General features: G+C 62.8%; 100 protein-coding genes and 1 tRNA gene (1 of these 101 running past the window's edge). 58 read left to right on the top strand and 43 right to left on the bottom strand.

From position 1 onward, the window contains the following. Positions 1–244: 244 nt before the first annotated feature. Genes ABVN19_RS21910 through ABVN19_RS21900 form a run of 3 tightly spaced genes read left to right on the top strand, consistent with a single transcriptional unit; the run spans position 245 to position 5,144 of the window. Entirely contained in the window at positions 245–1,582 is a 1,338-nt protein-coding gene (locus ABVN19_RS21910) for a TolC family outer membrane protein (RefSeq protein ID WP_105641834.1), read from the top strand. A 42-nt stretch (positions 1,583–1,624) separates the two neighbouring features. Further along, positions 1,625–3,781 carry a type I secretion system permease/ATPase gene (locus ABVN19_RS21905; RefSeq protein WP_105641835.1) on the top strand — a complete coding sequence of 719 codons (2,157 nt, stop codon included), beginning with the start codon at positions 1,625–1,627 and terminating at the stop codon, positions 3,779–3,781. Continuing rightward, positions 3,771–5,144 carry an HlyD family type I secretion periplasmic adaptor subunit gene (locus ABVN19_RS21900; protein ID WP_028943799.1) on the top strand — a complete coding sequence of 458 codons (1,374 nt, stop codon included), beginning with the start codon at positions 3,771–3,773 and terminating at the stop codon, positions 5,142–5,144. The genes ABVN19_RS21905 and ABVN19_RS21900 overlap by 11 nt, the downstream gene beginning before the upstream one ends. Positions 5,145–5,203: 59 nt before the next feature. Here the strand turns inward: ABVN19_RS21900 and ABVN19_RS21895 are convergent, their stop codons facing one another. Beyond that, positions 5,204–6,208 carry a WYL domain-containing protein gene (locus tag ABVN19_RS21895; protein WP_028943800.1) on the bottom strand — a complete coding sequence of 335 codons (1,005 nt, stop codon included), beginning with the start codon at positions 6,206–6,208 and terminating at the stop codon, positions 5,204–5,206. A gap of 206 nt (positions 6,209–6,414) precedes the next feature. Between ABVN19_RS21895 and ABVN19_RS21890 the strand changes: the two genes are divergently transcribed. The 6 genes from ABVN19_RS21890 to ABVN19_RS21865 all read left to right on the top strand — a co-directional run bounded on the left by ABVN19_RS21890 (position 6,415) and on the right by ABVN19_RS21865 (position 12,345). Beyond that, positions 6,415–7,233, top strand: a complete 819-nt coding sequence (locus ABVN19_RS21890) for a tetratricopeptide repeat protein (RefSeq protein ID WP_105641836.1) — start codon at positions 6,415–6,417, stop codon at positions 7,231–7,233. Between the two features lie 94 nt (positions 7,234–7,327). Next, positions 7,328–7,780: a MarR family transcriptional regulator gene (locus ABVN19_RS21885; RefSeq protein ID WP_028943802.1), complete on the top strand. Its 453-nt coding sequence runs from the start codon at positions 7,328–7,330 to the stop codon at positions 7,778–7,780. Then, on the top strand, positions 7,777–9,867 hold the full coding sequence (locus tag ABVN19_RS21880; RefSeq protein WP_105641837.1) for an FUSC family protein: 2,091 nt from the start codon (positions 7,777–7,779) through the stop codon (positions 9,865–9,867). The genes ABVN19_RS21885 and ABVN19_RS21880 overlap by 4 nt, the downstream gene beginning before the upstream one ends. Next, positions 9,864–10,076, top strand: a complete 213-nt coding sequence (locus ABVN19_RS21875) for a DUF1656 domain-containing protein (RefSeq protein WP_028943804.1) — start codon at positions 9,864–9,866, stop codon at positions 10,074–10,076. Before ABVN19_RS21880 ends, ABVN19_RS21875 begins: the two co-directional genes overlap by 4 nt. Next, a complete protein-coding gene (locus ABVN19_RS21870; RefSeq protein WP_028943805.1) occupies positions 10,073–10,948 on the top strand; it encodes an HlyD family secretion protein in 876 nt (291 codons plus the stop codon). Before ABVN19_RS21875 ends, ABVN19_RS21870 begins: the two co-directional genes overlap by 4 nt. Then, entirely contained in the window at positions 10,945–12,345 is a 1,401-nt protein-coding gene (locus ABVN19_RS21865) for an efflux transporter outer membrane subunit (protein WP_028943806.1), read from the top strand. The genes ABVN19_RS21870 and ABVN19_RS21865 overlap by 4 nt, the downstream gene beginning before the upstream one ends. Positions 12,346–12,502: 157 nt before the next feature. On the opposite strand, the gene ABVN19_RS21860 is transcribed toward ABVN19_RS21865, so the two are convergent. Further along, complete coding sequence (locus ABVN19_RS21860; protein ID WP_028943807.1) at positions 12,503–13,249, bottom strand: slipin family protein; 747 nt, start codon at positions 13,247–13,249, stop codon at positions 12,503–12,505. A 2-nt stretch (positions 13,250–13,251) separates the two neighbouring features. Continuing rightward, positions 13,252–14,625, bottom strand: a complete 1,374-nt coding sequence (locus ABVN19_RS21855) for a nodulation protein NfeD (RefSeq protein WP_028943808.1) — start codon at positions 14,623–14,625, stop codon at positions 13,252–13,254. Between the two features lie 100 nt (positions 14,626–14,725). On the opposite strand from ABVN19_RS21855, the gene ABVN19_RS21850 reads away from it, so the two are divergent. The 3 genes from ABVN19_RS21850 to ABVN19_RS21840 all read left to right on the top strand — a co-directional run bounded on the left by ABVN19_RS21850 (position 14,726) and on the right by ABVN19_RS21840 (position 16,188). Continuing rightward, complete coding sequence (locus tag ABVN19_RS21850; RefSeq protein WP_028943809.1) at positions 14,726–15,184, top strand: YbaK/EbsC family protein; 459 nt, start codon at positions 14,726–14,728, stop codon at positions 15,182–15,184. A gap of 60 nt (positions 15,185–15,244) precedes the next feature. Then, positions 15,245–15,484, top strand: coding sequence for a DUF2789 domain-containing protein (locus ABVN19_RS21845; RefSeq protein ID WP_028943810.1), 240 nt, complete (start codon positions 15,245–15,247; stop codon positions 15,482–15,484). A 65-nt stretch (positions 15,485–15,549) separates the two neighbouring features. After that, positions 15,550–16,188, top strand: coding sequence for a hypothetical protein (locus tag ABVN19_RS21840; protein WP_028943811.1), 639 nt, complete (start codon positions 15,550–15,552; stop codon positions 16,186–16,188). A gap of 16 nt (positions 16,189–16,204) precedes the next feature. On the opposite strand, the gene ABVN19_RS21835 is transcribed toward ABVN19_RS21840, so the two are convergent. From ABVN19_RS21835 to ABVN19_RS21755, 17 genes are all read right to left on the bottom strand, one after another. After that, a complete protein-coding gene (locus ABVN19_RS21835; protein WP_028943812.1) occupies positions 16,205–16,645 on the bottom strand; it encodes a CBS domain-containing protein in 441 nt (146 codons plus the stop codon). Between the two features lie 211 nt (positions 16,646–16,856). Further along, positions 16,857–17,303 (bottom strand): DUF805 domain-containing protein, encoded by a 447-nt coding sequence (locus tag ABVN19_RS21830; protein WP_105641891.1) that lies wholly within the window; start codon positions 17,301–17,303, stop codon positions 16,857–16,859. A gap of 22 nt (positions 17,304–17,325) precedes the next feature. Next, entirely contained in the window at positions 17,326–17,679 is a 354-nt protein-coding gene (locus ABVN19_RS21825) for a hypothetical protein (RefSeq protein WP_105641838.1), read from the bottom strand. 44 nt (positions 17,680–17,723) lie between these two features. Next, positions 17,724–19,580, bottom strand: a complete 1,857-nt coding sequence (locus tag ABVN19_RS21820) for a DUF3857 and transglutaminase domain-containing protein (protein WP_256585832.1) — start codon at positions 19,578–19,580, stop codon at positions 17,724–17,726. Between the two features lie 73 nt (positions 19,581–19,653). Continuing rightward, positions 19,654–20,928, bottom strand: coding sequence for a VWA domain-containing protein (locus tag ABVN19_RS21815; RefSeq protein ID WP_028943814.1), 1,275 nt, complete (start codon positions 20,926–20,928; stop codon positions 19,654–19,656). A 12-nt stretch (positions 20,929–20,940) separates the two neighbouring features. Further along, on the bottom strand, positions 20,941–22,161 hold the full coding sequence (locus tag ABVN19_RS21810; protein ID WP_028943815.1) for a VWA domain-containing protein: 1,221 nt from the start codon (positions 22,159–22,161) through the stop codon (positions 20,941–20,943). Between the two features lie 47 nt (positions 22,162–22,208). After that, on the bottom strand, positions 22,209–22,712 hold the full coding sequence (locus ABVN19_RS21805) for a hypothetical protein (RefSeq protein WP_028943816.1): 504 nt from the start codon (positions 22,710–22,712) through the stop codon (positions 22,209–22,211). Positions 22,713–22,721: 9 nt separating this feature from the next. Continuing rightward, on the bottom strand, positions 22,722–23,456 hold the full coding sequence (locus ABVN19_RS21800) for a hypothetical protein (protein WP_028943817.1): 735 nt from the start codon (positions 23,454–23,456) through the stop codon (positions 22,722–22,724). Positions 23,457–23,488: 32 nt separating this feature from the next. Next, on the bottom strand, positions 23,489–24,937 hold the full coding sequence (locus ABVN19_RS21795) for an SUMF1/EgtB/PvdO family nonheme iron enzyme (protein ID WP_177431052.1): 1,449 nt from the start codon (positions 24,935–24,937) through the stop codon (positions 23,489–23,491). 91 nt (positions 24,938–25,028) lie between these two features. After that, positions 25,029–26,252 (bottom strand): FtsX-like permease family protein, encoded by a 1,224-nt coding sequence (locus tag ABVN19_RS21790; RefSeq protein WP_028943819.1) that lies wholly within the window; start codon positions 26,250–26,252, stop codon positions 25,029–25,031. Further along, entirely contained in the window at positions 26,236–26,934 is a 699-nt protein-coding gene (locus ABVN19_RS21785; protein WP_105641839.1) for an ABC transporter ATP-binding protein, read from the bottom strand. The genes ABVN19_RS21790 and ABVN19_RS21785 overlap by 17 nt, the downstream gene beginning before the upstream one ends. A 5-nt stretch (positions 26,935–26,939) precedes the next feature. Continuing rightward, the gene (locus ABVN19_RS21780; RefSeq protein WP_245219067.1) at positions 26,940–28,856 is read right to left on the bottom strand and encodes a vWA domain-containing protein; all 1,917 of its coding nucleotides are present in this window, start codon (positions 28,854–28,856) and stop codon (positions 26,940–26,942) included. Positions 28,857–28,894: 38 nt separating this feature from the next. Continuing rightward, positions 28,895–29,896, bottom strand: coding sequence for a hypothetical protein (locus ABVN19_RS21775; RefSeq protein WP_105641840.1), 1,002 nt, complete (start codon positions 29,894–29,896; stop codon positions 28,895–28,897). A 4-nt stretch (positions 29,897–29,900) separates the two neighbouring features. Beyond that, entirely contained in the window at positions 29,901–32,612 is a 2,712-nt protein-coding gene (locus ABVN19_RS21770) for a virulence factor SrfC family protein (protein ID WP_028943823.1), read from the bottom strand. Continuing rightward, a complete protein-coding gene (locus tag ABVN19_RS21765) occupies positions 32,609–35,689 on the bottom strand; it encodes a virulence factor SrfB (protein WP_105641841.1) in 3,081 nt (1,026 codons plus the stop codon). The genes ABVN19_RS21770 and ABVN19_RS21765 overlap by 4 nt, the downstream gene beginning before the upstream one ends. A 17-nt stretch (positions 35,690–35,706) precedes the next feature. Next, complete coding sequence (locus tag ABVN19_RS21760) at positions 35,707–37,173, bottom strand: SrfA family protein (protein WP_028943825.1); 1,467 nt, start codon at positions 37,171–37,173, stop codon at positions 35,707–35,709. Between the two features lie 305 nt (positions 37,174–37,478). Next, entirely contained in the window at positions 37,479–37,835 is a 357-nt protein-coding gene (locus tag ABVN19_RS21755; protein WP_256585833.1) for a DUF3077 domain-containing protein, read from the bottom strand. A gap of 232 nt (positions 37,836–38,067) precedes the next feature. Between ABVN19_RS21755 and ABVN19_RS21750 the strand changes: the two genes are divergently transcribed. Further along, positions 38,068–38,979 carry a hypothetical protein gene (locus ABVN19_RS21750; protein ID WP_105641842.1) on the top strand — a complete coding sequence of 304 codons (912 nt, stop codon included), beginning with the start codon at positions 38,068–38,070 and terminating at the stop codon, positions 38,977–38,979. A 67-nt stretch (positions 38,980–39,046) separates the two neighbouring features. Here the strand turns inward: ABVN19_RS21750 and ABVN19_RS21745 are convergent. Next, a tRNA-Arg gene (locus tag ABVN19_RS21745) sits at positions 39,047–39,123 on the bottom strand. Positions 39,124–39,382: 259 nt separating this feature from the next. Here ABVN19_RS21745 and gabD point away from each other — a divergent pair. The 3 genes from gabD (at position 39,383) to ABVN19_RS21730 (ending at position 43,637) form a co-directional block, all read left to right on the top strand. Continuing rightward, a complete protein-coding gene (gene gabD / locus ABVN19_RS21740; RefSeq protein ID WP_028943827.1) occupies positions 39,383–40,825 on the top strand; it encodes an NADP-dependent succinate-semialdehyde dehydrogenase in 1,443 nt (480 codons plus the stop codon). Positions 40,826–41,008: 183 nt separating this feature from the next. Then, the gene (gene gabT, locus ABVN19_RS21735; protein ID WP_105641843.1) at positions 41,009–42,289 is read left to right on the top strand and encodes a 4-aminobutyrate--2-oxoglutarate transaminase; all 1,281 of its coding nucleotides are present in this window, start codon (positions 41,009–41,011) and stop codon (positions 42,287–42,289) included. 139 nt (positions 42,290–42,428) lie between these two features. After that, the gene (locus ABVN19_RS21730) at positions 42,429–43,637 is read left to right on the top strand and encodes a response regulator (protein ID WP_105641844.1); all 1,209 of its coding nucleotides are present in this window, start codon (positions 42,429–42,431) and stop codon (positions 43,635–43,637) included. 130 nt (positions 43,638–43,767) lie between these two features. Here the strand turns inward: ABVN19_RS21730 and ABVN19_RS21725 are convergent, their stop codons facing one another. After that, positions 43,768–44,757 (bottom strand): sensor domain-containing diguanylate cyclase, encoded by a 990-nt coding sequence (locus ABVN19_RS21725; protein WP_028943830.1) that lies wholly within the window; start codon positions 44,755–44,757, stop codon positions 43,768–43,770. Between the two features lie 137 nt (positions 44,758–44,894). Next, positions 44,895–46,079, bottom strand: coding sequence for a delta-9 fatty acid desaturase DesA (gene desA / locus ABVN19_RS21720; protein ID WP_028943831.1), 1,185 nt, complete (start codon positions 46,077–46,079; stop codon positions 44,895–44,897). A 151-nt stretch (positions 46,080–46,230) separates the two neighbouring features. On the opposite strand from desA, the gene dibA reads away from it, so the two are divergent. The 13 genes from dibA to ABVN19_RS21655 all read left to right on the top strand — a co-directional run bounded on the left by dibA (position 46,231) and on the right by ABVN19_RS21655 (position 59,972). Continuing rightward, on the top strand, positions 46,231–48,126 hold the full coding sequence (dibA, locus tag ABVN19_RS21715) for a phosphodiesterase DibA (RefSeq protein ID WP_028943832.1): 1,896 nt from the start codon (positions 46,231–46,233) through the stop codon (positions 48,124–48,126). A gap of 199 nt (positions 48,127–48,325) precedes the next feature. Further along, on the top strand, positions 48,326–48,508 hold the full coding sequence (oscA, locus tag ABVN19_RS21710; protein ID WP_028943833.1) for a sulfur starvation response protein OscA: 183 nt from the start codon (positions 48,326–48,328) through the stop codon (positions 48,506–48,508). 86 nt (positions 48,509–48,594) lie between these two features. Continuing rightward, on the top strand, positions 48,595–49,602 hold the full coding sequence (locus ABVN19_RS21705; RefSeq protein ID WP_105641845.1) for a sulfate ABC transporter substrate-binding protein: 1,008 nt from the start codon (positions 48,595–48,597) through the stop codon (positions 49,600–49,602). Between the two features lie 88 nt (positions 49,603–49,690). Continuing rightward, on the top strand, positions 49,691–50,509 hold the full coding sequence (gene cysT, locus ABVN19_RS21700; protein WP_028943835.1) for a sulfate ABC transporter permease subunit CysT: 819 nt from the start codon (positions 49,691–49,693) through the stop codon (positions 50,507–50,509). 14 nt (positions 50,510–50,523) lie between these two features. Continuing rightward, positions 50,524–51,396: a sulfate ABC transporter permease subunit CysW gene (gene cysW, locus ABVN19_RS21695; RefSeq protein WP_028943836.1), complete on the top strand. Its 873-nt coding sequence runs from the start codon at positions 50,524–50,526 to the stop codon at positions 51,394–51,396. A 3-nt stretch (positions 51,397–51,399) separates the two neighbouring features. Beyond that, positions 51,400–52,389, top strand: a complete 990-nt coding sequence (locus tag ABVN19_RS21690) for a sulfate ABC transporter ATP-binding protein (RefSeq protein ID WP_028943837.1) — start codon at positions 51,400–51,402, stop codon at positions 52,387–52,389. A 271-nt stretch (positions 52,390–52,660) separates the two neighbouring features. Then, entirely contained in the window at positions 52,661–55,003 is a 2,343-nt protein-coding gene (locus ABVN19_RS21685) for a TonB-dependent receptor (RefSeq protein ID WP_105641846.1), read from the top strand. 244 nt (positions 55,004–55,247) lie between these two features. Beyond that, complete coding sequence (locus tag ABVN19_RS21680; RefSeq protein ID WP_105641847.1) at positions 55,248–56,042, top strand: energy transducer TonB; 795 nt, start codon at positions 55,248–55,250, stop codon at positions 56,040–56,042. Between the two features lie 26 nt (positions 56,043–56,068). Further along, a complete protein-coding gene (locus ABVN19_RS21675) occupies positions 56,069–56,791 on the top strand; it encodes a MotA/TolQ/ExbB proton channel family protein (protein ID WP_028943840.1) in 723 nt (240 codons plus the stop codon). Position 56,792: 1 nt separating this feature from the next. Next, complete coding sequence (locus tag ABVN19_RS21670; RefSeq protein WP_028943841.1) at positions 56,793–57,194, top strand: biopolymer transporter ExbD; 402 nt, start codon at positions 56,793–56,795, stop codon at positions 57,192–57,194. A 276-nt stretch (positions 57,195–57,470) separates the two neighbouring features. Beyond that, positions 57,471–58,052 (top strand): alpha/beta hydrolase, encoded by a 582-nt coding sequence (locus ABVN19_RS21665; RefSeq protein ID WP_028943842.1) that lies wholly within the window; start codon positions 57,471–57,473, stop codon positions 58,050–58,052. A 64-nt stretch (positions 58,053–58,116) separates the two neighbouring features. Next, entirely contained in the window at positions 58,117–59,058 is a 942-nt protein-coding gene (locus ABVN19_RS21660) for a sigma 54-interacting transcriptional regulator (protein WP_028943843.1), read from the top strand. Positions 59,059–59,186: 128 nt separating this feature from the next. After that, positions 59,187–59,972, top strand: a complete 786-nt coding sequence (locus tag ABVN19_RS21655; RefSeq protein ID WP_028943844.1) for a MetQ/NlpA family ABC transporter substrate-binding protein — start codon at positions 59,187–59,189, stop codon at positions 59,970–59,972. 325 nt (positions 59,973–60,297) lie between these two features. On the opposite strand, the gene ABVN19_RS21650 is transcribed toward ABVN19_RS21655, so the two are convergent. Continuing rightward, positions 60,298–62,667 (bottom strand): penicillin acylase family protein, encoded by a 2,370-nt coding sequence (locus ABVN19_RS21650; protein WP_105641848.1) that lies wholly within the window; start codon positions 62,665–62,667, stop codon positions 60,298–60,300. Positions 62,668–62,751: 84 nt separating this feature from the next. On the opposite strand from ABVN19_RS21650, the gene ABVN19_RS21645 reads away from it, so the two are divergent. After that, positions 62,752–63,318, top strand: coding sequence for a sugar O-acetyltransferase (locus ABVN19_RS21645; protein WP_028943846.1), 567 nt, complete (start codon positions 62,752–62,754; stop codon positions 63,316–63,318). Here the strand turns inward: ABVN19_RS21645 and ABVN19_RS21640 are convergent. Then, positions 63,297–63,866 carry a DUF6436 domain-containing protein gene (locus ABVN19_RS21640; protein WP_105641849.1) on the bottom strand — a complete coding sequence of 190 codons (570 nt, stop codon included), beginning with the start codon at positions 63,864–63,866 and terminating at the stop codon, positions 63,297–63,299. The genes ABVN19_RS21645 and ABVN19_RS21640 overlap by 22 nt on opposite strands. A gap of 99 nt (positions 63,867–63,965) precedes the next feature. Here ABVN19_RS21640 and ABVN19_RS21635 point away from each other — a divergent pair, with 99 nt between their 5' ends. Beyond that, positions 63,966–64,907, top strand: coding sequence for an alpha/beta hydrolase (locus tag ABVN19_RS21635; RefSeq protein ID WP_105641850.1), 942 nt, complete (start codon positions 63,966–63,968; stop codon positions 64,905–64,907). On the opposite strand, the gene ABVN19_RS21630 is transcribed toward ABVN19_RS21635, so the two are convergent. After that, positions 64,908–65,657, bottom strand: coding sequence for a DUF2059 domain-containing protein (locus tag ABVN19_RS21630; RefSeq protein WP_028943849.1), 750 nt, complete (start codon positions 65,655–65,657; stop codon positions 64,908–64,910). Between the two features lie 113 nt (positions 65,658–65,770). On the opposite strand from ABVN19_RS21630, the gene ABVN19_RS21625 reads away from it, so the two are divergent. After that, positions 65,771–66,403 (top strand): 2OG-Fe(II) oxygenase, encoded by a 633-nt coding sequence (locus tag ABVN19_RS21625; RefSeq protein WP_105641851.1) that lies wholly within the window; start codon positions 65,771–65,773, stop codon positions 66,401–66,403. Continuing rightward, entirely contained in the window at positions 66,384–66,890 is a 507-nt protein-coding gene (locus tag ABVN19_RS21620) for a DUF523 domain-containing protein (protein WP_105641852.1), read from the top strand. The genes ABVN19_RS21625 and ABVN19_RS21620 overlap by 20 nt, the downstream gene beginning before the upstream one ends. 66 nt (positions 66,891–66,956) lie before the next feature. On the opposite strand, the gene ABVN19_RS21615 is transcribed toward ABVN19_RS21620, so the two are convergent. Then, complete coding sequence (locus ABVN19_RS21615; protein WP_105641853.1) at positions 66,957–67,724, bottom strand: transporter substrate-binding domain-containing protein; 768 nt, start codon at positions 67,722–67,724, stop codon at positions 66,957–66,959. Between the two features lie 227 nt (positions 67,725–67,951). Here ABVN19_RS21615 and ABVN19_RS21610 point away from each other — a divergent pair, with 227 nt between their 5' ends. Then, positions 67,952–68,425 (top strand): DUF4399 domain-containing protein, encoded by a 474-nt coding sequence (locus ABVN19_RS21610; RefSeq protein ID WP_028943853.1) that lies wholly within the window; start codon positions 67,952–67,954, stop codon positions 68,423–68,425. Between the two features lie 83 nt (positions 68,426–68,508). Here the strand turns inward: ABVN19_RS21610 and serA are convergent, their stop codons facing one another. Continuing rightward, the gene (gene serA, locus ABVN19_RS21605) at positions 68,509–69,738 is read right to left on the bottom strand and encodes a phosphoglycerate dehydrogenase (protein ID WP_028943854.1); all 1,230 of its coding nucleotides are present in this window, start codon (positions 69,736–69,738) and stop codon (positions 68,509–68,511) included. A 173-nt stretch (positions 69,739–69,911) separates the two neighbouring features. On the opposite strand from serA, the gene ABVN19_RS21600 reads away from it, so the two are divergent. The 4 genes from ABVN19_RS21600 to ABVN19_RS21585 all read left to right on the top strand — a co-directional run bounded on the left by ABVN19_RS21600 (position 69,912) and on the right by ABVN19_RS21585 (position 74,103). After that, a complete protein-coding gene (locus ABVN19_RS21600) occupies positions 69,912–71,309 on the top strand; it encodes an FAD-binding oxidoreductase (protein ID WP_028943855.1) in 1,398 nt (465 codons plus the stop codon). A 41-nt stretch (positions 71,310–71,350) separates the two neighbouring features. Next, complete coding sequence (locus ABVN19_RS21595; RefSeq protein ID WP_028943856.1) at positions 71,351–72,016, top strand: fumarylacetoacetate hydrolase family protein; 666 nt, start codon at positions 71,351–71,353, stop codon at positions 72,014–72,016. A gap of 157 nt (positions 72,017–72,173) precedes the next feature. Then, a complete protein-coding gene (locus ABVN19_RS21590; protein WP_105641854.1) occupies positions 72,174–73,106 on the top strand; it encodes an SdiA-regulated domain-containing protein in 933 nt (310 codons plus the stop codon). Positions 73,107–73,191: 85 nt separating this feature from the next. Next, positions 73,192–74,103, top strand: coding sequence for an SdiA-regulated domain-containing protein (locus ABVN19_RS21585; protein ID WP_028943858.1), 912 nt, complete (start codon positions 73,192–73,194; stop codon positions 74,101–74,103). A gap of 57 nt (positions 74,104–74,160) precedes the next feature. Here ABVN19_RS21585 and rpiA read toward each other — a convergent pair whose 3' ends face one another. Continuing rightward, on the bottom strand, positions 74,161–74,832 hold the full coding sequence (gene rpiA / locus ABVN19_RS21580; RefSeq protein ID WP_028943859.1) for a ribose-5-phosphate isomerase RpiA: 672 nt from the start codon (positions 74,830–74,832) through the stop codon (positions 74,161–74,163). A 136-nt stretch (positions 74,833–74,968) separates the two neighbouring features. On the opposite strand from rpiA, the gene ilvA reads away from it, so the two are divergent. Beyond that, positions 74,969–76,483 carry a threonine ammonia-lyase, biosynthetic gene (gene ilvA / locus ABVN19_RS21575; protein WP_105641855.1) on the top strand — a complete coding sequence of 505 codons (1,515 nt, stop codon included), beginning with the start codon at positions 74,969–74,971 and terminating at the stop codon, positions 76,481–76,483. 39 nt (positions 76,484–76,522) lie between these two features. Continuing rightward, positions 76,523–76,951 (top strand): DUF2269 domain-containing protein, encoded by a 429-nt coding sequence (locus ABVN19_RS21570; RefSeq protein ID WP_028943861.1) that lies wholly within the window; start codon positions 76,523–76,525, stop codon positions 76,949–76,951. Between the two features lie 68 nt (positions 76,952–77,019). On the opposite strand, the gene ABVN19_RS21565 is transcribed toward ABVN19_RS21570, so the two are convergent. Continuing rightward, positions 77,020–77,676 carry an HAD family hydrolase gene (locus tag ABVN19_RS21565; RefSeq protein WP_028943862.1) on the bottom strand — a complete coding sequence of 219 codons (657 nt, stop codon included), beginning with the start codon at positions 77,674–77,676 and terminating at the stop codon, positions 77,020–77,022. 140 nt (positions 77,677–77,816) lie between these two features. On the opposite strand from ABVN19_RS21565, the gene ABVN19_RS21560 reads away from it, so the two are divergent. Together ABVN19_RS21560 and ptsP are read left to right on the top strand one after the other, a co-directional pair. Continuing rightward, positions 77,817–78,296, top strand: coding sequence for an RNA pyrophosphohydrolase (locus ABVN19_RS21560; protein ID WP_010222140.1), 480 nt, complete (start codon positions 77,817–77,819; stop codon positions 78,294–78,296). A gap of 22 nt (positions 78,297–78,318) precedes the next feature. Next, a complete protein-coding gene (ptsP, locus tag ABVN19_RS21555; protein WP_028943863.1) occupies positions 78,319–80,598 on the top strand; it encodes a phosphoenolpyruvate--protein phosphotransferase in 2,280 nt (759 codons plus the stop codon). A gap of 57 nt (positions 80,599–80,655) precedes the next feature. Here ptsP and ABVN19_RS21550 read toward each other — a convergent pair whose 3' ends face one another. Further along, the gene (locus ABVN19_RS21550; RefSeq protein ID WP_028943864.1) at positions 80,656–81,402 is read right to left on the bottom strand and encodes an NRDE family protein; all 747 of its coding nucleotides are present in this window, start codon (positions 81,400–81,402) and stop codon (positions 80,656–80,658) included. 130 nt (positions 81,403–81,532) lie between these two features. Between ABVN19_RS21550 and ABVN19_RS21545 the strand changes: the two genes are divergently transcribed. Genes ABVN19_RS21545 through ABVN19_RS21535 form a run of 3 tightly spaced genes read left to right on the top strand, consistent with a single transcriptional unit; the run spans position 81,533 to position 84,158 of the window. Further along, positions 81,533–82,315, top strand: a complete 783-nt coding sequence (locus ABVN19_RS21545) for a sulfite exporter TauE/SafE family protein (RefSeq protein ID WP_028943865.1) — start codon at positions 81,533–81,535, stop codon at positions 82,313–82,315. Between the two features lie 14 nt (positions 82,316–82,329). Then, positions 82,330–83,139 (top strand): prolipoprotein diacylglyceryl transferase, encoded by an 810-nt coding sequence (lgt, locus tag ABVN19_RS21540; RefSeq protein ID WP_028943866.1) that lies wholly within the window; start codon positions 82,330–82,332, stop codon positions 83,137–83,139. A gap of 47 nt (positions 83,140–83,186) precedes the next feature. Next, a complete protein-coding gene (locus ABVN19_RS21535) occupies positions 83,187–84,158 on the top strand; it encodes a thymidylate synthase (protein ID WP_028943867.1) in 972 nt (323 codons plus the stop codon). A gap of 130 nt (positions 84,159–84,288) precedes the next feature. On the opposite strand, the gene cadR is transcribed toward ABVN19_RS21535, so the two are convergent. Then, positions 84,289–84,732 carry a Cd(II)/Pb(II)-responsive transcriptional regulator gene (gene cadR, locus ABVN19_RS21530; RefSeq protein ID WP_028943868.1) on the bottom strand — a complete coding sequence of 148 codons (444 nt, stop codon included), beginning with the start codon at positions 84,730–84,732 and terminating at the stop codon, positions 84,289–84,291. An 82-nt stretch (positions 84,733–84,814) separates the two neighbouring features. On the opposite strand from cadR, the gene ABVN19_RS21525 reads away from it, so the two are divergent. From ABVN19_RS21525 to ABVN19_RS21495, 7 genes are all read left to right on the top strand, one after another. Further along, a complete protein-coding gene (locus ABVN19_RS21525; protein ID WP_105641856.1) occupies positions 84,815–87,034 on the top strand; it encodes a heavy metal translocating P-type ATPase in 2,220 nt (739 codons plus the stop codon). 11 nt (positions 87,035–87,045) lie between these two features. Continuing rightward, positions 87,046–87,909 carry a LysR family transcriptional regulator gene (locus ABVN19_RS21520; protein WP_028943870.1) on the top strand — a complete coding sequence of 288 codons (864 nt, stop codon included), beginning with the start codon at positions 87,046–87,048 and terminating at the stop codon, positions 87,907–87,909. Between the two features lie 126 nt (positions 87,910–88,035). Then, on the top strand, positions 88,036–89,100 hold the full coding sequence (locus ABVN19_RS21515; protein ID WP_028943871.1) for a putative 2-aminoethylphosphonate ABC transporter ATP-binding protein: 1,065 nt from the start codon (positions 88,036–88,038) through the stop codon (positions 89,098–89,100). Position 89,101: 1 nt separating this feature from the next. After that, positions 89,102–90,826, top strand: a complete 1,725-nt coding sequence (locus tag ABVN19_RS21510) for a putative 2-aminoethylphosphonate ABC transporter permease subunit (RefSeq protein WP_105641857.1) — start codon at positions 89,102–89,104, stop codon at positions 90,824–90,826. 40 nt (positions 90,827–90,866) lie between these two features. Further along, positions 90,867–91,892 (top strand): putative 2-aminoethylphosphonate ABC transporter substrate-binding protein, encoded by a 1,026-nt coding sequence (locus ABVN19_RS21505; RefSeq protein ID WP_028943873.1) that lies wholly within the window; start codon positions 90,867–90,869, stop codon positions 91,890–91,892. Between the two features lie 74 nt (positions 91,893–91,966). Beyond that, positions 91,967–93,094 (top strand): TIGR03364 family FAD-dependent oxidoreductase, encoded by a 1,128-nt coding sequence (locus tag ABVN19_RS21500; RefSeq protein WP_105641858.1) that lies wholly within the window; start codon positions 91,967–91,969, stop codon positions 93,092–93,094. A 10-nt stretch (positions 93,095–93,104) separates the two neighbouring features. Continuing rightward, positions 93,105–93,659 (top strand): phosphonate degradation HD-domain oxygenase, encoded by a 555-nt coding sequence (locus ABVN19_RS21495; RefSeq protein WP_028943875.1) that lies wholly within the window; start codon positions 93,105–93,107, stop codon positions 93,657–93,659. A 128-nt stretch (positions 93,660–93,787) separates the two neighbouring features. On the opposite strand, the gene ABVN19_RS21490 is transcribed toward ABVN19_RS21495, so the two are convergent. Both ABVN19_RS21490 and ABVN19_RS21485 read right to left on the bottom strand, forming a co-directional pair. Then, positions 93,788–95,152, bottom strand: a complete 1,365-nt coding sequence (locus ABVN19_RS21490) for a GTPase/DUF3482 domain-containing protein (protein WP_105641859.1) — start codon at positions 95,150–95,152, stop codon at positions 93,788–93,790. After that, positions 95,145–96,536 carry a DUF2868 domain-containing protein gene (locus ABVN19_RS21485; protein ID WP_036989809.1) on the bottom strand — a complete coding sequence of 464 codons (1,392 nt, stop codon included), beginning with the start codon at positions 96,534–96,536 and terminating at the stop codon, positions 95,145–95,147. Before ABVN19_RS21485 ends, ABVN19_RS21490 begins: the two co-directional genes overlap by 8 nt. Before the next feature lie 63 nt (positions 96,537–96,599). On the opposite strand from ABVN19_RS21485, the gene ABVN19_RS21480 reads away from it, so the two are divergent. Next, positions 96,600–97,118, top strand: a complete 519-nt coding sequence (locus ABVN19_RS21480) for a dihydrofolate reductase (protein ID WP_028943878.1) — start codon at positions 96,600–96,602, stop codon at positions 97,116–97,118. Positions 97,119–97,157: 39 nt separating this feature from the next. Here ABVN19_RS21480 and ABVN19_RS21475 read toward each other — a convergent pair whose 3' ends face one another. Further along, entirely contained in the window at positions 97,158–98,549 is a 1,392-nt protein-coding gene (locus ABVN19_RS21475) for an L-cystine transporter (protein WP_028943879.1), read from the bottom strand. 230 nt (positions 98,550–98,779) lie between these two features. Here ABVN19_RS21475 and ABVN19_RS21470 point away from each other — a divergent pair, with 230 nt between their 5' ends. The 3 genes from ABVN19_RS21470 (at position 98,780) to ABVN19_RS21460 (ending at position 102,822) form a co-directional block, all read left to right on the top strand. Further along, the gene (locus ABVN19_RS21470) at positions 98,780–99,313 is read left to right on the top strand and encodes a sigma-70 family RNA polymerase sigma factor (protein WP_028943880.1); all 534 of its coding nucleotides are present in this window, start codon (positions 98,780–98,782) and stop codon (positions 99,311–99,313) included. Positions 99,314–99,342: 29 nt separating this feature from the next. Then, positions 99,343–100,287, top strand: coding sequence for a FecR family protein (locus ABVN19_RS21465; protein WP_028943881.1), 945 nt, complete (start codon positions 99,343–99,345; stop codon positions 100,285–100,287). A 129-nt stretch (positions 100,288–100,416) separates the two neighbouring features. After that, a complete protein-coding gene (locus ABVN19_RS21460) occupies positions 100,417–102,822 on the top strand; it encodes a TonB-dependent receptor (RefSeq protein WP_105641860.1) in 2,406 nt (801 codons plus the stop codon). Positions 102,823–102,981: 159 nt separating this feature from the next. On the opposite strand, the gene ilvD is transcribed toward ABVN19_RS21460, so the two are convergent. Further along, positions 102,982–104,823, bottom strand: a complete 1,842-nt coding sequence (gene ilvD, locus ABVN19_RS21455) for a dihydroxy-acid dehydratase (RefSeq protein ID WP_028943883.1) — start codon at positions 104,821–104,823, stop codon at positions 102,982–102,984. A gap of 296 nt (positions 104,824–105,119) precedes the next feature. After that, positions 105,120–106,316 carry a class I SAM-dependent rRNA methyltransferase gene (locus ABVN19_RS21450; RefSeq protein WP_028943884.1) on the bottom strand — a complete coding sequence of 399 codons (1,197 nt, stop codon included), beginning with the start codon at positions 106,314–106,316 and terminating at the stop codon, positions 105,120–105,122. Positions 106,317–106,524: 208 nt separating this feature from the next. Here ABVN19_RS21450 and ABVN19_RS21445 point away from each other — a divergent pair, with 208 nt between their 5' ends. Together ABVN19_RS21445 and mutM are read left to right on the top strand one after the other, a co-directional pair. Beyond that, a complete protein-coding gene (locus ABVN19_RS21445; RefSeq protein ID WP_177431054.1) occupies positions 106,525–107,337 on the top strand; it encodes an HDOD domain-containing protein in 813 nt (270 codons plus the stop codon). A gap of 3 nt (positions 107,338–107,340) precedes the next feature. Next, a complete protein-coding gene (gene mutM / locus ABVN19_RS21440) occupies positions 107,341–108,153 on the top strand; it encodes a bifunctional DNA-formamidopyrimidine glycosylase/DNA-(apurinic or apyrimidinic site) lyase (protein ID WP_105641862.1) in 813 nt (270 codons plus the stop codon). 6 nt (positions 108,154–108,159) lie between these two features. Here mutM and ggt read toward each other — a convergent pair whose 3' ends face one another. From ggt to ABVN19_RS21410, 6 genes are all read right to left on the bottom strand, one after another. Continuing rightward, complete coding sequence (ggt, locus tag ABVN19_RS21435; RefSeq protein WP_177431050.1) at positions 108,160–109,848, bottom strand: gamma-glutamyltransferase; 1,689 nt, start codon at positions 109,846–109,848, stop codon at positions 108,160–108,162. Next, entirely contained in the window at positions 109,848–110,099 is a 252-nt protein-coding gene (locus ABVN19_RS21430; RefSeq protein WP_010222176.1) for a YfhL family 4Fe-4S dicluster ferredoxin, read from the bottom strand. The genes ggt and ABVN19_RS21430 overlap by 1 nt, the downstream gene beginning before the upstream one ends. Positions 110,100–110,207: 108 nt before the next feature. After that, positions 110,208–110,687 carry a pantetheine-phosphate adenylyltransferase gene (coaD, locus tag ABVN19_RS21425; RefSeq protein WP_028943888.1) on the bottom strand — a complete coding sequence of 160 codons (480 nt, stop codon included), beginning with the start codon at positions 110,685–110,687 and terminating at the stop codon, positions 110,208–110,210. 112 nt (positions 110,688–110,799) lie between these two features. After that, entirely contained in the window at positions 110,800–112,398 is a 1,599-nt protein-coding gene (locus ABVN19_RS21420; protein ID WP_105641863.1) for a GMC family oxidoreductase, read from the bottom strand. A gap of 27 nt (positions 112,399–112,425) precedes the next feature. Next, positions 112,426–112,959, bottom strand: a complete 534-nt coding sequence (locus ABVN19_RS21415) for a hypothetical protein (RefSeq protein ID WP_028943890.1) — start codon at positions 112,957–112,959, stop codon at positions 112,426–112,428. 24 nt (positions 112,960–112,983) lie between these two features. Next, a protein-coding gene (locus ABVN19_RS21410) for a coniferyl aldehyde dehydrogenase (protein WP_105641864.1) crosses the window boundary here: on the bottom strand, positions 112,984–113,489 show its end. The gene runs 928 nt beyond the window's last position; the window shows 506 of its 1,434 coding nt (coding positions 929–1,434); the start codon falls outside the window, past its right edge; its stop codon occupies positions 112,984–112,986.

Below are 113,489 nucleotides of genomic sequence, written 5' to 3'. Positions count from 1 at the left end.
GTCAATTTAACGTCAATAACTATTGGCTATTAAGTTTATGCCAAAGTATTGACCTTCCTCTCGCCATCCTAAACAATCGGCCCCGTAATGTCACATTGATATTTGAGCGGCTGCCACTCTTCCTACGTACGTTCGAGTACCTCTCCGGAAGTTTCCGACATAAGGTCAAATCGGTTGCCATTTTCGAATGCAGCAACGTTATTTGCTGTGATTTGGGACAAGATGTCCCTGGGAAAAAAGTTAAATGCGCGCGTCACTGTTCACTGCTCTTCCCTTCGCCCTCGCCGCCAGTTTTGTTCAAGCACAATCCCTGCCAGAGGCCATGCAGAAAGCCCTTGAGGTGCATCCCGAAATTCAGGCCGGGGTCAACAGCCGTATTGCTGCCGACTACCAGCTGCGGGCTGCCAAGGGCGGCTACCTGCCGAAGGTCGATGTGCTGGCTGGCTACGGTCGTGAAGGCACTGATAGCCCAAGTACCGGCAACCGCTGGGAGACGTTGAACCGCGGCGAGTCCAGCGTCCGTCTGCGGCAAATGGTTTTTGACGGTTTTGCCACCTCCAGTGAAGTAGGGCGTCAACAAGCCACCGTTAACTCTCGCGCCTATTCCTTGCTGGGCTCCTCGGAGCGCACCGCATTGACCGTAGCCCAGGTGTACCTGGATGTTCTGACCCGTCGCGAGATGGTGCGTCTGGCCGAAGACAACCTGCGCAGCCACGAACGTATTTTCGACCAGATCAAACTGCGTACCGCCCGCGGTGTAGGCCGGCTGGCCGACCTTGACCAGGCCGAAGCGCGTCTGGCCCAGGCCCAGAACAACCTGATCACCGAGCAGACCAACCTGGCAGACGCCAAGACTAACTACCTCAGTGTTGTTGGACAATTGCCTGAAGAGTTGAGTGCCCCGGCGCCGTTTATCGATTTGCTGCCGGCCAATCTTGATGAAGCCCGTCAGCAAATGATCGAGAGCAGCCCGATCCTGCGCTCGGCTGAATCCGATATTGCGGCGGCAGAGCAGCAGTACCAGACAGCGAAGTCTTCGTTCTATCCACGTTTCGATGCAGAACTGGGCCGCACTGCCGATAACGATCTTGATGGAATGAACGGCCACAACAACGAATGGCAAGCTATGCTTCGCATGAGCTTCAATTTGTACGCGGGTGGTAGTAACAAGGCCGACCTGGAATCCAAGTCGTACTTGACCAACCAGGCGCTGGACATTCGAAACAATGCCTTGCGCCAGCTCAATGAGGAATTAGGCTTGGCATGGAATGCTCTGGATAACGCCAACGCGCAATTGCCTATTGCCCAGCAATACGTCGATCGCAGCAGCAGTGTGCGCTCTGCCTACCAGAAGCAATTCAGCCTGGGCGAGCGTACTTTGCTCGACTTGCTCGATAGCGAGAACGAACTCTTCACTGCCCAGCGCCGCCTGACGGAAGTGAAGTTCATTCAAGTGTTTACTCAATATCGAATCAAGGCGACCATTGGTCAGCTGCTCAAGAGCCAGGGTGTAGTCGCGCCGATGGCCACTGTTGTGCAGAACGATATGAAACCTAAAGTGAGCCTGCCAGGGATGAACTGAGGCTCGCATTAATCTCCAACCGCAACTATCAAGAGAAGCCGCGTGGAATCAGAAGTCAGTCGAGTCCAACTCACCCTTGATCCACGCAGCCAGCACGACGATCCGTTGCTGGACAGCCTGCTGTCGCTCTGTGTGCTGCACCAGAAACCTGCCAGCAGGGCGATGCTGACCACCGGCCTGCCGTTGCCGGCCCAGCGCCTGAGCCCGGAGCTGCTGCCTCGTGCAGCGGCCCGTGCCGGTCTGCAGGGGCGTTTGCTGCAGCGCAAGCTTGAGCAGATCCCGAGCATCGCCATGCCGGCCATGCTGCTGCTCAAGGATGGTCGCAGCACAATTTTGCTGGGTTGGGAGAATGAAGACACCGCACGGCTGTTGCTCAGCGAGAGCGACGGCGGCGAGGTGCATGTCAGTCGTGAAGCCCTGCAGAGCGACTACAGCGGGCGAGTATTCTTCGCCCAGCCGCAGCACAAGTTCGACGTCAATCACGGCACCTTGATCCCGCGCGCGCGCTCCTGGTTCCGTGACACCCTCAAGCGCAGCCGTTGGTTGTACATCGACGCCATCGCCGCCAGCCTGGTGATCAACTTGATCGCCCTGGCCGCGCCGCTGTTCGTGATGAACGTCTATGACCGCGTGGTACCCAACCAGGCCACTTCGACCCTCTGGGTGCTGGCCATCGGTATCAGTGGTGCCTACCTTTTCGATCTTGTCCTCAAGGGTTTGCGCAGCCTGTGCCTGGACCTTGCCGGTAAAAAGACCGACCTGATCATTTCCGCCACGCTGTTCGAGCGCATCGTGGGCATGGCGATGAAGTACCGCCCGGCAAGGGTCGGCAGCTTTGCCCAGAACATCCACGAGTTCCAGGGGCTGCGTGATTTCCTCGCTTCGCTGACCCTGACCAGCCTGATCGACCTGCCTTTCACCCTGCTGATCCTGCTGGTGATCGCCATCATCGGCGGGCACCTGGTATGGATCCCGATCATTGCCTTCCCCCTGGCGCTGGGTATCGGCTATGCCCTGCAGAAACCCCTGGTCGCAACGCTTGAGCGGACCATGGCCTTGGCCTCCGAGCGCCAGTCGAGCCTGATCGAGACCCTGGCTGGCCTCGATGCGGTCAAGGTCAACAACGCCGAGAGCGAACGCCAGTACATGTGGGAGCAGACCATCGGTACCCTCAGCCGCCTGGAGCTGCGGGTCAAGGTGTTGTCGGGCCTGGCGATGAATATCACCTTGCTGATCCAGCAACTGGCGGGTGTGGCGCTGATCTGTGCCGGTGTCTACCAGATCATGGCCGGCAACCTCAGTATGGGTGGCCTGATCGCCTGCTACATGCTCAGTGGTCGTGCTCTGGGTCCATTGGGCCAGCTCTCCGGACTGCTGACCCGTTACCAGCAGGCCAAGGTCACCATGGTCTCTACCGACCAGATGATGGAGCTGCCGCAAGAGCGCAACTTCGAAGAGCGTCCGTTGAGCCGTCGGGTGCTGCAAGGCGCCATCGAGTTCCGGGGTGTCGACTTCACCTACCCGAACCAGCAGAACCTGGCCCTCAAGGGCATCAACCTGACCGTTCGCCCGGGCGAGAAGATCGGCATCATCGGTCGCAGCGGCTCGGGCAAGAGCTCGCTGGCCAAGCTGGTGGTCGGCCTGTATGAAGCCGACCGGGGCTCGTTGCTGGTGGATGGCGTGGACATTCGCCAGATCGACGTCAGTGAACTGCGCCACAACATCGGCTACGTCCCACAAGACATCCAACTGCTGGCAGGTACACTGCGCGACAACCTGGTCAGCGGTGCCCGCTACGTCGAAGACGAAATGGTGCTGCAAGCCGCCGAGCTGTCGGGTGTCCACGAATTCGCCCGCTTGCACCCACAAGGCTATGAGCTGCAGGTCGGTGAACGTGGCCAGAACCTTTCCGGTGGTCAGCGCCAGAACGTCGCCCTGGGCCGGGCACTGTTGCTCAACCCGCAAATCCTGCTGCTCGACGAACCGACCAGCGCCATGGACAACACCGGCGAAGAACGTCTCAAGCAACGCCTGCAAGCCGTCATCGAGAACAAGAGCGTGGTCCTGGTTACCCACCGGGCATCGTTGTTGTCACTGGTTGATCGCCTGATCGTCGTGGACCGTGGACAGATTGTTGCGGATGGCCCGAAAGCCGCCGTCATGGATGCGCTGAAGAAGGGGCAGATCAGTGTTGCTTAAGATGGATATGGGACAGTTCAAGGACAGCCTGCGTAAATACTTCAAAGGCTCCGAGTCACTCAGCGGCCAGCCACTGCCCGAGGTCAACAAGGCGCTGATCGAAGATGCGCCGCGCATCGTGCGGTTGACGATTTGGGGCGTTATCGCTTTCTTCCTGTTCCTGGGGCTCTGGGCCAACTTCGCCATTATCGACGAAGTCACCCGCGGTGAAGGCAAGGCGATCCCGTCGTCCAAGCTGCAGAAAATCCAGAACCTGGAAGGCGGCATCGTGGCGCAGATCTACGCCAAAGAGGGTGAGATCGTCGAAATTGGCGACCCACTGTTACGCCTGGATGACACCCGCTTCGTTTCCAACGTCGGTGAGACCGAAGCTGACCGCCTGGCCATGGCCCTGCGGGTCGAGCGCCTGAGTGCAGAGGTCGAGGATCGCCCACTGAAGATCGACGAAGAAATCCGCAAGGCTGCGCCCAGCCAGGCGGCCAACGAAGAGTCCCTGTACCAGAGCCGTCGCCAGCAACTGCAAGACGAGATCGGTGGCCTGCAGGAACAGCTGGTGCAACGTCAACAGGAACTGCGTGAGTTCAGCTCCAAGCAGAGCCAGTACCGCAACAGCCTGCAGTTGCTGCGTCAGGAAATCGGCATGTCCGAGCCGTTGGTGGCCCAGGGTGCTATCTCCCAGGTTGAAGTGCTGCGGCTCAAGCGTGCCGAAGTGGAGAACCGTGGCCAGCTGGACGCCACCTCGCTGGCCATTCCGCGTGCCGAGTCGGCGATCAAGGAGGTCGAGCGCAAGATCGATGAAACGCGCGGCAAATTCCGCAGCGAAGCGCTCACCCAGCTCAATGAAGCACGTACCGACCTGAGCAAGGCCCAGGCCACCGGCAAGGCTCTGGATGATCGTGTCAGCCGGACCCTGGTGACCTCACCGGTGCGCGGCATCGTCAAGCAACTGCTGGTGAATACCATCGGTGGCGTGATCCAGCCGGGCAGCGACCTGGTCGAGATCGTACCGCTGGATGACACGTTGTTGGTGGAAGCGCGCATTCGTCCGCAAGACATTGCCTTTCTGCACCCGGGCCAGGAAGCCATGGTCAAGTTCACCGCGTATGACTTCACCATCTACGGTGGCCTCAAGGCCAAGCTGGAACAGATCGGTGCCGACACCATCACCGATGAAGACAACAACACTTTCTACGTGATCAAGCTGCGCACCGAGCGCAGCCACCTGGGCACGGACGAGAACCCGCTGCTGATCATCCCTGGCATGGTGGCGTCGGTGGATATCATCACCGGCAAGAAGAGTGTGCTGAGCTACCTGCTCAAGCCGATCATCCGCGCACGGGCTGAAGCACTGCGCGAACGTTAAAAGCATCGCAGGGCCAGCCCGCTCCTACGGTAGGAGCGGGCTGGCCCCGCGATTCGCTATCAAGTGTACTGGGCCGCTGCGTTACTCAAGGTCTGAGCAATCTGCTCGCGCAGCGCCAAGGGCTGCTCAACGATCAGCCCATCCCCCTGGCTCAACAGCCACCAGCGTAACTGCCAGCTATTGCTCACCGTCGCCTGCAAGCGGTGGCCCCGCTCCAATGGGGTGAGTCGCATGTCTACCGACAACGGCGTCTCGCGCACCAGGCGCGCCAGGTTATCGCTGATCCAGGCCTGCAGTTCGATCTTGTCGGTATCGCCAAACTGCAAGGCGTCGCTGCGCAGGTAAGCCTGCAGGTCAAAATCACGCAAGCCCTGGGTGGCTTGATCGAGGATGCGCAACTTGCGAAAGCGATGCACGGCGAACTGGCGAATATCGCCGTAGGGCACAGCGGTAGCGATCAGGTAGCTGATCTGGCCGCGCTGGATCAAGGCCAGCGGATTGAGGGTCAGTTCGCTCAGCTTGTCGTTGTGTGCGGAGTAGTACTGGCAGTGCAGCTGGTACTCCTCAAGCAAGGCCTGCTGCACCGTTTCCAGGATGCTGTCGGGCACTTCCGGGGCCTGCATGTTCATGTCGGCGCGCACGCTGGCGACCTTGTCCAGCCAGCGCGCAACCTTGTTCGCCCCGGACAGGTGCTCAAGCTTTTGCCGGGCATGGCTGAAGCGCGCATCCAGCACCTTGAGCATGCTACCGGGCAGCAACGGTCGAACCGCTTCTTCGACCAGGGCAAGGCTCAGGGCTTCGTTGACGCTGATTCCGCGCAGTTCGACGCAGGCATTGGCTGCCCAGTGCCAACCATACGGGATGCTCTTGTCATTACGCTCGAGCGGGAAGATCAACGACAACTCGTTCAGGTCCCGTTCGATGCTGCGCTTGCTGATGGAAAAGCCTGCGTCCTGCAGGCGGGCAACCAACTCGGCACTGGTCAATCCCGGTGAGCGGCTGGGCAACTGGCGCAGCAACTCCCATTGACGGCTGAGGGTGGCACGGGTGGTGGCAGAGGGCAAAAGATGGCGTCCTTGTCTAATCTTGCGGTTGTAGCATGGCCTCAACGCAATGATATGGCAATTGGCCATTTATGTATCCAGATCAAGGACGAGCAGTTGATTTGCCCCGACCGAATCGTTCGCGACAGGTTTTGTCGTGATCCTGCGCAGAATCACGCCTCATTACACCCGCTGTCGGATCCGTGGGTTGTTCAATGAGGATGAACATGTCAGCTGCCAGCAACATTTACCCACTGCTCGAGCGCTTACTGCCCGAGCGTGTCATCCCTGCGCCCGGGCGTCCCGGCCATTTGCAGCGGCTGTATGCCGGGGTGGGCATGCCCAGCCAGCGCGCGGTGCTGGGCGAGAGCTACAGCCTGATCAACCGACTGGAAGAGGCCAGCGACCTGCAGGCGCTGTACGCCGACCTGCGCCGCCAGGCGCTCGAGGGTAATGTGGCGGCGCTCAACGACTTGGGCTGGATCTGGCTCAACGGCAAGTACTGGCGAGCCGATCCCACCCTTGCCGGGCACTTGCTGCGCATGGCGGCGTTGCAGGGCAGTGCGCCGGCCTGGTTCAACCTGGGCCAGCAGTATTACTTCGGCAAGGGTGTGCAAGTGGCCTATGCCTCTGCAGCGGAGTATTACCAGCAAGCCTTCGAGCGTGGCCTTGAGGAGGCCGCTGCGGCGCTGGGCGACCTCTTCGAGGAAGAAGTCTGTGACAGCGACGAGCAGCTCTGGATTGTCGACTTGCACCAGGCCTACCGCTGGTTCCTGCGTGGGGCGCAGCGGGGCGATGCACGTTGCCGCTTTGAAGTCGGCTACCGGCTGCTACATGGTCAAACAGTAGGGGTCGACCATAAGGCCGGCATCTATTGGCTGGAGTTGGCGGCCGTGGCTGGAGTGATGCAGGCGGCCGAAGAGCTGGCCGTGCATTTCAGCATCTCCAGCAATGCCTTGCGCTACCTGTTCTGGCGCGATCAGGCCATCAACCTTGGCAGCCCACTGGCCTTGAACATGAAGCTCGACGATCAATTGCAGCCATGAGCATCACGCCTGTCTGCCAGGCTTGACGCCGGGGGTGGGGGAAGAAGTATATTGATAGTTAGCAAACTATGAATATAGCGACGACCTTCCTTCCATGACTTTAGATGCACTGCAGCAGAACATCAGCAGCGGTATGGTGGTGGCCGGTCGGCACTGGCGGCGGATCTGCCAGACGACCCTGGCCGGCTACGGTATTTCCGAAGCCTGTGCCATGCCGTTGCTGATGATCGTGCGCCTGGGCGATGGCGTGCATCAGGTGGCGGTGGCCCAGGCCGCAGGGCTGGAAAGCCCGTCATTGGTACGTCTGCTCGATCAGCTGTGCAATGCCGGGTTCGTCTGCCGCAGTGGTGATCCGGTGGACCGCCGCGCCAAGGCCTTGAGCCTGACCCCAAGCGGCCGGGTACTGGCCGAGGCCATCGAAGGCGAACTGGTACGCCTGCGCCGCGAGGTGCTGCAAGGCATCGACGAAGCGGACCTATTGGCCACCTTGCGTGTACTGCGCGCCTTTGAAGCCGCTGCCCAACGTACCCCGGGCGTACCGTCATGAAGGGCTTCTTCAGCACCCTGCCGCCGGCCCGCGACTGGTTCTATGGCGTACGCACCTTCGCCGCCTCGATGATCGCCCTGTACATCGCCTTGCTCATGCAGCTGCCTCGTCCTTATTGGGCCATGGCCACGGTGTACATCGTCTCCAGCCCCTTTGTCGGTCCCACCAGTTCCAAGGCGCTGTACCGTGCCATGGGCACCTTGCTGGGAGCAGCGGGGGCGGTTTTCCTGGTGCCGTTGCTGGTGCAGACGCCAGTTCTGCTGACCATTGCGATCGCTCTGTGGACCGGCACTTTGTTGTTCCTTTCGCTGCATTTGCGTACGGCCAACAGCTATGCCCTGATGCTGGCTGGCTACACCTTGCCGATGATCGCCCTGCCAGTAGTCGATGACCCGCTCAGGGTGTTCGACATCGCTTCGTCTCGTGCCCAGGAAATCTGCCTGGGCATTGTTGTTGCGGCCGTGGTGGGCGCCATTTTCTGGCCGCGTAGGCTGACCCCGGTAGTCGTGGGAGCCACGGGCAACTGGTTCAACGAAGCGATCCGTTACAGCGATACCTTTCTTGCTCGCACGGCCTCGCCCGAAACCGTCGGCAGCCTGCGTGCCTCGATGGTCACCACCTTCAACTCGCTGGAGCTGATGATTGGCCAGTTGTCCCACGAAGGTGCCCGCCCGCAGACGGTGAAAAACGCTCGCGAGCTGCGTGGCCGGATGATCCACCTGTTGCCGGTGGTCGACGCCCTGGACGATGCCTTGCTGGCCCTGGAAGCCCGCGCGCCGGTGCAGGCCGAACAGCTCAAACCCGTGCTGGAGCAGGCTCGAGAGTGGCTCCAAAGCACTGCCAGTGATGCCGCACCGAGTCGCTGGTCGACCTTGCGCGCACAGCTTGAACACCTGCAGCCCAGCGCCATGGACCTCGACGAACGTGCCTCGCTGTTGTTGTCCAACGCGCTGTACCGCCTGGTCGAGTGGGTCGACCTCTGGCAGGACTGCTGTAGCCTGCAGCATGCCATCCGCAATGAAGACCTCTCGCCCTGGCGTGCGGTGTACCGGCACTGGCGCCTGGGTCGGTTGACGCCGTTCTTCGACCGTGGGCTGATGCTCTACTCGGTGTTCTCCACCGTCACCGCGATCATAGCCGCCACCACCTTGTGGATCTTATCGGGCTGGAACGATGGCGGCAGTGCGGTGATTCTCGCCGCCGTGGCCTGCAGCTTCTTCGCTGCCATGGACGACCCGGCGCCGCAGATCTACCGATTCTTCTTCTGGACGGCGGCGTCGGTGGTATTTGCCAGCCTCTATCTGTTCCTGGTGCTGCCCAACCTGCATGACTTCCCGATGCTGGTACTGGCTTTCGCCGTGCCGTTCATCTGTGTGGGAACCCTGACCGTACAGCCGCAGTTCTACCTCGGCACCTTGCTGACCATCGTCAACACCGCCTCGTTCATCAGCATTCAGGGGGCCTACGACGCCAACTTCCTGACCTTCGTCAACTCCAACCTGGCGGGGCCGGTAGGATTGCTGTTCGCCTTTATCTGGACCCTGGTCATGCGCCCGTTCGGTGTGGAGCTGGCAGCCAAGCGCATGACTCGCTTCAGTTGGCGCGACATCGTTGGCATGACCCAGCCGGCCTCCTTGGCCGAGCATCGGCGGTTGGGTGTGCAGATGCTCGACCGTCTGATGCAGCACCTGCCGCGTCTGATCCAGACCGGCCAGGACACGGGTACCGCCCTGCGCGACCTGCGCGCCGGCCTGAACCTGCTCGACCTGCTCGCGTACATGCCGCGGGTAGGCGTGCAGCCACGGCAGTTGCTGCAACAGGTGGTGGAGGAGGTGGGGGAACACTTCCAGGCCTGCCTGGACGCCCGTCGCCGCCTGCATGTGCCGCCTGCGTTGCTGCAGAGCATGGAACGCGCCCGCCGCGCCCTTAACCTCAACGACCTGGCCGACAGCGCCGAAGCCCGTGTTCACCTGCTACACGCCTTGAGCGGCCTGCGCCTGGCGCTGCTGCCGGGCGTCGAAGTGGTGCTGGAGCCCTCCGACGATCAGCCGCAACTCCCCTATGGCATCGATGGAGCGCCCCTGTGATCGGTGAACTGGATATCAGCGGGGTTTTCCTGCCTACGCTGCTGGTGATGATGGTCCTGACCTACCTGTTGTTTCTCGGGGTACACGCCGTACTCACCCGTGTGCATTTCTACCGCCTGGTCTGGCACCGGGCGTTGTTCAACGTTGCGCTCTACGCCGTGCTGCTCGGCACGGTCGACCACTTTTGCCGAAACCTGATGCTGCCATGAAAAAACCCTTGTTGACCCTGGGCCGCGTGGTCCTGACCCTGCTGGTAGTGACCCTGGCGACCGTACTGGTCTGGCAGATGGTCATGTACTACATGTTTGCCCCCTGGACCCGCGACGGGCATATCCGCGCCGACGTGATCCAGATCGCCCCCGACGTGTCCGGACTGATCCAGCAGGTCGAGGTGCGCGACAACCAGGTGGTCAAGCGCGGCGACGTGCTGTTCACCATCGACCAGGACCGCTTCAAGCTGGCCCTGCGGCATGCCCAGGCCACCCTGGCCGAGCGCAAGGAAACCCTGGCCCAGGCCAGTCGTGAAGCCCGCCGAAACCGTGGCCTGGGTAACCTGGTGGCGCAGGAACAGTTGGAAGAGAGTCAGTCCCGCGAGGCGCGGGCGCAGTCGGCGCTGGCCGAGGCGCAGGTGGCGGTGGATGCGGCGCAGTTGAACCTGGACCGATCGGTGGTGCGCAGCCCGGTAGAGGGTTACCTGAACGACCGTGCGCCACGCCCTCATGAGTTCGTCAGCGTGGGCAAGCCGGTGCTCTCGGTGGTCGACAGCAACTCCTACCATGTGGATGGCTACTTTGAGGAAACCAAGCTGTCGGGCATCCACATCGGCCAGGCGGTGGATATCCGCGTGATGGGCGACAGCACTCGCTTGCGCGGTCATGTGCAGAGCTTTGCCGCCGGCATTGAAGACCGCGACCGCAGCAGCGGCGCCAACCTGCTGCCCAACGTCAATCCAGCCTTCAGCTGGGTGCGCCTGGCCCAGCGGATTCCGGTACGGATCGCCTTCGACGAAGTGCCGGCCGACTTTCGCATGATCGCCGGGCGTACTGCGACGGTGTCGATCATCGATGGTAAAGACCAATGAAACGCCTGTCGCTACTGGGCCTGAGCCTGATGCTGTCGGCCTGCCAGATGGTCGGGCCGGACTACAAGGTGCCTGAGCAGGCGGCGGTCCAGCGCCCCGACCTGCAAGGCGAGCTGCGCCAGGATGCCGATAGCGTGGTGTCGGCGCCGGTGCCCAGGGACTGGTGGCGTTTGTACAAGGATCCGCGTCTCGACACCCTGGTCAGCCAGGCCCTGGCCGCCAACACCGAATTGCGTGTGGCGGCCGCCAACATTGCCCGTGCCCGCGCACAGGTTGAAGTGGCCGAATCCCAGGGCGGGTTCAATGGGGGTGTGAAGCTCGGTGCCCAGCGATTGCAGGAGTCCGGCGAAGCTTTCCTGCAGCCTGAGAAAGTGCCGGTGGCCAACATCGGCGAGGCGATTATCAGCGCCTCTTACCAGTTCGATCTGTGGGGCACCCTCAAGCGCGGCGTCGAAGCCGCCCAGGCCAATGCCGATGCCACCCAGGCCGCGGCCGATACCGCACGCATCACCGTGGTGGCCGATGTGGTCCGCGCCTACACCCAGGTGTGTGCGGCCAACGAGGAGTACCACATCGCCCGCGAGTCCCTGGACCTGCAGGAGCAAAGCGTGAACCTGACCCAGCGCCTGCGCGACGCCGGGCGCGGCGACGAAACCCAGGTGACCCGTTCGCAGACCCAGTTCAAGTCGTTGCGTGCCGAGCTGCCTCGTTACCAGGCAGCGCGCGAAGCCGGCCTGTATACGCTGTCGATGCTGCTGGCCCAGCCGGTTGACCAACTACCAGCGGGTACCGCCGACTGCGCGGAACTGCCGCATATTGCGCAGGTACTGCCGGTGGGTGATGGTGCCGCGTTGCTCAAGCGCCGCCCGGATATCCGTCAGGCCGAACGCGGCCTCGCCGCTGCCACGGCGACCATTGGCGTAGCCACGGGTCAGCTGTACCCGGATATCAGCATCGGCGCCCAGGTGGGCACCATCGGTATTCTGGAGAACCTAGGCGAACCGGCGACCAACCGCTGGGGCTTTGGCCCGCTGCTGACCTGGACCGTGCCGACCAACGGTTCGCGAGCACGTATCCGCCAGGCCGAAGCCTCGACCCAGGCGGCGCTGGCGCATTTTGACGGGGTGGTACTCAACGCCATCCGTGAAACCCAGACCAGCCTGGCCAAGTACAGCGCCTTGCTGGAGCGCCGTGACGCCCTGGCCGACGCCGAACGATCGGCGCAACTGGCGGCAGACCAGACCCACCGCTTCTACAAGGCCGGGCGTGAGTCGTTCCTGGCGGATCTGCAGGCTACGCGTACCTACACCGACATGCGCGCGCAACTGGCCATGGCCAATACCCAGGTGGCAATGGGGCAGATCGGGTTGTTCCTGGCCCTGGGTGGTGGTTGGTAATTGTCTGTGCAAGACAGCTACTCGCCTTTGGCGACTGCTGCGCAGTCGATCACAGCCTCGTTCGTCGCCAGCGGCTACAGGTTGCCCGTGTAGCCGCTGGCGACGGCCTGTGAGCGACCGCGTAGCGGTCGTGGTTCAAGACAGTTGCTCCCACAGGTCACTTGTCCACAAAGCCCTTGAGCATCTCGATCGGCAACGGAAACACGATGGTCGACGACTTGTCCCCGGCGATGCTGCCCAGGGTCTGCATGTAGCGCAGCTGCATGGCCCCCGGCTGGCGCCCAAGCATCTCGGCCGCTTGCATCAGCTTCTCCGACGCTTGCAGTTCACCTTCGGCATGGATCACCTTGGCCCGTCGTTCACGTTCGGCCTCGGCCTGGCGGGCTATGGCGCGAATCATCGATTCGTTGAGGTCCACATGCTTGATCTCGACGTTGGCCACCTTGATGCCCCAGGCATCGGTCTGTGCATCGAGCACCTGGCGGATATCGAGGTTCAGGCGTTCGCGCTCGGCCAGCAATTCATCCAGCTCATGTTTGCCCAGCACCGCGCGCAAGGTGGTCTGGGCCAGTTGGCTGGTGGCCATGAGAAAGTCCTCGACCTGAATGATCGCCTTCTGCGGGTCCAGCACGCGAAAGTACAGCACGGCATTGACCTTCACCGAGACGTTGTCGCGGGTAATCACGTCCTGCGGCGGCACGTCGAGCACCACGGTGCGCAAGTCCACCCGGACCATCTGCTGGATGCCCGGAATCAGCAGCACCAGCCCCGGCCCCTTGACCCGCCAGAAGCGCCCGAGCTGGAACACCACGCCACGCTCGTACTCGCGCAGGATGCGAAACGCCGACAGCAACAGCACTGCGATCAATGCCAGCAATGCCCCGAAGCCCAGTTCGAAAAACATGCTCAATCTCCTTGCACCACAGCATCTGCCGCAGCGCTGACGTCCAGAAGTACGCCCTTGCGTGAGATCACCCGGACGCGTTGTCCCACTTGCAGTGGTGTCTGACACTGGGCCTGCCACTGCTCACCCTGCGCCTGAACAGACCCGATGAACGGGTCGCTGTCGTTCACGGCCATTACCGTAGCCAGGCTGCCGACCAGCCCGGCATCACCGCTGACCAGCGCACGCTTGCGCGCTCGCATGGCCATGCCCAGCACGCCGCCGAGCAGCAGCGCCGAGAACAGGGCCAGGAACAGGATCAACGGCAAGGGGATGCCGAAACCGGGAACGTCGGTGTCCATCAGGATCACTGCACCCACCACGAAGGCGACGATGCCACCAAAGCCGACCACGCCAAAGCTGGGCATGAACGCCTCGGCAACCATGAAGGCCACGCCAAGCAGTATCAGCCCGGCCCCGGCATAGCTCACCGGCAACAGTTGCAAGGCATACAAGGCCAGTAACAGGCAGATGCCGCCGATCACCCCGCCAACGCCGGAGCCTGGGCTCATGAACTCGAACATCAGGCCGTACACACCAATCATGATCAGAATCAGCGCCACGCTTGGGTTGGTGATAACTGCCAGCAGGCGTGTACGCCAGTCGGGTTGACGTTCGATCACCGGCGCGGTGGCGGTATCGAGTTGCACCGTTTGTCCGGCCGCCTCCAGCGTCTTGCCGTCGAGCTGACGCAGCAGGTCGGGCAGGTCGTTGGCGACTCGGTCGATCACTTTCAGGCGCAGGGCTTCGCTGGCGGGCAAGCTCACGGCTTCACGCACCGCCTGCTCGGCCCAGTCGGCGTTGCGCCCGCGCAGTTGGGCCAATCCACGGATGTAGGCCGCCGCGTCGTTGACTTGTTTACGGGTCAGGGTGTCTTGATCGCTCTGCGGGGCCTGCTTGTCCCCGGTTGGTGCCGCTGGTGGGGCAGCCGGGCCGGGCAGGCCGCCGATCTGCACGGGCGTGGCGGCGCCCAGGTTGGTGCCCGGGGCCATGGCCGCCACATGGCTGGCATAGAGGATGTAAGTACCGGCGCTGGCGGCCCGGGCACCACCGGGGGCGACAAAGCTTGCCACCGGGACTGGGCTGGCGAGGATCGCCTTGATGATCTCGCGCATCGAGCTGTCGAGCCCGCCTGGGGTGTCGAGACGGATCACCACCAGCTGCGCCTGCGCGCCAGTGGCATGGTCCAGACCACGGATCAGGTAGTCGGCACTGGCCGGACCAATGGCACCGTTGATACTCAATACCAGCACCGGCTGGCCGGGCGCAGCCTGGCTGCCCGTGAGCCCGCCGAGCCACAGCAGCAGTAGCAGGTACCGACACCAACGCGCGATCACCTGAATTCACCCGGTTTGTGCGTGTCTACTAAGTTTAGTCCGCAGCCCTGGGCAGCACGGCCTAAACTTCAGAAGTGGGGGGCTAAACCGGAGGTGCATCATGCGTATGGCAAAAACGCTGCAGCAATGCCTGGACAAGGCCGGCTGCGACTACGACATCGTTCCTCACGCGCACTCATCCACCAGCCTTGAGTCGGCACGCATGGCAGGAGTGCCCGCCGAGCGGGTAGCCAAGTCGGTCATGCTCGACGACCGCCACGGCAACTACCTGATGGCCGTGCTACCGGCCAACCGTCACCTGGACATGAGCAAGGTACAGGCCACCGGCCAGTGGCACATGACCTCGGAAAGCAACCTGCCTCACCTGTTTGGCGATTGCGAGCGCGGTGCCATCCCGGCGATGGGCGATGCCTACTCGATCAAGATGCTGGTCGACCCTACCCTTACCCGCCAGGGCGACATTTACGTCGAGGCCGGCGATCACGACCACCTGATCCACATGAATATGGCGCAGTACTTGAAACTGGTGCCGAGCGCCGAAGTGCGCGAGGTTTGCTGATGATCAACCCACTGCCAGGCTGGCGTCGTGGATGCCCGGCCTGGCTCGAAGGAGTGTCCCATGGAAGCACCCAACCACAAGTTCTCTGAATTGTTCAAACAGCTGGGCCTGCCCGACGATCCGATCGGTATCGACCAGTTCATTACCAGCCATTCGCCGCTCAAGGGCGACATAAAACTGGTGGATGCGCCGTTCTGGACACCGGCCCAGAAGGCCTTTCTGCAGGAGAGCGTGAACGAGGATGCCGACTGGGCGGTGATGTTCGACCAGCTCAACGAGGCCCTGCGAAATAAACGCTGAGCGGCACCTGATACCGGCGTTCGGCGTTGCTATGCTCAAAAAAAAACAACAGGGGGATAGCGCCAATGAAAGATCCCTATGCCGTCGGTTTCTGGTGTGCCGTGACAGCCTTGGGGCTGCTGACTGTCGGTTATTTCTATGGTGTCAAACAGACCTACCAACTGCATCAGGCGATGGTGTTTCTCTATGCCGCCGGGGGCGTGATCGGGGCGCTTGCCTTGACTGCGCTGGCCTGGATTGCCTGGCAGCAGTTGCGGGTCAGCAAACGCCAACTGGCCCAGGGGCGTACGCTGGTCGCCATCTGGAACACCAAGGTGGCCCTGCGCCGGGTCGAGACCGTATTCGACCGTTACTTCTGGGGCAGCTACTGGCAACCGGGGCGGACTTTCCAGGAAGTCATGGGCGAGCTAGAAGGGACGCCACTGGAGCAAAGCCTCGAAGCCCTAAAACGCCAGTGCCGCGAGCTGGACAAGGAAACCCACGACCTGCGCCGCCACTGGCTGGACAATGCCCGAGAGCTGTCCACCGTTGCCACGGCGATGGCCCGCGAGCGGTACCAACTGGACTTGTGCGATTCACAGCAAAGCAGCGGCCGCGGGGGGGCGGTACTCAACCGCGATCTGGAAGTGCTGGTGTATACCTGGTCGGCACGTTTGCGCAGCTTCGACCACCAGCTCGACGAGCTGGAGGGCGAATACCGCTGAAGGAAGGCGCGGCCAGTCAATCGCCGCGAATGTACTGTTCCAGCTGCAGGATCATGTTGGCCTGCTCGGCGATGGCCTCTTTTACAAGGTCACCGATCGACAGCAGGCCCAGCAGCTCGCCGTTCTCCACCACCGGAAGGTGACGCAGGTGGCTGTTGGTCATCATGTTCATGCAGTACTCGATGTTCTGGTGCGGGTCCACCGTGATCACTGGCGCACTCATGATCGCGCTCACCGGCGTACCGACCGATGAGCGACCCTTGAGCACCATCTTGCGCGCATAGTCGCGCTCACTGACGATCCCCACCACATGCCCGCCCTCGACCACCGGCAGGGCGCCGACGTTCTTCTCGGCCATCAACTTGAGCGCATCGAGCACCATATGGTCGGGGCCAATGGTATGCACCTGATGGTGCTGCTGGGCTTTGGTTTTTAGAAGCTGTGCCACGGTTTTCATAGAGGCCTCTGCAATGCTGGACGTTGATGACGGCAGATACCTACAGAATCGTGTACAGATGGCTACAGGGCAAGGGAGAAAGCGTCATCGATGCGATTGAAAAACGTCATGGTCACTAGGCGGGTACCCGTGTCTGGCATTGCACATGACGGCCCCCCAAAAAAAAGCGGCCTGTACAGGCCGCTTTTGCACCAGCTGAATCCGTTGTCGATCAATCAATACCCTTCGGGTTCGGGCCGAAGCGGTTTGGTCCGGGCGTGCTGTCCATCACCAGGAAGATGATGTTGACGAAGGGAACCAGCAGCCACCAGCCGCGGTGGTCGGTATCGTGCATCCGCCGAATACCCACGGTGATGCCTGGTATCAGCATGGCGAAGCTGTACAGGGTCGATGTAATGCCGCTGCTACCGAGCAGCCCCTCAAAAAAGCCGATACCCATGGCTACCAGCAAGTTGATGAGGAAAAACATCCAGTATTCTTTCCGGCGCGCGCGCCCGGAAATCACGAAATACTTCTTCAGCACTTCGAAATACCAGTTGCCATTGGCCGCCGGCGCAGACGCCGACTGGGCAGCGACTACGCCTTGTGGTGCTCCACACTGTGGGCATGTCAGCGCAGTGTTATGGATCTCTTTGGCGCAACCCCGGCAAAAAACCATATTCATTTGTTATCCCTCACAGTTAGATGACAGCTTTTCCAATCAACCCGCACAATGAAACACCCGACAGAACAACCCCGGCAGTGGCCCAATTGCTACCCGCAGTACGGCGCACAATGCTCAGGGTGCCGAGCACCAGACCTGTTGCTGCAATCATCCCCAGCGCGGCAAAAGTCGTCTGGCTCCATGGGGATACATCGAATAGCGATGCTGTACAAACAATACCGGACATCAGTGACAGGATGCCCATCCACGCAGACCCTGTGCGCGAGGCCTGAAAACTGTTTGCAGGCCCCTTGCGCGCACCACAGTGTGGACAACTCGCAGCGGCTTCATTCATTTGCCTGGCGCAACCGCGGCAAAGAACCATTGCCATGACAACTCCTGTTTAACCCACAACCAGTGTTCGGGCGTTAGATCTCAACTCTTATGCACGATGATCTGACTGTTCAGGTCATTGAGCATGGCGTCTACCACAGGCTTCATCTTCTCGTAGTCGGTAACGCTGCAGACCGCCTTGGGGTAGTGGAAGTCCATGCGGCGTTTGACCACCACACTGTTGCCTTGCTGGGTGTACTCGGCGGTGTAGTCAATGAACGCGTCTTTGAGTGTCACCGACTTTGGCGCGGCCAGAATCTTCACATCCGCCGGGAATTCGTAGCGTGCCTGCTCCTCGTTCACCCCCGAAATACAGGTAAAGGGCTGGGTGCGCTGCTTCTCGGCAACAAAGCCGAACACGTTCTGGGCGATGCCGCCAGCCAGGCTGGTGAGGGTGGGCACACCGATCGGACCGGGCAGGTTGGCCAGGTTTTCACTGCGGCCGGTGATCTGCACTTCAAACGCGCCGCTGCCTTCCAGGTCGCCGCTGTTGGTCTTGCCGCTACCGGTCTGGCCGTAAGCCGCGAGGATCTGCTGGACCATCAGGTCGCGCTGGGCCGGGGTCATGTTGCGAACGCCCCAGCGGTTGAGCTCTGCCGCCCAGCCGTCGATCTTCGAAACATGCTGGAAGTCAGCGGCGCCGCTGTTGGCCACGGTGAAGGTGGTGCTGTTCTCGACCTTGCTCTGTTGGGTGGCCGGGGTGTGACCCAGGGTGCCTGTGCGAGTGAGCAGGGTGGGTTTGTCCAGTACCGGAACCGGCAGGTAACCGCTGGCGATGGACTCGACGGTGGAGTCCAGGTACAGGTTCTGGCTCGGGAGGTAGGTGATTACATGGTTGATCACCCCCAGGGTCGGTACCTTGGGCAGGGCAAAGGCATTGCCCAGGTTGATCAGTGCCGGGGTGCTGTCGATGTCCACCGCCGCCAGCAGGGCTTCGAGCAGGGCGACATGGTCCTTGCAGTCGCCGTAGCGGTTGCTCAGTACAGTATCGGCCGCATGGGGCACAACACTGCCGGCGCCGATGTACACCGCCACATAGCGAATGTTGCGACGCACCCAGTCGCCCAGGGCCAGGGCCTTGTCCCGAGGGTTGTCGAGCTTGGCGGTCAGCGACTGGGCCAGTTCACGGATGGCCGGGGTGACTTCGGGCTTGGCCCGCTCGGCATAGGCCTTGGCGAACGCGCTGTAGTCATCGAAGGTCGAGACGGCCAGGTACTTGCCGTAGTCCGAGTACGCCACGGCGCCCATTTCGATACGGGCATTGTCGCCCTGCACATAGTCCCACTGGTACACGGTACGTCCACCAGCGGTCTTGGGCGGCTTGGCCTTGAAGCCCCTGGCGTCGGCGTGCAGCTTGAGGTTCGCCGGCAGGTCGTAGATCTGGGTGAACTGCTGGGTGGGATGGAACTGCGGCATCGCCAGGTCTTCGAACTGGCCGGGGAACAGCGGCGTCTTGCGCTGCTTCTTGACGTTCAGCACCAGCCGGTCGCCCACCGCCACTTCCGGGAAGATCACCACCTTGACCAGGCTGTCATGGAACATCGGCGCCTGTGCCGATTGTTGTTCCTGCTGTTCCTTGATCTGCTCGGCGCTGACCACCACCTTGCGGCCGTCGGGCTTCTGGGTATAGGCCTGGACCACCTCGAGGGTTTCCAGGGTGCGGTTATAGTACAGCGAATGCTGGGCGCGGTACTGGATGGCGCGCTCTTCGTTGATGAGCGTGACCAGCTCCTGCGTGGTCTCGAAGCTGCCGTCTTCGGCAACGACGGTGCGTTGAATATCCTTTTCAATGGTGACGGAGGGGTCGGTGCCATCATCCTTGGCCTGGGCCAGGGTGAACATGAACAGACAGCAAAACATCCCGACCACACGGGCCGGGATCCAAGCGAGGTGTTTCATAAAGATCCTTCTCTTGCTGAGGAATTCCAGCGGACCGATAAGCTTAATGCGAATCAGTCCGCTGTATTTTGCCTCAATTGCACCCGGATGCGCTGGAAACCTCCTGGCTCGCCTGCTGCAACGCGGCTGCCACCGCGGCGGCATCGTTGGCGGTGTATACCCGGCCACCGGTGTTTTCGGCCGCGCAGTTGGAGCCGGAGCTGGCGCTGATGTTGACGATATTGATGCGCAGCCGAGGTTGTAGCGCGGCAATCTGGCGTGACACGGCACATACGCTTTGCCCACAGCTGTCGCTGCCGTCGACGAACATGATGATCATCCCGTCGCGGTCACGGCCGTTCATTTTTGCGGCGGCCGCTTCCAGGCTGATGCCCAGCGCGGTCCCGCCCTGGGGTTGCAACTGATCGATGCGCTGGGTCAGGTCGCTACGCTGCGTGGGTTCGAACACCCCATGGTCCACGGGCGTGCGGCAGCCGTCGAAGGTCACCAGGCGCATGTCGATGCCCTGGTCCAGGTTCTGGATCACGGTCGTGAGCGAGCTTTTGGCGACATCCATGCGCGAGACGCGCTGGTTGGTGTCGTAGGGCAGGAACTCCTCCACCAGCGGTACCTGGCGCAGCAAGGTGATGTACCACGCTTCGTTTTCACGCTTGATGCGAATTCGCTCATCCATCGACCCCGAGGTGTCGAGCACCACGGCAAACTCCGAGGCCTGGAAATTGCCGCCCGGTGTGCAGACCTGGGCTTGTGGGGTGAGGCTTGTCCACAGTTGGCGCAACGACGGCCACCACAGGTACAAGCCGTAGAGCAGGGCGAGCAGCAACAGGCCCAGCAGCCAAGGCCACAGTACCAGCGGGCGACGCGCACGCACCGGGCGGGGCGGCGGTGGTGCTGGGGCGGGCCTGGGCGCGGCAACAGGCGGCGCGGGTGGCCTGGATGCAAGCGGTACTGGCGCGGGTTGTGGCTGGCCCCAGCGCACCACCAGCGGCTCGCCATTGATGCTGTACAGGTTGTTCAGGTCCGGGGCGCCGATCAGTTTGTTCAGCGCCTGGGCCGCCGCGCCCTGACCGCGTCGGTCGAGCTCCTGGGCCAGTTGCTGGACTGCCGCCTGGCGTTCTTCATAGCGCTGCAGCAGCGCTGCTTGCTGTTGGCGTTCGAGGCTGGCGTAGAGGTGCGGCTGGCCTTCCAGCGCTGTCCACCACTCCAGCACCCCGTCACGGCCCTGGCGCGGTATGGCATAGAGGTGGGCGATGCTCGGCGGAAAGTGCTGGCGAATGTGTCCCACCGTCTGCTCAAGCGCTGCTGCGGCGTCCTGGTTGGCCTGGGTGTCGCGGAGTACGCGTTGCATGGCTTCGATTCCCTAGTCGCACGTGGCCGTGCTGGACACATCCTGGCTGGCCCCTTCCAGGGCCACCGCCAATTGCGAAGCATTGTTTGCCGAGTAGACGCGACCACCGGTGCTGTCGGCGATGCAGTCGGCCAGGCTGTTGTTGCTGATGTTGATCAGGTTGACCTTCAGCCGCGGTTGTTCGCGGGCAATGCGTTGCGCCACCTCGCAGACGTTCTGGCCGCAGCCGTCTGCGCCGTCGACGAACATCACGATCACGCCATCGCGCTCGCGACCATCCATGCTGTGTGCGGCCGCCTCAAGGCTGGCACTCAGTGCCGTGCCATCGTTGGCCACCAGCCCCTGGATGCCCTGGATCAGCGCCGGGCGTTGGGCAAGGTTGAACACACCATGGTCAACCGGAGTGCGGCAGCCGTCGAAGGTCACGATGCGCATGTCGATGGCCGGGTGCAGGTCATTGACCATTTGCGTCAGCGACTGCTTGGCCACCTCCATGCGCAGCGGCGCGCGAGTGATGCGGGCCAGGTGCTCAAGGTCCCGTGCCGGGTTGTCCTGGTTCTCGAAGAACCACTTTTCATCTTCCAGCGTGGCATCGACGCTCAGTTGCATGGAGCCCGAGGTATCCAGCACCACCGACAACTGCGGTGGTTGCACCTGGGGATCCTTGACGCAGGCAAAGGGCTTTGCCGGTTCGCTGTGGAGCCAGCGTTGCAGGTACGGCCAGCCAAACCACAACGCCGCCAGCAGTGCCAGTAACGCCAGCAGCGGCAGCAGGAACCACGGCAGCCAGATCCACCTGCGGCGCGTCCTGGCCACGGGAGGAGCCGCTGGCGGCACCACCGCCGCAGGTTCGCCCCAGCGCACCAGCAGCGGGTAGCCATTGACGCTGTAGAGGTTGTTCAGGTCGGCCGGGCCTATCAGGCGGCGCAACGCCGAGGCGTCGCTGGCCTGGCCGCGGTTTTCCAATTCGCTGGCCAGTTGGCGCAGGGCATCCTGGCGTTGCTCGTAAAGGCTCAACAATGTCGCTTGCTGCTCGGCGCCAAGCTCGCCAAACAGGCGCGGCTGCCCCTCAAGCTCCGTCCACCATTCCCGGGCGCCGTCCTTGCCCGTGCGCGGCAAGGCATATAACTGGGCAACGCTGGGGGGAAAGTGCTTGGTGATGATCGCGACTGTCTGTACGAGCGCGGCCAGGCCGTCGTGGTCCGGCCCGGCATCACGGGTAACCCGTTGCATGGTGGTGTCCTGAAAAAAGATCGGCAGCCGAAGCTGCCGAGGGAGGCTTACTCGTAACCCAGGCTCAACTGCAGGCGACTGACCTGCTGCTGCAGCGTCTTGAGCTGCTGCTTGCGAGCTTCGATCTGTGCGTTGCTGGCATTGCTCGCCGGTGCGCGCTGGGCAGCCTTGAGCTGTTGCTCCAGCCCGGCGATCTGCTGCTGCACATCACCCTTGTTGGCGTGTTGGGCCTTGAGCGTGCTCAGCAAACCGTTCAGCGACTTCTCCAGGCTGGCCTGCTGGCGTTGCTGGGTGGCCAGGTCCTGGCGCGTGGATGCCTGCAGGGCGCTGAGCTCGTCAAACACCTGGTTGAACTGGCGGTTCTGCTCGCGGGCGGCGACCAGGTCCTGTTCGCTGTTGTGAACCTGCTCGGCATAGCCGCCGCCATAGTCGCAGTTGAGCTTGCTGACCAGGCTGGCGCTGCTGTCGGCGGCGTTGCACTGCGAGGCGGTGGTGGTGCAGCCGGCCAGGACCGTCAGCACCAGGGCGCAAAGGCCAATTCGTACGAACATGGAGTGTCCTCAGCCCAGGGTGATTGCCGAGCGCTGGCTGTAGAGGCCGTCGACCTCCTGCTGCAGCGACGCGACCTTGTTGTTCATCTTGGCAATCTCGGCCTCGACCTTCTGCACCTCAGCCTGGCTGGTACCGCTGCTACGCTCGGCCTGGGCGACCTTCTCGAACTCCGTGACGCGAGACTGCATATTGCCCAGGTCCCTGCGCATCAGGACGATGTTCTTGTCGATATTGGCGATGTCCTGCTGGGCCTTGGCCTTGTCCACCGACTTGGCCTTGATGGCGCGCTGGATGTCGGCGATCTGCTGTTTGTCGTCGTTGATCACCCGCTGCAGGGTGTTGGTGCGCTCGGCGACCTTGGCGGTCTCTTTCTGTACGTCGGCGGTCATTACATTGAGGCGCTGGGTGGTATCGGCGTACTTGGCGCGGCGGTCATCCAGGTAATAGTTGGCGCCCATGGCCACGCCACAGGCGGCAAGGCCGGCTGCAGCAGCACAGGCCACCTTGTTGCCCGAGTTGGACAGGGTGCAAATGAGGATGCCACCGGCGGCGGCAACGGCGCAGGCCTGGTAGCCCGAGGCACTGAAGAACTTGGCGTCGGTACTTTCGGTCAGGCGCGGGTCAGCGGTGCCTGGCGAGCTGTCTTTGGTAAACGGGCTGCCAGTGCTGGCGCAACCGCTCAGCACCAGGCTCACCGCCATCATCAGACCGATCCATACCCGGGTAATACCTGGCTTGTTCATGTTCACGTTCGCTTTCCTTGTTCGCGGTTGGTTCAGTGGCTCACGGCCTTGCAGCTGTTGAGCCAGGCGTTGATGTCGATTTTCTGGGACTTGAGGAACGCCGCCTGGTTGGCCCAGTGGGTCTTCAGGTAGGGTGTCAGTTCGCTGAGGTTCTTGTTGGCGGTCAGCACGCCTTCGAGTACCGGAACCTGAGCCTCCAGCAGGGACTGGCCATAGAGCGAACCCGAGTCCACCAGGGAGCTTGCGTAGTAGCGACTGAGCTTGTGCAGGCGATCGCCTTGCTCGTCCAGCTTGGTCTTGCGCATGCCGCAGGTCGGGTCTTCTTCACCGGCCTTGCAGTTGGCGGCGTAGTTCTTCTGCAAGAAGTCCAGGTACTGGCCGTCATCGAGCATCTTGGTGCAGAGGAAGGCGCCCAGATTGAGGCTGGCACGGATCGCCTGGTCACGGGCTTCCTGCTGCTGCTGGTTGCTGGCGCGAAGCTGGTTTTCCACGGTCTTGAGCTGATCCTTCAGGCCCTGGTCCTCGACGCTGGAGGCCAAGTCTTCCAGGGCTTTGACGGTGCCCTTGTCTTTCGGGTCGGTGGACGGCTGATCGTTACCCAGCGTGCTCCAGCTCTTCTCGATGCTGTTGACCCGCTCGCGGGAAGTCAGGGTCGGCGACACCAGCGCCAGGCGCACGCCATTGGTTTTCTTGGTCACTGGGCCCTGGTCGTTGTAGTAGGGCTCTTCCTGGCGCAGGGCGGTACGCAACTGGCCTTCGGCGGTCAGGTAGTTGCCGCCGCGCACTACATAGCCGCCGGCCTGGCCGTGCTGGCGGTCAAGTTTGTTCAGGCGGAAGGGTTCGAACATCATCTCGCTGGCGTTGCCGAGCATGTCGTGCAGGCCCAGCGGGTTAGGCTTGAGCAGGCCGCTGAGCTGCAACTTGCCGTTGGCCGATTGCGCACCGGCGAACCATTCGTAGGCGTTCAAGCCCTCGGGCATCGGGTAGCGACCGTCACGGAATTCGGCAGTGCTGACTTGCAGGCCGCCACGGGCGGCGAACTCCCACTCGGTTTCGGTGGGCAGGCGCAAAAAGCCCTGGGCGCCGTCTTCGCTCGGCAGCTTGGCGGCGGCATTGGCACGCAGCCAGCGGTTGTATTTGTCGGCGGCCTGCAGGGCATCCAGCCAACTGATCGACACCACCGGCAGGCGCAGCTTGTTGGACGGGGCAGGGCAGCTTTCGTCCATCAGGGCCTTGTATTGCAACTGGGTCATCTCGTACTTGGCCATCAGGTAGTAGCGAGACTTGTCACCCTTGGCGCTGGTGAAGCTGCCGGAGATAAAAGCCGGGCGCGTCTGTTCCACGTAGCCGAATTCGGCGCTGTCCTGGCCGATGTTGATCGGGTAGTCATCCAGGGGGCCGGCCAGCGGGATCAGCACCTTGCGAAACACCATCGCGCCTTCACAGGGCATTGGCAGCACCACATCATCGGCTTCGGGCATCGGGTTGAAGTGCTTGTCTTCCCAGGCCGCGGCCGAAGCGTTGAGCAGGTAGCCAAAACCAAGGGGTACAAACAGAAGACGGCAGCAGGCTTTAAAGCTCACGCAAACTCTCCGCAGGTTGAATGCTGATGGCCCGAAGGGCACCGATCAAGGCGACCAGGGCTGCGACCAGAAAGGCCAGGAGCAAGGCCACGAGGCCATGCCAGACAGTGATATGACAAACGAACGTGCCGGTGGCCTGGCTGCTGCCCAACAACTGGTCGAACAGCAGGCTGCCGACGAAGTAGCTGCCCAGCCCGCCCAGGTAGCCAACGGCACTGAGCAACAGCGCCTGCAGCACGACATAACCGGCTACCGCTGCGCTGCCAAACCCGAGCAGTCGTAGCACCGCCAGGTTGCGTCGCTTGCGGTCGATATTGGCCAGAAAGGCGCCCACCAGCGAGGCGATGCAACCGATCAGGGCCGCGCCGGCAATGACCCCGAAGATCAGCCCCAGTACATGGTTGATCGCCTTGACGCTGTCGATCTCGGCCAAGCGGCTACTGGTTTCGATGCGTTGCTCATTGAGCCAGCGCTCCAGCGGTTCGACGCTGTCGATATCGCGTGCATACAGGCGGGCGCGGGCATAGCCCAGCTTCACGCCGTCCATGGGTTTGCCGGTGAGGCTGCCTAGGCCGGCGACTTGATAGCCATCGCGATAATACTCAAGGTCCAGCAGCAGCTCGGGGCTGACGAATGCCGCAGGGCGTGCAAAGCGCGCCGGTTCCAGCACCGCCAGCACCTGCAGGGTGCGTTCACCGCGCTCGTTGGCGCCGTCCATGCGTCGCGCAACGCGCAGGCGCACGCTGTCGCCGGCCTTGGCCGAGAGACGCTCGGCAGCGCGGGCACTGAGAATCACCTGGCCGCCCACCAGCGCACTCAAGGACGACTTGAGCAATGGGTCGTTTGCCTGGGTGGGGATGACCTCGACGTTTTCGGCAAAGCGGCCGCGCTCACCGAGCAGGTCGGCCTGGGTATTGAGCGAGCGGGTCTGGCCAATGGCGAATGCGACTTCAGGTCGCTGGCGCAGTTGTTCAAGCCAGTCGCGGTCGTAGTGGCCGCTGCTGAGCATCTTGATTTCCAGGTTGCGCGGGTCGCTCAGCAGCTCCTCCTGCAGTTGGCTGACCACCCCGTGCTTGAGTCCGAACAGCAGCAGCAATGGGGCGATCACCGCCACCAACGAAGCGGCCATGCACAAGGTGACCTTGCGGTCGTGCCAGAGGTCGGCCAGCGACAGCTGGACCAGCAGGCCGAGGCGCCTATGCCAGGGGTTCAAAGCGTGTCTCTCCTTCGCCGTTGACCGCGCCCAGGCGCGGCAGGCCGAACTGCTCGATCAAGGGCCAGTCGTGCGATACCACCAGGGCGCTGAGGCCCAGCTCGCCGACCAGGTTGAGCAACAGCTCGAACAGGCGCCGGGCGTTGTTCGGGTCCAGGGCTGCGGTGGGCTCGTCGGCCAGTAGCACGCGTGGTTCATGGGCAATTGCCCTTACGCACGCCACCCGCTGGCGTTCACCGATGGACAGGGCCTGCGGCAGCTTGTCGAGCAACGGCCCCAGGCGCAGCGCCTCGACGGCCTTGTCGACCGCCTGGCTGTGGCGGCTGAGCCCGAGCATGCGCCGCGGCAGCTGGATGTTGTCGCGTACAGTCAGGAACGGCAGCAGGCCGCCGTTCTGCAGCACGAAGCCCAATTGCTGCGAGCGCACGGCGGCGAGCTCCGGTTGCCGGTCTTCGGCCAGCAATTGGCCGACGTCCAGTGCCTGCGGGCCCAGGTGGTAGTGGTCCAGTGACTGCGGTGCCAGCAACAGGCCGATGGCTTCGAGCAGGGTGCTCTTGCCGCAGCCGCTTTCGCCGGTGATCGCGCAGATCTCGCCCTGGCGCAGCGTGAGCGCGTCGAGCCTCACCCGGTGGGCGTGCGGGCCTTGCCCGCGCACCACCAGCAGTCCTTTGATATCGAGCATGGGGCTCAGGGCATCATTTCAAGCGGAACGGGGTAGACGTTGTCGCGGCTGTCGCTACCGGGTGCCAGCGCGACCCAGCGGTCCACATCGGCGTTATAGCGCTGGTAGTGGCGCAGCTTGGTGCTCAGGTTGCGGATGAATTTTTCCTGGGCCAGGCCGTCCAGGCCTTTCCAGGTCTCTTCATCCAGGTTGAGCACTTCGCTCTGGTACGGCAGGTCTTCCAGGTACTCGCCCAGCACGCCCAGGTCGGCCACGCGGGTGGTCGAGCCTTGCTTGAGCTGGTTGGGATCGGCGCCCATGGTCGCGGCCACCGAGCGCAGGCGGGTGAACATTTCGCTCGGCGAGATCATGCCTTCGTTGGCGGCATCGACGATTTGCTTGAGCACATCGCTCAAATCGCTGAGCTGGGCCTTGGTCAGCAGCACCCGCACATCGGTAGTCGGCAGGTTCTGCTTGATCAGGTCACGGTCGCTGATCCAGGCCTGGAACACCGGGGGGGCCTGGGTGCCGGTGGTCTTGCCCAGGTAGGCCAGTTGCATGGCGTGGCCGATCAGGGCGGCATCTTCGAGCATCTTCTGCTCGGCTGGGTCAGCCTTGGCGTTGGTGGCACTGCCGATGGCATCTTCCCCCAGGTAGGCCGACTTCACCTGCTGGGTGATGGCGGCCGCCAGGCCATCGACCTTGCGGCCGAAGGCTTCGACATCGCCGGCATTGACCGGGTAGTAGAGCGACGTGTTGGTGCCCGGGTAGTTCGACAGGGTCCGGTACTGGGCTTCGGCACTGCTATGGTTTTTCATGCCGCTCGGGGTTTTCAGGTGCAGGGTGTAGAGGGCGACGCCAGGGTTGCTGGCTTCGATCTTCACCTGTTCTGCGCCAAGGCCCGTACCCGACAGTTTGTCGGTGCCGTCGATAGCACCGGCGTCGGTGATCAGCACCACATAGCGGGCGCCGAACTGGCTCCAGTCGACCTTGTCCACCGCGTGCATGACGCCGGCATAGGCGTCTTCATCGAAGGTCTTGCTCGACACCTTGGCCTGCTTGAGGTCAGCGACCTTGGCCATGAAGTCGGCGCCGTCCTTCACCGTGTTGGGGTCGGCGTACATCTTGCTCACGTACTCAAGCCCCGGCACGGCGGTGGTGCTGGAGCGGTAGGCGACCAGGCCGAACTTGACCTGCTTGCCCAGGTTTTCCTTCTCGATCTGTGTGTACACGCGCTTGATCGCTTCGCGGGTGCGATCAATGTACGGGTCCATGGAAATGGTCGAGTCGATGACGAACACCACCGCCGCGCTGAAGGCCTTCATCTGCGTCTTGGCGGCAACGGCGGTGTTGGTGGCTGGCGCGCTGCTGGCCGCATCGGCCTTGCTCACCGAGGCGACATTGAGAATGCGGGTACGGAAGCCTTCCTCGGTCATCACCTCTTCGCCACTGAGCACCGGCAGCAGGTAGAAGTTCTTTTGCAGGTCGACGAAGTACTCCGGCTCCTGGGCCAGTACGCCGGGTGCATCGGAGCCCTGCTTGAGCTTTGCCCGCAGTGGGGCGACCTGGCTGACCGGGTCCGGGGCATCGAGAATCCCTTCCAGCTGGCTACGCTCCTTGAAGAACATCAGACGGTCGCGGTTGGCCGGGTTGGTGAAGGCCAGGGTCAGCTGCATCTTCCATTCGACAGTGCAGTCGCCCGGCAACCAGCCGATGCTCTTGCCCTGGGTGTCCGGCCCGACGCGCAGCCACTCTTGGGTGCCGACGGTGCTGCGCTCGTAGACGTAGAAGCGGCTGAACGCCGGCTGGGCCGTGCCGGCAGCATCGCCTGCGGCGCTACCGAGCTTGCAGCTAGGGGTGGTCAGCACACGCTGGAACAGGGTTTTCTTGCCCGCTTGCAGTAACGGCTGGTCGGCCGCCTGCACGATGGGGCTCAGGCTCATGGCCAACAGGGCAGCGGCCAGGCCGCGCAGTGGCAGGCTCATGGCTTGAGCTCCTCGAAACGCTGCTTGGCCTCGGCATTGTTCGGGTCGAAGCCCAGGATGGTTTCATACCAGTATGCGGCGGTGGCGTTGTCGGGTGCCTTGAAGCACTCGCTTGGCTGGAAGTACTTGGGGTCGTACTCGCGGGCATAGGCACTGGCGATCTCGATATCGCCGCCTTGCGCACGGTTGGCGTACAAGCGCTGGGCTACCGCACAGTGGTTGTTGGCCTTGGCCAGGTTGATCACTTCCAGCAGGGCAGCGCTGCCTGGGGCCTTCTGGATACACGCCTGGACGAAGGCCAGCTCCGGTTGGTTCTGCATGCTGTCCAGCGTGCAGGGCTGCGCCTCGGGCGTCGGCGTCGGGGAAGGTGTCGGTACCGGAGGCTCATCGACCAGGGCGGGCTTTTTGAGGAACCACCAGAGGGCGGCCATAACGATCAGGGCCAGCAGGGGCAGCAGCCACACCAGGCGATTGATCTTTTTCGTCGCGACCGGGGCGGGCGCCTGCGGCGGTTCGGGCGCGGGCTCCGGCGTGGCGGGGGGTTCGACGATCGGCACAAGCGGCTCGGCCTTGACGACAGGTTCGGGTGCGCGCGTCGGCGCGGGAGCCGGCACAGGCTCGGGCGTTTTCACGCCGGTCCAGGCAATCGATGAAACCAGGGTTTTGTCCAGGCGCAGCATGGTTGCTTCACGCTGGTCCAGCGCCTGACTGTTCAGCTCGAAGCGGAAGTTGGCGCTGCCGCTGGCAGCCAGCAACGGGTCGATCAACTCGGGGCCCACCTGAACCTGAAGGGCACCGTCTACCTCGACCAGGCCCGACAGCGGGAAACCGTGGGCAATATTGCTCCACTGTTTTCCTGGTTGCAGGAAGTCGCGGGTCTGGCTGCTTTGCACCGAATACGCCAGACCTTCGCTGGCGTCTTCCCAGCCACTGATCCGTAACCACCCCTGCCCAGGGGTGTTTTCGTTCAACGGCAGCACATCAACTCTGATACCCATGCAATCAACTCGCTTCGAATGTGTTCAGCAAGACCGCCAGCTGGCGGCGTTGCTCGGTGGTAATTTCGGGGTCGGCGCCACTCTTGGCGTTTTCCTGGGTAAGCCAGGCCAGGCCCGATAACCAATCCACCTGGTAACGCTGTTCTTGATGGGAAGGCTGCTCGGACAGCATCGGCAACTCACCGGCTGGCACCGAGCGATAGAAGCTGAACACCGGCGCGGGCGTGCCCAACAGGCAATTGGGACGCTCGCTCTCGGGCTTGCCCAGCAGGCCGAACCAGGACAGGAAGTCGCGCATCGCCAACTGCACTGCCAGTACCTGGCGCTGCACCAGCTGCTCGCGGCGCACGCCGCCCTGGGCACGATGGGTCACGGCCTGGTCCAGTTCCGCCATGAAGGCCTTGCTGCGCACTGCGCTGATCAGTTCTTCGGTGAGGGCTTCGACCACTTCCTTTTTCTGGCGCAGGCGCTGCAACAGCAGCGGGCGCGTACCCAGGTCGCGCATGTGCTTGATCCAGGCCTTGAGCGCGGCGCGGGCAAAGCGCTGCTCGGCGGTCAGGCGCTGGGTCAGGGATTGTTTGGGCGCGGCCACAGGTTCGGCCTGGGGCGTGGCGAACAGGTTGCCGAAGTTGAGTGCCGGCGCCAGGTTGGCGGGCGCATTGAAGGCTGGCTCGGGTTCTGCCTCAGCTTCGGCGTCCAGCCCTTCGATGTTGTAGATGCCGCCCAGGTACAGGTCGCGCAGCTCTTCCACCGGCACTTGCAACGCGTGGATCAGCTCACCGATGGCATCGGGGTCGGCACCCAGGTTATTGAGCAGGAACTGGGTCTTCTGGCGTTTCTTGTCCAGCAGCTGTTCGAAGTCTTCTTCGCGCCACACATGCAGGCCGTGCTCCAGCAGGTCGGTACGGCACTGCTGCAGTTGCTCTTCGATGCGGGTCAGTTTGAAATCAATGTTGGCCACGCCCTTGAAGCTGTTGCTGAAGCGGGTGATGCCACCATCATTGAGACCGAGCATGGCCTGGAAAGCATCATGTGGCTCTTTCACATGGCGCAGCACCGACGGGTTGGTGGCAAAACACTGCTTCAGTTCGTCCAGGCGTGCGACATGCCGGGGAGTGAATTGGCCTTCGTCACCGCTGGTGACATCCAGGTCGACGAAGGCGGTGTCCTCGCGGCGTGGCTTGCGCACCAGGTAGGTGTTGTTGAACGGCGCGCCCGACCAGTCTTTCATCCATTCGAGGTTGCCGAAGCGCTCGACCATGGTCAGCTTGATCATGTTCTCGCAGCCTTCAGGCAGCGATGTTTTCTCGAGGCCCAGAGTGCTGCCGACGAAGGTATCGAGCATGGTCAGGGCCCATATCAGGCCGGGTTCGCGCGTGCTCCGCTCTTTGGGGGTCGCGCCTTGAGTGTTGTGAATCCAGCGGGTCAGCACCGGGCCGACGGTGACCACTTCGCTCTGCTTGTTGGTCGAGGTACACAGCACCAGGGCGTTCATCTGCTGCGAGTCGGTGTAGCGCTCGAACAGGTAGGCCACCTTGCCGCGCAGCAGCAGAGTCGCAATCGGGTTGATCTCTTCCACCGCGCTGGCGCTTGCGGCGTCTTCGATGCGCAGCAGCTTCTGGCGCGTGCGATAACCGGGGAAGTCGAGCAGGTCGACCTCCTTGACCACCGGGTCCTTGGGCTGGTTGCTCAGGCGGAAGGTCATCTCGACCGTCAACGCCGCCAACTGGGCGACGGTCAGGCCGGTACTGGCCTGCGGCTTGCCGTCGCGTACCGGCACTACGTTGACCGACACATCGCGGCCGGTACCCAGGCGTCCGAGGATGTCCACGTTCATGATGTTGTGGACCTGGACGTATTCGCCGTTGACGTCGTGGACCAACACACTCAATGGGGCGTACACGGTTTGCGGGAAGCCCATTTTCTGCAGGGCGCCCACCAGTTGTTCGTAGGTTTCGGTCAGCAGGTCCTGTTCGCCCCAAAGGATCGAGAACAGCTTGGCCCGTTGGCGATAGTTCAGGCGCGGGGCCAGTTTCATCACCCGCGGCCAGTAGGTGTCGGCAAGCTTGCGCACCGATTTTTCGTAGTTGCCCTTGAGGTAGTCCCACAAGGCGACCACGTCATCGGCGGTGACGCCGGGCTGCAGGTTTTCTGCCTCGCGGCCTTCGAACGCCTTGAGCGCCGACTGGATACGTTCTTCGGTGAACTCGTAGTCGAGCCGTTCCTGGTCGAAGTCTTCGAACCAGGTATTGGCGAGGACCTTCGCCACTTCGATTTCGCTGAACAGCTTCAGCTCCACCGGGTTGTTGGCGTCGGGGCTCGGTTGTGCCCAGCGGGTGAAGCGGGTCACCACGCCGGTGGCTTCTTTGCCCAGGCCCGTCGGGTTGACGTGCTTGAGGAAGTCGAAGGGCTTGCCACCGAAATCGGTTTCCAGGCTGCCGCTGCTATCGGCGGCCAGCGAAGAAATCAGGTACGACTTGCCCGCCTGGGACAGGCCGAAAAAGCCGATCACCATCGGCGTTGCCGCGGCCTGCTGCAGATCCCGGGCACGGTTGCGGGCCCGGTGCAGGCGCAGGTTAAGGCCATCGGCCTCGGCCTCGACACTGGCGGCGTTGCCACGTACCTGGTCAATCCACGCCAGCGCCTCTTCCGCGCCTTTGTGAACGGCGCCCCAAGCGCCCATCAGTTGTTGCTGCTTCGGCGTTAGATTGCTCATTTTCCTTTGACGTTCCCGCTGTCGAGCCAATAGTCACTGCCACTCAGGTTGCTGTTAGGCATGGTGTTGAGTGAGAGCTCAAGATCCCGTTCGAAGTCGAAATCGGCATCCTGGATGTTCGATTTCAGGTCAGAAATCACCAGCTTGTCGCTGATCAGTCCTTGCTCAAGCAGCAGGTCCGACGGCTCCTCGACGGCCAGGCGAATGCGCAGCACCGGTACTTCGCCACCCTTGCCGAGCGCCTGGGAGAAGTTGCGACTGCCGCGAGGCGTGAAACGCAAGGTGTAGAGGGGCGATGCCGACCAGCGTTCGGCGGCCAGTTGCCGGTAACCCAGGTGCATGTCGCCACGCATTTCCAGCCACGGCGTACCGCGTTCATCGCCTTCACCGACGATAGGCAGTGTGATGCGGCCCTTGTCGGACGTCAGGTTGTGATAGAGCACGTCGGCATGTTTGATGGTGCCGGCGTTGTCAATCTGGCCGAAGTGGCGGATGGTCGAGTACGGCTTGAGGGCGGCAGTGCGGAAGTAGAAATTCGGCACGCTGTGCTTGGCGCACAACAGGCAGATCATCGCCCCGACCGATGCCGTGCTTTTCGGATCGTCGATCAGGCCATTCTTGTGGAACGGGTACCAGCCACCGGTGCGGTAGTTCTGCAACGGCAGAATTCGCCCTGGCGGCAAGGGCAGACGCTGGCGAATGAACGCCTGGATGCCCGGCAAGCGTGATGGCCGCCCGGTCAGCAGCAACACGTCACAGCTGTAGTGGGAGATGACTTCGCACAGCTCGCTGAGCACTTTGGTGATATTGATCTGCCCGCCGATAAAGGCGTCGTGGACCTTTTCGAGGTCCAGGGCCAGCGGCGTGTTCAGCAGGTCGAGGGTGCCGTCGCGACCGACTTCACGGCGCACGGCAGCATTGACGAACTCCAGCACGCTGTCGCTGACGACGGCATCGCCCAGCAGCTGTTGCCAGCTCTGCTCGACCACCGGCAGCGGGGTTTCAGGGTCGTAGTGCTCGTAGGCCTTGAGCAGGGCCAGGCCCAGCGGCACGAACACCTGCAGGTTGAGCTGCTGGCGCAGCACGCGCTCCTGGGCGCTGGCCTCGCCGTTGCCGCACAAGCGCGACATCAGGGCATCCGGGGCATACACACCGGCTTGCTGCAGGGCGCGACTGAACGACGGCAGGATGAATGCCTGGATCACATCCAGGAGGATGTCGTCGCCGGCAATCTTGAAGCCATCGCGAAAGCGTTGCTCCGGGACGATATGCACGTTGGCGCCATTGCCGCCGTTGTTGCCACGGTCCAGGCGGTAATCGGTAATCACCAGGTCCGTGGTGCCGCCACCGATGTCGATGGTCGCCAGGGTGACCTGTTCGGCCTCGGTCTTGTCCGGGCGTGCGAGGGTTTCAAAGAACTCTTCCGGGTGGCCGGCGAAGTTCTCGATCACTTCGTTGTACAGGTACACCAACTGGCCGCAGCTGGCCTCATCCCATTCCACGCGGATGCTCGGCAGCGGTGTGCGCGGGGTAACGGTTCTGTCTTTGAACGGGTTGCTTTCACCTTCGTGCCAACCGAGGCTTTTCCACACCAGGCCCACCGCTTCGAACATGCGGTTGCTGAGGATGCTGCGCTCGGCCTGAGGCATGCCTGGCGGCACGGTCAGGGTGATGCTGTTGAGCAACCGCGGCACCCGGGCGTGGCCCTGGCGCGAACGCTGTGCCGGGCTGTTGATCTGCGACAGTGCCTGGGTCACCACTTCAGCGAGCATGAAGGTCATCAGGTTGCTGCGCGAGTAGTGCGGGGTAAACACCGGCATGTCGTTCTTCGGCGGCAGGTACAAGGCCTGGCCGAGGTCGTTGATCAGGTGCGAGAACGGCGCGGCAGTCGCCAACGGTTCCTTGTCGGTCTTCACGTAGGAGGCGTTGAAGCGCCAGCCGTGGCCGTAGGCTTTCTCGTCCCACAGGTAGCGTTTCGGGCTGGACAGGCCGGTGGAACCCTCGGTGCCGCGGCGACGACTGGCCAGGCGCCCGGCTTCACCGCCGACGCGGGCGATGGTCGGCCACTGGAAGGCGTTGTGACGGCCGCTCTTGATCGAGCAATGGTCTTTGCCGAAGTAGGCCTGGGCGAACTCGACACGGCTTTCAAAGGCCGTGTTGTAGATGTGTTGCGGCTCGCACAGGTCGCGCAGCTCCAACACATAGTTGTTCTGCATGCCGGAGCCGGCCTGGCCATGATCTTCGATCAGGATGCCGCAGGTGCGCGAGTTGCCGACGTCCAGCACCAGGTCGACAGGGATCGGGCGGACAACGCCCTGGGCGTCGTTGGCCACGACCTTGATTTCCGGAATCTCGACCTTTGGCTTCTCGCTGCTTTGCTCGGCGGGCACAGGACGGCGCAACAGGCTCAACAGGTTGAGGTAATGGCCCAGGTGGCGATTACCTTGCAGGTCTCGGTCCAGACGTTCGCGGGTCCAGTCGGCACGGGCTTCGGTGTAGAGCTCGGTCAACCATTCGCGAATCCAGCTCTGGGTCAGGAACCAGCCGTATTCACGGGCGCTGCAGGCAATCTTGAAAGCCACGCCGGAGCGCACGTCTTCCTCGTTAGGGGCGAGGTACGCGGCGCCGTTGAGCGTCGGCAGGATGCGACTGTCGAAGGCCAGGGTCAGGCGATGCGTGTTGCCGTCGATATCTGGCTCGGGCAACTTCACCAGGCGCATCCGCGCCCAGTTGTTCGGGCCCTCGTCGAAGCGATAGGGCGGCATGAAACGCAGGAAGGGAATCGGCAGCCAGACACCGTCGAACAGCTTCAGGCTTTCTTCCATGCTCAGGCGGAAATGGGTGTCTTCGCTGGAGTCGAACTCCACCTGAACCACCTTTTCCGGCTCCGGTTCGTAGAAGTCCTTGTACTCCTTGGACCACAGCAGACGGGTCGGGACCATGCCGTTGTTGAGCTGCACGAACTTGCCGGCCTGCTCGCCATCGGGGCCCAGGTGCAGGGCGAAATCCATGAACTGGATGCCGGTGTCACTGACCAGCGTGACCGTTTCTTCGAACTGGGTGATTTCAGGCAACATCGTCTGCGTTTCTCGTGTTATTGGCCGGCTGGTTTCATCAGCATGTCGAAGTCTTTGGCACCGTAGTTGCCGGTACAGTCGGCGACACTTTGAGCGCCTGGTTTGCAATTCACTTGGGGAAGTTCATAGCTGCTGCCATCGGCGCACGCCGCCTGGCCAGCGCTATTGATCGACAGCGTGCCAGCGCTCATTGAGGCGGCCACCGGGGCATTGCAGCGCACGCCATCGGAGCGGCTGACGGTGGCCTGGCCCTTGCCATTCTGGAAGTCGTACTTCAGGCGCAGGGGCTTGCCGGTGCCGACCTCCTGGATGCCGGCACCGTTGTAGTTGCCGTTGAGAAAGTCCGCCGCGCCGTCGCCTGCCTCGGGCGGAATGGTCAACTGGGGCGCCTGCGCTTGCGCTTCTGGTGGCAGCTCGGGCGGTGCCGGAGGCTGTTTTGCCTGCCCCTCTGCAGGAGGTGCTTCGACCGCTGGTTGCGGCGTGCCGGCTTCTGGGGCATTGGCCTCGGGTACGCCGGGCGGATTGTTTGCGGCAGGTTCCTGCGATGGCGGCATACCGGCTTCGGGGGCGCCAGCGGAGGGGGGCTGCGTGCCGGATGCTGTGGACCCCGCAGGCAACACCGCAGCAGTCCCTGTGCCCGTGCCTGGCGCTTGGCCGGTCAATGACAAACCATTGCCGGGCTGGACACCTGGCACGGTGACGCTGTTGCCGGTGTGCCCGTTCTGCCCGGGGATGTCGATATTTGCCGGGGCGTTCAGGCCGCCCAGGCCAAGGCCTGGCCAGCAGCCGCGCAGACCGAACAGCAGCAGGGCCAGCAATGGCAACAGCAGCAACCACCACATCCAGCGGCGCCACCAGGGGCGCCTGGCAACGTCGGCGATCACCGGTGCTGCTGCAGGCGGTGGCGGCGCGATGGGGGTTACCGGCGCCGGGGCGACAGGCTCGGCCACTTTCGCGGTGCTGGGGTAGAGGCAGTGCAGGGGCTGGCGGCTGCGTTCGGCGCCGGCGTGGATAAAGCCCCAGAAGGTCAGTACCGGCTTGCCATCGACCAGGTAGACAAAGTTTTCGTCAGGGAAGGGCACCACGCAGGTCAGCAACTTGCCGAACACCGTGCGGTCGCCCTGGGCGCCGGGCTTGGTGCCTGGCAGGGGCTGGCCATTGGCATCGAGGCCGAGCAGTTCGTTGCTCAGCTCGTTGATCTTGTGTTGCAGCACCTCCAGTTGCGCGCGTGCAGGGGCGCGTTCCTCTTCGGTGGCACTGCTCCAGGGAATCACGTCGCCGGGGCGGTCGCTGTACCAGTCGATGGTACTGCCGCGTTCGTCCGACTGCGGAATGGCAAGGTGTTCCACCAGTTCGGGGTGGTCGGGATTTTTGCGCCGAATGGCTTCGCGCAGCTGCAAGGCGGCCCGGTAGACCGGCTGGCCGGTTTCGCCCAGCGCAGTAAACGACTCACTTTTACCGCTGCGTAGCAGTACTCCGCGCATCCTTGCTCTACCTTCTAGCTCTTCCAATAAGCTCGGACGCGTCATAAAGGAGGCGCCAGAAATGTTGAGCAACACTAACGGCATGCGCAGAGGGCGTCAATTCAAATGGATGGCAATTTGCTATTGGATGGCAGGGTAGCCCTCGAATGCGCTGAAACCGGTGTTTTCGAGGGGCCATTCTGCGCACATTACGACCGCTACGCGGCCGATCGCAAGCTGCCGCCAGCGGCTACACCGTTTGTAGCCGCTGCCGAGGAACGAGGCGGCGATCGACTGCGCAGCAGTCGCCAAAAGGCAGGAGTCAGTCAGCGGTCTTCTATGCCATCGAGCAATGCGTCCACCAGCCCCTTGGTCATTTCCACCGAATGCAGGGTGGACCAGAGGAAGCCTTTGTGGGCCGGGTCGATGTTGTCGAAGGCTTTGTCGCCGGTGTCGTAGGCGCAGCGCAGATATAAAGAAGCATGCACCAGGGCGTCGTGGGCAGCGATGCCGGAGCAGACCGCGAACAGGGGAGAGTGACCGGCCTGGCAGTTGCCGACGACGGTGTGGGCGGTGGTGGAGGATTGGTCTAGCGGTGCGGAACCCCAAAACCCGGCAGGCTCGAAAGCCTCCCGCCCACAGCCGCCATTGACTGCGTTGGGAATTCCACTGCGGGTTATCACACCCGATCACCGAGTTTTCGGTGACGGGGAGCGGAGCCTAGAGGCACTAATTCCCGGGGACAATCAGACGGCATTCGACAAGCGAGGCAGGTTATTTCCTAGGACGTATGAACAGTCAGTCCATTCGGGTGTTCGAAATAAAATCTGACATTCATGCTTCAGTCAGCAGGTAGACTGATGGCGCACTGCCATGCGCGGCGTGTTCATAGAAGAAGCGTTGAGAGGATAGAGAATGAGTCTCTGGGATGACCTGAAAAAGAAAGCCGTCGACGCCAACCCCGAACTGGCTGCCAAGGCGGCCCAGGCACTGACCAAGGCCAAGGAGCTGGCAGTCGAGGCTGGCCAGAAGGCGGCGCCTGTGCTCAAGGAAGCGACCGAGAAGGCCGCCGCCTATGCCAATGAAAAGACCCCGATCCTCAAGGCCCAGGCGCTCAAGGCCATCGATGACGCCAAGGTGCGACGCGCCGAGCTCAAGGAGCGCGCCAAGCACGACAAGGCCGCCCGCGACGAAATGATCCGTACCATGTACGACATCAGCCTGTCAGCCGAAGACCCCTACTTCATCGACGAGCCGTTCAACCACTACGACCGCCAGCTGTGTTTCTTCGTCGTCAGCGGCCAGGTGCTCGACACCCAGAAGCGCAACCAGACGCACATGAGTGCCAGCCACTCGCACCATTCCGGTGGCGGCTACATGGTCAACGGCTATGGCTCGGTTGGCGGCAGCTCGTCGTCGATGCATGTCAGCACCCACCACGTGCAGGAGCACGAGTTCTGGGTTCGCCTGGACGACGGCAAGGAGGCTTGCTTCCAGTTCAACAACAGCAACGTGCGCATCCGTGAAGGGCAGTACGTCAGCATGCTGTTTGCACGCCCCTCCGACAGCAACAACGGCAGGATGGTCGCGCTCTACAACCACAACGCCGAAGCCAATTACAACGTGGCCTCGGCGGCCGAAATCAACCAGATGTTCAACCTGTATACGGTGGAGCCTGGGTTGTTCAACAAGACCGAGGTGACCACCACCCGCAAGCGGCTGCTGACGGAGCTGGAGCGTCGCCTGGGTCAGTTGGCGAAGTACTCGGCGCTGCATGGCAAGCCGCCGGTGCAAGGACAGTTGGTCGAGGGCGAGCCCCAGGCCTGACGGGGCGGTGCGCGTCAGGCACAAAAAAGGGCCCAGGTTTTCACCTGGGCCCTTTTTCATCTATATATGGCGCACTCGGCGGGATTCGAACCCACGACCCCTGCCTTCGGAGGGCAGTACTCTATCCAGCTGAGCTACGAGTGCAACGCGGGCGCCATGATACCCATCTAGACTAGCGGCGTCCATCTTCAGAAGCCGTGTAGTCGATTTCGCACACACAGCGGTCTATAGATGTCGTTGATCCGAAAAAAGTCGTCGAACAGCGCTTTTTGTTCTTTTTTTCGAACACCCTATTGTCCTTTCTGTTCGTTGATCCTAGGATTCGTTTGAGATTTCAAACGCTCTCCTTTTTCTACAATCAATAATTCGCCCGTGCCAGCACGGTGCCGTTAAGGAAGCCGACATGCAGCTTAAAGACGCTCAGTTGTTCCGCCAGCAAGCCTTCATCGATGGCGTGTGGTTGGACGCGGACAACGGTCAGACCATCAAGGTCAACAACCCGGCCACCGGCGAGATCATCGGCACTGTGCCGAAGATGGGCGCGGCCGAAACCCGCCGTGCCATCGAGGCCGCCGACAAGGCGCTGCCGGCCTGGCGCGCACTGACCGCCAAAGAGCGTGCTGGCAAGCTGCGTCGTTGGTTCGAATTGATGATCGAGCACCAGGACGACCTGGCCCGCCTGATGACCACCGAGCAAGGCAAGCCACTGGCCGAAGCCAAGGGCGAGATCGCCTATGCCGCCTCGTTCATCGAGTGGTTCGCTGAAGAAGCCAAGCGCGTCTATGGCGACACCATTCCTGGTCACCAGCCCGACAAGCGCCTGATCGTTATCAAGCAGCCAATCGGTGTGACCGCCGCGATCACTCCGTGGAACTTCCCGGCTGCGATGATCACCCGTAAAGCCGGCCCAGCCCTGGCCGCTGGCTGCACCATGGTGCTCAAGCCTGCTTCGCAAACCCCGTATTCCGCCCTGGCCCTGGTCGAGCTGGCACACCGCGCCGGCATCCCGGCTGGCGTGCTGAGCGTGGTGACCGGCAGCGCCGGCGACATCGGCAGCGAGCTGACCGGCAACCCGATCGTGCGCAAGCTGTCGTTCACCGGTTCGACCGAGATCGGTCGCCAGCTGATGGCCGAATGCGCCAAGGACATCAAGAAGGTTTCCCTGGAGCTGGGTGGCAACGCCCCCTTCATCGTGTTCGACGACGCTGACCTGGACAAGGCCGTCGAAGGCGCGATCATTTCCAAGTACCGCAACAACGGCCAGACCTGCGTCTGCGCCAACCGCATCTACGTGCAGGACGCCGTTTACGACGCCTTCGCCGAGAAGCTCAAGGCCGCTGTGGCCAAGCTGAAGATCGGTAACGGTCTGGAAGATGGCACCACCACCGGCCCGCTGATCGACGAGAAAGCGGTTGCCAAGGTTCAGGAGCACATTGCTGACGCCGTCGGCAAAGGCGCTCAGGTACTGACCGGTGGCAAGCTCATCGAAGGCAACTTCTTCGAGCCGACCGTACTGGTCAACGTGCCGAAGAACGCTGCCGTGGCCAAGGAAGAAACCTTCGGCCCGCTGGCTCCACTGTTCCGTTTCAAGGACGAGGCAGAAGTCATTGCCATGTCCAACGATACCGAGTTTGGTCTGGCCTCGTACTTCTATGCCCGCGACATGAGCCGTGTGTTCCGTGTTGCCGAAGCGCTGGAGTACGGCATGGTCGGTATCAACACCGGTCTGATCTCCAACGAAGTCGCGCCGTTCGGCGGTATCAAGGCCTCGGGCCTGGGCCGCGAAGGTTCCAAGTACGGCATCGAAGACTACCTGGAAATCAAATACCTGTGCATCAGCGTCTGATCGCAGCGTAAGGCTTTACCTCTGCCAGCGGGGCGCGAGAGCGACGTCTCGCTGGCCTTTTTACACCGTACATCCAGTGGCCTGGGCCCCTGCAGCAGTCGATCAACGCATGCTGCCCGCAGTTGAATACCGGCCACTTAGACTTGAATCGCGCCACCCTGTGCGTGGCGAATTGAGGACACTATGAGCAAGACCAACGAATCTTTGATGCAACGTCGTGTCGCCGCTGTTCCACGCGGTGTTGGCCAGATCCACCCGATCTTCGCCGAGTCGGCAAAAAACGCCACCGTCACTGACGTCGAAGGCCGTGAGTTCATCGACTTCGCCGGCGGTATCGCGGTACTGAACACCGGTCACGTGCACCCGAAGATCATCGCTGCCGTTGAAGCCCAACTGCACAAGCTGACCCACACCTGCTTCCAGGTACTGGCCTACGAGCCTTACGTTGAGCTGTGCGAAAAGATCAACGCCAAGGTTCCAGGCGACTTCGCCAAGAAAACCCTGCTGGTCACCACCGGTTCCGAAGCCGTTGAGAACGCCATCAAGATCGCCCGCGCCGCCACTGGCCGTGCCGGTGTGATCGCCTTCACCGGCGCCTACCACGGTCGTACCATGATGACCCTGGGCCTGACCGGTAAAGTCGTGCCTTACTCGGCCGGCATGGGCCTGATGCCAGGCGGCATCTTCCGCGCCATCTACCCGAACGAGCTGCACGGTGTGAGCGTCGACGATTCGATCGCCTCCATCGAGCGCATCTTCAAGAACGACGCCGAAGCCCGTGACATCGCGGCAATCATCCTCGAGCCAGTTCAGGGCGAAGGTGGTTTCTACGTTGCACCTAAAGAGTTCATGAAGCGTCTGCGTGCCCTGTGCGACCAGCACGGCATCCTGCTGATCGCCGACGAAGTACAGACTGGTGCAGGCCGTACCGGCACCTTCTTCGCCATGGAACAAATGGGTGTTGCTCCAGACCTGACCACCTTCGCCAAGTCCATCGCTGGCGGCTTCCCGCTGGCCGGTGTGTGCGGCAAGGCCGAGTACATGGACGCCATCGCTCCAGGTGGCCTGGGCGGCACCTACGCCGGTAGCCCGATCGCTTGCGCCGCGGCCCTGGCCGTGATGGAAGTGTTCGAAGAAGAAAAACTGCTGGACCGCAGCAAGGCTGTTGGCGAGCGCCTGGTCGCTGGCCTGCGCAAGATCCAGGACAAGCACCCGATCATCGGTGACGTGCGTGCCCTGGGCTCGATGATCGCTGTTGAAGTCTTCGACAAAGCCGGTTCCCACACCCCGAACGCTGCTGCAGTCGCCTCGGTTGTGGCCAAGGCGCGTGACAAGGGCCTGATCCTGCTGTCGTGCGGCACCTACGGCAACGTCCTGCGGATCCTGGTTCCGCTGACCTCGCTTGATGAGCAACTGGACCAAGGTCTGGCAATCATCGAAGAGTGCTTCGCAGAACTCGCGTAAACTGTGACGTACTAGAAGAAAACCCGCTTCGGCGGGTTTTTTTTCGCCCAAAGGAATGCCAGGGGGCTAAGGTTCCCAGTAAGGAGACACCCAGGAAGGTGCACTGGATTGCGTGTAGAGAATTATCGGAGAGTCGAGTATGAGCATTGCCAACCCACCCAAGGCGCCCTGTGTGCTGATTGCCGAAGGCGACCCCTGGGTGCGTGACATGCTGAGCCAGATGCTCTTGAGTGTGCGTTGCGATGCGCGCTTGCAGGTATGCGCCGATGGCTCGCAGGCACTGGCGGCGTTGTCGTGCCAGCCGGATCTGATCATTGCTGCCCGCGAGCTGCCCGGTGGCGACGGCCTGGACCTGCTGCGCAATGTGCGGGCCAAGGGACGCCAGCCGGCGTTGCCATTCATTCTGATGAGCAACCGCAGCGACAGTGCCAGCGTTCGCGAGGCCTTGCCGTTCGCGCCTACGGCGTACCTGAGCAAGCCCTTGAACATGGACTCTTTGCGTCATCGCCTGAAAGACCTGCTGGTCAAGGTGGGTGAAGAGATCGCCTGTCCGGTGGTGCCGCTGCAACCGGGCATGACCTTGCCGCGCTTTCTTGAGGGACGCCGCGCCACCGCCGATGGCGGCCCGCTGTTGGCGGATGTGCAACAGGCGATCAAGCGCAGCCTCAACCCCCAGGGGCTCAACCTCAAGACGCTGGAAGGAGAGATCCGCAACGATCCACAGATCACCGCGGTGCTGATCGCCGCGGCCAACAGCGCTGCGCTGCACCGTGACGGCGCCGTGCAGACCCTACTGCAGGCGCTGAACAAGCTGGGGACCACCCAGAGCATGAACCTGATCCTTGGCCTTGCCTTGAAACGCAGCGCCAGGCTCAGCGACCCGTTGCTGTCGCGTCATGCCGAGCACTTCTGGGCGTTGTCGCTGCATGCTGCCGAATTCGCCCGGACGCTGGCGCGGATGCTCGAACTGGATCAGGAGCGCTGTTATTGCGCCGGCTTGCTGCATTGCCTGGGGGACCTGGCGCTGCTGCGCTGCCTGCAGGAGTGGCGCCTGGCCGGTGGTGAGCTGGACGAGGATGCCATCGAGTTGTCGCTGAACGAGTTCGCTGCTGCCTTTGGTTCGGCCTTGCGTACCCGCTGGCGCTTGCCGCTGGAGCTGCGTGAACTGATTGCGGCGATCTATCAGCTGGGTGGCGGGGTGTATTCGCGGGAGGCGCTGGTGATGAACCTGGCCGGGCAGCTGGCGCGGTTGCCAGCGGACCACGGGCTGGAGGCGTTGGCCGAGAGCAAGACGGCTCGCTTGCTCAAAGTGGGCATGGCCGAGTTGGGCCGCCTGCGCAAAGTCTGACGATTGTGCAGCAACTGTCGTGGGAGCGGGCATGCCCCACGATGGGTATTCCAGGCTGTGCATATTGGGTGGCTGGACGGGCCTCTCGCCGGGCAGGTCGAGACGTTGCACCGCCGCTCCCACAGGTTTTTCAGCCGCTTACGATCTGGTTCTTGCCCTGGCGCTTGGCCTGGTACATCGCCGCATCTGCGCGGGCGAACAGGCTGTCTAGGCTTTCGTCTGCGTCGGTGATGCCGGTCAGTCCCTGGCTCACGGTCACGCCGAACGTCTGGTGTTCATGGCTGAAGCTGAGCCGCTGTATCTCCCGCTGCAAGCGCTCGGCAATCTGCTGGGCAATCTGCGGGGTACAGCCTGGGAACACCGCCGCAAACTCCTCGCCACCGATACGCCCGAACAGGTCGCCGCGGCGTAGTACCGCCTTGCCGGTGTCGGCGATGCGCTGCAGCACGTAGTCGCCTTCCTGGTGGCCGTAGGTGTCGTTGATCTGCTTGAAGTCATCGATATCCAGCAGCAGGAAGGTCAGGGGCGCCTGGTCCAGGCGGGCTGTTGCAAAGGCGTGGTGGGCGCAGTCGAAGAAGTGCCGGCGGTTGCTGCTCTGGGTCAGCGCATCGGTGGTGGCCAGGCGCTGCAGCTCTCCTTCGAGCTGCTTTTTTTCGGTGATGTCTTCGGCCATGCCGACAATGATCACCCGCTGGTTGTTGTCGGTCTGCTGGTTGATAAAGCATTTGTCGCTGAGCCAGCGGATTTTCCCGTCGGCAGCGATGATGCGGTATTCGCGGTCTTCCACGGCGCCCTTCACCAGGACCTCGGCCAGGCTGCGCTCGGCGTAGTCGAGGTCGTCGGGGTAGATGCTGTCACGCCATTCGTTGAAGTCGGCCAGCAACAGGCCAGCGGGGCGACCGAAAATGCGTTCATAGGCCGGGCTCACATAGAGCACCTGGCGCGATTCCCAGTCAAAGGCCCAGAGCACGGCATTGACGCTGTCGAGCAGCGAGCTGAACAGTTGCTCTCGTTCACTCAGGCGTGCGACTTCGCCTTGGGCATGCATCAGTGCCAGCAGGGTCTGGGCGGCTTCGGGGAGCAGATTGTAGGGTTGGGACGACGGTTTTTTGTTGACCATGAGCGCGCAACTTTTCTCACACTGAGGTGGGCGGCCACGACCTGGCCCGCCACGCGGGCGATATGCCAGTCAGAGTGAGAATAGGCGGTGAAGTTCCAGGCGGTGTGCTCCGGGCCGGAGCACACCGATCAACGGCATCAGCCCAGGGCAGGGCGCAGGGAATAGGTTTTCAGCTGGGCGGCAAAGTCGCGCAGCGACTGGATACCACTGGCCTCGGCCTCGTGTACCCATTCCTTGATGGCGGCCAGCATGTCGTGGCCGTTGGCACTGGTACGGCCCCAGATTTGCTGCAGGGCCAGGCGTTTTTCGTAGATGGTCTTCAGTGCCTGGCTATGTTCGAGCATGGTCTGGATGCGCAGGTGATGACGGTCTTCCAGCAGGCTGGTTTCCCGCGACAGCAGGCGCTTGGCACGGCGGAACTGATGGCGGACCGAATCGTCGACCCGCGCCAGCTCCTGCTTGACCAGCGGTGCGATCACCAGCTTGCGGTACTGGGCCATGATCTGGAAGCGGTTGTTGAGGATCGCCATGGCGGTGTCCATGTCCAGCTGGCCCTTGCCTTCGACCCGGTGGGCGATGGGAGCGACCCGCTGTACCTTGGCCAGGCGCAGCCAGCAGAACAGCTTGATCCAGGCCCAGCCCATGTCGAATTCCCAGCGCTTGACCGACAACTTGGCCGAGTTGGGGTAGGTGTGGTGGTTGTTGTGCAGCTCTTCGCCGCCAACGATGATGCCCCATGGCACCAGGTTGGTAGCCGCGTCGCGGCATTCGAAGTTGCGGTAGCCCACGGCGTGGCCCAGGCCGTTGATCACGCCGGCGGCCCAGAACGGAATCCACATCATCTGGATGGCCCAGATGGTGATGCCGATGGTGCCGAACAGCAGCAGGTCGATCACCGCCATCAGGGCAATGCCGCCGAGCTTGTACCGCGAGTAGAGATTGCGCTCGATCCAGTCTTCCGGGCAGTTCTTGCCGTAGATACGCAGGGTTTCCGGGTTGCGCGCTTCTTCGCGATACAGCTCGGCGCCCTTGCGCAGGACGGTGGACAGGCCCTTGATCACGGGGCTGTGCGGGTCGTCGACGGTTTCGCATTTGGCGTGGTGCTTGCGGTGGATGGCCGTCCACTCGCGGGTGTTCTGCGCGGTGGTCAACCACAGCCAGAAACGGAAAAAGTGCTTGAGCCCGGCGTTGAGTTCCAGCGAGCGGTGAGCGGAATAACGGTGCAGGTAGACGGTGACACTGACGATGGTCACGTGGGTCATGACCAGGGTGACTGCCAGCAGTTGCCAAGCCGACAAGTTGAGCAAACCTTGGTACCACATAGGCGAAGGGGCCCTCTAGAACATAAGGAACAGCACGGAAGCATTATCCCTGCACGGGCAAATAAAACCAGTCGGCCTTTTAGATAGGAGGTCACGGGATGTTTCTACCTTATAATCCCCCAACTTTTTCAGTGGGCTTGTTCAGGACCTTATGTCTGCTTCCATTCGAGACGCCTTGCGCATGGCGGCGCTTTACCTGGTGCTGTCCGTGCTCTGGCTGGCGCTGTCTGATCAAATATTGAGCAGTCTTTTCGATAATCCGCAGCAGTTGGCCCGCTGGCAACTGCTCAGCGCTCACCTTTGGGTACTGTGCAGCGCGTTGTTGATCTTTACCTCTCGGGCCCGGCTGTTGAACTTCATCGGCGTGGGCGCCCGCCTGCGTCGCGAAGACCGCGAGCGCCTGCGCATGGCGGCGGCGGTGTTCGACAGCACCCTGGAAGGCGTGCTGGTCACCGACCGCGACGGGGTGATCGTGCATGTGAACCGCGCCTTCATGCAGATCACCGGCTACGAGAAAGAAGAGGTGCTCGGACAGCGCCCGAACAAGTTCAAGTCCGGTCGTCATGGCCCGGCGTTCTACCAGCAGATCTTCGCCACCCTGGCGGAAAAGGGCGAATGGAGCGGCGAGATCTGGAACCGACGCAAAAGCGGCGAGGTGTACCCGCAGTGGCAAACCATCTGCTCGATCCGCGACGACAGCGGCGAGTTGAGCCATTACGTGGCGGTGTTCAGCGATATCAGCGCGATCAAGCACACCGAACGTGAGCTGGCCTACCTGGCCCATCATGACCCGCTCACCGATCTGCCCAACCGGCTGCTGTTCAACGACCGCGCCGAGCAGGCGCTGGCGTCGGCCCAGGCCAACAAGCGCGGTTGCGCCTTGCTGTTGCTGGACCTGGACCATTTCCAGAGCATCAACGATGGCCTGGGCCACAATGTCGGCGACCAGTTGCTCAAGGTGGTGGGCGAGCGGCTCAGGCACTTGCTGGGAAGCGGTGTGACCCTGGCACGCCTGGGCGGCGACGAATTCGCCGTGCTGGCTGAAAACTGCCCGCAGGTTGGGCAGGCGGCAGCCTTGGCGCAAAGCATTATCGACGGCATGAAAGAGCCGTTCGAGCTGGATGCCCAGCGGTTGTTCATCAGCGTCAGTATCGGCATCAGCCTGTTCCCCGGCGACGCCCTGAGTGCCGAGCAACTGTTGCGCAACGCCGACTCGGCCTTGTTCAAGGCCAAGTCGTGCGGTCGTGCCGGTTATGCGCTGTACACCGAAGAACTGACCGCCCACGCCCAGCAGCGGGTGGAGACGGCCGGCGAGCTGCGCCGGGCGCTGGAACAGGAAGAACTGCGGGTCTACTACCAGCCGGTGCATGACCTGCTCAGCCGCAAGATGATCGGCGTCGAGGCGCTGGTGCGCTGGCAGCACCCGGAGCGTGGCCTGGTGCCGCCGGGCGAGTTCATCCCGATTGCCGAGCGCACCGGTCTGATTGCCGATATCGACACCTGGGTACTGAACCAGGCCTGCACGCAGATGGTCGAGTGGCAGGCCGCCGGCCGGCAGCTGGAGTTTGTGGCGGTGAACCTCTCCAGTCGTCTGTTTGGCCAGCGCGACTTGTTCCAGCAGGTGGCCAAGGTACTGCATGACACTCAACTTGCGCCGGGCCTGCTGGAGCTCGAGGTGACGGAAAGCGCGGTGATGGAAGACCCCGAGGTTGCACTGGAGCAACTGCACCGACTGCGCGAGTTGGGCTTGCGCCTGGCCATCGATGATTTCGGTACGGGCTACTCCTCGTTGTTGCGCCTCAAGCGCTTGCCGGTGCAGAAGCTCAAGATCGACCAGGGCTTTGTCGCAGGCCTGCCCGGTGATGAAGACGATGCGGCGATTGTGCGGGTGATTATCGCCCTGGGCCGCAGCATGGGCATGGAGGTGCAGGCCGAGGGTATCGAGCAGGCCGAGCAGGCGCGGTTCCTGCTGGACCAGCAGTGCCAGATGGGGCAGGGGTACTGGTTCGGGCGGCCGGTGCCGGCGCAGCAATTGCGTTGGGACTGAAGGCCCTTTCGCGGAGCAGGCCCGCGCCTGCAGTCCGGGCAGGAACAAGCGTGCTCCGATCTTGTTTTTGGTTATATAAAAATTCTTAAATAGTATTTTTAAGAATAATCATGCCCCCCTAAGATTGCCCTCAAGCCAGGCGCAGTCGCTTCTCCCTCACGCTACTGCACGGCACCTCTTAGTTCACAGGAGCACGAGCATGAGCGCATCTCTGCGTAGCGTTGACGGTCAGGACGAAGCCACCATTCTGCGCGAAATCCAGAGCGCCCTGCGCGACCTGCGGTTCGGTGCGGTGGAGATCACCGTGCACAACGCCCAGGTCGTCCAGATCGAACGCAAGGAAAAGTTCCGCCTGCAAAATCCCGGCAACAAGCCCGGCTGATATCGGGCCGAGCTCTGTGGGAGCGGGCTTGCCCCGCGATAAACGCGCCACCTAATTAAAAAAATACGCCAATCGGGAGCTTCACCATGTCCATTCGCCGTTATGCCCTGGCCGCCCTCGCCAGCGCCGTGTTTGCCGGTTCCGCCATCGCCAAGGACTACGAGCTGTTGAACGTGTCCTATGACCCGACCCGCGAGTTGTATCAGCAGTACAACGCCGAGTTCATCAAGCACTGGCAGCAGGCGCACCCGGACGACAAGGTGAAGATCCAGCAGTCCCATGGTGGTTCGGGCAAGCAGGCCCGGGCCGTGATCGACGGCCTGCGCGCCGACGTGGTGACCCTGGCCCTGGCCGGCGACATCGACGAGGTGGCCAAGTTGGGCAAGACCCTGCCGGACAACTGGCAGAACCGCCTGCCCGAGGCCAGCACGCCCTACACCTCGACCATCGTGTTCCTGGTACGCAAGGGCAATCCCAAAGGCATCAAGGACTGGGGCGACCTGATCAAGAAAGACGTCTCGGTCATTACTCCGAACCCGAAAACCTCCGGCGGGGCACGCTGGAACTTCCTCGCCGCGTGGGCCTATGGCCTGAAGGCCGGCGGCAGCGAAGCCAAGGCACAGGAATACGTGCAGCAACTGTTCAAGCACGTCCCGGTACTGGACACCGGTGCCCGTGGCTCGACCATCACCTTCGTCAACAATGGTCAGGGTGACGTGTTGCTGGCCTGGGAAAACGAAGCCTTCCTGGCGCTCAAGGAGGACGGTGGCAACGACAAGTTCGAGATCGTCGTGCCGTCGCTGTCGATCCTCGCCGAGCCACCGGTGGCCGTGGTCGACAAGAACGCCGAGAAAAAAGGCAATGCCGACATTGCCAAGGCCTACCTCGAATACCTGTACAGCCCGGCAGGCCAGAAAATTGCCGCCGACAACTTCTACCGCCCACGTGATGCCAGCGTTGCTGCCGAATACGCCAAACAGTTCCCGAAACTGGACCTGGTGACTATCGACAAAGACTTCGGTGGCTGGAAAACTGCCCAGCCCAAGTTCTTCAACGATGGTGGTGTGTTCGACCAGATCTACACGGCGCAGTGATCAGATGGCCGTCAGGATAATCGCCGTTCAGTAGCCAGCATGGGCCCGGGATGATTTCCGGGCTTCGTGCGTTCAACCAGGGACCTTTATGTCACGTCGCATCTCCCCCGTCATACCCGGCTTCGGGCTGACGCTGGGCTACACCTTGGTGTACCTCAGTCTGATTGTGCTCATACCGCTGGCGGCCATGTTCGTGCATGCCAGTCAACTCACCTGGGAGCAGTTCTGGGCCATCGTCAGCGCACCGCGGGTTCTGGCCGCGCTCAAGCTGAGCTTTGGCACTGCACTGTTCGCCGCCATCATCAACGGCATCATCGGCACCCTGCTGGCCTGGGTGCTGGTGCGCTATACCTTCCCGGGGCGCAAGATCATCGAGGCGATGATCGACCTGCCGTTCGCCTTGCCCACCGCCGTTGCCGGTATCGCCCTGACCGCGCTGTATGCGCCAGCAGGCCTGGTTGGCCAGTTCGCCACCGACCTGGGCTTCAAGATTGCCTACACGCCGTTGGGCATCACCCTGGCCCTGACCTTCGTGACCTTGCCATTCGTGGTGCGCACGGTGCAGCCGGTACTGGCCGACATCCCGCGCGAAGTCGAGGAAGCCGCCGCCTGTCTGGGTGCCAAGCCGCTGCAGGTGTTCCGCTATGTGTTGCTGCCAGCGCTGTTGCCTGCCTGGCTGACCGGCTTTGCCCTGGCCTTCGCCCGCGGTGTCGGTGAATACGGCTCGGTGATTTTCATCGCCGGCAACATGCCGATGAAAACCGAAATTCTGCCGCTGCTGATCATGGTCAAGCTCGACCAATACGACTACACCGGCGCCACTGCCATCGGCGTGTTGATGCTGGTGGTTTCCTTCATCCTGTTGCTGCTGATCAACCTGCTGCAGCGGCGCATCGAAACCCCTTGAAGGAGGCCACGCATATGTCTGCATCTTCAATTGGCGCGGCCGCTTCGGCCAACGCCGCCCGCCGTGGCAGCGCTACATCGCGACGCGTCCTGATCGGCCTTGCCTGGCTGATCTTCGGGCTGTTCCTGCTGCTGCCGCTGGTGATCGTGGTGTCCCAGGGCCTGAAAATGGGCCTGGGCACGTTCTTCGAGGCGATCTTCGAGCCCGACGCGCTGTCGGCCCTGAAGCTGACCCTGATCGCGGTAGCCATCTCGGTGCCGCTGAACCTGGTGTTCGGGGTCAGCGCGGCCTGGTGTGTGAGCAAGTACACCTTCCGTGGCAAGAGCATCCTGGTCACCCTGATCGACCTGCCATTCTCGGTGTCGCCGGTGATCGCCGGTCTGGTCTATGTGCTGATGTTCGGCGCCCAGGGCCTGTTCGGGCCGTGGCTGCAGGACCACGACATCCAGATCGTCTTCGCCTTGCCGGGTATCGTGCTGGCGACCATCTTCGTCACCGTGCCTTTTGTCGCCCGTGAACTGATCCCGCTGATGCAGGAGCAGGGCACCCAGGAAGAGGAGGCCGCGCGCCTGCTCGGGGCCAACGGCTGGCAGATGTTCTGGCACGTGACCCTGCCCAACATCAAATGGGGCCTGATCTACGGCGTGGTGCTGTGTACCGCGCGGGCGATGGGTGAGTTCGGTGCGGTGTCGGTGGTTTCCGGGCATATTCGCGGGGTGACCAACACCTTGCCGCTGCACGTCGAGATCCTCTACAACGAATACAACCATGTTGCGGCTTTCAGCGTGGCCAGCCTGTTGCTGATCCTGGCGCTCTTCATCCTGCTGCTCAAGCAGTGGAGCGAGTCCCGCATTAACCGTCTGCGCCACAGCGCAGCGGAGGAATAATTCATGTCGATCGAAGTTCGTAACGTCAGCAAGCGCTTCAACGCTTTCCAGGCCCTGGACAGCATCAACCTGGATATCCACAGCGGCGAGCTGGTGGCATTGCTCGGCCCGTCCGGCTGCGGCAAAACCACGTTGCTGCGGATCATCGCCGGGTTGGAAACCCCCGACCAGGGCAACATCGTGTTCCACGGCGAAGATGTCTCTGGTCACGACGTGCGGGACCGCAACGTCGGTTTCGTATTCCAGCACTACGCCCTGTTCCGCCACATGAGTGTGTTCGACAACGTCGCCTTCGGCCTGCGCATGAAGCCCAAGGGCGAGCGACCCACCGAAAGCAGGATTGCCGAGAAGGTCCATGAGCTGCTGAACATGGTTCAGCTCGACTGGCTCAGCGACCGCTATCCCGAGCAGCTCTCCGGCGGCCAGCGCCAGCGTATCGCTCTGGCCCGAGCCCTGGCGGTGGAGCCCAAGGTACTGCTGCTCGACGAGCCTTTCGGTGCCCTGGATGCCAAGGTGCGTAAAGAGCTGCGCCGCTGGCTGGCGCGCCTGCACGAAGACATCAACCTGACTTCGGTGTTCGTCACCCACGACCAGGAAGAGGCCATGGAAGTCGCCGACCGCATCGTGGTGATGAACAAGGGCGTGATCGAACAGATCGGCTCGCCGGGCGAGGTATACGAGAACCCGGCCAGTGATTTCGTTTATCACTTCCTGGGCGATTCCAACCGCCTGCACCTGAGCGAAGGCCATCACGTACTGTTCCGCCCGCATGAAGTGTCATTGTCGCGGCATGAAATCGAAGGACACCATGCGGCTGAAGTGCGTGATATCCGTCCGCTGGGCGCGACCACCCGGGTGACCTTGAAGGTTGAAGGGCAGAGTGACCTGATCGAAGCCGAAGTGGTCAAGGACCACGACAGCCTGACGGGCCTGGCCCGTGGCGAGACGTTGTTCTTCAAGCCCAAGGTCTGGCAGAAAGTCGCCAACATCTGACCTGTCGCGGGGCTAGCCTGCTCCTACCTGTAGGAGCAGGCTAGCCCCGCGATCATTCCCCCGCCCCCGCTGAACACCTCGCCTTCCGGCAGGCCCAACCGTGCCCGCCGGCAAACTTTCTCATGCATTTTCCTCATAAAAAGTATCGGCCAAAGGCATTTGCCCTGCCGTGGGTGGACTCCTTATAAAGGCAATCTCTTATTCAGTTTAAATATTTCAATTAATAAATAAATAACCAACAGGAATATGCCTTCCTGATCAGGAGCCGCCCATGAGCCCGTCCTTTCGCGCCGCACCCCTTTCTTCAAGGCGACTCCAACGCCTGCCCCTGGCCTTGCTGCTGGCCGGCAGCGCGCACTGGCTACCGGCTCAGGCGGCAACGCCGGAAAAGGCCGAGGCCAAGGCCAGCGACAGCCAGCTCAAGACGGTCACGGTGACCGCCCGGCGCCGCGAAGAGAGCGCCCAGAGCGTACCGACCCCCATCAGCGTACTCGACGGCCAGGCCCTGGAAAGCCAGCGGGTGTACCGCATCCAGGACCTGCAGCAGCTGGTGCCCAGCGTCAACGTGGCCTACATGCATGCGCGCCAGTCCAGCGTGTCGATCCGTGGCCTGGGCAACAACCCGGCCAGCGATGGCCTGGAGGGCAGCGTCGGCCTGTACCTGGACAACGTCTACCTGGGGCGGCCGGGGATGGCGGTGTTCGACCTGATGGACATCGAGCAGTTGGAAGTGCTGCGCGGTCCGCAGGGCACCCTCTTCGGCAAGAACACCACGGCGGGCGTCATCAACATCAGCACCCGGGCGCCGAGCTTCACGCCGGAGCGCAGCATCGAGACTTCAGTGGGCGAGGATGGCTACTTCCAGACCAAGGGCACGTTGTCCGGTCCCTTGAGCGAAACCCTGGCCGGACGTATTTCGGCCTACCGCACCCGCAACGACGGCGACATCAAGAACGAATACGACGGCCACACCCTCAATGGCGGTGCCCGCCAGGGCTTTCGTGGGCAGTTGCTGTACAAGCCCAGCGAGCAGTTCAACCTGCGCTGGATCGGCGACTACAACGAAGAGGACTCCAGCGCCGGCACCCGCCTGCTGTACAGCACCGGCCCGACCATCAACGGTGTCAATCGCTACGAGGCCCGTGCCCAGGCGGCGGGGGCCACGCTGATTGATGGCAGCAAACGCAAGGTGAATCTCGATACCGATCAACAGGTCACCGTGTTCCAGGGCGGCACTTCGCTGGAGGCCAACTGGACCCTGGACAACGACTTCACCCTGACCTCGGTCAGCGCCTACCGCTGGTGGGACTTCACCCCCCGCAACGACGAGGGCCTGAACGTACCAGCCGCTTACAACTCCGGTGTTTCGGTGCGCGACAAGCAGTACTCCCAGGAGTTTCGCCTGGCCTCGCCGACCGGCGGGTTCTTCGACTATGTGCTGGGCGCCTACTACTTCGGCTCCGACCTGGATAACAAATCCTTCGTCTACTACGGACCCCAGGCGGATATCTGGAACGGCACCCCGGCGGGCGCCTTGGCCAATGTCACCACTCTGGGCAAAGGGCATATCGACACCGACAGTTTCGCGCTGTTTGCCCAGGGCACCTGGCACCTCACCGAGCGCCTGGACTTCACGGCGGGCATCCGTGGCACCTATGAAGAAAAAAGCGCCTGGGTCGACCGTGCGGCACCGGTGGGTGGTGCTGCCGTCAGCGGTGCCGCCGCGGCTGCTCGCCAGGGGCGTGTGGGTGCTTATGACTCGGGCGACCTGAACCAGTACAGCTTCAGCCCTTCGGGCCTACTGAACCTGAGCTATCGTTTTACCGACGACCTGCTCGGCTACGCCACCCTGTCCCATGGCGAGAAGTCGGGTGGGGTGAACCTGGCGGTGGCCACCGCGCCAGTCGCCGGGGCCGACTCGCTGCTGGTAGGCACCGAACGCGCCAACAACGCTGAACTGGGTTTCAAGAGCACGCTCTGGGACCGTCGCCTGCAACTCAACGCCAACCTGTTCTGGACCGAAGTCCACGGCTACCAGACTAACGCCTACGACGAAGCCAACCGCGTGCAATACCTGACCAACGCCGGTTCCGTGCGCTCTCGAGGGGTGGAGGTGGAAAGCACCCTGGTGCCGTTGCGTGGCCTGACCTTGAACCTCAACGGCTCTTACAACGACGTTCGCTACCTCTCTTACAAGGATGCCCCGTGCGCGCCGGAAGTCGCCTTGCAGCCGGGTGCCCCGGCGGCCTGCGACCTCACCGGGCATCAGGTGGTCGGCGCCTCGAAGTGGATCGGCAACGCCAACGGCCAGTACCAGTGGGACCTGGACAATGGCCTGCAGCCCTACGTCACCGCCAGCTATGCGTTCCGCTCCAAGGCGGTAGGCACGGTGGAGGACTCCGACTATGCGCAGATCCCCAGCTATGCGGTGGTCAATCTCTCGACCGGCCTGCGCGGCGACTTGGGGCAGGGCCAGTGGGACGTCTCGCTGTGGCTGAAGAACGCCTTCGACAAGACCTACTACACCACCCTCTGGAGCGCCGCCAACGGTGGCTATGAAGGGCTGCCGGGCACGCCAAGAACCCTGGGCTTGACCGGTCGCTACGACTTTTGAAGACGGTTTTCCATGCCTGCACCGAATACTTTTCATGCGCTGCAGGCATGGCAGATCTGGTGCTTGACGCCAGGCCTTGAACGGCGTGGCGTTGAGCGGCAAGGTCGATTTTTATATTCCTTAAACTTCTATTGATAACTTCAAAGATTACTTTAAGAAATAAGCAGTGCGCAGCGATGATTCTGTCCAGCGAAGGCAAATGAGCTGCCTTCGATGAAACGAACGAGATCCCGGGAGTTGATCAATGGGTAATGTCCAGACCGCTGCCACCGCGCTCGATGTGCTCTGGCGCCAGACGCCGAGCGGTGAGCTGGTCGACCTCGGCCGACCACACCGCCTGCCGCTGGCGTACCAGCGCCTGCAGCGCACCCCGAAAAGCACCCTGGGGCGCCGGGAAAAAGTCCTCTTGGGGATTTTCGCCCTGGCCTTGCATGGCGCGGTGGCTTACTGGGTGAGCCAGGCGCCGACGCCGGTGTTGCCGGTGGTGCCGCCGGAAATTCCACCGATGACTATTGAGTTCTCGCAGCCGGCACCGCCGGTGGTGCAACCCCCTCCACCCGCGCCACCGCCAGCAGTGGTGGAGCCGCCACCACCGGTGATCGATGAGTTGGCCGCCAAGCCTGCACCCAAACCTGTGTCCAAACCTAAACCCAAGCCCGTGCCCAAGCCGGCTCCAAAACCTGCACCAAAGGCCGTCGAGCAACCCCCGGCGCCAGCGCAACCGGCCGCCCCACCGGCGCCGCCTGCACCGGCACCAGTGACGCCGGCCTCGGCCAACGCCGGGTACCTGAAGAACCCGGCACCGGAATACCCGGCCCTGGCTCACCGCCGCGGCTGGGAAGGCACGGTGCTGCTGCGGGTGCAGGTGCTGGCCAGTGGCAAGCCGGGTGAGATCCAGTTGCAGAAAAGCAGCGGTCGCCAGGCGCTCGACGATGCCGCACTGGCGGCGGTCAAGCGCTGGAGCTTTGTTCCGGCCAAGCAGGGCGAGGTGGCCCAGGACGGCTGGGTCAGCGTCCCGATCGAATTCAAGATTCACTAATTCGCGCTAACAGAGAGAGTACTGACATGACGTTATTGGCATCCCCCCTCGAATCCATCGAAAGCGCGGTGATCTGGCTGCTGGTGGGCTTCTCTGTCATCACCTGGGGCCTGGCCCTGGTCAAGGGTGTGCAGTTCGTACGCCTGAAGAATCAGGACAAGCGTTTTCACAAGCAATTCTGGGCGGCGTCCAGCCTGGATGCCGCCGCAGAACTGAGTGACAGCCAACCCGGGGCGGCTGCCCGCGTGGCCCAGGCCGGCTACGCCGCCATTGCTGTGGGCGAGCCTGGCCAGGCCAGCGACCTGAGCCAGGCCATCAATCATCAGGACCGCCTGGAACGCGCCCTGCGTCAGCAGATCGTGCGTGAACGACGCTCGCTGGAAACGGGCCTTGCGGTAGTCGCCAGTATCGGCAGCACCTCGCCCTTCATCGGCCTGTTCGGTACGGTCTGGGGCATCATGGAAGCCCTCAAGGGCATCAGTGCAGCGGGCTCTGCCAGCCTTGAAACTGTGGCCGGGCCCATTGGTGCGGCGCTGGTGGCCACGGGCGTGGGGATTGCCGTCGCGGTGCCGGCGGTGCTGGTTTACAACTACTTCCTGCGTCGCCTGAAACTCACCGCCGCCGACCTCGATGACTTCGCCCACGATTTCTACAGCCTGGCGCAGAAGAGTGCCTTCCGCGTGCTGGTCCACCCTGCGGCCTACAAGGCAGCCGGTACCCGTGCGCAAAAAGTGAAGGAGGCCTCCTGACATGGCGTTCTCGACCCAGGACAGCGACGAAGTACTCAGCGAGATCAACGTAACCCCGCTGGTGGATGTGATGCTGGTGCTGCTGGTGGTGTTCATCGTCACCGCGCCCCTGCTGACCAACGCCATCCCCATTAACCTGCCCAAGACCGAGGCCGTGGCGCCGGTGGAGCAGAAGGACCCGTTAGTGGTGAGCATCGACGGCGGCGGCAAGTTGTTCATCAACAAGGACGAGATCCAGCCCGACCTGCTGGAGACCAGCCTGCAGAGCGCCAAGGCCAAGGACCCGGAGCTGCGCGTGCAGCTGCAGGCTGATGATGGTGTGAACTACGGCGAAGTGGCGCGGGCCATGGCGGCCATCGAGCGTGCGGGCATTACCAAACTGGCGGTGATCACCGCCCGCTGAACGAGCAAGACTTCAGGGACCATTTCTGTGGCAGGGGATGGTCCCTTTTTTGTGCCTGTAGCACTGCCCTCGTAGCCGCGGCCGACAGGCTGCGATCGGCCGCGAAGCGGTCGTGGAGGTTCCTGGGCGACTGCTGCGCAGTCGATCGCAGCCTGGCGACAGCGGAGACAAGCACTGTATGGTTTGGTTATTAATAAATATCTTCTTATTCCTTTACGAATATAACCACCTCCCTATACTTGACCTCATGTACGCAAACCCGCAGGAGGCGTTCCCATGCGCAATGAGTCGATCCGTTACCTGATTGTGCCGGGCTGGCAAGGTTCGCCAGAGGATCATTGGCAGAGTCACTGGCAGCAGGTGCTGCCCAACAGCGCTCGGGTCGAGCAGGCCGACTGGCTGACGCCAACGCGTGAGGACTGGGTTGCGGCACTGGAACAGGCGGTCGCCGCTGACGATTCGCCGGTGATCCTGATTGCCCACAGCCTGGGCTGCATTACCGTCGCCCATTGGGCTGCACACGCCAGTGTGAACCTGCTGCGTCGCGTTCGTGGCGCCTTGCTGGTGGCGCCGGCCGATGTCGAGCGCCCCACCTGCGCCGACGTCCTGCGCAACTTCGCCCCGATTCCACAGCAGTTGTTGCCGTTTCCAAGCCAGGTGGTCAGCTCCGACAACGACCCGGCCGTCAGTGCCCCGCGTGCCATGCAACTGGCCCGGGCGTGGGGCGCCGAGGCGGGCTTTCTGGCCGGTGCCGGGCATATCAACGTCAAATCCGGGCACCGTCGCTGGGAACAAGGTTTCGCCTACCTGTACCGCCTGCAGAGCCGCCTCGAACAGCACGCCCTTCGCCGCGCCTGATTCCGGGCGCTGACCTTCGCCAGATCCGACGCCCGGCCTCAGGTGCCGAGGGCGGGAGTTTGCCATGAGTACTCACGACACCCTGGGGCAGCCATTGCTGACCTTCCCCGAGCAGGACAAAAGCCCGCTGAGCATCCGCGCCAAGGCGCTGGTGTTCGTCGACCCGCGTTCGCGGCAACTGCGCGAAGAGCTGGAGCTGCTGGCGCCGCTGGCGTTGCCGGTGCTGATTCGCGGCGAGACCGGCACCGGCAAGGAGTTGCTGGCCCGTCAGATCCACCGGGCCAGCGATCGTGGCGGCCTGTTCGTTTCGGTCAACTGCGCCGCCATCAGTCCTACCTACGCCGACGCCGAGTTGTTCGGCTATAGCGCCGGGGCCCATAGTGGGGCGGCCAGCAGCCGCGCCGGCTGGTTCGGCTCGGCCAACGGCGGCACGCTTTATCTGGACGAGATCGCCGATTTGCCGCTGGCGATCCAGGTCAAGCTGCTCGCCGCCCTGGAAAACCATGAAGTCACCCGCGTTGGTGCCCAGCAACCTCACCCGGTGGATGTGCGGCTGGTGGCGGCATCGAGTATCGATCTGGCGGAAGCGGTCAATGCCGGCAAGTTCCACGAGCGGCTCTATCACTATTTGCGCGAGGGCCGCCTGGAGCTGCCAGCGTTGCGTGAGCGGGTGGGTGACATCCTGCCGTTGGCCGAGTATTTCGTCGGTATCTACAGCCCGCGGCTGAACCTGCCGGTACCGCTGATCAGCGAAGCGGCGCAGCGGGTGCTGGAATTGCACAGCTGGCCGGGCAATACCCGGGAGTTGGAAAACGTCATTCATTTCGCCTTGCTGGTCAGCAGTGGCGAAGAGATTCTGCCCCAGCACCTGAACCTGCCCACACCGCTGCAAGTGCTGGCCAGGCAGCTGGATCACCTCTGCGCCTGGGGCGAGCCACATGAGCTGAGTGCGGTGCAGGGCTTGCTGGAGCACGTGCTAGTGCAGCTTGCGTCAAAAAAGGAATAAGAAGCTAAGTAAAAGATATTGTTGCGGCATAAAGAATCTCGGTATTGTCCGCTTCAAGCCAGCTAGCAAAGTGCTGGCAACCCAATTTGCCGTCGACTGATGGCCACGTATTCGAATAAGGACTGCGCATGAAAAAGGCTCTGTTGTTCACTGCTCTGGCGACCGCACTGTCGGTTGCAGGTTTCGCCCAGGCGGGCGAGAAACTGGTGGTTGCTGCCACCCCTGTGCCGCACGCCGAGATTCTCGAGCTGATCAAACCGACCCTGGCCAAAGAAGGTGTGGACCTGGAGATCAAGGTGTTCACCGACTATGTGCAGCCTAACGTGCAGGTCGACCAGAAGCGTCTGGACGCCAACTACTTCCAGACCCTGCCATACCTGAAGAACTTCAACGAAGGTAAGGGCACCCACCTGGAAACCGTGATCGGCGTCCACGTCGAGCCTTTCGGTGGCTACTCCAAGAAGATCAAGAGCCTGAGCGAACTGAAGGAAGGCGCCACCGTCGCCATTCCTAACGAAGGCAGCAACAGCGGTCGTGCCCTGTTGCTGTTGCAGAAGGCGGGCCTGATCACCCTGAAAGACCCGAAGAATGCCCTGGCGACCCCGAAAGACATCGCCGAGAACCCGAAGAAACTGAAGTTCCGCGAGCTTGAGTCGGCCATGCTGCCGCGCGTACTGGATCAGGTGGACCTGGACATGATCAACACCAACTACGCCCTGGAAGCTGGCTTGAACCCGGCCAAGGACGCGCTGGTGATCGAAGGCGCCGATTCGCCGTACGTGAACTTCCTGGTGGCCCGTCCGGACAACAAGGACAGCGAGGCGATCCAGAAGCTGGCCAAGGCCTTGACCAGCCCTGAAGTGAAGAGCTTCATCGAGAAGAAATACAGCGGTGCGGTACTGCCGGCGTTCTGATTCGCCGCAGTCCGGGCTGCACAAAAAACGCCGACGCAGGCTAAGCCGCGTCGGCGTTTTTGCGTACGGCGCGCATCAGCGCAGCCAAGAGTTTCAACAGGTCCTGGGGATCGTGCTGCGCAGTGTTGTTCATTGTTGTGTTCTGCCTTGAGGGACAAGCGATAGCGCTTGGAGTGCGCGCATGGCCGAAAGATCCCGGTGCCACCAATCAATTTGCAATGGCGGCTTGTCACAGGCTTCCCGTAGCCGCTGCCGCCATGAAACTTCGACGTCCGCTTCACGGCCGATCACAGCCTGGCGGCAGCGGCTAGGGGTCGCAACCAGCCTAACGCCCTGGCACCAGCCTCAAGGTGCTCTGTGCCGCAACCTCCCCCAATTGCGCCTGGTGATACTGCCCCTCGATATAGTCCTTGGCCTGGTCGGCATAGTGCTTGTCGAACAGCACACCGCTTTGCCCGACCGGGTTGATGGTCAGGGCCTGCCCGGCATCGGCGAAGTCGATCAGGCGTCGGGTCGATGGCCCATAGGTGACCGGCCAGGGTGCCGGGCCGATTTTCGCCGAGAGGTTATTGGGCACTTCATGGCTGCCCGGTGCGGCAAAGGCACCGACATTGAACAGCAGGTTCAACGGCTTCTGCAGCCCCAGTGGATGGTTATGGGTCAGGGTGTGCGCCTTGCCCCATTGCCAGTCGGCCGGGTCTTTGCCCAGGGTTTCGCGCAGGTGAACCAGGCTGGCCTGCCAGGCGCGTTTCACCGCTTCGCTGCGACTGCCGTGCTCGCTGCTGCCGTGCAGCCCCCACCAGGGTGATTCGGCGTCGGCGGCCAGGCGTGGCAGGGCGGCGTCGATGGCGCGGGTGCTGAGCAGTGTCTGGAACCAGGCATCGCCCAGTTCGTCATGCATTGCCGCGTAAGCCAGGTCGTAGAGGAATTGGTTGAACAGCGTGGCGTTGACCGAGTCCAGCGGGTAGTCGCCGTTCCAGCTGGCCAGTTGCTCGACCAGCTCTTTCTCCTGATCGCCCTGGGCCACTTCGCGCAGCACGCCGAGCAACGGTGCCAGGGTGCGTTGGCCATAGCCGGTGGTGGTGTCGAGCTGCAGCGCCCGGCTGTTCTGGGTGTCCCATTTGACTTGTGGGTCGGCCAGGTGGCGGTCCAGTTGCTGGCCACGGTCGGCAAGGTTGTAGTAACCCGGGATCGGCATGGCAGCGGGTGGCTGGTAGTTGGCCGAGACGATATAGCCGCTGGCTGGGTTCTCCTGATGCGGGTTGGCGCTGAAGGGATAGAAGCCGAGCTTGTCGGCCTGGGGTGTGCTGCCGTCGAGGATAAAGGTCGAGTCGACCCCCGCCGGGCGAATCGGCAGCTGCGCCGCCGCCCACCAGCCGATATCACCGCTGGCGTTGGCCCACACCAGGTTGAGCCCGGGGGCCTGGATCTTCGCCGCTGCCGCGCGCATTTTGTCCAGGGTGTCGGCGCGGTTGACCTGATAGAAGCCGTCGAGAATCGGGTTGTCGGTTTCCAGAAAGGCCCACCACATGGCAATCGGCGTGGGGCCTGCGTGGCTGCCGATCACGTCGTTGACGATGGGGCCGTGGGGCGAGCGGCGCAGGGTGATACTGATCGGTGCTTCCCCCTTCACCGCGATGCTGTCCTGGGTAATGGCCAGCGGCTGCCACTGGCCGTTGATACGCACCTGATCGGGATTGTCGGGGTTGACCTGCTCGGCGATCAGGTCGACATCGTCGTTCTGGAACATGGTCAGGCTCCAGCCGAACTGACGGTTATGCCCAAGCGATGCAAACGGGTTGAGCGCCTGGTGATAGCCATACAGGTTGAAGCCGGGCGCCGACAGTTCGGCCTCGTACCACACCGCCGGCACGGCAAAGCTGATGTGCGGGTCGCCTGCCAGCAACGGCTTGCCGCTTCGGGTGTGGTTGCCGGAGACGGCCCAGGCGTTGCTGCCTTCGTAGTGGGGAATGCCGGCCTCGCTCAGGGCTTGCTGACTGACCCGGGCCAGGTGCTCGAGACTTTTCCAGTCGGCGGCAGCCAGCGGCGGGCTGCTGTGCAGTGCGCCCTGGGGATTCCAGCCGAGGTCAAAGATGTTCAGGTACTCGGCACCGAGTTGATCGCGCACGTAGGTCATTGCCGGTTCGGTACGAAACGCTGCGGCGAAGCTGTAGGCCATGTAGCCGGCGATGCTCAAGGTGTCTTGCGCGGTGAAGGGCCGGGGCGTGATGCCCAGCACATCGAATTCCATGGGTTTGGGATGGCTTGCCTGCCAGGCGTTGACGCCATCGAGGTAAGCCTGCAGGGCGAGCCAGGCGGGCGACTGCTTGTCCTGGCGTTCGACATAGCGTTCGGCTTGCTCGCGAATACGCAGGGAACGGAACAAGGTGTCGGTCGGCACCAGCTTGCTGCCGAGGATTTCGGCCAGCTCGCCACGGGCCAGGCGACGGATGATCTCCATCTGGAACAAGCGGTCCTGGGCATGCACGTAGCCCAGGGCGTGGTACAGGTCGGTCTCGTTCAGGGCCTGGATATGCGGCACGCCGCGCTCGTCGTAGCGCACGCTGACCGGGGCCTGCAGGCTGGCCAGGGTCACCTCGCCTTCACGCTGCGGCAGCTTGCCCTGCACATACCAGTAACCGCCGCCGGCTGCCGCGGCAATGACCACGGCGAGGAAGGTCAGGCTGCGCTTCATCAGAACTCCTTGTACTTTTTGGCGGACAATGTGGTCCGATCATCGAGGTATTTGCGCACAGAGGATAGTCCCTAAGGAGGCACCATGGACCTCAGCGAAAAGCAGAAAATGCTCACCGGCCAGCTCTACCGCGCCACCTGCCCGGAACTGCAGGCCGAACAGATCGCCAACAAGTTGTGGATGCAGCGCTACAACGGCAGCGTCGAGCTGCTCAATGACCATCGTCATGGCCTGTTGCTGGAGCACTTTCATGCAGTGGGTGAAGGCGCAGTGATTCGCCCGCCGTTCTATTGCGACTACGGGTACAACATCAGCGTGGGTCGCAATGTATTCATGAACTTCAACTGCGTAATCCTCGATGTCTGCCCGGTGAGCATCGGCGACGACTGCCAGATCGGCCCGGCGGTGCAGCTCTACACTGCCGACCACCCGATGGACCCGGAGCTGCGCCGCAGCGGCCTGGAAAGCGGGCGGCCGGTGAAGATCGGCAACAACGTGTGGATTGGCGGTGGGGCAATCATCCTGCCCGGCGTGACGGTTGGCGATAACGCTGTGATTGGTGCCGGCAGTGTGGTCACTCGTGATGTGCCAGCGGGCTCGACGGTGGTGGGGAATCCTGCGCGGATGCGTCAGCCAGCCCAGGGGCAGTAACACCCCACCGCCATCGTGTGAGTGGCACTGACTGACCGCCCCTGGCTCAGCGCCAGAAGAATGGGTTCGATAAAGCTGTTGCTTGAATTGCAGGTTGCCCCCTCGCTGTAGGGGCCGAAGTAAGCCAGCTTGCCCTGGCGGTCCCAGATCGCCACGGCGGGGCTGGCGGGCAGGTGTTCGGTCCCTGGCAGATCGGCCAGTGGCTTGAGGGCGCTCAAGGTGGCCGGCAACTGGCCACGGCTGCCGGGCTTTTGTACGACGTAGAACTCCACGCCCTGGGCACCGAAGTGTTCGATCAGTTCGGCCAGGTGCTGCTGGTTGCCGACGTTGCACGGGCAGGCCGGGTCCCAGAAATGCACCAGGCGGATCGGCCCGGGGCCGGCGATGGCGTCCGGCAGTTGCAGGCGATCGCCGGAAAACAACGCCGTCTGGTTGTCGAAGGTACGCAGGTAGCGACTCTGGAAGCTGTCGTACGCCCACCACAGGCCCGCGGCGCACAGTGCGGTGATAAGCAGGCCGAGCAAGGTGCGGGTGGTAGGCGCGAGCATGGGGATGGTTTTCCGGAAAATGTCGCCTAGCTTGCCATGCTGCCGGCGACAGCTGAATATCACAGGTCAATATCCCGCTTCTTGTGTTCGGAAATCCTTATGCCTGCGTCATTTCAACCCGACTCGTTACGCGCCAGCCTCTCGCCTCTGGTTGCGCGTCAGCCACTGTCGGCGCAGGCCCAGGCCTATCAGCGCTACTACGGGCTCGATCTGTCGGCGCGCAAGGTAGAGCCGCAGCGCTGGTTGGGGCGCTTCGAGGCCGCGGGTTTCGAGCTGGTCGGGCAGGTCTGGATACCTGCAGCACCCGTGGCGACCCTGGTGATGTTGCATGGCTTCTATGACCACATGGGTTTGTACCGCCATGTCATCGATTGGGCGCTGGATCAGGACTACGCGGTCATTGCCTGCGACTTGCCGGGGCACGGCCTGTCCAGCGGCGAGCGGGCCAGTATCGACAACTTCGCGACCTACCAGCAGGTACTGCAGGCGCTGTTCGAACAAGGCCACGCGATGGCGCTGCCGCACCCCTGGCATTTGTGTGGACAGAGCACAGGCGGGGCGATTGTCATCGATCATTTGCTGCACAGTGGCGCGCAAAGCCCGGCCCAGGGCGAGGTAATCCTGTTGGCGCCACTGGTGCGACCACGCTCGTGGCGCTGGTCGAAATTCAGCTATCGCTTGCTGCGTCCGTTCGTCAAAGGTATCGAGCGACGCTTCAGCGAGAATTCCAACGACCCGACCTTCCTGCCGTTCCTGCAGGCTGACCCGCTGCAGCCACGGCGCTTGCCGACCGCCTGGGTGGGGGCGCTGGTGGCATGGGTCAAGCGCATCGAGGCGGCGCCTGCCAGTACGCGGCGGCCGTTGATTATCCAGGGTGAGTCCGACATGACCGTCGACTGGCCACACAACCTCAAGGTGTTGCGGGAGAAATTTGCCGAGCCTGAGATACTGCTGATCCCCGAGGCGCGTCACCACCTGGCCAATGAGCTGCCGGCGATTCGACAGCGTTACTTCGACTTTATCGACCAGCGCCTGGGCTGATCACTTCAGGTCAGAGGTGTTCTGCCCGACCGCCAGGCCCGCGCGAATGGCCGCCAGGGCGGCCTTGTAGTAGGCCTGGCCTTCGTTGGATTCGGCAAAGGTGGCGAAGGCTTCAAGCTCGGCGTCGGTCAGGTCGCGGTAGACGTACAGCAGGGTGTTGTTCAACTCGCTGCCGATCTGGCTCATCAGTCGCTGGCGCTGGCCATCGAGCAGGCTCTGGGCCTGGCCACCCCCGAGCAGGCCGGGGATCATCTGGCTCAAGCTGTCGGCGGCAACGCCGGCAATCGCCAGGCTGACTTCGGCACCGGCCTCGCGAGCGGGCAGGGCCTGGGCCAGGTGGCCGATGATCAGCAGACGGTCGTCGCTGGCCTCGACCTTGGGCAAGCCCTTGGCGTTCTTGGCCAGTTGGTCGCGACGGGTCGCCAGCAGTTCGGCCGCGACGATCTTGCGACCCAGGGGCGACTGGAAAAAGGTCAGCGCGGGTGCCGGGTTGCTCAGGTTGGCGCGCAATTGTGCCTGCGCACGCCGGTCCACGGCCTGGGCCTGGAAACGCTGGTTGCTGTTATTGACCAGCGCCTGGTAAACGGCAGGCGGCAAGCTATTGCGATAGCGCTGCTGGGCGGCATCGAGGGCATCGGTAAAGTGGGCGCGCTGCTCAGGCCAGCCGGCGACCTTGTAGAGTTGGTCGAGGCTGTCTGCCCAGACAGGCGTGGTGCAGATCATGATCAGCAGAAAAAACAAACGGCGCATTCAGGACTCCTGTCGGCAGGGCGCTATTGTCTTGGCCTTGCCGGGCTTTGTCGAGACGCCATTGCACACTCTCAGCCAAGTGGCGCTGTCGGATTGCGCAGCACATCGATACTATGCGCGCCATGCACTTACCTTCTGATCACCCGCTGCTGTTGCGCATTGTCGACGACCTGGCCACCTGTGGCTGGTCGCAGCAGAACTTCTTCCTGCCAGGGCCCTTGACCCTGGCGCTGGCGGCTGAATGCCGCAAACGTGCGGCCGAAGGTGAGCTGGCGCCGGCGGCGGTAGGCCGCGGGCCCTCCCAGGAGGTGCGCGAGGGTATTCGCGGTGACCACATCCAGTGGCTCGAACCCGGCCAGGCCGAGTCCTGCGACCAGTACCTGAACCTGATGGACAGCCTGCGCGAAGCACTCAACCGCGGCCTGTTCCTGGGGTTGGAAGACTTCGAGTGCCACTTCGCCCTGTACCCACCAGGGGCGTTCTACCGCAAGCACCTCGATCGTTTTCGCGACGACGACCGGCGCATGGTCTCGGCGGTGATTTACCTCAACCCCGAGTGGCTGCCGGAGGACGGCGGGCAACTGCGCATGACCCTCAAGGGCGACGTGGAGCATGACGTACAGCCCATTGGCGGCTGCCTGGTGGTGTTTCTGTCGGGCGATATCCCCCATGAAGTGCTGCCGGCACAGCGCGAGCGCCTGTCGCTGACCGGCTGGTTCCGTCGTCGTGGCAACGAACCCTTCTAGGCCGCAGCACAAGGTGCTGGTCAGCGCCTGCCTGCTCGGCCAGCCCGTGCGCTATGACGGGCGCTCCAGTGGTCATCCCGATCTGTTGCAGCAATGGCAGGGCGAAGGCCGGATCGTGCCGTTGTGCCCGGAAGTGGCGGGCGGCTTGACGACGCCCCGCCCACCTGCAGAAATTCCCGGTGGCCAGGGGGCGGCTGTGCTGGAGGGTGATGCGCGGGTCATCACGGTTAGGGGCGAGGATGTCACGGCGCAGTTTGTGGCCGGCGCGCAGATGGCGCTGGCGCTGGTGCGCAAGCACGGCATTCGGATTGCGGTGCTCAAGGCGGGCAGCCCGTCGTGTGGCAACCAATTGACCTACGACGGTACGTTCAGCGGCACCAAGGTGGCGGGGGAAGGCGTCACGACCGCATTGCTGCGCCGCGAAGGGGTGCTGGTGTTCAGTGAGTTGGAGCTTGAGGCGGCCGCGTTGGCGTTGGGGCGGCTGTAATGCTTTCGTGGGGCAAGCCTGCTCCTACGATGGCAGGAGCGGGCTTGCCCCGCGATGTTCTTGAATTCACTTCGGCGGCTTGCTGGTATCCATCCCGAACCATTTCTGCGACAGTTCGCTCAGTCGGCCATCGGCCTTTATCCGTTGCAGGGCGTTGTCCACGGCGCTCTGGAAGGCCGGGTTACCTTTCTGGAACGGAATTGCCAGGCTCAGGATAGGCCCCACAGTGGCGCCTTTGGTCACGGGCTGCTCGCTGTCACGAATGGCGAAGGGCACCAGCAGTCGGTCGCTGATGGCCGCGTCGATCTGCTCGTTGGCCACGTCCTTGATCGGTTGGGTCGCATCCGGGTAGCTGCGCAGGTCAACGCCTTCGACGCCGCGCGCCTGTTCGGCGAACTGGCTGCCCTGGACCACGCCCAGGCTATGTCCCTTGAGAGCATCGAGGGTGCTCGGGGGGCGCTTTTCTTCCTTGCGCACGATCAACTGGGCACTGGAATAACCGTAGGGCTCACTGAAGTCCAGGCGCTCCTTGAGTTCCGGGGTAATGGCGACATGGTTCAGGGCGATGTCGTACTTGCCGCTTTCGACGCCTGGCAGCAAGTCGTCCCGATCGGTGACGACGAACTCGGCGCGAACATCGAGTTCATTCGCCAGCAGTTGTCCCAGTTCGATCTCGAAACCGGCCAGTTTCTCGTCTTTCTTGAAGTTGAACGGCGCCATGTTGGCTTCGACGGCAATGCGAAGTTCGCCGCGGTCATTGATGTCGTCGATCAGTTCTGCATGTGCCCATGGGCTGAGCAGGGTGGCAAGTAGTACCCCGATGGTCAAACGCATAAGCCCCTTAATCCTTTTGGCAGTAAAAATGACAGTCGCCGCAGCTTTGTGATGATGCCACGGTCGCGCGCAACTTAGGACCGCATCCTGTCCTGGATGTTAGATACCAGGAGAAATATTTTCCTGCGGTGTTCCCGAACATATTTTGATTCATTTGTTCTATGGTTACAGGTCGTTGCCATTCGATTCAGTGGCAACGGTATTGAAGTAAATCACAGGAGAAGTGAATGAAAAGCCTAGTTTCGCGTGCTGCCGTTGCCGGCCTGCTGATGGGAGTCTCGGTATTTGCCGCCGCCGAAGGCCTGAAGAGCCAGGAGCCGCCGAAAGACGCCAAGGTCTTCATCGTCTCCCCAGCCGATGGCGCGACGGTCGACAAGACCTTCACCGTCAAGTTCGGCATCGAGGGCATGGCGCTCAAGCCAGCGGGTGACCAGACACCGCATACCGGCCACCACCACCTGCTGGTAGACGTCGACAAGGAACCGGCTAGCGACCAGGTACTGCCGACCAGCCTGCTGCCGGAGAACAAGGCACCTCTGCCAGCTGGCCCGCAAGTGCTGCACTTTGGCAAGGCACAGACTGAAGTGGAGCTGACCCTGACCCCAGGCAAGCACACCCTGCAACTGGTACTGGGCGACAAGTTCCACGTGCCCTTCAAGCCAAGTGTCGAATCGAAGAAGATTACCGTCACTGTGAAGTAAGCGGCTGAAACGATCGCGGGGCAATCCCGCTCCTACACTACGTAGGAGCGGGATTGCCCCGCGATTTTTGTCGCCTGAATAACTTAGAACAGTACGCGGGAACGAATGGTGCCCTTGACCTGTTGCAGTTTTTCTTGCGCCAGATCCGAGTACTCGGCGTCAACGTCGATGACCACGTAACCGACTTTCTCGTTGGTCTGCAGGAACTGACCGGAGATGTTGATACCGTTTTCGGCGAAGACTTTGTTGATCTCGCTGAGTACACCCGGAATGTTTTCGTGAATGTGCAGCAGGCGGTGCTTGCCTGGGTGCGCCGGCAGGGCCACTTCAGGGAAGTTGACCGACGAAACCGATGTACCGTTGTCGCTGTACTTGACCAGCTTCTCGGCCACTTCCAGGCCGATATTGGCCTGGGCCTCGGCGGTGGAACCACCGATGTGCGGAGTCAGGATCACGTTGTCCAGGCCACGCAGCGGGCTTTCGAACTCTTCGTCGTTGGAGCGTGGCTCCACCGGGAATACGTCGATGGCAGCGCCGATCAGGTGCTTGTCCTTGATCGCGGCGGCCAGGTGATCGAGCTCGACCACGGTGCCACGAGCAGCGTTGATCAGGATGCCGCCTTTCTTGATGGCACGGATTTCCTTCTCGCCCATCATCCACTGGGTGGCGGCGGTTTCCGGTACGTGCAGCGAAACGATGTCGGACATCGCCAGCAGCTCGTGCAGGTTGCCTACCTGAGTGGCATTGCCCAGCGGCAGCTTGGTGATGGTGTCGTAGAAGTACACCTGCATGCCCAGGCCTTCGGCCAGGACCGACAGTTGGGTACCGATCGAGCCGTAGCCGACGATGCCCAGCTTCTTGCCACGGATCTCGAAGGAGTTGGCTGCGCTCTTGATCCAGCCGCCGCGGTGGCAGGAGGCGTTTTTCTCAGGGATGCCGCGCAGCAGCAGGATCGCTTCGGCCAGCACCAGCTCGGCGACCGAACGGGTGTTGGAGTAAGGTGCGTTGAACACCGCGATACCGCGCTCGCGAGCGGCTGCCAGGTCGACCTGGTTGGTACCGATGCAGAAACAGCCGACAGCGACCAGTTTCTTGGCGCAGTCGAAAACCTCTTCGGTCAGTTGAGTGCGTGAGCGGATGCCGATGAAATGGGCATCAGCGATCTTTTCCTTCAGATCGGCGTCTGGCAGGGAGCCAGTGAGGTACTCGATGTTGCTGTACCCGGCGGCCTTGAGGACGTCCACGGCGGATTGGTGGACGCCTTCGAGAAGAAGGAACTTGATCTTGCTCTTATCGAGAGAAGTCTTGCTCATCTGCGTAAACCTGTGTCCCGGAGAAAAATGGCAGGGAAGTGAAGCGCTCGCAGTATCGGCCTCAAAGCACGATCAGCGGGGGGCGTATGCTAGCATGAGTACCCCCCGATACGCCCATCCCTGGCACGTGAAGAGTGCTCAGGGTGACTATGAATAGTTCGAGAGTTCTGTCGATGACCGATTCTGCGTTGCTTGATGAGCTGATGACCCTGGTTGAGCCCGGCAAGATGCTGACTGATGCGGCTTCTCTCGAAGCGTATGGCAAGGATTGGACCAAGCATTTCGCCCCGGCGCCGCGGGCTATCGTATTTCCCAAGAGCACCGAACAGGTCCAGGCCATCGTCCGCTGGGCCAACCAGCACAAGGTTGCCCTGGTGCCGTCGGGCGGCCGCACCGGGCTTTCTGCGGCGGCGGTGGCTGCCAATGGCGAAGTAGTCGTGTCGTTCGATTACATGAACCAGATCCTGGCGTTCGATGAATTCGACCGCACCGTGGTCTGCCAGCCCGGCGTGGTCACCGAACAGTTGCAGAACTTTGCCGAAGACAAGGGCTTGTACTACCCGGTGGACTTCGCCTCTGCAGGTTCCAGTCAGATTGGCGGCAATATCGGCACCAATGCCGGCGGTATCAAGGTTATTCGCTACGGCATGACCCGCAACTGGGTCGCCGGCCTGAAAGTGGTCACCGGCAAGGGCGAACTGCTTGAGCTGAACAAGGACCTGATCAAGAACGCCACCGGCTACGACCTGCGTCAGCTGTTCATCGGCGCCGAGGGCACCCTGGGCTTTGTGGTCGAGGCGACCATGCGCCTGGACCGTGCGCCAAACAATCTCACCGCGATGGTGCTGGGCACGCCTGATTTCGACTCGATCATGCCGGTGCTGCACGCCTTTCGCGACAAGCTCGACCTCACCGCCTTCGAATTCTTCTCCGACAAGGCCCTGGCCAAGATCATGGGTCGCGGCGATGTGCCTGCGCCTTTCGACACGCCGTGCCCGTTCTATGCCCTGCTGGAGTTCGAAGCCAGCAATGAAGCGGTGGCCAACGACGCCCTCGCCACGTTCGAGCATTGCGTGGAGCAAGGCTGGGTGCTGGATGGGGTGATGAGCCAGAGCGAGCAGCAGTTGCAGAACCTCTGGAAGTTGCGTGAGTACATCTCCGAAACCATCTCGCACTGGACGCCGTACAAGAATGATATTTCGGTGACTGTCTCGAAAGTGCCGGCATTTCTCCGGGATATCGATGCGATCGTCGAACAGAACTATCCGGACTTCGAGGTAGTTTGGTACGGCCATATCGGTGACGGCAACCTGCACCTGAACATCCTCAAGCCCGACGCTCTGAGCAAGGACGAGTTCTTCGCCAAGTGCGCCACGGTGAACAAGTGGGTGTTCGAGATCGTGCAGAAGTACAACGGCTCGATCTCTGCCGAACATGGAGTGGGCATGACCAAGCGGGATTACCTGACCTACAGCCGGTCGCCCGCTGAAATCGAATACATGAAAGCCGTGAAGGCGGTGTTCGACCCCAACGGGATCATGAATCCCGGCAAAATCTTCGCGGTCGAGTGAGTTACAAGCACAAGAGCTTCCAATAGCGCCAGGAGTCGGTAATGAGCTATCAGCACCAGTATGTAGACGGCACGCGTATTCACTTTCCCCTGGGCAAGGTGGTGTGCATCGGGCGCAACTATGCCGAGCACGCCAAGGAACTGGACAACCCTATCCCCACTGAACCTTTGCTGTTCATCAAGCCGGGCAGCTGTGTAGTGCCGATGGATGGCGGCTTCAAGATCCCCACCGAGCGCGGCTCGGTGCATTACGAGGCAGAGATTGCCGTATTGCTGGGCAAATCGCTGTCACCTGAGCCGAGCGAGGAAGAAGTGCTCGACGCTATTTCCGGCTTCGCCCCGGCCCTGGACCTGACCCTGCGTGACCTCCAGGCCGAGCTCAAGGCCAAGGGCCTGCCGTGGGAGCGCGCCAAGTGCTTCGACGGTGCGTGTGTGCTGGCGCCCTTCGTATCGGGCGGCACCTTTGAAGACCTGGCCGATATCGGCATTCGCCTGACCATCAACGGTGAGGTGCGCCAGGACGGCAACAGCGCCCTGATGCTCAACCCGATCGTGCCGATGATCCAGCACATGGCCTCGCAGTTCACCCTGCAGGCTGGCGATGTGATCCTGACCGGTACGCCGGTTGGCGTCGGGCCGCTCAATCCGGGCGACGAGCTGGTGCTGGAACTGCCCGGCGCGAGCCGTTTCGAAAGCAAAGTGCTGTAACCCCTCCCTCATGGCAGCCAGTGATGCTGGCTGCCATGCGCTCTGTCGGCTTTTGTCATTTTTTTCACAATCAATCCGGATAATGCTTGCGGATTCGGCTCTGTGAACGTGCCGGTAATGTGTTATTAACTGGCAAAAAACAAGAGCATCGATCCCCATGGCCACTCCCGTTCCTTCCAGTAAAACCGTGCCTTCTGCGCGTAAGCGCGGGCTCGCCTTGCGTTGGTCAACCTGGGTGGCCGCAGCGGCCATCATTGGTTATGGGGTGGCGATTGCCATGCACTGGGACGATCGCGGGCTGCTGTGGATAAAGGAAGGGTTTGAAACCCCGGTCGAGCAGCAAGCCAGCATCTGGCTGCCGGATTATCAGGTCGATATCGATGCCAAAGTGTTGCCGGGCATGGAAGACGACGAAGCGTCCGACCTGACTTATAACCCGGTGAGCAAGACGTTGTTCGCGGTGATGGGCAAGAACCCCTTCCTGGTCGAACTGAACCTTGACGGCGATGTATTGCGCAAGATGCCGCTGGTGGGGTGGAGCAACCCTGAAGGTGTGGCGGTGCTCGAAGGGGGTCGCCTGGCGATTGTCGATGAGCGTGATCACAAATTGACCATCGTGACCCTCGGCGCCGACACCCAGTCGCTGAACATCGCCGACTTCCCGCAATATGACCTCGGTCCTTCAAAGAATCAGAACAAGGCCTTCGAGGCGGTAGCCTGGGACCCGGCGCAGCAACGCATTATCCTTGGCGAAGAACGTCCGCCGGCGCTGTTCACCTGGGCCAGCGATGGCAAGAGCCCGCTGGCGGGCGACAAGCAATCGCTGCCAAGCGACGAACTGGACCTGCGCAACCTCTCGGCGCTGGGTGTAGACCCGCGCACCGGCCACCTGCTGGTGCTGTCGGCAGACTCCAACATGCTGCTGGAACTGGACGAGAAGGGCGAGCAAGTCAGTTTCATGACCCTGCTCGGCGGCTTCAATGGCTTGAGCAAGCGTATTCCACGTGCCGAAGGCGTGGCGATGGATGAACATGGCACGCTGTACATCGTCAGCGAGCCGGATCTGTTCTATCGTTTCAAAAAGCCTTGAATTGAGACAATTCCTACGCAGCTTTTAAGTTTGGCTTCAGTTGAATGTGGTTTGATTCAGGCTGTCACCCATCGAGTCCCCCTGAATGCGCCGCTACATCCGCCTGCCCCTGATTGCCCTGGTTGTCAGCCTGATCGCCCTGCTTCTGCTTGCAGTAGCAGGGCAGCATTACCGTCTGTATGAGCGAGGTTGGTTCAACCTCAAGAGCTGGTGGCAGCCGGCCGAGCAGAGCATGGGGCTTGATCAGTACCGCGTGGTCCTTCAGGCCAAGCCCATCGACGGGCTGGATGAAGACATTTCCGCGCTGACCTTCGACCCGGATCGCAACAGCTTGTTCACCGTTACCAACAAGCAGCCTGAGCTGATCGAGCTGTCGCTGGACGGGCGTATCTTGCGGCGCGTGCCGTTGACCGGTTTCGGCGATCCCGAGGCGGTGGAGTATGTAGGCCCCGGCAGCTATGTGATTACCGATGAGCGCGAGCAGCGCCTGATCCGTGTGCGGGTTGACGACACCACGCTGTTTCTCGATGCCAATGACTCCGAACAGCTGAGCCTGGGCATTGGCCTGAACGGCAACAAGGGTTTTGAAGGGCTTGCCTATGACTCGAAGGGCAAGCGCCTGTTCGTGGCCAAGGAGCGCGACCCGATGCTGATCTACGAAGTGCATGGTTTTCCCCATGACAACCCCGAGCAGCCCTATGCGGTACACGTAGTGCAGGACCGCAAGCGTGATTCGCGATTGTTCGTGCGTGACCTGTCGAGCTTGCAGTTTGACGAGCGCAGCGGCCACTTGCTGGCCTTGTCGGATGAGTCGCAGTTGGTGCTGGAGCTCGATACCACCGGCAAGCCCCTGAGCAGCCTGTCGTTGCGCAAGGGTTTCCAGGGACTGGAGAAGAGCGTGCCCCAGGCCGAAGGCATCGCCATGGACGATGCCGGGACCATCTACCTGGTCAGTGAGCCGAACCTGTTCTACGTGTTCAAGAAGCCGACTGACTGACCGTATCGCGGGGCAAGCCCGCTCCCACATGTGGGAGCGGGCTTGCCCCGCGATGCTTCAGGCTTTGAGCGTTTTCACACCTTCAGCCGTGCCCAACAGCAGCAGGTCCGCCGGCCGCGCCGCGAACAGGCCGTTGGTGACCACGCCGACGATGGCGTTGATCTGGCGTTCCAGCTCCACCGGGTTGGTGATCTGCATGTTGTACACATCAAGGATGATGTTGCCGTTGTCGGTCACTACACCCTCGCGATAAACAGGGTCGCCGCCTAGCTTGACCAACTGGCGCGCGACATGGCTGCGGGCCATCGGGATGACTTCGACCGGCAGCGGGAAAGCGCCAAGCACCGGCACCAATTTGCTGGCGTCGGCGATGCAGATGAAAGTCTTGGCCACGGCAGCAACGATTTTCTCGCGGGTCAGGGCTGCACCGCCGCCCTTGATCAGGTTCAGGTGCTCGTCGCTCTCGTCGGCGCCGTCGACATAGAACTCCAGGTCGCTGACGGTGTTCAGTTCATAGACCGGAATACCGTGGCCCTTCAGGCGCGCGGCGGTGGCTTCGGAGCTGGCGACCGCGCCGTCGAAGGCGGTCTTGTGCTTGGCCAGGGCATCGATGAAACAGTTGGCGGTCGAGCCGGTGCCGACGCCGACGATGCTCTTGTCGTCGAGCTTGGGCAGAATGAAGTCGACAGCGGCCTGGGCGACAGCCTGTTTGAGTTGGTCCTGGGTCATGCGGGCTCCGAAGCGGGGAGGAGTATCGTGAAGGCGCGTAGTATAGCGGCTAAAACCGCAGACTTGCTGTGGTCGCCCGACGGGGCGCTGGGGTAGACTCCAAGCCCCCGCCCAACCGCCCAGTGATGCTTTCCCGATGCTCGAACAGTACGTCAAGAAGATCCTCACCTCGCGCGTTTACGACGTTGCGGTCGAAACCCCGTTGCAGACAGCCGGCCAACTGAGCAAGCGCCTGGGCAACAACATCCTGCTCAAGCGCGAAGACTTGCAGCCGGTGTTTTCCTTCAAGATTCGTGGTGCCTACAACAAGCTGGCGCAGCTGACCCCGGAAGAACTGGCCCGTGGCGTAGTCACGGCCTCGGCGGGCAATCATGCCCAGGGCGTGGCCCTGGCGGCGCGGGAGTTGGGGATCAAGGCGACCATCGTGATGCCCAAGACCACTCCGGAGATCAAGGTCGAAGGCGTGCGTTTGCGCGGTGGCAAGGTAGTGCTGCACGGTGACTCCTTCCCTGATGCGCTGGCTTATTCGCTCAAGCTGGTCGAGGAAAAAGGCTTCGTTTATATCCACCCCTACGACGATCCGCACACCATTGCCGGGCAGGGCACGGTGGCCATGGAGATTTTGCGCCAGCACCCGGGCCAGTTGGATGCGATCTTTGTACCGGTCGGCGGCGGCGGGCTGATTGCGGGCATTGCCGCCTACGTGAAATACCTGCGCCCAGAGATCAAGGTGATCGGCGTCGAGCCGGATGACTCCAACTGCCTGCAGGCTGCCATGGCCGCCGGTGAGCGGGTGGTGCTGCCCCAGGTCGGGCTGTTCGCCGACGGCGTGGCGGTGGCGCAGATCGGTCAGCACACCTTCGACATCTGCAAGCAGTATGTCGACGAGGTTGTGACCGTGAGTACCGATGAAATCTGCGCGGCAATCAAGGATATCTACGACGATACCCGCTCAATCACCGAACCTGCTGGCGCGCTGGGCGTCGCCGGGATCAAGAAGTACGTCGAGCTCAAGGGTGTCGGCGGGCAGACCCTGGTGGCCATCGATTCGGGTGCCAACGTCAACTTCGACCGCCTGCGCCACGTTGCCGAACGGGCCGAGCTGGGCGAGGGCCGCGAAGCTATCATCGCGGTCACCATTCCCGAGCAGCCGGGCAGCTTCAAGGCGTTCTGCGAAGCCATCGGCAAGCGCCAGATCACCGAGTTCAACTACCGTTACCACGCCGATGGCGAGGCGCACATTTTCGTCGGTGTGCAGACCCACCCGGATACCGATCCGCGCAGTGCGCTGATCCAGAGCCTGACCGAACAGGGCTTTCCGGTGCTCGACCTGACCGACAACGAACTGGCCAAGTTGCACATCCGCCACATGGTCGGCGGTCATGCGGCGCGGGTCAGTGACGAACTGGTGCTGCGCTTTGAATTCCCGGAGCGTCCGGGGGCATTGTTCAACTTCCTCAACAAGCTGGGCGGTCGCTGGAACATTTCGATGTTCCACTACCGCAACCACGGTGCGGCCGATGGTCGCGTGGTAGCCGGCCTGCAGGTTCCGGATGATGAGCGCCACCTGGTGCCGGCGGCGCTGGCCAAGATCGGCTATCCGTACTGGGATGAAACCGATAACCCGGCGTACCGGCTGTTCCTGGGCTGAGCAGCTAAGCTCAGTTCAGCCTAAAAGGAAGCAAATGACATGGAACACCTGACCACTCTCAAAGCCCTGCACGTGTTGGCCACCGTGGTGCTGCTCGGCAGTGCCCTGGGCCTGGCGATCTGGACGTGGCTGGCGCGTCGCAAAGGCGACGCCACCGCCCCCACCCGCTTGATGCAGCGTCCGCTGGTGTTCGTCTGGTTGTTGATGGGCATCAGCCTGGTGAGCATGCCGTTCACCGGCTGGTGGCTGGTACACCTGATTGGCTGGCCGCTGGGCCAGACCTGGGTGCTGGGCTCCAGCGTGATCTACACCTTGGGTGCGTTCAGCTGGTTCTGGCTGCTGGCGCGGGTCAATCGCCTACGCACCGAGCCGGGAGCGGGTAGCCCGAAGTTCACCCTGGCGCTGGCGGTGTTCAGTGGGGTGTGTTTTATCGCCATTGCGGGGTTGATGGGCGCTAAGCCGGTCTGACCAATGCATCGCGGGGCAAGCCCGCTCCTACAGTGTGGGAGCGGGCTTGCCCCGCGATCACCTTCACCTCAATCGCGCAGGCTGATCACCGGCCAGCCGCGCTTCTCGGCCTCGGCACGCAGGTTCGGATCAGGATCGACCGCCACCGGGTTGGCCACTTGCTCCAGTAGCGGCAGGTCGTTCATCGAATCGCTATAGAAGTAGCTGCCGTCCAGGTTATGGCCGTTCTCTTCCAACCAGCGGTTCAGGCGCGTCACCTTGCCTTCACGGAAGCACGGTACATCTGTGCTACGTCCGGTGTAGCGACCATCAACCATCTCGCATTCGGTGGCCAGCAGGGTCTCGACGTCCAGGCGCTTGGCAATCGGGCCGGTAATGAAGCGGTTGGTGGCGGTGATGATCACCAGCTTGTCGCCAGCGTCGCGGTGCTTCTTCAATAGCGCCAGTGCCTTGGGCTGAACGATCGGCTCGACGCAGTCCCGCATGAAGTCACGATGCCATTCGTCGAGTTGCGCCATGTCAGTCGCGGCCAGGATCTCCAGGCTGAAGTTCAGGTAGGCATCCAGGTCCAGCTTGCCAGCCAGGTAGTCCTGGTAGAAGGCATCGTTGCGGTTCTGGTACTCCACCGGGTCGAGAATCCCGCGGGCGCAGAGGTAGTCCCCCCAGGCGTGATCGCTGTCGCCGCCAAGGAGGGTATTGTCCAGATCGAATAAAGCCAGGCGCATTGAAGTCACTCGCATAACATCTGAAAAGGCCCACAGAATACGGACTTTTCACAACGATGCACATAAGGTAAACAGGCGCGTTGCTGGCCTTGTGGCCTTTGTGGAACAATGCCGTGACATGCGTTTGCGAGGTTGCTGCCGTGATCGACCCCGATGGTTTTCGCCCCAATGTCGGGATCATTCTGACGAATGATCTTGGGCAGGTGCTATGGGCTCGACGGATCAACCAGGATGCCTGGCAGTTTCCCCAGGGTGGGATCAATCCTGAAGAAACGCCGGAAGATGCCCTGTACCGCGAGCTGAACGAAGAAGTGGGGCTTGAGCGGGATGATGTTGAAATTCTTGCCTGCACCCGCGGCTGGTTGCGTTATCGTTTACCCCAACGTCTGGTCCGTACCCATAGCCAACCGCTGTGCATCGGCCAGAAGCAAAAGTGGTTTCTCCTGCGCCTGGTCTCCAACGAGCAGCGGGTGCGGATGGATCTGACCGGGAAACCGGAGTTCGATGGCTGGCGTTGGGTCAGTTATTGGTATCCGCTGGGCCAGGTGGTGACATTCAAGCGCGAGGTTTACCGCCGCGCTCTCAAAGAGCTTGCCCCGCGCCTGCTGGCGCGCGACTGACGACGGAGTTCGACCCCGAGCCATGCTCAATACGCTGCGCAAGATCGTCCAGGAAGTTAACTCCGCCAAGGATCTCAAGACGGCGTTGGGGATCATTGTGTTGCGCGTAAAAGAGGCCATGGGCAGTCAGGTCTGCTCCGTCTATCTGCTTGATCCGGAATCCAACCGTTTCGTGCTGATGGCCACCGAGGGCTTGAACAAGCGCTCGATCGGCAAGGTCAGCATGGCACCCAACGAGGGCCTGGTCGGCCTGGTCGGCACCCGCGAAGAGCCACTGAACCTGGAACACGCCGCCGACCACCCGCGTTATCGCTACTTTGCCGAAACGGGTGAAGAACGCTTCGCTTCATTCCTTGGTGCGCCGATCATCCACCACCGGCGTGTGGTGGGGGTGCTGGTTATCCAGCAAAAGGAACGTCGCCAGTTCGACGAGGGCGAAGAAGCCTTTCTGGTGACCATGAGCGCCCAGCTCGCCGGCGTTATTGCCCATGCCGAGGCCACGGGATCGATCCGTGGCCTTGGTCGTCAGGGCAAGGGTATCCAGGAAGCCAAGTTCGTCGGTGTGCCAGGTTCGCCCGGTGCGGCGGTGGGCAAGGCGGTGGTCATGCTGCCGCCGGCCGATCTCGACGTGGTGCCCGACAAGACCGTCGATGACATCGACGCCGAACTCCAGCTGTTCAATAACGCCCTGGAAGGGGTGCGCGAAGACATGCGCAACCTCTCCGCCAAACTGGCCACCCAGTTACGCCCGGAAGAGCGCGCGCTGTTCGACGTCTACCTGATGATGCTCGATGACGCGGCCCTGGGCGGTGAAGTGGCGCAGGTGATCAAGACCGGCCAGTGGGCGCAGGGTGCCCTGCGCCAGGTCGTGACCGAGCACGTCAATCGCTTCGAACTGATGGACGATGCCTACCTGCGCGAGAGGGCTTCCGACGTGAAGGATCTGGGCCGGCGTCTGCTGGCCTACCTGCAAGAGGCAAGGCATCAGACGCTGGTCTACCCTGACAACACCATTCTGATCAGCGAAGAGCTGACCCCGGCCATGCTCGGCGAAGTGCCGGAAGGCAAGCTGGTGGGCCTGGTGTCGGTACTGGGCTCGGGCAACTCCCACGTTGCAATCCTCGCCCGCGCCATGGGCATTCCCACCGTGATGGGCCTGGTCGACCTGCCGTACTCGAAGGTCGATGGCATCGACATGATCGTCGATGGCTACAAGGGCGACGTCTATACCAACCCCAGCGATGTACTGCGCAAGCAGTATGCCGAAGTGGTCGAAGAAGAACGCCAGCTGGCCCAGGGGCTCGATGCCCTGCGCGAACTGCCGTGCATCACCCTCGATGGCCACCGCATGCCGCTGTGGGTCAACACCGGCCTGCTCGCCGACGTGGCTCGTGCCCAGCAGCGTGGCGCCGAAGGGGTAGGGCTGTACCGCACCGAAGTGCCGTTCATGATCAACCAGCGCTTCCCCAGCGAAAAGGAGCAGCTGGCGATCTACCGCGAGCAACTGGCGGCCTTTCACCCGTTGCCTGTCACCATGCGCAGCCTCGACATCGGCGGTGACAAGGCGCTGTCGTATTTCCCGATCAAGGAAGACAACCCCTTCCTTGGCTGGCGCGGTATCCGCGTTACCCTCGACCACCCGGAAATCTTCCTGGTGCAGACCCGCGCCATGCTCAAGGCCAGTGAAGGCCTTAACAACCTGCGCATCCTGCTGCCGATGATTTCCGGTATCCACGAGCTCGAAGAAGCCCTGCACCTGATCCACCGTGCCTGGGGTGAAGTGCGCGACGAGGGCACCGACGTGCCGATGCCGCCGGTGGGTGTGATGATCGAGATCCCGGCAGCGGTGTACCAGACCCGCGAGCTGGCGCGCCAAGTGGACTTCCTGTCGGTCGGCTCCAACGACCTGACCCAGTACCTGTTGGCGGTGGACCGCAATAACCCGCGTGTCGCCGACCTCTATGACTACTTGCACCCGGCAGTCCTGCAGGCACTGCAGAACGTGGTGCGTGATGCCCATGCCGAAGGCAAGCCGGTGAGTATCTGCGGCGAGATGGCCGGCGATCCGGCAGCGGCGGTGTTGTTGATGGCCATGGGCTTTGACAGCCTGTCGATGAACGCCACCAACCTGCCGAAGGTGAAATGGATGCTGCGTCAGGTGAGCCTGAGCAAATCCCAGGAATTGTTGGCCCAGGCCATGGGTATCGACAACCCGCAAGTTATCCACAGCTCGCTCCAATTGGCCCTGAAGAACCTGGGGCTGGCGCGGATGATCAATCCAGGGTCGTCGAAGACCTTGTGACATCGCGGGGCAAGCCCGCTCCTACACCGGTAGGAGCGGGCTTGCCCCGCGATTGTGTCAAAGCTGCAAACCCACCTCGCCCAAGTGCCCCCCGAACGGCCCGAAGCTGCGCTCGACCATCCTCCGCCGACCATCCGCCTCGACAATCAGCACAGTACTCGCCCGCGTACCGTAGTTCTGGCTGGCAATGAACACACTCGACAGCAACCGCTCGGTACTCATCCCCACCCCGGTTTCCGGCAGTTCTGCATCTGCCGCCTGCAGGTTATCCCCCAGCAGGTCCAGTAGCGCTTCAGGTTGAGGGTCGGCCAGGTGCTGCTGCAAGCTCGTTCGTGCCTTGACCAGCTTTGGCCACGGTGTATCCAGGCCAGCATTGGAGAGCCCGTACACGCCCTCACTCAGTAGTTGCGGCGCCGCTTCGCGGGCATTCAGATACCCCAGCTGCCCGCCATCAGCCACCAGCAGGTTGAACCCCGAATAGTGCTGGCTGTGGCTGGCCACCTGGTCCAGGTAGGCCTCGACCCCCAGCTTCCCGCGCAAAAACGCCGCCACCAGTTCGCCCCGTGAGCGGGCGCCCTGGGCCTGGTGCGGGTCGCGGATGTTGGTCAGCGCCGCGAAACGACCTGCCGGGCCCACGCCCAGCCAGGTGCCGCCCGCTTCCAGGTCGCGCCCGGCATAGACCCCTGGCGCATCGTCCCAGGCCTCAAGCACACGGCTCGGGCGGGCGTAGAACTCATCGCGGTTGGCCGCGACGATCAGCGGCTGGGCATGCCCCGGCCGCCAGGCGAAAACGATCAGGCACATAGGTGGGCCTCTGTGTTTTTTACCCACTCTACCGATAGCGTCCTGCCGGTTCCATCGACTTCATGTGTCTTCACTAGAGCCACAGGCCTACCTTCCGTTACCATGCCGGACTGAATTTACGGGGGCGACAATGGAATTCGTGCTCTATCTGCTGCTGGGCGCCTGTGCAGGCGTGCTGGCCGGGCTGTTCGGCGTGGGCGGCGGCATCATCATCGTGCCGGTGCTGGTGTTCAGTTTCACCCTGCAGGGCTTCGATACCTCGGTGCTGACTCACTTGGCGGTGGGTACTTCCCTGGCGACCATTGTCTTTACCTCGGTCAATGCCATTCGCGAGCACCATCGCAAAGGTGCAGTGCAGTGGCCGATTTTCGTCTGGATGACCCTGGGTATCCTGGTCGGCGCCGGTATCGGCGCCAAGACCGCATCGGCAATCCAGGGCCCGATGCTGCAAAAGATCATCGGCATCTTTGCCCTGGTGATCGCCGCGCAGATGGCCCTGGACCTCAAACCCAAGGCCAGTCGCGGCATTCCTGGCAAGCCCGGGCTGACGGCGGCCGGTGGTGTGATCGGCTGGGCCTCGGCGATCTTCGGTATCGGTGGCGGGTCGTTGACCGTGCCATTCCTGACCTGGCGCAGCCTGCCCATGCAGCAAGCGGTGGCGACGTCCTCGGCCTGCGGTTTTCCGATTGCCGTGGCCAGCGCCCTGAGCTTTATCTGGTTGGGCTGGCACGACCCGCACCTGCCCGACCATAGCCTGGGCTTTGTGTATTTGCCCGCACTGCTGGGGATTGCCCTGACCAGTATGTTTTTTGCCCGCTTCGGCGCGCGACTGGCGCACAAGCTGTCGCCACGCCTGCTGAAACGGCTGTTCGCCGCGCTGCTGTTTTGCGTGGGCTTAAGCTTTTTGCTTTAACGAGAGGAGTCACCATGCTGCCTTACCCGCAGATCGATCCAGTGGCCATTGCCCTGGGTCCGCTGAAAATCCATTGGTACGGCCTGATGTACCTGATCGGCATTGGCGGCGCCTGGCTGCTGGCGTCGCGCCGACTCAACCGCTTCGACCCGACCTGGAGCCGCGAGAAACTCTCCGATCTGGTGTTCTGGCTGTCGATGGGGGTGATCGTCGGCGGGCGGCTTGGCTACGTGCTGTTCTATGACCTGCACGCGTACCTGGCCAACCCGGCGCTGATCTTCGAGGTATGGAAGGGCGGCATGTCGTTCCACGGCGGCTTTATCGGCGTGATGTTGGCGGCCTTGTGGTTCGGCAAGCGCAACAACAAGTCGTTCTTCGAACTGATGGATTTTGTCGCGCCGCTGGTGCCGATCGGCCTGGGCGCCGGGCGTATCGGCAACTTCATCAACGCCGAATTGTGGGGCAAGGCGACCGATGTGCCGTGGGCCATGGTCTTCCCGCCGTTCAGCGATCCGGCCCAACTGCCGCGTCACCCGTCGCAGCTGTACCAGTTCGCCCTGGAAGGTGTGGCATTATTCCTGATCCTTTGGCTGTACTCGCGTAAACCGCGTCCGACCATGGCCGTATCCGGCATGTTCGCGCTGTTCTACGGCATCTTCCGCTTCATCGTCGAGTTTGTGCGGGTTCCCGATGCCCAGCTGGGCTACATCGCCTTCGGCTGGTTGACCATGGGTCAGTTGCTCTGCGTGCCGATGATTCTCGGTGGCATCGGCCTGATCTGGTGGGCCTACAACCGCAAACCCACGGCCAAGGCCGCCGTTTGATTTTCCACGGCAGGGTGATCCCCTGCCGTCTTTGCTACAGGTAAGCCATGAAACAGTATCTAGATCTGGTCCGCGATGTGATCGAAAACGGCACCCTGCAGGGTAACCGTACCGGTGTCCGTACCATCAGCCTGCCGGGCGCCATGCTGCGCTTCGACCTGCAGAAAGGCTTCCCGGCCATCACCACCCGCAAGCTGGCGTTCAAGTCGGCCATCGGCGAGATGGTCGGCTTCCTGCGCGGCGTGAAGCATGCCGGCGAGTTCCGCGAACTGGGCTGCAAGGTATGGGACCAGAACGCCAACGAAAACGCCCAGTGGCTGGCCAACCCGTTCCGCCAGGGGCATGACGACCTTGGCGAGATCTACGGCGTGCAATGGCGCCAGTGGCCGGCCTACAAGCGCATCCCGCTGAGCAACCCGGCTGCGATCGAACTGGCCCAGAGCCAGGGCTTCCAGCAGATTGCCCAGGCCGAAGAAGACGGCGAAGCCTTCGTGGTGCTGTACAAGGCCATCGACCAAATTCGCCAGTGCGTCGACACCATCATCAACGACCCGGGCAGCCGCCGCATCCTGTTCCACGGCTGGAACTGCGCCCAGCTCGACGAAATGGCCCTGCCACCGTGCCACCTGCTGTACCAGTTCCACCCCAATGTAGAGACCCGGGAAATTTCCCTGACCCTCTATATCCGCTCCAACGACCTGGGCCTGGGCACGCCGTTCAACCTCACCGAGGGCGCGGCGCTGCTGTCGCTGGTAGGTCGCCTGACTGGCTACACGCCGCGCTGGTTCACCTACTTCATCGGTGATGCGCACGTGTACGAAAACCACCTGGACATGCTCAACGAGCAGCTCAAGCGAGAGCCGCTGGCCGCGCCGAAACTGGTGATCAGTGATCGAGTGCCTGAGTTCGCCAAGACCGGCAAGTACGAGCCGGAGTGGCTGGAGAAGATCGAGCCGAGTGACTTCAGCCTCGAAGGCTACGAGCACCACGCGCCAATGACGGCGCCGATGGCGGTCTGAATACGATAATCACGACCGCTGCGCGGCCGATCGCAGGCTGTCGCCAGCGGCTACACGGGGTTGGCCTGTAGCCGCTGGCGAGGAACGAGGCTGTGATCGACTGCACAGCAGTCGCCATCCCGCTTTCCAATCAATGGCCGTGGCTGCGACCTACGTGGGAATGCTCCGCTTCCGGAGCAGTCACCGCGCCATTGACCTCCAGATGCTGCAGGATCGAGCACTGTACCTCCTTGGGATGACAGTGCTGGCGCAGTTCCAGCAGTTGCGCCTGCAAGGCCTGCAACCCATCGATTCGCGCCTTGACGTGCTGGATATGCTCGTCGATCAGCGCATTCACACTTTCGCATTGATCCTCCGGGCTGTCGCGCAGGCGCAGCAGGCTGCGGATTTCCTCCAGAGTCATGTCCAGGGTGCGGCAGTTGCGGATGAAGGTCAGGCGCTCCACATGGGCCTGGGTGTACATCCGGTAGTTGCCCTCGCTGCGTGCCGGTTCCGGCAGCAGGTTCTCCCGCTCGTAGTAGCGAATGGTTTCCACGGCGCAATCGGTGGCCTTGGCCAGTTCTCCGATCTTCATCTGCAAATACCTCGACAGGTGGCTTGACCCTATAGTGGCTACAGGGTGTTCACTTGGCAACAGGACATTTAAGGATGAACTCATGAACCAGCCTGTCAGCCCCAAAGCGCCCCATGACCACGCCAAGCACGCCCACAGTTGCTGCTCCCACGACGCCGCACCCGCCCTGGTGCAGTTGAGCGAGGCGGCCAGCAGCGACGCGCGCCTGAGCCGCTTTCGCATCGAGGCAATGGATTGCCCGACCGAGCAGACCCTGATCCAGAACAAACTGGGCAAGCTGGCAGGCGTCGAACAGCTGGAATTCAACCTGATCAATCGTATCCTCGGGGTGCGCCATACCCATGCCGACACCCGGGAAATCGAGCAGGCCGTTGCCTCGCTGGGCATGCAGGCCGAGCCCCTGGTCGAAAGCAGCGAAGAACCTGCCGCCGCACCCGCACCGGCTAAAAAGCACTGGTGGCCGCTGGCCTTGGCGGGCGTTGCCGCGCTGGCCGCCGAGGGCGTTCACTTTGCCGAGGTGGCACCCGACTGGGTGGTGGCGGTGCTCGCCCTGGTGGCGATTCTGAGCTGTGGCCTGAGCACCTACAAAAAGGGCTGGATCGCCCTGAAGAACCGCAACCTCAACATCAACGCGCTGATGAGCATCGCCGTGACCGGCGCCGTGCTGATCGGCCAGTGGCCGGAAGCGGCCATGGTGATGGTGCTCTTCACCCTCGCCGAGTTGATCGAGGCGCGCTCGCTGGACCGCGCGCGCAATGCCATCGGCGGCCTGATGCAGTTGACCCCGGACATGGCCACCGTACAGCAGGCCGACGGCCAGTGGCGTGAGCTGGAGGTCAAGCAGGTCGCCCTCGGTACCCTGGTGCGAGTGCGCCCTGGTGAGCGAATCGGCCTGGATGGCGAGGTGGTCAGCGGCCAGTCGAGCATCGACCAGGCACCCATCACCGGCGAGAGCCTGCCGGTGGAGAAGGGCCCGGGCGACAAGGTGTTTGCCGGCACTATCAACCAGGCCGGCGCCCTGGAGTACCGGGTGACGGCAGCGGCAGGGCAATCGACCCTGGCGCGGATCATCAAGGCGGTGGAAGAAGCCCAGGGCGCGCGGGCGCCGACCCAGCGCTTCGTCGATCAGTTCTCGCGCATCTACACCCCGGCAGTGTTTGCGTTTGCCCTGGCAGTGGCTGTGATTCCGCCACTGTTCATGGCCGGTGCCTGGTTCGACTGGATCTACCGTGCCCTGGTGTTGCTGGTGGTGGCATGCCCGTGCGCCCTGGTGATTTCGACCCCGGTGACCATCGTCAGCGGCCTGGCCGCAGCGGCGCGCAAGGGCATCCTGGTCAAGGGCGGGGTGTACCTGGAAGGCGGGCGCAAGCTCGACTTCCTGGCCCTGGACAAGACCGGCACCATCACCCATGGCAAGCCAGTGCAAACCGACCATATGGTGCTTGACCCGCTGTTCGAAGGCCGCGCCCAGGCACTGGCGGCAAGCCTTGCCGAGCGCTCCGATCACCCGGTATCGCGCGCCATTGCGGTGTTCGCTGGCGAGCAGCAACTGGCCTTCAGTGAAGTGAGCGCTTTTGAAGCCCTGGCCGGCCGAGGCGTGCGCGGGGAAATCGACGGCAAGTTGTATCACCTGGGCAACCATCGTCTGGTCGAAGAGCTGGGCCTGTGTTCACCGCAGCTCGAAGCACAGCTCGACGCCTTGGAACGCCAGGGCAAGACCGTCGTGCTGCTGCTCGGCAAGTCCGGCCCGCTGGCCCTGTTCGCGGTGGCTGATACGGTCAAGGAAAGCAGTCGCCAGGCCATAGCCGAGTTGCATGAGCTGGGTATCAAGACTGTCATGCTCACCGGCGACAATCCCCACACTGCCCAAGCCATCGCCGCCCAGGTGGGGATCGACCAGGCCCATGGCAACCTGCTGCCCGCCGACAAGCTCAAGACCATCGAGGACCTGTATGCGCAGGGCCATCGGGTTGGCATGGTCGGCGATGGTATCAACGATGCCCCGGCACTGGCGCGGGCCGAGATCGGTTTTGCCATGGCGGCAGCCGGTACCGACACGGCCATCGAGACCGCCGACGTGGCGTTGATGGATGATGACTTGCGCAAAATCCCCGCCTTCGTCAGGCTCTCGCGTCACAGTGCGGCGATCCTCACCCAGAACATTGTGCTGGCGTTGGGGATCAAGGCGATATTCCTGGCGATCACCTTTGCCGGCATGGCAACCATGTGGATGGCGGTGTTCGCCGACATGGGCGTGAGCTTGTTGGTGGTGTTCAACGGTTTGCGTCTGCTGCGTAAGTAAATCGAGGATGTATGTTGAGTTCCGAGTTGAAAGCCTTCTACATGGTTGCCCGCCTGGGCAGCATCACTTTGGCGGCGAAGAAACTCGGGCTCAGCCAACCGACGGTCACCACCCAGATCCGCAACCTGGAAAGCCAGTACGCGGTGGAGCTGTTCTACCGCGGCGGCCGGCGCTTGACCCTGAGTGACGACGGCACCCGGCTGCTGCCGATGGTCAAGGCGCTGCTGCAGCAGGAGGCCGACATCGAGTTCTTCCTGCGCAACAGCGGCCAGGCCCAGGGCAGTTTGCGCATCGCTGCCACCGCGCCGTACTACATCCTCGACCTGGTGAAGATCTTTCGCGAGCGCCTGCCGCAGGTCGACGTCTCGGTGGAGATCGGCAACTCCCAGCAGGTGCTGGAGTTGCTGGAAGACTACCGCGTCGACCTTGCCGCCTCCTCGCAATTGCTGGAAGACACCCGCCTGGTGCGTCGGGTGCTGGGCACCGATCCGCTGGTGGTCGCGGTGCACCGCAATCATCCTTTGGCCAGCCGCGAATCGCTGCCGCTGTCGGCACTGGCCGGGCATTGCCTGCTGGTGCGCGAGCAGGGTTCGACCACGCGCAAGCTGACCGAGCAGATGCTGGCAGAGGCGGGCGTCAAGGTGGGCTCGATGCTGGAGATCGGCAGCCGTGAGTCGATTCGCGAAGCGGTGCTGCGCAATATCGGCATCAGCCTCATTGCCCGCCATGAAGTACCGCACAACCCGGAGCTGCGGGTGCTGGCGCTGGAGAACGCGCCGGTGATGCATGAGTACTTGTATTGCTTGAAGGAACGGCGCCAGGCGCGCCTGCCTGCCGCCTTCCTGGGTGTAGCCCAGGAAGTGGCAGCCCTGTAGGCGCGGACAAGCCCGCGCCTACACCCAAATCTGCCTATACCAGTATCGGCAGCTTTTGCTTCCCAGCCACAGAACCTTCGCAATCGGCCCCTAGCATGGCCCTCATTCGTTCGATGAGGTCCTGCCATGAACACTCCGGTCGCAAACCCAGGCGCACAAATGAAAGTGCGCGGTATCCACAAGCGCTTCGGCGCCTTTACCGCCCTGCAGGATGTCTCCCTCGACATCGCCGCTGGTGAACTGGTGTGCCTGCTCGGCCCGTCCGGCTGTGGCAAGACCACACTACTGCGCTGCATCGCCGGCCTTGAACGCCAAGACCGTGGCACCCTGTACATCGGCGATCGCGACATCTCCGACCTGCCGCCCCAGGCCCGTGACTACGGCATTCTGTTCCAGTCGTATGCGCTGTTCCCCAACCTGACTGTCGAGGCCAATATCGCTTACGGTCTGGCCGGCAGCGGGCGTGACGAAGTTCGCCAGCGCGTGGCGCAGATGCTGGAACTGGTGGGCCTGTCGGGCAGCGAGAAAAAGTACCCCGGCCAGCTTTCCGGTGGCCAGCAACAGCGTGTGGCCCTGGCCCGCGCCCTGGCACCGGCGCCGTCGCTGCTGCTGCTCGACGAGCCGATGTCGGCCCTCGATGCGCGAGTTCGCGAGCACCTGTGTACCGAGTTGCGCCAGCTGCAGCGCCAGCTCGGTATCACCACCTTGATGGTGACCCACAACCAGGACGAAGCCATGCTCATGGCCGACCGCATTGCCGTGATGAACAATGGCCAGGTCGAGCAGTACGCCACGCCCCAGGACATCTACGACAAGCCGGCCACACCGTTCGTGGCCGAGTTCGTCGGCCAGGGCAACTGGCTGCCGTTCCAGCGCCACAGCGACAGCCACGCCCAGGTCGGCGCCTTGAACATGCGCCTGGCCGACGGTGCCGGCCAGGCTCGCAGCGGTCGTTTGTTCTGCCGCCCCGAGGCGATCAGCGTCAACCCGCCGGTGCATGAAGAAAACCTGTTCCCGGCGCGAGTGCGCGAGATCACCTTCCTCGGCAACCGCTGCCGCATGAGCTTTGAATTCAATGAGCTGCCCGGCCATGCCTTGCTGGCTGAAGTGGCACCCGAATCGATGCCGCGCCTGGGTTCCCAGGACATCTGGGTAGCCCTGCCACCGCGCAGCCTGCAGGTGTTTGCCTGAGATGGCCGCGCCAATGACCATGCTGATCGCGCACGCGAAGGCAGTACAGCGCTCCGGCGCCTCTCTGGGTGATCGACTGTTCGTGGTCGGCGGCAAGTGGTTGCTGCTGCTGTTGCTCACCGTTGCCGTGCTGATGCCGTTGATGGCGATCTTCTGGCGCGGTTTCAGCAGCGATGCCGGGCAGGGCGGTGGCCTGGTGGCCGCGCGTGAACTGTTTGCCAGCGCCAACTTCCACTGGTTGCTGGGCAACAGCCTGAAGGTGTCGCTCAGCGTCGCGGCCATCGTCGTGCCGCTGGCCTATCTGTTCGCCTATGCGCTGCAGCGCACGCTGATCCCCGGCAAGCGTATCTGGCGGGGTATCTCGCTGCTGCCGCTGCTGGCACCGTCGATGCTGCCGGCCATTGCCCTGGTGTACCTGTTCGGCAACCAGGGGCTGCTGCGCAGCCTGCTCAGCGACAATATCTACGGCTTCTGGGGCATTGTCCTGGGCGAAGCCATCTACACCTTTCCCCATGCCTTGATGATCCTGCTCTCGGCGCTGTCGCTGGCCGACGCGCGTCTGTTCGATGCCGCATCGAGCATGGGCGCGGGCCCTTGGCGTGCCTTTCGCAGCATCACTTGGCCGGCCACTCGCCAGGCCGTGTTCGCCGCCTTCTGCCTGGTGTTCACCCTGACCATCACCGACTTCGGCGTGCCGGTTGTCGTGGGCGGCGACTATCAGGTGCTGGCGCTGGAAGCCTACAAGGCGGTGGTCGGCCAGCAGCAGTTCGGTCGCGGTGCCCTGATCGGCATGGTCCTGCTGGTGCCGGCGCTGCTGAGCTTCACTGTCGATGCCTGGCTGCGCCGCCGCCAGGGCGACTCGATGAGTGGCCGTGCCCAGGTGTTCCAGCCGCAGCCGTCGCGTCGTCGCGATGCCTGGTTCCTGGCGGTGGTGGTGATGGTCTGCGCGGTATTGCTGCTGGTAGTGGGCATGGCGGTGTACTCGTCGCTGGTCACCTTCTGGCCCTACAACATGACGTTGTCGCTCAAGCACTACCAGTTTGACGAAACCGCCGGCGGTGGCTGGCTGGCCTACCAGAACAGCCTGACCATGGCCCTGTGCGCGGCGCTGATCGGCAGTGCAGTGATTTTCACCGGCGCCTACCTGATGGAAAAGACCAAGGGCCAGCGCTCGCTGAACCTGGTGCTGCGACTGCTCAGCTTCGTGCCGATGGCGGTACCGGGCTTGGTGTTGGGCCTGGGCTATGTGTTTTTCTTCAACCTGACCAGCAACCCCCTGCATGTGTTCTACGGCAGCATGGCGCTGCTGGTGGTGTGCACCATCGCCCACTACCTGACCACCGCAAACATGACTGCGACCACCGCCCTGCGCCAGCTCGACGGCGAATTCGAGGCCGCCGCGCTGTCACTCAAGGCACCGCTGTACCGACACTTCCTGCGGGTCACCGTACCGATCTGCCTGCCGGCGCTGCTGGACATCGTCCGCTACCTGTTCGTCTCGGCGATGACCACGGTCTCGGCGGCGATCTTCCTCTACAGCCCCGACACCATCCTCGCCGCCGTCGCCGTGTTGAACATGGACGATGCCGGCAACGTCGGCGGCGCGGCGGCCATGTCGACCCTGATCCTGCTCACCAGTGCCACCGTTTCGCTGCTCCTGGCCTGGGCCTCGCGCGGCCTGTTGCAACGCTCCCAAGCCTGGCGCCAGCGCGCGCCGGGCAACTGATTGCCTTACCCAACCCTGTACCGTTCAAAGGAACCGCATCATGTTCAAGCCACTTGCTCTTGCCGCTGCCGTCCTCACTGCGTTCAGCCTGCAGGCCACTGCCGCCGATACCCAGCTGACGGTCTACACCGCGCTCGAAGCCGAACAGCTCAAGAGCTACAAGCAGGCCTTCGAAAAGGCCAACCCGGATATCGAAATCAAGTGGGTGCGTGATTCCACCGGCATCATCACCGCCAAGCTGCTGGCAGAGAAAGACCGTCCGCAGGCCGATGCCGTATGGGGCCTGGCCGCCTCCAGCCTGGCGATCCTCGACCAGCAGGGCATGCTGCAAAGCTACGCACCGAAAGACCTCGACAAGATCGGCGGCAACTACCGCGATGCCGCCAACCCACCAGCCTGGGTCGGCATGGACGTCTGGGCTGCCACCATTTGCTTCAACACCATCGAAGCCGAAAAGCAGGGCCTGACCAAGCCGGTGAGCTGGCAAGACCTGACCAAGCCTGAGTACAAGGGCAAGATCGTCATGCCGAACCCGGCGTCCTCCGGCACCGGCTTCCTGGATGTCAGCGCCTGGTTGCAGACCTTCGGTGAGAAACAGGGCTGGCAGTACATGGACGACCTGCACCAGAACATCGGCCAGTACGTTCACTCCGGCTCCAAGCCGTGCAAGCTGGCGGCCGCCGGTGAGTTCCCGATCGGTATCTCGTTCGAGTACCCGGCCGTGCAGCTCAAGCGCCAGGGCGCGCCGCTGGACATCGTCCTGCCGAAGGAAGGCCTGGGCTGGGAAATCGAAGCCACCGCCGTGCTCAAGGGCAGCAAGCATGAAGCTGCCGCCAAGCGCCTGGCGGACTTCTCGGCGAGCCCGGCGGCGATGGAGCTGTACAAGGAAAACTTCGCTGTACTTGCCCAGCCAGGTATTGCCAAGCCGCAGACCGAACTGCCGGCCGACTACGAGCAGCGCCTGATCAAGAACGACTTCGCCTGGGCTTCGCAGAACCGCGACACCATCCTGGCCGAATGGCGCAAGCGCTATGACGGCAAATCGGAGAAGGTGGCCCAGCAGTAAGTTCGAAACGCGGGGCAAACCCGCTCCTACGGTAGGAGCGGGCTTGCCCCGCGATCATTTCAAAAGGATTTACCATGACCGATCTACTCATCGTCGGCGCTGGCATTCTCGGCCTGTCCCACGCCTATGCCGCTGCCCGCCGTGGCCTCAAGGTGCGGGTGTTCGAGCGTACCGCCACCCCGCTTGGCGCCTCGGTTCGCAACTTCGGCCAGGCCCTAGTCACCGGCCAGCCACCGGGCGAGATGCTCGAACTGGCCAAGGCCAGTCGAGGTATCTGGGCGCACTGGTCGCGCCAGGCTGGCTTCGACGTAAAGAGCAACGGCTCGCTGCTGTTCGCCCGCACCGCCCTTGAGCAGGAACTGCTCGAAGCGTTCTGCACCGAGCGGGCCGTGGAGCATGGCTACAGGGTCGAGTTGCTGTCGGGTGCGGCCCTCAATGACCTGTACGGCGGCCAGTTCCGCCACCACCGCGCGGCATTGCGCGGCCTGGACGACCAGCAGTTGTACTCGCGTGAAGCCCTGCCGACGCTGATCCGCTTCCTGCAAACGGAACTGGATGTGCAGTTCCATTTTTCGACCCTGGTGCGCGGCATCGAGCCTGGTCGCGTCTCGACCACCGCCGGCGATTTCAACGCCCGCCAGATCGTGGTCTGCTCGGGTCACGACTACCAGACCCTGCTCGCCGAACCGATCGCCACACTGCAACCCCGGGTGTGTCGCCTGCAGATGTTGCGCGCCCGTCCGCGCTTCAGGCTGGACCTGCAGCACGCACTGCTGACTGGCCTGAGCTGCGTCCATTACGGCGCCTTCGCCGACCTTCCACAGGCCCAGGCACTCAAGGCGCAATTGCAGACCAATAGCCCGCACCTGATAGAGCACGGCATCCACCTGCTGGTCAGCCCCACGCCCCATGGCGAGCTGATCATCGGCGACTCCCATGCCTATGGTAGCGATGTGTCACCCTTCAATGCCGAGCAGGTCGACAACTGGATGATCGAGCTGGCCGAACACACCCTCGGTGGTCGTATCGAGGTGGTCGAGCGCTGGCAGGGCGTCTATGGTTCTGGCGGCCCTGGGCCGTTTTCGCTAATGCAGGTAGCGCCGGGCGTGAGTGCGGCACTGATGCACAGCGGCGTCGGCATGAGCGTCGGCCCGGCCCTGGCCGAGCGACATATCGCTCGACTACTGAACAAAACCGAATGAGGGGATGACCATGAGACCAGCCGAACAGGTTGTCAGCGAAATCTTCGCCCTGTACCAGCGGCATGGCGATGACGATTACATCGGCGAGCCGGTGTCGCAGCTGGAGCACATGTCCCAGGCGGCCCAACTGGCGCTGGATGAAGGTTTTGATGATGAGGTGGTACTGGCGGCATTCTTCCACGACATCGGCCATATCTGTGGTGGCGCCGAAGGTGACATGGGCGGCTACGGAGTGGTCAGCCATGAACAGGTGGGCGCGAACTACTTGCGGCGCTGCGGCTTCAGTGAGCGCCTGGCGACCCTGGTGCAGTACCACGTCGAGGCCAAGCGTTACCTCACCCTGCGCAAGCCCGGTTATTACGAGCGGCTGAGCGAAGCCAGCCGGCGCACACTTGAATACCAGGGCGGGGTGATGAGCGAAGCACAAGCCGATGCCTTCGAGCGCGATCCGCTGTGCGCAGTGAGCCTGCGGATGCGCGAGTGGGATGAACTGGCCAAGGAAATGAATGTGCCGGTGATTGACCTGGAGGTGCTCAAGACGAAGGCCCTGGGGCTTTTGCATTGAGTGTTCGCGGGGCATTGTAGCCGCTGCCGCCAGGCTGCGATCGGCCGCGAAGCGGTCGCAGAAATTACAAGGCGACTGCTGTGCAGTCGATCGCAGCCTGGCGGCAGCGGCTACCCAGTCAGCAGCGTCTAAAGCTCCAGTACCAATGCGTCGATCTGCTCCTGACGTTCCACCTGGTTCACCTTGGCCCCCGGATTAAGCGACGACCATTGCGGATGCGCCCGTGCCTTGATCAAGGCTTCCGGCAACTTGCCCTCGCGCCAGCTCTGTTCCTGCGGCGCGCTCAATTTGATTCGTTCCACCGCCGCATGCCCGCGGCTGTCCAGCGCCTGGATCAGCTGATGCTGACGCAAGGCCAACAGGCGCAGCACGCTGTCATCCACCGTCAGTTCCCGCTGCCCCTTGAGCTTGCCAAGCAGCCGTGAGCCATAGCTGCGCGCCGTTTGCAGGGCACCGCCGGCAATCGCACCGGCCAGTGCTGCCGCGCCGAGGGTGATGCCACCCACCAGCAGGTCGATGCCCGCACCCGCCGCCGCACCTGCGGCCACACCGCTGCCAAGGCGAACGCCCAAGAGCTTGAGGGTTTCGGGGTTGAACAGGTCGTCGCCCCAGCGTCCGTCGAGCAAGGGCAGCTCGTTGGCGCTGGCGTCGTCCTTGCGAAATGCATAGAGCTTGAGCAACGCCTCGACGCAGCGTTGTTCACGCTGGCGAATGTCATTGCGCAAGGCGTCGATGGCGGCCGCTTCTGCACCAGGTTCGGTGACCACGCTGCGCCGGCACGCGGCGCAATCGAGCAGCAGTTCGGCCACCAGACGCTTGGCACTGAGCTGTCGGGCCAGGCGTTGTGCCTGCTGGTCGTCGATCAGCCGTTGTAACGCCGGGCGAGACTTTTCCAGCATCAGCGCCAGGCTCTCGTAGAGGCGTCGCTCGCCATCTTCCGGCGGGGCGACGCTGTCGAAACGTACCAGGGCATGCAAGCCCAGGCGTGCCAGGGCTTCCCGCCAGTCCGGCTCGCGGTGGTCACTGCTGGCGACGAAGTTGAGCACCGGCAACAGTGGTTTGCCGCAACCGGCGAGCACTTCCAGCTCATCCCGGTATTTGGCCAGTACCGGTTCACGGGCATCGATCACGTACAGGCCGGCGTCGCTGGCCTGCAACTGGCGCAGCACCTTGGCTTCCTGTTCGAAACGCTGGCGCGCCTCGCTGCCCTGGAGAAAACGTTCCAGGCGGGCCGGGCCATCAAGGCGCTCACCCGGCCGCTCCAGGCGTTCCAGATAGTCGAGCAGGGCGATGGCATCTTCCAGGCCGGGGGTGTCGTACAGCTCCAGCAGGGGCTCGCCGTCCACCGACAGGCGTGCGCCTTCGACATGGCGGGTGGTGCTGGGGCGATGGGAGACCTCGCCGAAGCCCACATCGCGGGTGAGGGTGCGCAGCAGGGAAGTTTTGCCGACGTTGGTGTGGCCGACCACGGCCAGCTTCAGAGGCTTAGTCATGGCCATGCTCCAGCCAATTCAAGGGCGCGCTGTCGGCGTATTCCAGCCCAAGCTGTTCCAGCGCCTGGTGCCAGTCGCCCAGGCGGTCGGCGTCCAGTGCCTGGCCGGGCAATGCCTGCAACAACCAGATGCGCGTGGCGCTGGCGTTACGCGCAAGCTCGGCGAGCAGTGCCAGGCTGCCACGATCAGGGGAGCGCCGCGGGTCGCAGGCAATGGCCAGGCGCGCCGGTGGAAAGCGGCTGAGTTGTTCGAGCAGTTTGTTGCGCGACTCGCGGCTGTCGAGGATGCCGGCGTTGCTGACCGATTTCGGCAAGGCCGGTGGCCAGGGGCGCTGGTCGTCCAGTTCCAGGCCCACCAGCAGGGCGCCGTCGCTGTGTGCTTCACCCGCGCTGCGAACAATCTGCGGCAGCGCTTCGGGCGCGGCATCATTGACGCCCAGGCGTTCGCTGCTGGGCATCAGGGCTTCGCGCAACTGGCTGTAGCCGGGCAGTTTGAGGTCCAGCTGCAAGCGCTCACGCCCGCTGCGCCAGCGCCACAGGCACAGGGCAGCTAAGGCCAGGCGCGGGACAATACCGTACAGCAGCAATACCCCGAGCAGCCAGCTTGCCCAGGCCTGGCGAGCCAGTTCCAGGGCCGGCTGGCTGTCGCCACTGGCGCGGATCATATCGACGTCGGGTACGTTGAACCCCAGCAGTGAAGGCAGTGCGCCCAGGGCCTGGGTCAGGCCGACGAAGGTGTTGGCACCGAGGATGGTGGTTTCCCAGACAAAGCCGTAGCGCCGGGTGGCAAGCAGGATCAGCAGCATGACCAGCGCCGTGGCCAGGGCGACCAGCCACAGGCCATGCACCAACAGCCCGAGCAGCCAACGGTTGAGTTTCTGTCGTTGCAGCAGCACCAGCAGGGCGGGGGCCAGGTGCGCGGCCTGGGCATCGCGGGCGAACTTTTCGCTGAGCCACATCCACAGCCGCCCCAGGGTCGCGACCTGTTCGCCGGCGAAGAAAAAGCCCAGTGCCCAGCCCAGCAGCAACAGCAGGTTCAGGCCCAGCAGGCTGCCCAGGGCCCAGAACACATTGATCGGCCGCTGGCTGTCGCCCAGCGCGGCGAGGGCCAGGCCTGCGCCGCTGAATACCGCCAGTACCAGCAACAGTGCCAGCGCCAGGCGGGCGCCCTGTTTCCAGTGTTGCAGGGCGCTGCGCATGCCATCGCGCTCGGCCAGCCACAGGGCGCGCTGCTCGATACGCGTGGGCAGGTCGCCGCCGTGCTGGCGGGCGCGGCGATTGGCTTCCTGGTCTTCCAGCGGGCCTGCATGTTCTTCGCGCAGGCGCACGGCTTCGGTGAGCCAGCGTTTGTCCAGGTCAGTCAGTGCAGTCACACGGTCTTCCATTGAGCAATTGATCCCAAAGCATAACCCAGGCATCGAAGAACGGGCTTTGCTATCCTCGCCGGCATGAAAACATCACTCCCCCTCAGCCTGATCGCGGCACTCGCCGAGAACCGCGTGATCGGCATCGACAACAGCATGCCCTGGCACCTGCCGGGGGATTTCAAGTATTTCAAGGCTACTACCCTGGGCAAGCCGATCATCATGGGCCGCAAGACCTGGGACTCGCTTGGCCGGCCCCTGCCGGGGCGCCTGAACCTGGTGGTCAGCCGTCAGCCGGGGTTGCAGCTCGAAGGTGCCGAGGTGTTCGCGTCGCTGGATGAGGCTATGCTGCGCGCTGAGCAGTGGGCGCTGGCGCAGGGTGTCGATGAGCTGATGCTGATTGGCGGGGCGCAGCTTTATACCCAGGCAATCGAACGCGGTCTTGCAGACCGTCTGTACCTGACGCGGGTCGAGTTGAGCCCGGAAGGGGATGCGTGGTTTCCCGAGTTTGATGCGGCGCAGTGGACGTTGGCGTCGAGTCAGGAGCATCCGGCTGAAGGAGAGAAGCCGGCTTACCATTTTGAGGTGTGGGAGAGGGTTTGATGCATCGCGGGGCACGTCGAGACGTGCCCCGCGATCACATCAGGAGTGCGTCAGTTCCGCGTGCTCCTGAGCCTCCAGCAGGGTCTTGTCGGTCTGCTGCAGCATCTGGCTGGTAATCGCACCGGCCGTCATCGAACCGTTCACATTCAGCGCCGTACGGCCCATGTCGATCAGCGGCTCGACCGAAATCAGCAGGGCCACCAGTTCCACCGGCAAGCCCATGGCTGGCAGCACGATCAGCGCGGCAAAGGTCGCACCGCCACCCACACCGGCAACGCCGGCCGAACTCAGGGTCACGATGGCCACCAGGGTGGCGATCCACAGCGGGTCCAACGGGTTGATGCCCACGGCAGGGGCGACCATCACCGCCAGCATGGCCGGGTACAGGCCGGCGCAACCGTTCTGGCCGATCGTCGCGCCAAACGAGGCGGCGAAGCTTGCGATCGATTGCGGAATGCCCAGGCGGCGGGTTTGCGCCTCGATGCTCAGCGGGATGCTGGCGGCGCTGGAGCGGCTGGTGAAGGCGAATGTCAGCACCGGCCAGACCTTGCGGAAGAAGCGCAGCGGGTTGACGCCGCTGATTGCCAGCAACACGCCATGCACCACGAACATCAGGCCCAGGCCGATGTACGACACCACCACGAAACTGCCGAGCTTGAGGATGTCATCCAGGTTGGAGCTGGCAACGACCTTGGTCATCAACGCCAGCACGCCGTACGGGGTGAGCTTCATCACCAGGCGTACCAGGCGCATCACCCAGGCCTGCAGGGTGTCGATCGCGGCCAGGGCGCGGTTGCCCTTGTCGGCGTCATCCTTGAGCAGTTGCAGGGCGGCAAGGCCAAGGAACACGGCAAAGATCACCACACTGATGATCGAGGTCGGCTTGGCCCGGGCCAGGTCGCCCACCGGGTTGCTGGGGATGAACGACAGCAGCAACTGCGGGATATTCAGGTCGGCGACCTTGCTTACGTAGTCGCTCTGGATGGCCTGCATCCGAGCGGTTTCGGCGGTGCCGGCCACCAGGCCCTCGGCGGTCAGGCCGAACAGGTTGGTCAGGCCGATACCGATCAGCGCGGCAATGGCCGTGGTGAACAGCAGGGTGCCAATGGTCAGGAAGCTGATCTTGCCCAGCGACGAAGCGTTGTGCAGGCGGGCCACGGCGCTGAGGATCGAGGCAAAGATCAGCGGCATGACGATCATCTGCAGCAGTTGCACGTAGCCGTTGCCGACCAGGTCGAGCCAACTGATGGTGGCTTTGAGCACCGGATTGCCAGCGCCGTAGATGGCGTGCAGGGCACCGCCGAAAAGCACACCGAGGATCAGGCCGACCAGGACTTTTTTGGCCAGGCTCCAGTTGCCATGACGGGTTTGCGCCAGGCCCAGCAGCAACGCCAGGAACGCCAGCAGATTGAGAGACAGCGGCAGATTCATTGAAGCTCCAGAGAAAAAGCGGGGGCATCGCCTCTGTGTGCGATTGCGAACGGAAATGCTAACAGCATGAAAACGAACGAATTTATATCGAAATGGAATTTGTTTAGATGTTTTTGGAATAACTGGTCGCGAGACAAGCCAAGTCTTACAGGTAAATGGATATCAATTGCGAATTGATATCATCTTCTGCTAGCGTGCGCTCACTTTGAGACCCTCCGCCAGGAAGTACCGTGTCTTCGTGGAATACGCAGATTGCCCGGTTGTTTGCCGAGCACAAGAAAGCGCTGGAAGCCTTTGTTGCGCGACGTACTGGCAACGCTCAGGTGGCGGCTGACCTGACCCAGGAGTCCTTCCTGCGCCTGGCGCGGCTGCCGGCCGACAAGAAGATCGACAACCTGCCCGCCTTCCTCTTCACCATTGCCAGCAACCTGGTGCGCGACCATCAGCGCCAGGTGATTCGTCGCGAGCGCCTGGACGGCGGTGAGCCGAGTGAAGCGCTGGCCTGCAATGCACCCGGCGCTGAAGAGCAGCTGTGGGTGGAGCAGGAGCAAGCCTTGATGCACCAGGCCATCGAGTCCTTGCCCGAGGCGACCCGGCATATCTTCCTGCTTTATCATGTCGATGAATGCTCCTACCGGGAAATCGGCGAACGGCTGAAAATCTCTCCGCGTAGTGTCGAATACCAATTGCGTCGTGCGCTGATCGACTGCCGGGCCTTTATCAAGGCGCGCCTGCTCAGCGATACGTCGGGGCCGTCTCGATGAACCGGCCACCAGCAGCTACGGATACCCCGATGACCGACCCTTGTGCCACGGATGCCGACGACCTGTTCGCTGAAGCCAGTGGTTGGTACTACCGCCTGCAGGCCGAGGACCTCAGCGCCACTGAGCGCGAGGCCTTTGCCGCCTGGCTGGCCCAGGGCCCTGACCAGGCGCAGGCCTGGGACGAGGTGTTGAACTTGCTGGGGGCATTGCGCGAACCGGCCCGGCAGATCCGCCAGGCCCAGCGCGCGCGCTGGCGCCGGCCACGTGCTCGGGTCTGGGCCAGTGCGGCGGCAGTGCTGCTGATGATGGGCCTGCTGGCCTATAGCCCCTGGCCGGACCGCTGGCGCGCCGACTATGCCACTACCACCGGGGAAACCCGGACCGTCGCCCTGGCCGATGGCTCGCAACTGCAGCTCAACACTGATACCGCCGTGCAGGTTGAGCTAGGCGAGGGCGAGCGGCGGGTGCGCTTGTTGCGCGGCGAAGCCTGGTTCGATGTCAGCCCTGATCCGGCTCGGCCGTTTGTGATTCGGTCCGGCGACGGCTGGGTCAAGGTGGTGGGCACCCGCTTCAGCGTGGCCCGGCAGGGCGACCTGACCCGCGTGCGTGTGGCGCAGGGCAAGGTTCAGGTCAGCGCCGACAACACCCGCTCGGAGCTGTTGGCGCCTGGACGAGGGGTTGAATACAGTGGCGTGAGCCTAGGCACGGTGCATGGTTTTGACGGTGCTGCCGAATTTGCCTGGCGCCAGCGCCAACTGGTGTTCCGACAGCAGCCGCTGGCCGAAGTGGTCGATGAACTCAATCGCTACTGGCCCGGTCGGACCCTGGTGCTTGGCGATGCATTGCGCCAGCGCAAGGTGTCGGGGGTGTTCGAGATCGACAAGCCGCAAGCCGTGCTCAAGGCCTTGACCCACACGCTGGGCCTGCGGGCCGAGCAGTACACCCCGTACGTGCGGGTGCTGCGCGAAGGTTGAAATAAATTAAAAAATTCTCAGGGTTTTCCCCGGGCATGACGTCCTTGAACTCGTAGGCGCAAATAATAAGCACTCTCAGACAGTGCCGCGCCATTCGACGACTTCGACGTTTTTGGGGGAGCACAACCGATGGAAAATACCACCGCCACCCGGCGCCTGCCCGGTCTGCCGACCCTGTTGAGCCTGGCCATTGCCCTGGGCTGCGGTGTGCAGACTGTGCCGGCACTGGCCGCACCCGCCGCGCAGGCTCAGGTCTATCGCTTCGAGATTCCAGCGCAGTCGCTGGACGCAGCGTTGGCGGCCTTCAGCGCAGTCACTCGTGTGCAGGTGCTGGTGGGCGCGGAGGTGACCCAAGGGCTGCACTCGCCTGGGCTCAACGGCAGTTATGCACAAGACCAGGCGCTCGCCCGGTTGCTGGCAGGTACCGGCCTGACGGCGACCTACATTGATGGCGACAGTGTCACCCTGGAAAAACGCCTGGGCGGTGACAAAGCCCTGCAGTTGGGGGCTACCAGCATCACCGGCCAGCAACTGGGCGCCACCACCGAGGGCTCGCACTCCTACACCACGGGCGCGCTGACCATCGGCAAGGGTGAGCAGAAGCTCAAGGACATCCCGCAGTCAGTCTCGGTGGTCACCCGCCAGCGCCTGGATGACCAGAACATGAACAGCCTGCAGGACGCCATGCGCCAGGTCACCGGGGCTACCATCAAGACCTACAACTCCGGCTCCAGCCTCAACGACGTCTATATGCGCGGTTTTCTCGTCGACCAGGTGCAGGTCGACGGTGTTTCCCAGGCCACCGGCCAGGGCGACCTGATGACCAGCTTCGACCTGGCGATGTTCGACCGGGTCGAAGTGTTGCGCGGGCCATCCGGCCTGTACCAGGGTGCGGGTGAACCCGGCGGCACCATCAACCTGGTGCGCAAGCGTGCGCTGGGTCAGTTCGCCTTGAGCGGCGAGCTGTCGGCGGGCTCCTACGATCACTACCATTCGACAGTGGACATCACTGGCCCGCTCAACAGCGATGGCAGCCTGCGCGGGCGCTTCGTCACCGCCTATGAAGACAACAAATCGTTCGTCGACTACGCCCAGAACGAGCGGCCGATGGTCTACGGCCGGCTGGAATACGACGTGACCCCGGACACTACCCTGTCGCTGGGTGGCGCCTACCAGCACAACCATTCGACCCCGGCATTCGGCCTGCCGGCCTATGCCGACGGCAAGTTGCTGGATGTGAAGCGCTCGACCTTTGTCGACGCCAAGTGGAACGAGCTGGACGAGCATGTGTGGGAGAGCTTCTTTGAAGTCGACCATGCCTTGGAAAACGGCGGCCAGTTCAAGACCTCGCTGACCTACCGCGACGCCGAAACCCCGACACGCAACTTTACCTGGGCCGATGGCGCCGTGGACCCCGACACCGGCGCGAGTTCGGCGGTGGCCTACTCCTACTACACCCACATCAAGACCCTGGGCGTGGACAGCTTCGTCACGCTTCCGGTGGAAGCCTTCGGCCGCACCCACGAGTTCACCGCCGGTGCCGAGTACCAGCACCTGGACAAGGACTTCACCTACGGCGGCGGCGAGTACTTCGACATCAACGTGTTCGACCCCGGCAGCATCAATATCCCCAAGCAGAAATTCGAGATGGACAATGGCAACTGGTCGAAATCGCACCAGTACGGCCTTTATGCCCGCACCAAGATCAGCGCCACCGATTGGCTGGACGTGATCCTCGGCAGCCGGGTGACCTGGTTCGAGAGCGAGGCGCACAACGCCAACGCCTTCTTCAATAACTTCACCACCACTGACACCAGCATCAACCGCAAGGTCATCCCTTATGCGGCGCTGGTCGCCAAGCTGACGCCGGAGTTGTCGGCCTACGCCAGCTACACCAGCGTGTTCAAGCCACAGACCGAAGTTGACGCCGATGGCGAGACCATCGACCCGCGCAAGGGCAAGCAGTATGAGCTGGGCCTCAAGCGCGAGTTCTATGAAGGTCGCCTCAATGGCAGCGTGGCGCTGTTCCGTATCTACGACGAGAACCGCGCCGAGCTGGTGAACAATGCGCAGTACAACGAACCGCAAGGCAAGATCCGCAGCCAGGGCTGGGAAACCGAGCTCAGCGGCAACCTCACGGACAACTGGAGTATCACCACCGGGTACGCCTTCACCATGCTCAAGTCGATGAGCGGCGAAGACACCAATCAGGGCACGACCATTACCCCCAAGCACAACTTCAACCTGTGGACGCGCTACGAGTTTGCCGGTGGGCCGCTGAAGAACTTCAGCGTCGGGGGCGGAGTACGGGCGGTGAGTGCCACTTATTACAAGCGTGACGTGGATTTCGTGCAGGGTGGCTACAGCATTGCCACGGCCCAGATGGGGTATGCGTTCAACAAACACTTGTCGGCGACACTGACGGCCAACAACCTGTTTGACCGCACCTACTATGAGCGGGTGGACAGCGCCTGGGGGTCGAACTTCTATGGTGAGCCGCGCAACCTGACGTTTACGCTGCGTGCCAAGTATTGAGGCTTTTCTAACGGTCTTGCACACAATCACGACCGCCGTGCGGTCGATCGCAGGCGGTCGCCAGCGGCTACAGGGGCGCTACCCAAGTGGATCGGCGCCACCATGCCTTCGAACAAAAAACCGGCGCACAAGGCGCCGGTTTTTTAGTGCCAGGATGGTTTACAGGCCATCGAGCAACGCTTTGTTGCGCACCGCACCCTTGTCGGCGCTGGTGGCCAGCAAGGCGTAGGCCTTGAGCGCGGTGGTCACTTTGCGTGGGCGCGACTCGACCGGCTTCCAGCCTTTCTTGTCCTGCTCGACGCGGCGCGCCGCCAGCTCTTCGTCGCTGACCAACAGGTTGATCGAACGGTTGGGGATGTCGATCAGCACTTTGTCGCCGTCCTGCACCAGGCCGATGGCGCCACCGGCAGCGGCTTCTGGCGAAGCGTGGCCGATGGACAGGCCCGAGGTGCCGCCAGAGAAGCGACCGTCGGTGAGCAGGGCGCAGGCTTTGCCCAGGCCCTTGGACTTGAGGTACGACGTCGGGTAGAGCATCTCTTGCATGCCCGGGCCGCCTTTCGGACCCTCGTAGCGGATGATGACGATGTCGCCAGCCTTGACTTCGTCGGCGAGGATGCCGCGCACGGCGCTGTCCTGGCTTTCGAAGATCTTGGCGTTGCCTTCGAACACATGGATCGACTCATCGACGCCGGCGGTTTTCACCACGCAGCCGTCCAGGGCGATGTTGCCGTACAGCACGGCCAGGCCGCCCTCTTGCGAGTAGGCATGCTCGACACTGCGGATGCAGCCGTTTTCACGGTCGTCATCCAGCGTTTCCCAGCGGGTCGACTGGCTGAAGGCGGTCTGGGTCGGGATACCGGCCGGGCCTGCCTTGAAGAAGTGGTGCACCGCTGCGTCGTCGGTCTGGGTGATGTCCCACTTGGCGATGGCTTCTTCCATGCTCGGGCTGTGCACGGTCGGCAGGTCGGTGTGCAGCAGGCCGCCACGGGCCAGCGAGCCGAGGATGCTGAAGATGCCGCCAGCGCGGTGGACGTCTTCCATGTGGTACTTCTGGATGTTCGGCGCGACTTTGCACAGCTGCGGCACCTTGCGCGACAGGCGATCGATATCGCGCAGGTCGAAGTCGATCTCGGCTTCCTGGGCCGCGGCCAGCAGGTGCAGGATGGTGTTGGTCGAGCCGCCCATGGCGATGTCGAGCATCATGGCGTTCTCGAACGCCTTGAAGTTGGCAATGTTGCGCGGCAACACGCTCTGGTCGTTCTCGCCGTAGAAGCGCTTGCACAGTTCGACGATTGTGCGGCCGGCCTGAAGGAACAGCTGCTCGCGGTCGCTGTGGGTGGCCAGGGTCGAACCGTTGCCCGGTAGGGCCAGGCCCAGGGCTTCGGTCAGGCAGTTCATCGAGTTGGCGGTGAACATGCCGGAGCACGAACCACAGGTCGGGCAGGCACTGCGCTCGTACTCGGCGACTTTTTCGTCGCTGGCAGTGGAGTCGGCGGCGATGACCATGGCGTCGACCAGGTCCAGGCCGTGGCTGGCCAGCTTGGTCTTGCCGGCTTCCATCGGGCCGCCGGAGACGAAGATCACCGGAATGTTCAGGCGCAGGGCGGCCATCAGCATGCCGGGGGTGATCTTGTCGCAGTTGGAGATGCAGACAATGGCGTCGGCGCAGTGGGCGTTGACCATGTACTCGACCGAGTCGGCGATGATCTCGCGGCTTGGCAGCGAGTAGAGCATGCCATCGTGGCCCATGGCGATGCCGTCATCGACCGCGATGGTGTTGAACTCCTTCGCCACGCCACCGGCGCGTTCGATCTCGCGGGCAACCAGCTGGCCCAGGTCCTTCAGGTGTACATGGCCCGGGACGAACTGGGTGAACGAGTTGGCGATGGCGATGATCGGCTTCTTGAAATCTTCGTCTTTCATCCCGGTGGCGCGCCACAGGGCGCGTGCGCCGGCCATGTTGCGACCGTGGGTGGACGTTTTAGAGCGGTAATCAGGCATGAAGCACTCCTGGCGGCTAATCAGGTAACAAAAAGGGGAAGTGAGCTTCTCTTGTCCTTTGCACCGAAGGCAGGTGGCCGCTGGTACGGATGAAGCCGATGACGCCGCGGGATCGCCGTGCGCTCGGCCAGAGCTCATAAACCCGCCGGGATACTGGCGATGAATAGCCCGATTCTACACCGCTGGGGGCTTCTGGGAATGGCGTTGTGGATGGTCGGCCGCTTTATTCGGCGCGGTTGTCGAGCGCAGGGTAAACCCGATCCTGTCCGGTAGGAGCGGGTTTGCCCTGCGAATGCTTAGCTGTTGGGCAGCAAGCGGCAGGTAATGCTCTTGATGTAGCGGGTTTCCGGGATCGCCGGGTGAACCGGGTGATCGGGGCCCTGGCCACCGCGTTCGAGCAGCTGGATGTTGCGATCCAGGTGACGGGCGCTGGTCAGGAGGATGTTCTGCAGGTCGTCTTCGGGCAGGTGCATCGAGCACGATGCGCTGACCAGGATGCCGTCCTTGGTCAGCAGGCGCATGGCCTGCTCGTTCAGGCGGCGGTAGGCGCCTTCACCGTTCTTCAGGTCTTTCTTGCGCTTGATGAAGGCGGGCGGGTCGGCAACGATCACGTCGAAGCGTTCTTCGGAGGCCTTGAGCTCTTTCAGGGCTTCGAACACATCGCCTTCGATGCACGTGAGCTTCTCGGCAAAGCCGTTGAGCCCGGCGTTGCGCTCGACACCATCGAGGGCAAAGCCGGAGGCATCGACGCAGAACACTTCACTGGCGCCAAAGGCACCGGCCTGCACGCCCCAGCCGCCGATGTAGCTGAACAGGTCCAGCACGCGCTTGCCCTTGACGTACGGTGCCAGGCGCGCGCGGTTCATGCGGTGGTCATAGAACCAGCCGGTCTTCTGGCCTTCCATGACCGGCGCTTCGAACTTGACGCCGTTCTCTTCCAGGGCGACCCACTCCGGCACCAGGCCGAACACGGTTTCGACGTAGCGGTTCAGGCCTTCGGCATCACGGGCGGCCGAGTCGTTCTTGAACAGGATGCCGGTTGGCTTGAGCACCTGGACCAGGGCGGCGATCACGTCGTCCTTGTGTTGTTCCATGGTGGCCGAGGCCAGTTGCACCACCAGGATGTCGCCGAAACGGTCGACCACCAGGCCCGGCAGCAGGTCGGAGTCGCCGTACACCAGGCGGTAGAACGGCTTGTCGAACAGTCGCTCGCGCAGCGACAGGGCAACGTTGATGCGGTGTACCAGCAGCGACTTGTCCAGGGCCAGCTTGCTGTCGCGCGACAGCAGGCGTGCGCAGATCAGGTTGTTCGGGCTCATGGCGACGATGCCCAGGGCCTTGCCGCCGGCGGTTTCGAGGATCGCCTGGTCACCGGCCTTGAAGCCATGCAGCGGGGTCGCGGCGACGTCGATTTCGTTGCTGTAGACCCACAGGTGGCCGGCGCGCAGGCGGCGGTCGGCATTGGCTTTGAGACGAAGGCTGGGCAGGGACATGACGTCGCTCCGGGAAAAAAGAGCGGGATTATAACCCGATGCCCGTCATACAGATTCGTTGTGGCGACAAATAGCAGGCCGTCGCGCGCCTTTCGCTTGCCCACCGGGCGAGGCGATCGGGTTAGAATCGCGCCTCAGCCCCGAGTGTGTACCTATGTCCCAGGAACTTTCCGCCGAACAGATCCAGCAAGCCCTGCAAGGTATCAGCGTGCCGCCGCAACCGCAGATCATGGTTGACCTGCAGTTCGAGCAATACATGCCCGATCCCGACTTGGAGGTGATCGCCAAACTGATCTCCCAGGACCCTGGCCTGTCCGGCGCTTTGCTCAAACTGGTCAATTCGCCCTACTACGGTTTGAGCAACAAGATCGCCTCGATCCAGCGCGCGGTGAACCTGCTGGGCAGCCGCTCGATCATCAACCTGATCAACGCCCAGTCGATCAAGGGCGAGATGAGCGACGAGACCATCGTCACCCTCAACCGTTTCTGGGATACCGCCCAGGACGTGGCCATGACCTGCATGACCCTGGCCAAGCGCATCGGCTCGCAGGCCGTGGATGAAGCCTATGCCCTGGGCCTGTTCCACGACTGCGGCGTGCCGCTGATGCTCAAGCGTTTCCCCGACTACATGAGCGTGCTCGAAGACGCCTATGCCAGCGCCGGCCCCAACCAGCGGGTGGTCGACACCGAGAACCATGTGTTCAACACCAACCATGCCGTGGTCGGCTACTACACTGCCAAGTCCTGGCGCCTGCCAGAGCACCTGAGCAACGCCATCGCCAATCACCACAACGCCCTGGCGGTGTTCAGCGATGACTCAGCGCGCAACAGCCAGCTCAAGAACCTGCTGGCGATCCTGAAGATGTCCGAGCACATCTGCGCGTCGTACCGGGTGCTGGGCAATCAGCACGTGGACCACGAATGGAATACCGTCGGGCCGCTGGTGCTCGACTATATCGGGTTGTCGGAGTACGACTTCGAGAACCTCAAGCAGACTATCCGCGAGCTGGGCGGTCACTGATTCATGCCGGAACTACCTGAAGTCGAAACGACCCGGCGCGGGATCGCGCCTTACCTGGAAGGCCAGCGGGTCAGCCGGGTGATTGTGCGCGACCGCCGTTTGCGCTGGCCAATCCCTGAGGACCTGGACATCCGCTTGTCCGGGCAGCGTTTCGTCAAGGTGGAGCGGCGGGCCAAATACCTGCTGCTGAACGCCGAGGTCGGCACGCTCATCAGCCACTTGGGCATGTCCGGCAATCTGCGCCTGGTCGAGATCGGCCTGCCGGCCGCCAAGCACGAGCATGTGGATATCGAGCTGGAGTCGGGGCTGGCCCTGCGCTACACCGACCCGCGTCGGTTCGGTGCGATGCTCTGGAGCCTGGACCCGCTCAATCACGAGCTGCTGATCAGGCTGGGGCCGGAGCCGCTGACCGACCTGTTCGATGGCGAGCGCCTGTTCCAGCTGTCGCGCGGCAAGCATATGGCGGTCAAGCCGTTCATCATGGACAACACGGTGGTGGTCGGGGTGGGCAATATCTACGCGACGGAGGCGTTGTTCGCCGCCGGCATCGACCCGCGCCGCGAGGCGGGGAGCATTTCGCGGGCGCGCTACCTGAAGCTTGCGATCGAGATCAAACGCATCCTGGCCTGCGCCATCGAGCGCGGCGGCACCACCTTGCGCGACTTTATCGGCGGCGACGGCCAGCCGGGCTACTTCCAGCAGGAGCTGTTCGTGTACGGGCGGGGCGAGGAGCCTTGCAAGGTCTGCGGTAGCATTTTGCGTGAGGTCAAGCTGGGCCAGCGCGCCAGCGTCTACTGCCCGCGCTGCCAGAAGTGAACGTGCTCAGCGTGGGCTGAGCACTGCCGATTCACCCACGCCGCGCGGATCGCTCGCGGCTTCCAGGGTGTTGACGGCCTTGTTCCAATACAGCACCTGTTGATTGCCGTAGGTCCGCCCCAGGTCCTTGAGCGTGTAGCCGCGTGCCTGCAGTTCGCGTTGCTGCGCGGGGCTGAAGGTGCCGGGCTCATGCTCGACCACATCCGGCAGGTACTGATGGTGATAGCGCGGCACCGCTGGCCAGTTGGCAATCGGCTTGCCTTCCAGGAAACCCATCATCGACAGCAGCACCATGCTCGGGATCCGGCTACCGCCCGGTGTGCCGAAGGCGGCGAACTGGGTCGGGCTTTCGATAAAGCTTGGGCTCATGCTCGATAGCGGGCGCTTGCCGGCCGCCACCGCGTTGGCCTGGCTGCCCGCCAGCCCGTAGCTGTTGCTACCGCGGGGATCGGCGGCAAAATCGTCCATTTCGTTGTTCAGCACCACGCCGGTGCCAGGTGCGCTGAAAGCGGCGCCGAAAGGCAGGTTGACCGACAGCGTCGCGGCCACGGCATTGCCGTTGGCATCGATCACCGCGAAGTGGGTGGTGTGGTCGCCTTCACGCCAGGCGGGGGCCGGTGGCAGGCGGCTGCTCGGCGTGGCCTGGTATGCCTCGATGCTATCGGCAAGGCCGGTGAGGTAAGGACGAGCGAGCAACTGCGTGACAGGGTTGGCGACGTAATCCGGGTCACCCAGCAGGCCGCGGTCGCGGTAGGCCCGGCGCAGTACCTCCAGCACGTAATGGCTGCGTTGCACTGGCTCTGCACTTTGCCACGGCAGGCGCTGGAGCATGGCCAGGCTCTGGGCCAGGGCGATGCCACCGGCCGAGGGTGGCGGGGCGCTGATCAGTTCGCGCTGGTCGGCCAATGGGTAGCGCAGTGGTTCACGTGTGGCTGTGCGGTAGTTGGCCAGGTCGTCCAGGCTCCAGATCCCGCCTGCCGCTTGCACGCCGTTGACCATGGCCTGGGCGGTAGCGCCGGCATAGAAGCCGTCGCGGCCCTGGTTGGCCAAGCGTTCGAGGGTGACGGCCAGCTCCGGTTGGCGGATCTGCGCGCCCAGGCCGGGCACTTCGCCTTGCTGGAGGAACAGGCGGGCGCTTTCCGGGTCGTCGCGCAGGGCGCTCAAGCGCATGGTGGCCCGGTCGCGGTAGACGCGGTCGACGGCAAAGCCCTGGTTGGCCAGGCGGATGGCCGGGGCCAGGGTACTTTTGAGCGGTAGCTTGCCGTAGTGCGCGGCCAGGTCTGCCAGTGCCGCCGGCAGGCCCGGGATGGCCGCGGCCAGCGGGCCATTGATCGACAGCCCCGGCTGGACCTTGCCGTCCTTGAGGTACATGGCCTCGCTGGCCTTGCCGGGGGCTCGCTCTCGGGCATCGATAAAGGCGTAGCGCGCGGGGTTGCCTGCCTCGCGCAGGAGGAAGAAACCGCCGCCGCCCAACCCCGAACCATAGGGCTCGACCACTGCCAGCGCAGCACTGACGGCAATCGCCGCGTCGAAGGCGTTACCGCCTTGCTCGAGGATTTCCCGCGCGGCCGCCGTGGCCTGGGCATGCGGGCTGGCAATCGCCGCCTGGCCCGGCCCTTGCGCCTGGGCGCACGCCGCCCCTAGCGCGAACAGCGCGCCAAGGATCAGGGGGGGAAAGCGGGCGACGAACGGCATCACGCCTTGCCGGTGATTCGGCGGTATTTTTCCATCAGTTGCTCTTCGGTCTCCGGGTGGGCTTCATCCAGGGGGATGCAGTCAACCGGGCAGACTTGCTGGCATTGAGGCTCGTCGTAGTGGCCCACGCACTGGGTACACAGGTTCGGGTCGATCACGTAGATCTCTTCGCCCTGGGAAATAGCGGCGTTCGGGCACTCGGGTTCGCAGACGTCGCAGTTGATGCAATCGTCGGTGATGATCAGGGACATGGGGACTCCGGCCAGGGCTCAGAACCCTGGCATTTGAAAACCAATGGGCACAATTGTGCCGCATTAGCGCCCGTAGTGCACGCGGGCGCGGTCGTCAAATCACCGATGTCACTTCTTGAAGCGTTCGGTCAGGGCGTCGGCCACGATGGGATGGACGAACTTGGTGATGTCGCCACCGAGCGCCGCAATTTCCCGGACCAGGGTCGAGGAAATGAACGAGTAGCGCTCGGAGGGGGTCAGGAACAGGCTCTCGACATCGGGTGCGAGCTGGCGGTTCATGTTCGCCAGCTGGAACTCGTACTCGAAGTCCGAAACCGCCCGCAGGCCACGCAGGAATACATTGGCCTGCTGTTCCTTGGCGAAATGCGCCAATAAGCTGGAGAAGCCGATGACTTCGACATTGGGCAGGTGCTTGGTGACCTCACGAGCCAGTTCCACCCGTTGTTCCAGCGGGAACAGCGGGTTTTTCTTCGGGCTGGCAGCGACCGCAATGATCACTTGGTCGAACAGCCGCGAGGCACGCTCGACCAGATCGCCATGGCCCTTGGTAATAGGGTCGAAAGTACCTGGGTACAACACTCGGTTCATCGCGTCGTCCTGGCAGGAGTGCGTTGGGGAGTCGGATGGTATCGCAGCAGTGGCAGTCGGCCAAGTCGCCTGCGCACGCTGAAGGCACTATAGACAGTGTGTTGATTTGTTGTCATCTGCTGGCAGCCAGGCGCTCGATCAGGGCATCGGTGAGCCGGGCGGTGAGGCCATACACCGACAGTTGCGGGTTGGCGCCGATGCTGGTGGGGAACAACGAGCCGTCGTGAACCGACAGGTTGGCCAGCTGATGATGCCGTCCGAGGCTGTCGCAGACCGCTCGGCGCGGGTCTTCGCCCATGGTGCAACCGCCCATGACGTGGGCGCTGCCAAGGCGGGTGCGAAACAGCTCAAGGCTCAGGTTGTCGATCATTTGCCGGACTTCGGCCAGGGTATTCACGTAACGACCGTCACTGTGCATTGGCAGTACCGCCTCGGCCCCGGCGGCGAACTGGATCTCGGCCATGGTGTGGAAAGCGCGGCGTATGCCTTCCCACAGGTAGGGGGACACGGGGTAGTCGAGCACTGGCGTGCCGTCACCGCGCAACTGCACTTCGCCACCGACGCTTTCGGGGTGGAAACCGTCGCGCAGCAGGGCGAGCATGACGTGAGTGTTGGGCAGTTGCTCCATGCGCAGCGCATTGTCGTGGCCAAAACCACCGAGCAGGGTGGCGGCCAGCGCAGGCTGCAGCGGTGGCACTTCGAGTTTGTAGCCGACCGGGCCGGCGACGCCGTCGCGCCACTGGAAGTGATCGGAATAGATCGACTGCGGTGCACCGTAGAAGGGGTTGACCTTGTCCTTGAACAGGCCGGCGCTGAAGTTGACCAAGTGCAGAAACGTGCGCTTACCCAGGCGCTCATGCGGGTCGGGGGCATCCGAGCGCAGCAGTAGCGCCGGGCTGTTGATACCGCCGCCGGCGAGAATGTAATGCCGTGCCTTGACGTGGATCTGGCGCCCGGTGGGGTTCACGCAGCGCTCGTCCATGGCTACGCATTGCAGGCTGCTGATGCGCTCGCCATCGTGGACCAGACGTTCGGCGCGAGCCAGGTAGAGCAGCTCGCCGCCCTTCTCCAGGGTGGCCGGAATGGTGGTCACCAGCATGGACTGCTTGGCGTTGACCGGGCAACCCATGCCGCAGTAGCCCAGGTTCCAGCAGCCGCGCACGTTGCGCGGAATCACCTTCCAGCTGTAGTTCAGGGCCTCGCAGCCGCGCCGCAGTGCCTCGTTGTTGGCATTGGGCGGCATGGCCCAGGGCGCGATGCCCAGGCGCTGCTCCATGCGCTCGAAATAAGGCGTCAGTTCTGCGCTGCTCAAGCCTTTGACGTCATGCTCGCGGGCCCAGTGCTGCAGGGTCGGCTCGGGGGTGCGAAAGCTCGAGGTCCAGTTGATCAGCGTGGTGCCGCCCACGGCGCGGCCTTGCAGGATGGTAATGGCGCCATCCTTGCTCATGCGGCCAATGCCTTCCTGATAGAGGCTGGCATAGGCCTGGTCTTCGAGCAGGTGGAAGTCGCTGCTGGTCTTGAGCGGGCCTTCTTCGATCAACAATACCTTGAAGCCGGCGGCACTGAGCAGCTCGGCGCTGGTGGCGCCGCCGGCACCGCTGCCGATAATGGCGACATCGGCTTCCAGGGTCAGGTCGTGGTCCAGGCGCGAGGCGTCACGGGTTTTCCAGCCGCGGGCAAGGCCTTCGCGAAACAGGTCGAGTACGGGCATCTTCAGCCTCTTGTCGTTATGGGGGGGTCAGACCTTGGGTGGGCCTGGGTAGCCGCAGTGCGCCCAGGATTCAGGCATCTCGTACCAGGCCATCTGCAACAGTTGCAGCAGCGAGGCATGGCCCATGCGCAGCAGGTTCAGCGAGCTGTTTTCCCAGCGCCGCAGGAAGGCCACGATCTGCTCGCTGCTGGCGTTTTCCCAACTGCCCCAGATGCCAGTCAATGGTCCGCGCGTCACTGGCAGGGCCAGCACATCGAGCAACTGCAGGGTCAGCTTGAGCATCGCCGGGGACAGGCTCGCGAGCTTGGTGTCCAGGCGATGCAGCAGCGCTTCGCGAGTGTCGGGGGCAGCGGTGCCAGCGAGGATCACCGGGATCACGGCGTATAAAATGGGCAGGTCGCCCTGGCGCAGGGTGATGAAACCGCTGGCGGGCGCCTGTGCCGAACAACCGCTGAGGCTGGCGCCCAGCCCGGCGGTGGCCAGAAAGGCCGTGGCGCCGAGGCTGAACTTGAGCAGGCCGCGACGGCTCAGGGTGGGTGATGCGGGCAGGCTTGTGGTCATTGTTGTTGTGCCTGTTGGGTGTTGTTAGCGAATGAACAGTTTGTACACCAGCTTGATCAACGACTTGCCGTAGGGCGGGTAGATGAGCCGGGCGGCATTGAAGCGCTGCTTGGCGAAGACCGCCTTGGCCTTGCTGAAGGTCAGGAAGCCCTCATGGCCGTGGTAGTGACCCATGCCCGAAGGGCCGACGCCGCCGAAGGGCAGGTCATCCTGGGCCACGTGCAGCAAAGTGTCGTTGAGGCAGGCACCGCCGGAATGGGTGTTATCGAGCACTTTCTGTTGCTCGGCGCGGTCGTAGCCGAAGTAATAGAGCGCCAGCGGGCGCGGGCGCTGGTTGATGTACTGCAGCGCCTCATCGAGGTTGTCGTAGGGCACCAGCGGCAGCAGCGGCCCGAAGATCTCATCTTGCATCACACGCATGTCGTCGCTGACTTGCAGCAACAGGTGAGGCGGCAAACGGCGGCCCTGGCGGGGTTCCTGGGGGTACAGGTCGACGATTTTTGCGCCCTTGTCGCGGGCATCGCTCAGGT

The organism is Pseudomonas vranovensis (genome assembly GCF_040438935.1).
Lineage (GTDB): Bacteria > Pseudomonadota > Gammaproteobacteria > Pseudomonadales > Pseudomonadaceae > Aquipseudomonas > Aquipseudomonas vranovensis.
Note: the sequence above shows the minus strand (reverse complement) of the source record. Positions and strands in the feature narration are given on the sequence as shown.

Coding starts and splice junctions, on each gene's coding strand:
- ABVN19_RS21645 (WP_028943846.1), top strand. CDS start 62,752: ATGGACCTCAGCGAAAAGCAGAAAATGCTCACCGGCCAGCTCTACCGC.
- ABVN19_RS21475 (WP_028943879.1), bottom strand. CDS start 98,549: ATGAATCTGCCGCTGTCTCTCAATCTGCTGGCGTTCCTGGCGTTGCTG.
- ABVN19_RS21910 (WP_105641834.1), top strand. CDS start 245: ATGCGCGCGTCACTGTTCACTGCTCTTCCCTTCGCCCTCGCCGCCAGT.
- ABVN19_RS21585 (WP_028943858.1), top strand. CDS start 73,192: ATGCGCCGCTACATCCGCCTGCCCCTGATTGCCCTGGTTGTCAGCCTG.
- ABVN19_RS21665 (WP_028943842.1), top strand. CDS start 57,471: ATGCGCAATGAGTCGATCCGTTACCTGATTGTGCCGGGCTGGCAAGGT.
- ilvD (WP_028943883.1), bottom strand. CDS start 104,823: ATGCCTGATTACCGCTCTAAAACGTCCACCCACGGTCGCAACATGGCC.
- ABVN19_RS21655 (WP_028943844.1), top strand. CDS start 59,187: ATGAAAAAGGCTCTGTTGTTCACTGCTCTGGCGACCGCACTGTCGGTT.
- ABVN19_RS21505 (WP_028943873.1), top strand. CDS start 90,867: ATGTTCAAGCCACTTGCTCTTGCCGCTGCCGTCCTCACTGCGTTCAGC.
- ABVN19_RS21550 (WP_028943864.1), bottom strand. CDS start 81,402: ATGTGCCTGATCGTTTTCGCCTGGCGGCCGGGGCATGCCCAGCCGCTG.
- ABVN19_RS21810 (WP_028943815.1), bottom strand. CDS start 22,161: ATGCAACGGGTTACCCGTGATGCCGGGCCGGACCACGACGGCCTGGCC.
- ABVN19_RS21460 (WP_105641860.1), top strand. CDS start 100,417: ATGGAAAATACCACCGCCACCCGGCGCCTGCCCGGTCTGCCGACCCTG.
- ABVN19_RS21820 (WP_256585832.1), bottom strand. CDS start 19,580: ATGAAACACCTCGCTTGGATCCCGGCCCGTGTGGTCGGGATGTTTTGC.
- ABVN19_RS21730 (WP_105641844.1), top strand. CDS start 42,429: ATGAGCATTGCCAACCCACCCAAGGCGCCCTGTGTGCTGATTGCCGAA.
- ABVN19_RS21765 (WP_105641841.1), bottom strand. CDS start 35,689: ATGTTGCCTGAAATCACCCAGTTCGAAGAAACGGTCACGCTGGTCAGT.
- ABVN19_RS21650 (WP_105641848.1), bottom strand. CDS start 62,667: ATGAAGCGCAGCCTGACCTTCCTCGCCGTGGTCATTGCCGCGGCAGCC.
- ABVN19_RS21525 (WP_105641856.1), top strand. CDS start 84,815: ATGAACCAGCCTGTCAGCCCCAAAGCGCCCCATGACCACGCCAAGCAC.
- ABVN19_RS21680 (WP_105641847.1), top strand. CDS start 55,248: ATGGGTAATGTCCAGACCGCTGCCACCGCGCTCGATGTGCTCTGGCGC.
- ABVN19_RS21865 (WP_028943806.1), top strand. CDS start 10,945: ATGAAACGCCTGTCGCTACTGGGCCTGAGCCTGATGCTGTCGGCCTGC.
- cadR (WP_028943868.1), bottom strand. CDS start 84,732: ATGAAGATCGGAGAACTGGCCAAGGCCACCGATTGCGCCGTGGAAACC.
- ABVN19_RS21675 (WP_028943840.1), top strand. CDS start 56,069: ATGACGTTATTGGCATCCCCCCTCGAATCCATCGAAAGCGCGGTGATC.
- ABVN19_RS21845 (WP_028943810.1), top strand. CDS start 15,245: ATGGAAGCACCCAACCACAAGTTCTCTGAATTGTTCAAACAGCTGGGC.
- ABVN19_RS21485 (WP_036989809.1), bottom strand. CDS start 96,536: ATGGAAGACCGTGTGACTGCACTGACTGACCTGGACAAACGCTGGCTC.
- ABVN19_RS21785 (WP_105641839.1), bottom strand. CDS start 26,934: ATGCTCGATATCAAAGGACTGCTGGTGGTGCGCGGGCAAGGCCCGCAC.
- ABVN19_RS21840 (WP_028943811.1), top strand. CDS start 15,550: ATGAAAGATCCCTATGCCGTCGGTTTCTGGTGTGCCGTGACAGCCTTG.
- ABVN19_RS21590 (WP_105641854.1), top strand. CDS start 72,174: ATGGCCACTCCCGTTCCTTCCAGTAAAACCGTGCCTTCTGCGCGTAAG.
- ABVN19_RS21595 (WP_028943856.1), top strand. CDS start 71,351: ATGAGCTATCAGCACCAGTATGTAGACGGCACGCGTATTCACTTTCCC.
- desA (WP_028943831.1), bottom strand. CDS start 46,079: ATGTGGTACCAAGGTTTGCTCAACTTGTCGGCTTGGCAACTGCTGGCA.
- ABVN19_RS21635 (WP_105641850.1), top strand. CDS start 63,966: ATGCCTGCGTCATTTCAACCCGACTCGTTACGCGCCAGCCTCTCGCCT.
- lgt (WP_028943866.1), top strand. CDS start 82,330: ATGCTGCCTTACCCGCAGATCGATCCAGTGGCCATTGCCCTGGGTCCG.
- ABVN19_RS21670 (WP_028943841.1), top strand. CDS start 56,793: ATGGCGTTCTCGACCCAGGACAGCGACGAAGTACTCAGCGAGATCAAC.
- ABVN19_RS21850 (WP_028943809.1), top strand. CDS start 14,726: ATGCGTATGGCAAAAACGCTGCAGCAATGCCTGGACAAGGCCGGCTGC.
- cysT (WP_028943835.1), top strand. CDS start 49,691: ATGTCACGTCGCATCTCCCCCGTCATACCCGGCTTCGGGCTGACGCTG.
- ABVN19_RS21495 (WP_028943875.1), top strand. CDS start 93,105: ATGAGACCAGCCGAACAGGTTGTCAGCGAAATCTTCGCCCTGTACCAG.
- oscA (WP_028943833.1), top strand. CDS start 48,326: ATGAGCGCATCTCTGCGTAGCGTTGACGGTCAGGACGAAGCCACCATT.
- ABVN19_RS21835 (WP_028943812.1), bottom strand. CDS start 16,645: ATGAAAACCGTGGCACAGCTTCTAAAAACCAAAGCCCAGCAGCACCAT.
- ABVN19_RS21685 (WP_105641846.1), top strand. CDS start 52,661: ATGAGCCCGTCCTTTCGCGCCGCACCCCTTTCTTCAAGGCGACTCCAA.
- ABVN19_RS21610 (WP_028943853.1), top strand. CDS start 67,952: ATGAAAAGCCTAGTTTCGCGTGCTGCCGTTGCCGGCCTGCTGATGGGA.
- ABVN19_RS21500 (WP_105641858.1), top strand. CDS start 91,967: ATGACCGATCTACTCATCGTCGGCGCTGGCATTCTCGGCCTGTCCCAC.
- coaD (WP_028943888.1), bottom strand. CDS start 110,687: ATGAACCGAGTGTTGTACCCAGGTACTTTCGACCCTATTACCAAGGGC.
- ABVN19_RS21420 (WP_105641863.1), bottom strand. CDS start 112,398: ATGCCCGTACTCGACCTGTTTCGCGAAGGCCTTGCCCGCGGCTGGAAA.
- ABVN19_RS21860 (WP_028943807.1), bottom strand. CDS start 13,249: ATGTTTTTCGAACTGGGCTTCGGGGCATTGCTGGCATTGATCGCAGTG.
- ptsP (WP_028943863.1), top strand. CDS start 78,319: ATGCTCAATACGCTGCGCAAGATCGTCCAGGAAGTTAACTCCGCCAAG.
- ABVN19_RS21430 (WP_010222176.1), bottom strand. CDS start 110,099: ATGTCCCTGATCATCACCGACGATTGCATCAACTGCGACGTCTGCGAA.
- ABVN19_RS21415 (WP_028943890.1), bottom strand. CDS start 112,959: ATGACCACAAGCCTGCCCGCATCACCCACCCTGAGCCGTCGCGGCCTG.
- ABVN19_RS21510 (WP_105641857.1), top strand. CDS start 89,102: ATGGCCGCGCCAATGACCATGCTGATCGCGCACGCGAAGGCAGTACAG.
- ABVN19_RS21795 (WP_177431052.1), bottom strand. CDS start 24,937: ATGCCCGAAGCCGATGATGTGGTGCTGCCAATGCCCTGTGAAGGCGCG.
- ABVN19_RS21870 (WP_028943805.1), top strand. CDS start 10,073: ATGAAAAAACCCTTGTTGACCCTGGGCCGCGTGGTCCTGACCCTGCTG.
- ABVN19_RS21480 (WP_028943878.1), top strand. CDS start 96,600: ATGAAAACATCACTCCCCCTCAGCCTGATCGCGGCACTCGCCGAGAAC.
- ABVN19_RS21825 (WP_105641838.1), bottom strand. CDS start 17,679: ATGGCAATGGTTCTTTGCCGCGGTTGCGCCAGGCAAATGAATGAAGCC.
- gabD (WP_028943827.1), top strand. CDS start 39,383: ATGCAGCTTAAAGACGCTCAGTTGTTCCGCCAGCAAGCCTTCATCGAT.
- ABVN19_RS21780 (WP_245219067.1), bottom strand. CDS start 28,856: ATGAGCCTGAGCCCCATCGTGCAGGCGGCCGACCAGCCGTTACTGCAA.
- gabT (WP_105641843.1), top strand. CDS start 41,009: ATGAGCAAGACCAACGAATCTTTGATGCAACGTCGTGTCGCCGCTGTT.
- ABVN19_RS21660 (WP_028943843.1), top strand. CDS start 58,117: ATGAGTACTCACGACACCCTGGGGCAGCCATTGCTGACCTTCCCCGAG.
- ABVN19_RS21705 (WP_105641845.1), top strand. CDS start 48,595: ATGTCCATTCGCCGTTATGCCCTGGCCGCCCTCGCCAGCGCCGTGTTT.
- ABVN19_RS21565 (WP_028943862.1), bottom strand. CDS start 77,676: ATGCGCCTGGCTTTATTCGATCTGGACAATACCCTCCTTGGCGGCGAC.
- ABVN19_RS21815 (WP_028943814.1), bottom strand. CDS start 20,928: ATGCAACGCGTACTCCGCGACACCCAGGCCAACCAGGACGCCGCAGCA.
- ABVN19_RS21750 (WP_105641842.1), top strand. CDS start 38,068: ATGAGTCTCTGGGATGACCTGAAAAAGAAAGCCGTCGACGCCAACCCC.
- ABVN19_RS21535 (WP_028943867.1), top strand. CDS start 83,187: ATGAAACAGTATCTAGATCTGGTCCGCGATGTGATCGAAAACGGCACC.
- ABVN19_RS21770 (WP_028943823.1), bottom strand. CDS start 32,612: ATGAGCAATCTAACGCCGAAGCAGCAACAACTGATGGGCGCTTGGGGC.
- ABVN19_RS21775 (WP_105641840.1), bottom strand. CDS start 29,896: ATGGGTATCAGAGTTGATGTGCTGCCGTTGAACGAAAACACCCCTGGG.
- ABVN19_RS21600 (WP_028943855.1), top strand. CDS start 69,912: ATGACCGATTCTGCGTTGCTTGATGAGCTGATGACCCTGGTTGAGCCC.
- ABVN19_RS21885 (WP_028943802.1), top strand. CDS start 7,328: ATGACTTTAGATGCACTGCAGCAGAACATCAGCAGCGGTATGGTGGTG.
- ABVN19_RS21465 (WP_028943881.1), top strand. CDS start 99,343: ATGACCGACCCTTGTGCCACGGATGCCGACGACCTGTTCGCTGAAGCC.
- ABVN19_RS21625 (WP_105641851.1), top strand. CDS start 65,771: ATGCGCGCCATGCACTTACCTTCTGATCACCCGCTGCTGTTGCGCATT.
- ABVN19_RS21830 (WP_105641891.1), bottom strand. CDS start 17,303: ATGGTTTTTTGCCGGGGTTGCGCCAAAGAGATCCATAACACTGCGCTG.
- ABVN19_RS21630 (WP_028943849.1), bottom strand. CDS start 65,657: ATGCGCCGTTTGTTTTTTCTGCTGATCATGATCTGCACCACGCCTGTC.
- ABVN19_RS21725 (WP_028943830.1), bottom strand. CDS start 44,757: ATGGTCAACAAAAAACCGTCGTCCCAACCCTACAATCTGCTCCCCGAA.
- ABVN19_RS21805 (WP_028943816.1), bottom strand. CDS start 22,712: ATGTTCGTACGAATTGGCCTTTGCGCCCTGGTGCTGACGGTCCTGGCC.
- dibA (WP_028943832.1), top strand. CDS start 46,231: ATGTCTGCTTCCATTCGAGACGCCTTGCGCATGGCGGCGCTTTACCTG.
- ABVN19_RS21520 (WP_028943870.1), top strand. CDS start 87,046: ATGTTGAGTTCCGAGTTGAAAGCCTTCTACATGGTTGCCCGCCTGGGC.
- ABVN19_RS21760 (WP_028943825.1), bottom strand. CDS start 37,173: ATGCGCGGAGTACTGCTACGCAGCGGTAAAAGTGAGTCGTTTACTGCG.
- ABVN19_RS21640 (WP_105641849.1), bottom strand. CDS start 63,866: ATGCTCGCGCCTACCACCCGCACCTTGCTCGGCCTGCTTATCACCGCA.
- ABVN19_RS21570 (WP_028943861.1), top strand. CDS start 76,523: ATGGAACACCTGACCACTCTCAAAGCCCTGCACGTGTTGGCCACCGTG.
- serA (WP_028943854.1), bottom strand. CDS start 69,738: ATGAGCAAGACTTCTCTCGATAAGAGCAAGATCAAGTTCCTTCTTCTC.
- ilvA (WP_105641855.1), top strand. CDS start 74,969: ATGCTCGAACAGTACGTCAAGAAGATCCTCACCTCGCGCGTTTACGAC.
- rpiA (WP_028943859.1), bottom strand. CDS start 74,832: ATGACCCAGGACCAACTCAAACAGGCTGTCGCCCAGGCCGCTGTCGAC.
- ABVN19_RS21890 (WP_105641836.1), top strand. CDS start 6,415: ATGTCAGCTGCCAGCAACATTTACCCACTGCTCGAGCGCTTACTGCCC.
- ABVN19_RS21880 (WP_105641837.1), top strand. CDS start 7,777: ATGAAGGGCTTCTTCAGCACCCTGCCGCCGGCCCGCGACTGGTTCTAT.
- ABVN19_RS21450 (WP_028943884.1), bottom strand. CDS start 106,316: ATGTCCCTGCCCAGCCTTCGTCTCAAAGCCAATGCCGACCGCCGCCTG.
- ggt (WP_177431050.1), bottom strand. CDS start 109,848: ATGCCGTTCGTCGCCCGCTTTCCCCCCCTGATCCTTGGCGCGCTGTTC.
- ABVN19_RS21690 (WP_028943837.1), top strand. CDS start 51,400: ATGTCGATCGAAGTTCGTAACGTCAGCAAGCGCTTCAACGCTTTCCAG.
- mutM (WP_105641862.1), top strand. CDS start 107,341: ATGCCGGAACTACCTGAAGTCGAAACGACCCGGCGCGGGATCGCGCCT.
- ABVN19_RS21545 (WP_028943865.1), top strand. CDS start 81,533: ATGGAATTCGTGCTCTATCTGCTGCTGGGCGCCTGTGCAGGCGTGCTG.
- ABVN19_RS21515 (WP_028943871.1), top strand. CDS start 88,036: ATGAACACTCCGGTCGCAAACCCAGGCGCACAAATGAAAGTGCGCGGT.
- ABVN19_RS21615 (WP_105641853.1), bottom strand. CDS start 67,724: ATGCGTTTGACCATCGGGGTACTACTTGCCACCCTGCTCAGCCCATGG.
- ABVN19_RS21490 (WP_105641859.1), bottom strand. CDS start 95,152: ATGACTAAGCCTCTGAAGCTGGCCGTGGTCGGCCACACCAACGTCGGC.
- cysW (WP_028943836.1), top strand. CDS start 50,524: ATGTCTGCATCTTCAATTGGCGCGGCCGCTTCGGCCAACGCCGCCCGC.
- ABVN19_RS21800 (WP_028943817.1), bottom strand. CDS start 23,456: ATGAACAAGCCAGGTATTACCCGGGTATGGATCGGTCTGATGATGGCG.